The organism is Rugamonas rubra (assembly GCF_900114705.1).
GTDB lineage: Bacteria > Pseudomonadota > Gammaproteobacteria > Burkholderiales > Burkholderiaceae_D > Rugamonas > Rugamonas rubra.
The window spans coordinates 113,755-210,440 of record NZ_FOTW01000012.1; the positions used below are offsets into that span (position 1 = coordinate 113,755).

Annotated in this window: 80 protein-coding genes (1 of these 80 running past the window's edge); 51 read left to right on the forward strand and 29 right to left on the reverse strand. The window is 67.0% G+C overall.

Annotated elements, in window-relative coordinates; genetic code table 11:
* The 20 genes from mraZ to BM252_RS31020 all read left to right on the forward strand — a co-directional run.
* Window positions 1-359: the 3' portion of a division/cell wall cluster transcriptional repressor MraZ gene (gene mraZ, locus BM252_RS13795; protein ID WP_093388244.1), read on the forward strand. The gene continues 70 nt to the left of window position 1, outside the view; the window shows 359 of its 429 coding nt (coding positions 71-429); its start codon lies off the left edge, out of view; it ends in the stop codon at window positions 357-359.
* A 9-nt stretch (window positions 360-368) separates the two neighbouring features.
* Window positions 369-1,346, forward strand: coding sequence for a 16S rRNA (cytosine(1402)-N(4))-methyltransferase RsmH (gene rsmH, locus BM252_RS13800; protein ID WP_093388245.1), 978 nt, complete (start codon window positions 369-371; stop codon window positions 1,344-1,346).
* Window positions 1,343-1,618 carry a cell division protein FtsL gene (ftsL, locus tag BM252_RS13805; protein WP_093388246.1) on the forward strand — a complete coding sequence of 92 codons (276 nt, stop codon included), beginning with the start codon at window positions 1,343-1,345 and terminating at the stop codon, window positions 1,616-1,618. The genes rsmH and ftsL overlap by 4 nt, the downstream gene beginning before the upstream one ends.
* Window positions 1,615-3,390 (forward strand): peptidoglycan D,D-transpeptidase FtsI family protein, encoded by a 1,776-nt coding sequence (locus BM252_RS13810; RefSeq protein ID WP_093388247.1) that lies wholly within the window; start codon window positions 1,615-1,617, stop codon window positions 3,388-3,390. The genes ftsL and BM252_RS13810 overlap by 4 nt, the downstream gene beginning before the upstream one ends.
* A gap of 8 nt (window positions 3,391-3,398) precedes the next feature.
* On the forward strand, window positions 3,399-4,949 hold the full coding sequence (locus BM252_RS13815; protein ID WP_093388321.1) for a UDP-N-acetylmuramoyl-L-alanyl-D-glutamate--2,6-diaminopimelate ligase: 1,551 nt from the start codon (window positions 3,399-3,401) through the stop codon (window positions 4,947-4,949).
* The gene (locus BM252_RS13820; protein ID WP_093388248.1) at window positions 4,949-6,349 is read left to right on the forward strand and encodes a UDP-N-acetylmuramoyl-tripeptide--D-alanyl-D-alanine ligase; all 1,401 of its coding nucleotides are present in this window, start codon (window positions 4,949-4,951) and stop codon (window positions 6,347-6,349) included. Before BM252_RS13815 ends, BM252_RS13820 begins: the two co-directional genes overlap by 1 nt.
* Before the next feature lie 2 nt (window positions 6,350-6,351).
* Complete coding sequence (mraY, locus tag BM252_RS13825) at window positions 6,352-7,521, forward strand: phospho-N-acetylmuramoyl-pentapeptide-transferase (protein WP_093388249.1); 1,170 nt, start codon at window positions 6,352-6,354, stop codon at window positions 7,519-7,521.
* Complete coding sequence (gene murD, locus BM252_RS13830) at window positions 7,521-9,023, forward strand: UDP-N-acetylmuramoyl-L-alanine--D-glutamate ligase (protein ID WP_093388250.1); 1,503 nt, start codon at window positions 7,521-7,523, stop codon at window positions 9,021-9,023. The genes mraY and murD overlap by 1 nt, the downstream gene beginning before the upstream one ends.
* Window positions 9,023-10,243, forward strand: a complete 1,221-nt coding sequence (gene ftsW, locus BM252_RS13835) for a putative lipid II flippase FtsW (RefSeq protein WP_093388251.1) — start codon at window positions 9,023-9,025, stop codon at window positions 10,241-10,243. Before murD ends, ftsW begins: the two co-directional genes overlap by 1 nt.
* Entirely contained in the window at window positions 10,240-11,307 is a 1,068-nt protein-coding gene (gene murG / locus BM252_RS13840) for an undecaprenyldiphospho-muramoylpentapeptide beta-N-acetylglucosaminyltransferase (RefSeq protein ID WP_245774245.1), read from the forward strand. The genes ftsW and murG overlap by 4 nt, the downstream gene beginning before the upstream one ends.
* Entirely contained in the window at window positions 11,304-12,713 is a 1,410-nt protein-coding gene (gene murC / locus BM252_RS13845; RefSeq protein ID WP_093388253.1) for a UDP-N-acetylmuramate--L-alanine ligase, read from the forward strand. Before murG ends, murC begins: the two co-directional genes overlap by 4 nt.
* 2 nt (window positions 12,714-12,715) lie before the next feature.
* Window positions 12,716-13,693, forward strand: coding sequence for a D-alanine--D-alanine ligase (locus tag BM252_RS13850; protein WP_093388254.1), 978 nt, complete (start codon window positions 12,716-12,718; stop codon window positions 13,691-13,693).
* Window positions 13,694-13,699: 6 nt separating this feature from the next.
* The gene (locus tag BM252_RS13855; RefSeq protein WP_093388255.1) at window positions 13,700-14,530 is read left to right on the forward strand and encodes a cell division protein FtsQ/DivIB; all 831 of its coding nucleotides are present in this window, start codon (window positions 13,700-13,702) and stop codon (window positions 14,528-14,530) included.
* 9 nt (window positions 14,531-14,539) lie between these two features.
* The gene (ftsA, locus tag BM252_RS13860; RefSeq protein WP_093388256.1) at window positions 14,540-15,772 is read left to right on the forward strand and encodes a cell division protein FtsA; all 1,233 of its coding nucleotides are present in this window, start codon (window positions 14,540-14,542) and stop codon (window positions 15,770-15,772) included.
* 154 nt (window positions 15,773-15,926) lie between these two features.
* Entirely contained in the window at window positions 15,927-17,150 is a 1,224-nt protein-coding gene (ftsZ, locus tag BM252_RS13865) for a cell division protein FtsZ (RefSeq protein WP_093388257.1), read from the forward strand.
* 249 nt (window positions 17,151-17,399) lie between these two features.
* Entirely contained in the window at window positions 17,400-17,903 is a 504-nt protein-coding gene (locus BM252_RS13870) for a peroxiredoxin (RefSeq protein WP_093388258.1), read from the forward strand.
* Between the two features lie 192 nt (window positions 17,904-18,095).
* Complete coding sequence (locus BM252_RS13875; protein ID WP_139236489.1) at window positions 18,096-22,805, forward strand: PAS domain S-box protein; 4,710 nt, start codon at window positions 18,096-18,098, stop codon at window positions 22,803-22,805.
* A gap of 13 nt (window positions 22,806-22,818) precedes the next feature.
* Complete coding sequence (locus tag BM252_RS13880; RefSeq protein ID WP_093388260.1) at window positions 22,819-23,760, forward strand: diguanylate cyclase; 942 nt, start codon at window positions 22,819-22,821, stop codon at window positions 23,758-23,760.
* A gap of 68 nt (window positions 23,761-23,828) precedes the next feature.
* Window positions 23,829-24,353: an NADPH-dependent FMN reductase gene (locus BM252_RS13885; RefSeq protein ID WP_093388261.1), complete on the forward strand. Its 525-nt coding sequence runs from the start codon at window positions 23,829-23,831 to the stop codon at window positions 24,351-24,353.
* A gap of 36 nt (window positions 24,354-24,389) precedes the next feature.
* Window positions 24,390-24,566 carry a hypothetical protein gene (locus BM252_RS31020; protein WP_174900523.1) on the forward strand — a complete coding sequence of 59 codons (177 nt, stop codon included), beginning with the start codon at window positions 24,390-24,392 and terminating at the stop codon, window positions 24,564-24,566.
* Window positions 24,567-24,595: 29 nt separating this feature from the next.
* Here the strand turns inward: BM252_RS31020 and BM252_RS13890 are convergent, their stop codons facing one another.
* Window positions 24,596-25,369, reverse strand: a complete 774-nt coding sequence (locus BM252_RS13890; RefSeq protein WP_093388262.1) for a class I SAM-dependent methyltransferase — start codon at window positions 25,367-25,369, stop codon at window positions 24,596-24,598.
* A 103-nt stretch (window positions 25,370-25,472) separates the two neighbouring features.
* Here BM252_RS13890 and BM252_RS13895 point away from each other — a divergent pair, with 103 nt between their 5' ends.
* The 3 genes from BM252_RS13895 (at window position 25,473) to lpxC (ending at window position 28,287) form a co-directional block, all read left to right on the forward strand.
* Window positions 25,473-26,255: a helix-turn-helix transcriptional regulator gene (locus tag BM252_RS13895; protein ID WP_093388263.1), complete on the forward strand. Its 783-nt coding sequence runs from the start codon at window positions 25,473-25,475 to the stop codon at window positions 26,253-26,255.
* A 199-nt stretch (window positions 26,256-26,454) separates the two neighbouring features.
* On the forward strand, window positions 26,455-27,297 hold the full coding sequence (locus BM252_RS13900; RefSeq protein WP_093388264.1) for a DMT family transporter: 843 nt from the start codon (window positions 26,455-26,457) through the stop codon (window positions 27,295-27,297).
* 54 nt (window positions 27,298-27,351) lie between these two features.
* Window positions 27,352-28,287, forward strand: coding sequence for a UDP-3-O-acyl-N-acetylglucosamine deacetylase (lpxC, locus tag BM252_RS13905; protein WP_093388265.1), 936 nt, complete (start codon window positions 27,352-27,354; stop codon window positions 28,285-28,287).
* 78 nt (window positions 28,288-28,365) lie between these two features.
* Here the strand turns inward: lpxC and BM252_RS13910 are convergent, their stop codons facing one another.
* Together BM252_RS13910 and BM252_RS31025 are read right to left on the reverse strand one after the other, a co-directional pair.
* Window positions 28,366-28,854 carry a DciA family protein gene (locus BM252_RS13910; RefSeq protein ID WP_245774246.1) on the reverse strand — a complete coding sequence of 163 codons (489 nt, stop codon included), beginning with the start codon at window positions 28,852-28,854 and terminating at the stop codon, window positions 28,366-28,368.
* Window positions 28,855-28,867: 13 nt separating this feature from the next.
* Entirely contained in the window at window positions 28,868-29,038 is a 171-nt protein-coding gene (locus tag BM252_RS31025; protein WP_174900524.1) for a hypothetical protein, read from the reverse strand.
* Between the two features lie 75 nt (window positions 29,039-29,113).
* Here BM252_RS31025 and secA point away from each other — a divergent pair, with 75 nt between their 5' ends.
* Window positions 29,114-31,876 (forward strand): preprotein translocase subunit SecA, encoded by a 2,763-nt coding sequence (secA, locus tag BM252_RS13915; protein ID WP_093388267.1) that lies wholly within the window; start codon window positions 29,114-29,116, stop codon window positions 31,874-31,876.
* 208 nt (window positions 31,877-32,084) lie between these two features.
* Here secA and BM252_RS13920 read toward each other — a convergent pair whose 3' ends face one another.
* The 5 genes from BM252_RS13920 to BM252_RS13940 all read right to left on the reverse strand — a co-directional run bounded on the left by BM252_RS13920 (window position 32,085) and on the right by BM252_RS13940 (window position 37,916).
* The gene (locus BM252_RS13920) at window positions 32,085-34,064 is read right to left on the reverse strand and encodes a sensor histidine kinase (protein WP_093388268.1); all 1,980 of its coding nucleotides are present in this window, start codon (window positions 34,062-34,064) and stop codon (window positions 32,085-32,087) included.
* Window positions 34,065-34,263: 199 nt separating this feature from the next.
* Window positions 34,264-34,671, reverse strand: a complete 408-nt coding sequence (locus BM252_RS13925; RefSeq protein ID WP_245774247.1) for a type 2 periplasmic-binding domain-containing protein — start codon at window positions 34,669-34,671, stop codon at window positions 34,264-34,266.
* Between the two features lie 13 nt (window positions 34,672-34,684).
* Window positions 34,685-35,905, reverse strand: coding sequence for a porin (locus BM252_RS13930; RefSeq protein ID WP_093388269.1), 1,221 nt, complete (start codon window positions 35,903-35,905; stop codon window positions 34,685-34,687).
* A gap of 394 nt (window positions 35,906-36,299) precedes the next feature.
* Window positions 36,300-36,707 carry a type 2 periplasmic-binding domain-containing protein gene (locus BM252_RS13935; protein ID WP_093388270.1) on the reverse strand — a complete coding sequence of 136 codons (408 nt, stop codon included), beginning with the start codon at window positions 36,705-36,707 and terminating at the stop codon, window positions 36,300-36,302.
* A 9-nt stretch (window positions 36,708-36,716) separates the two neighbouring features.
* Window positions 36,717-37,916, reverse strand: a complete 1,200-nt coding sequence (locus BM252_RS13940) for a hypothetical protein (protein WP_093388271.1) — start codon at window positions 37,914-37,916, stop codon at window positions 36,717-36,719.
* A gap of 281 nt (window positions 37,917-38,197) precedes the next feature.
* Here BM252_RS13940 and argJ point away from each other — a divergent pair, with 281 nt between their 5' ends.
* From argJ to BM252_RS13955, 3 genes are all read left to right on the forward strand, one after another.
* Window positions 38,198-39,436: a bifunctional glutamate N-acetyltransferase/amino-acid acetyltransferase ArgJ gene (argJ, locus tag BM252_RS13945; RefSeq protein WP_093388272.1), complete on the forward strand. Its 1,239-nt coding sequence runs from the start codon at window positions 38,198-38,200 to the stop codon at window positions 39,434-39,436.
* 9 nt (window positions 39,437-39,445) lie between these two features.
* Complete coding sequence (locus tag BM252_RS13950; RefSeq protein ID WP_093388323.1) at window positions 39,446-40,330, forward strand: ATP-binding protein; 885 nt, start codon at window positions 39,446-39,448, stop codon at window positions 40,328-40,330.
* A 116-nt stretch (window positions 40,331-40,446) separates the two neighbouring features.
* The gene (locus BM252_RS13955) at window positions 40,447-40,866 is read left to right on the forward strand and encodes an NUDIX domain-containing protein (RefSeq protein WP_093388273.1); all 420 of its coding nucleotides are present in this window, start codon (window positions 40,447-40,449) and stop codon (window positions 40,864-40,866) included.
* A gap of 97 nt (window positions 40,867-40,963) precedes the next feature.
* On the opposite strand, the gene yacG is transcribed toward BM252_RS13955, so the two are convergent.
* The 8 genes from yacG to BM252_RS13995 all read right to left on the reverse strand — a co-directional run bounded on the left by yacG (window position 40,964) and on the right by BM252_RS13995 (window position 48,207).
* The gene (yacG, locus tag BM252_RS13960) at window positions 40,964-41,134 is read right to left on the reverse strand and encodes a DNA gyrase inhibitor YacG (RefSeq protein WP_093388274.1); all 171 of its coding nucleotides are present in this window, start codon (window positions 41,132-41,134) and stop codon (window positions 40,964-40,966) included.
* A 14-nt stretch (window positions 41,135-41,148) separates the two neighbouring features.
* Window positions 41,149-41,904, reverse strand: coding sequence for a cell division protein ZapD (zapD, locus tag BM252_RS13965; protein WP_093388275.1), 756 nt, complete (start codon window positions 41,902-41,904; stop codon window positions 41,149-41,151).
* A gap of 64 nt (window positions 41,905-41,968) precedes the next feature.
* Window positions 41,969-42,649, reverse strand: a complete 681-nt coding sequence (coaE, locus tag BM252_RS13970; protein ID WP_245774248.1) for a dephospho-CoA kinase — start codon at window positions 42,647-42,649, stop codon at window positions 41,969-41,971.
* A gap of 8 nt (window positions 42,650-42,657) precedes the next feature.
* Window positions 42,658-43,527 carry a prepilin peptidase gene (locus tag BM252_RS13975; protein ID WP_093388276.1) on the reverse strand — a complete coding sequence of 290 codons (870 nt, stop codon included), beginning with the start codon at window positions 43,525-43,527 and terminating at the stop codon, window positions 42,658-42,660.
* 232 nt (window positions 43,528-43,759) lie between these two features.
* Window positions 43,760-44,344: a hypothetical protein gene (locus BM252_RS13980; protein ID WP_093388277.1), complete on the reverse strand. Its 585-nt coding sequence runs from the start codon at window positions 44,342-44,344 to the stop codon at window positions 43,760-43,762.
* Window positions 44,341-46,494 (reverse strand): serine/threonine-protein kinase, encoded by a 2,154-nt coding sequence (locus BM252_RS13985; RefSeq protein ID WP_093388278.1) that lies wholly within the window; start codon window positions 46,492-46,494, stop codon window positions 44,341-44,343. The genes BM252_RS13980 and BM252_RS13985 overlap by 4 nt, the downstream gene beginning before the upstream one ends.
* Window positions 46,495-46,681: 187 nt before the next feature.
* Complete coding sequence (locus tag BM252_RS13990) at window positions 46,682-47,308, reverse strand: transglutaminase-like domain-containing protein (RefSeq protein WP_093388279.1); 627 nt, start codon at window positions 47,306-47,308, stop codon at window positions 46,682-46,684.
* A gap of 92 nt (window positions 47,309-47,400) precedes the next feature.
* On the reverse strand, window positions 47,401-48,207 hold the full coding sequence (locus tag BM252_RS13995; RefSeq protein ID WP_245774254.1) for an arginase family protein: 807 nt from the start codon (window positions 48,205-48,207) through the stop codon (window positions 47,401-47,403).
* A gap of 343 nt (window positions 48,208-48,550) precedes the next feature.
* Between BM252_RS13995 and BM252_RS14000 the strand changes: the two genes are divergently transcribed.
* The gene (locus BM252_RS14000) at window positions 48,551-48,889 is read left to right on the forward strand and encodes an addiction module antidote protein (RefSeq protein ID WP_093388280.1); all 339 of its coding nucleotides are present in this window, start codon (window positions 48,551-48,553) and stop codon (window positions 48,887-48,889) included.
* Window positions 48,890-48,898: 9 nt separating this feature from the next.
* Here the strand turns inward: BM252_RS14000 and BM252_RS14005 are convergent, their stop codons facing one another.
* From BM252_RS14005 to uraH, 4 genes are all read right to left on the reverse strand, one after another.
* On the reverse strand, window positions 48,899-50,116 hold the full coding sequence (locus tag BM252_RS14005; protein ID WP_093388281.1) for a type II secretion system F family protein: 1,218 nt from the start codon (window positions 50,114-50,116) through the stop codon (window positions 48,899-48,901).
* A gap of 10 nt (window positions 50,117-50,126) precedes the next feature.
* Entirely contained in the window at window positions 50,127-51,851 is a 1,725-nt protein-coding gene (gene pilB / locus BM252_RS14010; RefSeq protein ID WP_093388282.1) for a type IV-A pilus assembly ATPase PilB, read from the reverse strand.
* Between the two features lie 165 nt (window positions 51,852-52,016).
* Entirely contained in the window at window positions 52,017-53,303 is a 1,287-nt protein-coding gene (locus BM252_RS14015; RefSeq protein WP_093388283.1) for an HlyC/CorC family transporter, read from the reverse strand.
* A 192-nt stretch (window positions 53,304-53,495) separates the two neighbouring features.
* Window positions 53,496-53,846 (reverse strand): hydroxyisourate hydrolase, encoded by a 351-nt coding sequence (gene uraH, locus BM252_RS14020; protein WP_093388284.1) that lies wholly within the window; start codon window positions 53,844-53,846, stop codon window positions 53,496-53,498.
* 123 nt (window positions 53,847-53,969) lie between these two features.
* Between uraH and puuE the strand changes: the two genes are divergently transcribed.
* The 7 genes from puuE to BM252_RS14055 all read left to right on the forward strand — a co-directional run bounded on the left by puuE (window position 53,970) and on the right by BM252_RS14055 (window position 66,210).
* Window positions 53,970-54,923 carry an allantoinase PuuE gene (gene puuE / locus BM252_RS14025; protein ID WP_093388285.1) on the forward strand — a complete coding sequence of 318 codons (954 nt, stop codon included), beginning with the start codon at window positions 53,970-53,972 and terminating at the stop codon, window positions 54,921-54,923.
* Window positions 54,924-54,932: 9 nt separating this feature from the next.
* Window positions 54,933-56,243 (forward strand): guanine deaminase, encoded by a 1,311-nt coding sequence (gene guaD / locus BM252_RS14030; protein WP_093388286.1) that lies wholly within the window; start codon window positions 54,933-54,935, stop codon window positions 56,241-56,243.
* 31 nt (window positions 56,244-56,274) lie between these two features.
* The gene (locus BM252_RS14035; RefSeq protein WP_093388287.1) at window positions 56,275-57,714 is read left to right on the forward strand and encodes an adenosine deaminase family protein; all 1,440 of its coding nucleotides are present in this window, start codon (window positions 56,275-56,277) and stop codon (window positions 57,712-57,714) included.
* 869 nt (window positions 57,715-58,583) lie between these two features.
* A complete protein-coding gene (locus BM252_RS14040; protein ID WP_342742509.1) occupies window positions 58,584-61,961 on the forward strand; it encodes a TonB-dependent receptor in 3,378 nt (1,125 codons plus the stop codon).
* 203 nt (window positions 61,962-62,164) lie between these two features.
* On the forward strand, window positions 62,165-63,853 hold the full coding sequence (locus tag BM252_RS14045) for a bifunctional metallophosphatase/5'-nucleotidase (RefSeq protein WP_093388289.1): 1,689 nt from the start codon (window positions 62,165-62,167) through the stop codon (window positions 63,851-63,853).
* A 69-nt stretch (window positions 63,854-63,922) separates the two neighbouring features.
* Window positions 63,923-65,137, forward strand: a complete 1,215-nt coding sequence (locus BM252_RS14050; RefSeq protein WP_093388290.1) for a phospholipase D-like domain-containing protein — start codon at window positions 63,923-63,925, stop codon at window positions 65,135-65,137.
* Complete coding sequence (locus tag BM252_RS14055; RefSeq protein ID WP_093388291.1) at window positions 65,134-66,210, forward strand: S1/P1 nuclease; 1,077 nt, start codon at window positions 65,134-65,136, stop codon at window positions 66,208-66,210. Before BM252_RS14050 ends, BM252_RS14055 begins: the two co-directional genes overlap by 4 nt.
* 58 nt (window positions 66,211-66,268) lie before the next feature.
* Here the strand turns inward: BM252_RS14055 and BM252_RS14060 are convergent, their stop codons facing one another.
* Together BM252_RS14060 and BM252_RS14065 are read right to left on the reverse strand one after the other, a co-directional pair.
* Window positions 66,269-67,177: a substrate-binding periplasmic protein gene (locus BM252_RS14060; RefSeq protein WP_093388292.1), complete on the reverse strand. Its 909-nt coding sequence runs from the start codon at window positions 67,175-67,177 to the stop codon at window positions 66,269-66,271.
* A 57-nt stretch (window positions 67,178-67,234) separates the two neighbouring features.
* Window positions 67,235-68,017, reverse strand: coding sequence for a DeoR/GlpR family DNA-binding transcription regulator (locus BM252_RS14065; protein WP_093388293.1), 783 nt, complete (start codon window positions 68,015-68,017; stop codon window positions 67,235-67,237).
* 98 nt (window positions 68,018-68,115) lie between these two features.
* On the opposite strand from BM252_RS14065, the gene BM252_RS14070 reads away from it, so the two are divergent.
* From BM252_RS14070 to BM252_RS14080, 3 genes are all read left to right on the forward strand, one after another.
* A complete protein-coding gene (locus BM252_RS14070) occupies window positions 68,116-68,799 on the forward strand; it encodes an NUDIX domain-containing protein (protein WP_093388294.1) in 684 nt (227 codons plus the stop codon).
* A 327-nt stretch (window positions 68,800-69,126) separates the two neighbouring features.
* Complete coding sequence (locus BM252_RS14075) at window positions 69,127-69,942, forward strand: TorF family putative porin (RefSeq protein ID WP_093388295.1); 816 nt, start codon at window positions 69,127-69,129, stop codon at window positions 69,940-69,942.
* Window positions 69,943-69,994: 52 nt separating this feature from the next.
* Entirely contained in the window at window positions 69,995-72,157 is a 2,163-nt protein-coding gene (locus tag BM252_RS14080) for a methyl-accepting chemotaxis protein (protein WP_093388296.1), read from the forward strand.
* A 286-nt stretch (window positions 72,158-72,443) separates the two neighbouring features.
* On the opposite strand, the gene BM252_RS14085 is transcribed toward BM252_RS14080, so the two are convergent.
* The 4 genes from BM252_RS14085 to BM252_RS14100 form a co-directional block, all read right to left on the reverse strand.
* The gene (locus BM252_RS14085; RefSeq protein WP_093388297.1) at window positions 72,444-73,415 is read right to left on the reverse strand and encodes an ABC transporter permease; all 972 of its coding nucleotides are present in this window, start codon (window positions 73,413-73,415) and stop codon (window positions 72,444-72,446) included.
* Between the two features lie 10 nt (window positions 73,416-73,425).
* Window positions 73,426-74,508 (reverse strand): ABC transporter permease, encoded by a 1,083-nt coding sequence (locus BM252_RS14090; protein ID WP_093388298.1) that lies wholly within the window; start codon window positions 74,506-74,508, stop codon window positions 73,426-73,428.
* The gene (locus BM252_RS14095; protein ID WP_093388299.1) at window positions 74,505-76,034 is read right to left on the reverse strand and encodes an ABC transporter ATP-binding protein; all 1,530 of its coding nucleotides are present in this window, start codon (window positions 76,032-76,034) and stop codon (window positions 74,505-74,507) included. Before BM252_RS14095 ends, BM252_RS14090 begins: the two co-directional genes overlap by 4 nt.
* 73 nt (window positions 76,035-76,107) lie before the next feature.
* Window positions 76,108-77,103: a BMP family lipoprotein gene (locus tag BM252_RS14100; protein WP_174900525.1), complete on the reverse strand. Its 996-nt coding sequence runs from the start codon at window positions 77,101-77,103 to the stop codon at window positions 76,108-76,110.
* A 750-nt stretch (window positions 77,104-77,853) separates the two neighbouring features.
* Here BM252_RS14100 and BM252_RS14105 point away from each other — a divergent pair.
* The 4 genes from BM252_RS14105 (at window position 77,854) to pcp (ending at window position 82,615) form a co-directional block, all read left to right on the forward strand.
* Window positions 77,854-80,124 (forward strand): TonB-dependent receptor, encoded by a 2,271-nt coding sequence (locus tag BM252_RS14105; protein WP_425442315.1) that lies wholly within the window; start codon window positions 77,854-77,856, stop codon window positions 80,122-80,124.
* Window positions 80,125-80,242: 118 nt separating this feature from the next.
* Complete coding sequence (locus tag BM252_RS14110) at window positions 80,243-80,986, forward strand: DUF969 domain-containing protein (RefSeq protein WP_093388301.1); 744 nt, start codon at window positions 80,243-80,245, stop codon at window positions 80,984-80,986.
* Window positions 80,983-81,933, forward strand: a complete 951-nt coding sequence (locus tag BM252_RS14115; RefSeq protein WP_093388302.1) for a DUF979 domain-containing protein — start codon at window positions 80,983-80,985, stop codon at window positions 81,931-81,933. The genes BM252_RS14110 and BM252_RS14115 overlap by 4 nt, the downstream gene beginning before the upstream one ends.
* Before the next feature lie 31 nt (window positions 81,934-81,964).
* On the forward strand, window positions 81,965-82,615 hold the full coding sequence (gene pcp / locus BM252_RS14120; protein ID WP_093388303.1) for a pyroglutamyl-peptidase I: 651 nt from the start codon (window positions 81,965-81,967) through the stop codon (window positions 82,613-82,615).
* A 105-nt stretch (window positions 82,616-82,720) separates the two neighbouring features.
* Here the strand turns inward: pcp and BM252_RS14125 are convergent, their stop codons facing one another.
* From BM252_RS14125 to BM252_RS14135, 3 genes are all read right to left on the reverse strand, one after another.
* Window positions 82,721-83,629 (reverse strand): LysR family transcriptional regulator, encoded by a 909-nt coding sequence (locus BM252_RS14125; RefSeq protein WP_093388304.1) that lies wholly within the window; start codon window positions 83,627-83,629, stop codon window positions 82,721-82,723.
* 74 nt (window positions 83,630-83,703) lie between these two features.
* Complete coding sequence (locus BM252_RS14130; RefSeq protein WP_093388305.1) at window positions 83,704-84,624, reverse strand: pseudouridine-5'-phosphate glycosidase; 921 nt, start codon at window positions 84,622-84,624, stop codon at window positions 83,704-83,706.
* A gap of 4 nt (window positions 84,625-84,628) precedes the next feature.
* Complete coding sequence (locus BM252_RS14135) at window positions 84,629-85,771, reverse strand: carbohydrate kinase (protein ID WP_093388327.1); 1,143 nt, start codon at window positions 85,769-85,771, stop codon at window positions 84,629-84,631.
* A 417-nt stretch (window positions 85,772-86,188) separates the two neighbouring features.
* On the opposite strand from BM252_RS14135, the gene xapA reads away from it, so the two are divergent.
* The 9 genes from xapA to BM252_RS32220 form a co-directional block, all read left to right on the forward strand.
* Entirely contained in the window at window positions 86,189-87,028 is an 840-nt protein-coding gene (gene xapA / locus BM252_RS14140; protein ID WP_093388306.1) for a xanthosine phosphorylase, read from the forward strand.
* Window positions 87,029-87,314: 286 nt separating this feature from the next.
* The gene (locus BM252_RS14145) at window positions 87,315-88,508 is read left to right on the forward strand and encodes a phosphopentomutase (RefSeq protein WP_093388307.1); all 1,194 of its coding nucleotides are present in this window, start codon (window positions 87,315-87,317) and stop codon (window positions 88,506-88,508) included.
* The gene (gene deoC, locus BM252_RS14150) at window positions 88,505-89,467 is read left to right on the forward strand and encodes a deoxyribose-phosphate aldolase (RefSeq protein WP_093388308.1); all 963 of its coding nucleotides are present in this window, start codon (window positions 88,505-88,507) and stop codon (window positions 89,465-89,467) included. The genes BM252_RS14145 and deoC overlap by 4 nt, the downstream gene beginning before the upstream one ends.
* A gap of 33 nt (window positions 89,468-89,500) precedes the next feature.
* Window positions 89,501-91,888 carry an aldehyde dehydrogenase family protein gene (locus BM252_RS14155; RefSeq protein WP_425442316.1) on the forward strand — a complete coding sequence of 796 codons (2,388 nt, stop codon included), beginning with the start codon at window positions 89,501-89,503 and terminating at the stop codon, window positions 91,886-91,888.
* A 161-nt stretch (window positions 91,889-92,049) separates the two neighbouring features.
* Complete coding sequence (deoA, locus tag BM252_RS14160) at window positions 92,050-93,372, forward strand: thymidine phosphorylase (RefSeq protein ID WP_093388310.1); 1,323 nt, start codon at window positions 92,050-92,052, stop codon at window positions 93,370-93,372.
* A 147-nt stretch (window positions 93,373-93,519) separates the two neighbouring features.
* On the forward strand, window positions 93,520-93,927 hold the full coding sequence (locus BM252_RS14165; RefSeq protein ID WP_093388311.1) for a cytidine deaminase: 408 nt from the start codon (window positions 93,520-93,522) through the stop codon (window positions 93,925-93,927).
* A 4-nt stretch (window positions 93,928-93,931) separates the two neighbouring features.
* Entirely contained in the window at window positions 93,932-95,152 is a 1,221-nt protein-coding gene (locus tag BM252_RS14170) for a nucleoside deaminase (protein ID WP_093388312.1), read from the forward strand.
* 185 nt (window positions 95,153-95,337) lie between these two features.
* Entirely contained in the window at window positions 95,338-96,342 is a 1,005-nt protein-coding gene (locus BM252_RS30120) for a YhfG family protein (protein WP_139236491.1), read from the forward strand.
* Window positions 96,343-96,520: 178 nt separating this feature from the next.
* A partial coding sequence (locus BM252_RS32220; RefSeq protein ID WP_217429912.1) for an IS4/Tn5 family transposase DNA-binding protein occupies window positions 96,521-96,686 on the forward strand: 166 nt, incomplete at its 3' end.

The following is a 96,686-nucleotide window of genomic DNA, read 5'->3' on the forward strand; positions in this document are numbered from 1 at the left end:
ACGCGCTCGCCATCCAATGCGAGGGCCGCCTGACCCTGACCAAGCACCCGGACGGTTGCCTGCTGTTCTTCCCCCGCCCGGTGTGGGAAAACCACCGCGAACAAATCGCCACCTGGCCGATGTCGGCCCGCGCCTGGCAGCGCATCTTCCTCGGCAACGCCTGCGACGTCGAACTCGACTCGGCCGGCCGCGTGCTGATCTCGCCCGAGCTGCGCAACGCCGTCGGCCTGGCGCGCGAGGTCATGATGATCGGCATGGGCACCCATTTCGAGATCTGGGACGCGGCCAAACTGGCCGAAAAAGAGCAGCAGGCGATCGCCGCCGGCACCCCCGATGTACTCAATAATTTCTCCTTCTAAGGCTCCGTGATGACAACAATACCGGTGCCGGAATTTCAGCATCGTACGGTGCTGCTGGACGAGGCGGTCGACGCCCTCGACCTGACGGGCGCGCGCGCCGACGGCGTGTACGTCGACGGCACCTTCGGCCGGGGCGGCCACAGCCGCCTGATCCTGTCCAAACTGGGCGCCAAGGCGCGCCTGGTCGCCTTCGACAAAGACCTGCAGGCCATCGCCACGGCCGAGCAGATCGCCGACCCGCGCTTCCAGATCGTGCACGACAGCTTCGCCACCATGCGCGCATCGCTGAGCGAGCGCGGCGTCGAACAGGTCGACGGCATCCTGCTCGACCTGGGCATCTCCTCGCCGCAGGTGGACGACGCCGCGCGCGGCTTCAGCTTCCGCAACGACGGCCCGCTGGACATGCGCATGGACACCACGCGCGGCATCTCGGCGGCCGAGTGGCTCGCCACCGAAACCGAACAGACACTGGAAAAGGTGATCAAGGAATATGGGGAAGAACGGTTTGCTTTTCAGATTGCAAAGGCGATTGTTGCTCGCCGGGCAGTCGAACCAATTTCAAGCACACGACAGCTTGCCGCTATCGTGGCAGGCGCGGTCAAGACTCGGGAGAAGGGCAAGGACCCGGCCACCCGTACTTTTCAAGCTATCCGGATTTTCATCAATAAAGAGCTTGAAGATCTCGAGATCGGTCTGAGCCAGGCCTACGCCTGCCTGGCGCCGGGTGGCATTTTCGCCGTCATCAGCTTCCACTCGCTGGAAGACCGCATGGTCAAGCGCTTCTTCGCCTCCAAGGCCAACGTGCCGCAGCCGGACCGGCGCCTGCCGATCCGCGCGGTCGACCTGCCGCAGCCGGAGCTCAAGCTGCTGGCCAAGTTCAAACCGTCCGACGCCGAGGTCGACGCCAATCCGCGCTCGCGCTCGGCGGTGATGCGCGTCGCCCGCCGCTTGCCCCTGCCCTTGTCCAACCCCGAGGGCGCGCAGTGAGCGGTAAGATCAACCTGGTACTGACGGCCTTGTTGGTCGGCTGCGGGCTGTCGCTCGTCAACGCCCAGTACCAGGCGCGCCACCTGTTCATCGAACTCGAGCGCACCCAGTCGCAGGCGCGCCAGCTCGACATCGAGTGGGCCCAGCTGCAGCTCGACCAGTCGACGCTGGGCAAGCACGCGCGTATCGAGCAGATCGCCCGGCGCGACCTGAACATGACGGCGCTGACGGCGGCGCGCACCCAGTACCTGTCACCGGAAGGCGACAAATGAAACGCAACAGCAACGCCAGCGGCTCGCGCGTGGCGGCGTCGAAAGGCGTGCCCTTCTCGAAGAACCCGGTGCTGGCCGTGCGCCTGCCGGTGTGGCGCTCGCGCGTCGTGCTGTTCGTCTTGTTCGCCGCCTTCGCCGGTCTGGCCGGCCGCGCCGTCTGGCTGCAGGGCCTGTCGACCCAGTTCCTGCAGAAGCAGGGCGAGATCCGCTACGCCCGCACGCTCGACCTGCCGGCCACGCGCGGCAAGATCACCGACCGCGAGGGCCAGGTGCTGGCCTCGTCGATCCCGGTCAAGGCCATCTGGGCCATCCCCGACGACGTGCAGGACGCCCCGGTCGCCAAATTGAAGGCGCTGGCCAGGCTGCTCGGCATGAGCGACGCCGAGCTGCAGAAAAAACTCGACTCCGACCGCGGCTTCGTCTACCTCAAGCGCCAGGTCGAGCAGGACGTCGCCGAGCAGATCACCAAGCTGGGCATCGAGGGCATCCAGACCCGCAAGGAATACAAGCGCTTCTACCCGCAGGGCGAGGTGACCACCCACATGGTCGGCTTCACCAACGTCGAGGACGTCGGCCAGGAGAGCATGGAGCTGGCCCAGCAGAAGACCCTGGTCGGCCTGCCCGGCAGCCGCCGCGTCATCAAGGACCGCCTCGGCCACATCGTCGAGGACATCGGCTCGGTGCGCGAGCCGCACGACGGCAAGGACCTGACCCTCTCGCTCGACAGCAAAATCCAATACATCGCCTTCACCCAGGTGAAAGAGGCGGTGGAGAAGTTCAAGGCCAAGGCCGGCGCCGCCGTGGTGCTCGACGTGCACACCGGCGAGGTGCTGGCGCTGGCCAACTGGCCCGCCTACAACCCCAACGACCGCTCGGTGCTGACCGGCGACCAGCTGCGCAACCGCGTCATGACCGACACCTTCGAGCCCGGCTCGTCGCTCAAGCCGTTCACCGTCGCGCTGTCGCTCGACACCAACCGCATCAAGCCGACCACCCTGTTCGACACCGGCAACGGTTCCTTCGTCATCGGCGACCGCGTGGTGCACGACACCCACCCGCACTACCTGACCGACGTCACCACCATCATCCAGAAGTCGTCCAACATCGGCACCTCGAAGATCGCGCTGCAGATGCCGCCGCAGGAGATGTGGGAGATGTTCACCAAGGTCGGCTTCGGCCAGCAGCCCAAGTTCGGCTTCCCCGGCGCCGTCGCCGGCCGCGTCCGCCCGTACAAGTCCTGGCGGCCGATCGAGCAGGCCAACATGAGCTTCGGCCAGGGCATCTCGGTGTCGCTGCTGCAGTTGGCGCGCTCCTACCTGATCTTCGCCCGCGACGGCGACATCATTCCGCTGTCCTTCCAAAAGGTCAACGAGGCGCCGGCCGGCACCAAGGTGGTCAGCGCCAAGACCGCGCGCGAGATGCGCGACATGCTCGAACTGGTGACCCAGCCGGGCGGCTCCGCGCCCAAGGCGCAGGTGGCCGGCTACCGCACCGGCGGCAAGACCGGCACCGCGCAAAAATTCCTCAACGGCCGCTACTCGCAGACCAAATACATCGGCAACTTCGTCGGCATGGCGCCGATGTCCAACCCGCGCTTCGTCGTCGCCGTGATGATCGACGAGCCGGGCGGCCCGGCCCACGTCGGCGGCGACGTCGCCGCGCCGACCTTCGCCGCGCTGGTCGCCAACGCGCTGCGCGCCAAGAACATCACGCCCGATTCCACGGTGACCCATATCATCATTCCTGAGAACTCCGAACAGGAGAACATGTGAGCACCCGCATGACAACAAGCAACTTCGAGCCGGGCGCCGTCGCCGCGCAGATCCGCGCGCTGGCGCCACAGGCGCAACTGGCCTCCGACTCGCGCCGCATCAAGCCCGGCGACGTGTTCTTCGCCTATCCCGGCGACGCCGGCGACGGCCGCAGCTTCATCGAGCAGGCCGTCGGGCAGGGCGCCGCCCTGGTGGTCTACGACCCGGCCGGCTTCGCCTGGAACGCCGCCTGCGGCGTGCCGCGGCTCGCCGTCGAGCAGCTCAAGGCGCGCGCCGGCGCCATCGCCCACGCCTATTACGACGCGCCGGACGCCGCCATGTTCAGCGTCGGCGTCACCGGCACCAACGGCAAGACCTCGTCGGCCGTCTGGCTCGGCCAGGCGCTGTCGCGCGCCGGCCAGCCGGCCGCCGTCATCGGCACGCTGGGCGTCGGCCTGTTCAAGCCGCGCGGCGAGGTCGACTACGACGTCACCGGCTACACCACGCCGGACGCCGTGCTGCTGGCCCGCACCCTGGCCGACTGCCGCGCCGCCGGCGCCGCCTCGCTGGCGATCGAAGTGTCGTCGATCGGCCTGCAGCAGGGCCGCGTCGCCGGCATGCACTTCGACGTCGCGCTGTTCACCAACCTGACCCGCGACCATCTGGACTACCACGGCGACATGGCCGCCTACCAGGCCGCCAAGACCCGCCTGTTCGACTGGCCGGGCCTGAAAACGGCGGTGCTGAACCTGGACGACCCGGTCGGCCTGCGCCTGGTCGAACAGGTGCGCGGCAAGCTGGCCGGCGCCATTCCCGTCATCGGCTACACCCTGCGCGACGCCGCCGCCCAGCCCGACCTGGACGGCGTGCTGATGCTGCGCGCCAGCCAGTTCCGCAGCAGCCGCAGCGCCGGCACCGAATTCCATCTCGACTGCCCGCTCGGCGCGGCGCTGGTCAAGACCCGTTTGGTCGGCCACTTCAACATCAGCAACGCCCTCGGCGTGCTCGGCGCCCTGCTGGCCAAGGGCCTGGGCCTGCGCGCCGCCATCGAGGCCATCGAGGCGCTGCGGCCGGCCCCCGGCCGCATGCAGCAGGTCGGCGGCCAGGACGCGCCGATGGTGGTGATCGACTACGCCCACACGCCGGACGCGCTGGAGAAAACCCTGCACGCGCTGCGCCAGGTGGCCAGCGACCGCGGCGGCCAGCTGTGGTGCGTGTTCGGCTGCGGCGGCGACCGCGATCCGGGCAAGCGGCCGCAGATGGGCGCCATCGCCCAAAGCGCCGACCACGTGCTGGTCACCAGCGACAATCCGCGCAGCGAAGACCCGCACGCGATCATCGCGCAGATCGTCGCCGGCATGGAGCGCAACCATCCGAAGTCGACGCTGCAGACGGTGGAAGACCGCGCCGGCGCCATCCTGTCGGCCATCAAGCACGCCGCCAAGCCGGACGTGATCCTGCTGGCCGGCAAGGGCCACGAGCCCTACCAGGAAATCAAGGGCAAGAAGCTGCCATTCTCCGACGCCGACCACGCCCAGCTGGCGCTGTCGGCCCGACTGACCATGATGAGGACGAACTGATGCAAGCTGTATTGGCACAGGTTCTGCCTAGTATCGCCGGCGCGCGGCTGGAAAACTGCGCCGCCGGCAGTATCACCAGTATCACGTTCACGGGTGTCTCGACCGACAGCCGCAGCGTCGCGGCCGGCGCCTTGTTCGTCGCCCTGCGCGGCGAGGTGTTCGACGCCCACGCCTTCCTGGCCCAGGTGGCCGAGCGCGGCGTCGCCGCCGTGGTGGTGGAGGAGCTCCCCGCCGGCTGGACCCTGCCGGCCATCGTCGTGCCCGACACCCTGGTCGCGCTGGGCCAGATCGCCAACCATTGGCGCCGCCGGTTCGACCTGCCGCTGATCGGCGTCACCGGCAGCAACGGCAAGACCACCGTCAAGGAAATGATCGCCGGCGTGCTGGCCGCCGCCTATGGCGAAGACGGCCGCCTGGCCACCCGTGGCAACCTGAACAACGAAATCGGCGTGCCGCTGACCCTGTTCCGCCTGGACGCGGCGCAGCGCGCCGCCGTGGTCGAACTGGGCATGAACCACCCCGGCGAGATCGGCCGCCTGGCCGCCATCGCCGCGCCGACCATCGGCATGGTCAACAACGCCCAGCGCGAGCACCAGGAATTCATGCACACCGTCGAGGCGGTGGCGCTGGAGAACGGCGCCGTGCTGGCCGCGCTGCCGGCCGACGGCGTCGCCGTCTTCCCGCACGGCGACGAGTTCACGCCGCTGTGGCAGGGCCTGGCCGGCGCGCGCCGCGTGTTGACGTTCGGCCTGTCGAAGCAGGCCGACGTCAGCTGCACCTTCCGCGCCGGCGAGTTCGGCAACCAGATGTTCATCACCATCCGCCAGGACGGCGCCGAGGCGGCGCAGTTCTTCGTCGCCCTGCAGGCGGCCGGCGAACACAATGTGCGCAACGCGCTGGCCGCCGTGGCCTGCACCTTCGCCGCCGGCATTCCGCTCGAGGCGATCAAGCTGGGCCTGGACAGCTTCGCGCCGGTCAGCGGCCGGCTGCAAAAGAAGTCCGCCGCCAACGGCGCCGTGCTGATCGACGACAGCTACAACGCCAATCCGGATTCGGTGCGCGCCGCCATCGACGTGCTGGCCAAGGCCGCCGCGCCGCGTGTGCTGGTGTTGGGCGACATGGGCGAGGTGGGCGACCAGGGCAAGGAGTTCCACCAAGAGATCGGCGCTTACGCGCAGAGCAAGGGCATCGAACAGGTGCTGACCATCGGTGAATTGGCGCGCCACATGCACGGCGCATCGATTCGTCATTTTGAACATATCGACGCACTTTTGGCCGCGCTGGACGCGACCGTGACGTCGAGCGCAACCGTATTGATCAAGGGCTCCCGTTTCATGAAGATGGAACGGGTCGTGCAGCATTTGATTGGATCGCAACAAGCTAACAAGGAAACACACTAATCATGCTGCTTTGGCTCGCACAGTATTTTCAACAGGACCTGGGGCCGTTACGGGTCTTTAACTTCATCACCTTCCGCGCGGTGTTCGCCACCATCACGGCGTTGACGATCGGCCTGTGCGCCGGTCCGGCGGTGATCCGCAAGCTGACGGCGATGAAGTACGGCCAGGCGGTGCGCACCGACGGTCCGCAGACCCACCTGAAAAAACACGGCACCCCGACCATGGGCGGCGTGCTGTTGCTGATCTCGATCGGCGTCTCGACGCTGCTGTGGTGCGACCTGTCGAACCGCCTGATCTGGCCGGTGCTGGTGGTCACGCTGGGTTTCGGCATGGTCGGCTGGGTCGACGACTACCGCAAGGTGGTGCGGCAGGACCCGGAGGGCATGCGCTCGGTTGAAAAGTACTTCTGGCAGTCGCTGGTCGGCCTCGCCGCCGCGCTGTACCTGGCCTTCTCGGTCTCTGCGCCCAACGCCGGCAAGGTGTTCGAGCTGTTCTTCGCCTGGGTCCAGTCGGGCTTCTCGATGGACCTGCCGCCCAAGGCCGACTTGATCGTCCCCTTCTTCAAGACCATCAGCTATCCGCTCGGCGTGTGGGGCTTCATCGCGTTGACCTACTGCGTCATCGTCGGCACCAGCAACGCCGTCAACTTCACCGACGGCCTGGACGGCCTGGCCATCATGCCGACCATCCTGGTCGGCGCCGCGCTCGGCCTGTTCGCCTACCTGACCGGCAGCGCCACCTATTCGAAATACCTGTTCATCCCGCACATTCCCGGCGCGGGCGAATTGATCATCTTCTGCGGCGCGCTGGCCGGCGCCGGCCTGGCCTTCCTGTGGTTTAACACCCACCCGGCCCAGGTCTTCATGGGCGACGTCGGCGCGCTGGCGCTGGGCGGCGCGCTCGGCACCCTGGCCGTCATCGTGCGCCAGGAGATCGTGCTGTTCATCATGGGCGGCGTGTTCGTCGCCGAGACGGTGTCGGTGATCATCCAGGTGAGCTGGTTCAAGATCACCAAGAAGCGCTTCGGCGTCGGCCGCCGCGTCTTCCTGATGGCGCCGCTGCACCACCATTTCGAGCAAAAAGGCTGGAAAGAGACCCAGGTCGTCGTGCGCTTTTGGATCATCACGATGATGCTGGTACTGGTTGGCCTGTCCACACTGAAGCTGCGCTGATGATCTATCTGGCACAACACGCATTGGTACTCGGGCTGGGCGAATCCGGCCTGGCGATGGCGCTCTGGCTGGCCGAGTGCGGCGCGCGCCTGCGCGTGGCCGACACGCGCGAGGCGCCCGAGCGCCTGGCCGCGCTGCGCGCCGCCGTGCCGGACGCCGAGTTCGTCGCCGGCCCGTTCGGCGCCGAGCTGCTCGACGGTATCAGCTTCGTCGCCGTCAGCCCAGGCCTGGCGCCGAACCGCGAGTTGGCCGAGATCGCGCCGGCCGCCGCCGCGCGCGAGATTCCGCTGTGGGGCGAGATCGAACTGTTCGCCCAGGCGCTCGACGTGCTCAAGGACGAACGCGCCTACCAGCCGAAGGTCATCGCCATCACCGGCACCAACGGCAAGACCACCGTCACCAGCCTGGTCGGCCAGTTGTGCGAACGCGCCGGCCAGAGCGTGCGCGTGGCCGGCAACATCAGCCCGGCCGCGCTCGACGTGCTGCGCGTGGCCGTGGCGGAGAAGACCCTGCCACAGGTATGGGTACTCGAGTTGTCCAGCTTCCAGCTGCACACCACCTTCAGCCTGCGGGCCGACGCCGCCACCGTGCTCAACATCAGCCAGGACCACCTGGACTGGCACGGCAGCATGGCCGCCTACGCGGCCGACAAACAACGCATCTTCGGCGCCGACACCGTGCGCGTGCTCAACCGCGACGACGCCGCCGTGATGCAGATGGCCGATCCGGCCGCCGACAGCGCCACCTTCGGCACCGACGCGCCGCTGCTGGCCAACAGCTTCGGCCTGAACAACGAGCGCGGCATCTTCTGGCTGGCCTGCGCCGAGCCGGGCGAGGAGCAGGAGCAGAAGAAGCGCCGCAAGAACGAGCCGGCGCCGGCGCCGGCCGACTGCACCGTCAAGAACCTGATGCCGGCCGACGCGCTGCAAATCCGTGGCCTGCACAACGCCGCCAACGCGCTGGCCGCGCTGGCGCTGTGCCGCGCCATCGGCCTGCCGCTGGCGCCGCTGCTGCACGGCCTGCGCGACTATCGCGGCCAGCCGCACCGGGTCGAGCTGATCACCGCCGTCGACGGCATCGAATACTACGACGACAGCAAGGGCACCAACGTCGGCGCCACCGTGGCCGCGCTGGTCGGCCTGGGCAAGAGCTTCACCGGCGAGCAGCAACGCCTGGTGCTGATCGCCGGCGGCGACGGCAAGGGCCAGGACTTCGCGCCGCTGGCCGAGCCGGTGTCGCGCTATGTGCGCGCGGTGCTGCTGATCGGCCGCGACGCGCCGGCCCTGCGCGCCGCGCTGGACGTGAGCGGCGTCGAGCTCGAGGACTGCGCCGACCTGCCGCTGGCGGTGCGGCGCGCCAGCGAACTGGCCCAAGCCGGCGACGCCGTGCTGTTGTCGCCCGCCTGCGCCAGCCTGGACATGTTCAAGAACTACGCCCACCGCGCCGAGGTCTTCGTCGACGCCGTGCGCGGCATCGCGCTCGACCACGGACAGGAGATCTGATGTCCTTCCAACTGCCATTCCGCTTTTCTGGATCGTCGGCGAGCACGCCGATGGACAGTCACGCCCGGCAGTCGAAGATGATGGAATACGACCAGCCGCTGGTCTGGGTCACGCTGTTGCTGATGCTGCTGGGGATGGTGATGGTCTACTCGGCCTCGATCTCGCTGCCCGACTCGCCCAAGTTCGCCAACTACGCGCGCTGGCAGAACACCTACTTCCTGATGCGCCAGGCGATGTTCGTCGTCGTCTCGCTGCTGGCCGGCCTGTTCGTCTTCCGCATCCGCATCGCCGACCTGCAGAAGGCCGCGCCCTACCTGTTCATCGGCACCCTGGTGCTGCTGGTGATGGTGCTGATCCCCGGCCTCGGCGTGGTGGTCAACGGCGGCCGCCGCTGGCTGTCGCTGAAGGTGTTCAACATCCAGCCGTCCGAGCTGATGAAGGTGGTGGCGGTGCTGTACGCCGCCGACTACACCGTGCGCAAGCAGGAATACATGCACAAGCTGACCAAGGGCTTCATGCCGATGGCGCTGGCGGTCGGCTGCGTCGGCCTGTTGCTGCTGCTCGAGCCGGACCTGGGCGCCTTCGGCGTGATCGTCTGCATCGCCATGGGCATCCTGTTCCTCGGCGGGATCAACGCCATCTGGTTCGGCGGCATCGGCGTCGTGCTGGTGACGATTTTCGGCAGCATCATCGCGCTGTCCAAGTTCCGCCGCGAGCGCTACTTCGCCTACCTCGACCCCTGGCAGGAGGACAACGCGCTCAACAAGGCCTACCAATTGACGCACTCGCTGATCGCCTTCGGGCGCGGCGAGATTTTTGGCGTTGGCCTGGGCGGCAGCGTCGAGAAGCTGCACTACCTGCCGGAAGCGCATACCGACTTCCTGCTGGCGGTGATCGGCGAGGAACTCGGCCTGGCCGGCGTGCTGGTGGTGATCGCCATGTTCTACTGGATCATCAAGCGCGCCTTCGACATCGGCCGCCAGGCCATCGCCATCGACCAGACCTTCGCCGGCCTCACCGCCAAGGGCATCGGCATCTGGATCGGCGTGCAAACTTTTATCAATATGGGTGTCAACCTGGGTCTGCTGCCGACCAAGGGTTTGACCTTGCCGCTGATGAGCTATGGCGGCACGGGTGTGGTGATTAACTGCGTCGGACTCGCGATCCTGCTCCGGATCGACTACGAGAACCGGGTTCTGATGCGTGGTGGCAGATTATGAAACGATTGATGATCATGGCGGCCGGTACCGGCGGCCACATTTTCCCCGGCCTGGCGATCGCCCAGACCATGCGCGCGCGCGGCTGGGAAGTGAGCTGGCTGGGCACCGCCCACGGCATGGAACAAGAGCTGGTGCCGAAACACGGCATCGCGATGGACGCCATCGACTTCTCCGGCATGCGCGGCAAGGGCCTCAAGCACACGATTAGCGGCGCGTTCAAGATGCTGGCCGGCTTTGCCGCCTGCTTCGGCTACATCGGCAGCCGCAAGCCGGACGTGGTGCTGGGCATGGGCGGCTACGTCACCGTCCCCGGCGGCATGATGGCGCGCCTGCGCGGCGTGCCGCTGGTGCTGGTCAACGCCGACGCGGCGCTGCTGTTGTCGAACAAGACCCTGACGCCGCTGGCGAAGAAGGTCTGCTTCGGCTTCCCGGCCAACTTCGGCCGCGCCGCCGGCAAGGCCGTCGTCACCGGCAATCCGGTGCGTAAGGAGATCCTCGACCTGGCCGGACCGGAGCAGCGCTTCGCCGGCCGCGAGGGGCCGCTGCGCATCCTGGTGGTGGGCGGCAGCCTGGGCGCCAAGGCGCTCAACGACACCCTGCCGGCCGCGCTGGCGCTGATCCCGGCCGCCCAGCGGCCGCTGGTCACCCACCAGTCGGGCAAGAAGAACATCGACGCCCTGCGCGCCAGCTACGCGCAGGCCGGCGTGCAGGCCAACGTGGTCGACTTCATCGACGACATGGCGTGCGCCTATCGTGATGCCGATCTGATAATATGCCGCGCCGGCGCGATTACGCTGTCCGAACTGACCGCCGCCGGCGTCGCCAGCGTGTTGGTCCCGCTGGTCGCCTCCACCACCAGCCACCAGCGCGACAACGCGCAATGGATGGCGCGGCAAAACGCGGCGATCCACATGCCGCAAACGGAAATGAACGCCAGAAGCCTGGCAACCCTGCTCGAAACGCTGACGCGCGGCGCCTGCCAAACCATGGCAACGGCGGCGCGCGCGGCGGGTAAGCGCGACGCGAACGACGCGATCGCAAACGTATTGGAACAACTGGCATGAAGCACAAAGTACAAAACATTCACTTCGTCGGCATCGGCGGCAGCGGCATGAGCGGCATCGCCGAGGTGCTGCTCACGCTCGGCTACACCGTCACCGGCTCCGACCTGGGCAGCAACGCGGTCACGCATCGCCTGGTGAGCCTGGGCGCCAAGGTGGCGCAGGGCCACGCCGCCGAAAACATCGGCGACGCCGACGCCGTGGTCACCTCGACCGCCGTCCAGCAGGACAACCCGGAAGTGGTCGCCGCGCGCAGCCGCAAGATCCCCATCGTGCCGCGCGCCGTCATGCTGGGCGAGTTGATGCGCCTCAAGCGCGGCATCGCCATCGCCGGCACCCACGGCAAGACCACCACCACCAGCCTGGTCGCCTCCGTGCTGGCGCAGGGCGGGTTGGACCCGACCTTCGTCATCGGCGGCCGCCTGACCAGCGCCGGCGCCAACGCCAAGCTGGGCACCGGCGAGTACCTGGTGGCCGAGGCCGACGAGTCGGACGCCTCCTTCCTGAACCTGACGCCGATGATCGAGGTCATCACCAACATCGACGCCGACCACATGGAGACCTACGAGCACGATTTTGAAAAGCTCAAGCAGGCCTTCGTGCAGTTCACCCACCGCCTGCCGTTCTACGGCCGCGCCATGCTGTGCATCGACGACGCCCACGTGCGTTCGATCATCCCCTTCGTGACCAAGCCGGTGACCACCTACGGCTTCCACCAGGACGCCGAGGTGCGCGCCGTGAACGCCCGCGCCGTCGGCCTGGAAATGCATTTCACGGTGATCCAGGACGGCTACCCGGATCTGGACGTGGTGCTCAACCAGCCCGGCATGCACAATGTGCAGAACGCCTGCTCGGCGGTGGCCATCGCCCGCGAGATCGGCGTCGAGGACAAGGACACCCAGGCCGGCCTGGCCGGCTTTGCCGGCGTCGGCCGCCGCTTCACCCGCTACGGCGAGGTGGCCATCGTCAACGCTGACCACGGCGGCGCCGCCGGCACCTTCGCCCTGGTCGACGACTTCGGCCACCACCCGGTCGAGACCGAGGTGACCCTGGCAGCCGCGCGCGCCGCCTTCCCCGGCCGCCGCCTGGTGCTGGCCTTCCAGCCGCACCGCTACAGCCGCACGCGCGACCTGTTCGAGGACTTCGTCAAGGTGCTCGGCAGCGCCGACGTGCTGGTGCTGGCCGAGGTCTACGCCGCCGGCGAGGCGCCGGTGGTGGCGGCCGACGGCCGCGCGCTGGCGCACGCGCTGCGCGCGCGCGGCAAAACCGAACCGATTTTCGTGGAAGCCATCGGCGACATGCCGGAAACCATCATGAGCGTGGTGCGCGACGGCGACGTCGTCATCACCATGGGCGCGGGCTCGATCAGCGGCGTGCCCGCCAAACTGACTAACTATCCGAAGGTCTGAACGTGAACCACATTACCCCCACTGAAGCACAGGCACTCGGCAAGGTCGGCGTGCTGTTCGGCGGCCGTTCCGCCGAGCGCGAGGTCTCGCTGATGTCCGGCGCCGGCGTGCTGAAGGCCCTGCTGAGCCGTGGCATCGACGCCCACCCCTTCGACACCGGCCTGCGCACCCTGGCCGAGCTGGCGGCGGAAAAATTCGACCGCGTCTTCATCGCGCTGCACGGCCGCTTCGGCGAGGACGGCAGCCTGCAGGGCGCGCTGGAACAACTGGGCATTCCCTACACCGGCAGCGGCGTGATGGCCTGCGCCGTCGGCATGGACAAGATCTACACCAAGATCGTCTGGCTGATGCACGGCCTGCCGACGCCGAAGTACGCGGTGCTCGACAGCGGCGCCGACCTGGCCAAGGTGGCCGCCGAGCTGGGCCTGCCCTTGATCGTCAAGCCGCCGCACGAGGGTTCCTCGATCGGCATCACCAAGGTCGGCGCGGCCGACGAGTTCCAGGCCGCCTACGACATCGCCGCCGCGCTGGACGACTCGGTGCTGGCCGAGGCCTTCGTCACCGGCCGCGAACTGACCGTCGCCATCCTTGGCCGTGGCGCCGACGCGCGCGCGCTGCCGATCGTCGAGATCGTCGCGCCGAAGGGCAACTACGACTACCAGAACAAGTACTTCACCGACGACACGCAGTACTTCTGCCCGGCCGTGCTGGAACCGGCGCTGGCCGCCGAGGTGCAGCGCATCGCCGTGGAAGCCTACCGCACGCTCGGTTGCGAGGGTTGGGGCCGGGTCGACGTGCTGCTGCGCGAGAGCGACCAGAAGCCCTTCCTGTTGGAGGCCAACACCTCGCCCGGCATGACCAGCCACTCGCTGGTGCCGATGGCGGCGCGCGCCGAGGGCATCAGCTACGAGGACCTGTGCGTGGAGATTCTGCGTTCGGCGCGTTTGAAGATGGCCGGCGCCGTCAAGGTAGAGGGGTAATCGAGTATGTGGCAAGACGCTAAAGCCTTGAATGCTACCGCCAACGGCATTTTTGCCCTGGTGCTGCTGGCATGCCTGGCGGCGGGCGTCTGGTGGCTGGCGCAGCGGCCGATGTTCACGCTGCGCAGCATCCGCATCGAGAGCATGGCGCAGGACGAACTCAAGCATGTGAACCATCTGACGCTGCGCAACGGCGCGCTCGGTCGCATCAAGGGCAACTTCTTCACCACCAACCTGGACGCGGTGCGGCAGGCCTTCGAGTCGGTGCCCTGGGTGCGCCGCGCCGCCGTGCGCCGCGAATGGCCGGACCAGCTGATCGTCGCGCTGGAGGAGCACGAGGCGCTCGGCACCTGGGGCGAGGACGGCCGCCTGCTGTCGACCAAGGGCGACGTGTTCACCGCCAACCTGGCCGAGGCGGAGGAGGACCACGTGCTGCCCGAGTTCGACGGACCGGAGGGCAGCGAGAAGGAGGTGCTGTCGCGCTTCGCCGAGCTGCGCGGCTGGTTCGCCCCGCTGCAGCTGGTGCCGCAGGCGCTGTCGCTGTCGACGCGCTACGCCTGGACGGTGAAACTGAACAACGGCATGAGCGTGGCCCTGGGCCGCGAGCAGACCAGCACCACCTTGAAGGAACGGGTCGACCGGCTGATGGGGATTTACCCGCAGCTGGTGACCCACCTGCCCAACATCGAGACCATCGATATGCGCTACCAGAACGGGCTGGCCTTGTCGGCGACGGGATTGAAGATTCCGGCCGAGGGCGCCAAGCCGAAACCGCGACCGGCGGCAGCAAAGAACAATACGAATAATTTAAAGCCAATCAGCAGGCACACACAGTAGGCGAGAGAAATGACAAAAGACGCGAAAAACCTGATCGTCGGCCTCGACATCGGCACCTCGAAAGTGGTGGCCGTGGTGGCCGAGGTGATGTCCGACGGGCGCCACGAGGTGATCGGGCTGGGTCAGCACGAATCGAAGGGCTTGAAGAAGGGCGTGGTGGTCAACATCGAAGCGACCGTCGAGTCCATCCAGCGCGCGCTGGAGGAGGCGGAGCTGATGGCCGACTGCAAGATCCGCAACGTCTACGCCGGCATCGCCGGCAGCCATATCCGCAGCTTCAATTCGAGCGGCATGGTGGCCATCAAGGACAAGGAAGTCACCGCCACCGACGTGGCGCGGGTGATCGAGACGGCCAAGGCGGTCAACATCCCGACCGACCAGCAGCTGCTGCACACGGTGCCGCAGGAGTTCATCGTCGACAGCCAGGAGGACGTGCGCGAGCCGATCGGCATGAGCGGCATCCGCCTCGAGGTCAAGGTGCACATCGTCACCGGCGCCGTCTCGGCGGTGCAGAACATCGTCAAGTGCGTGCGCCGCTGCGGGCTGGAAGTGTCCGACCTGATCTTGCAGCCGATGGCCTCGGCCGACGCCGTGCTGACGCCGGACGAGAAGGAGCTGGGCGTGGTGTTGATCGACATCGGCGGCGGCACCACCGACGTGGCGGTGTTCTCCGACGGCGCGATCCGCCACACGGCGGTGATTCCGATCGCCGGCGACCAGATCACCAACGACATCGCCATGGCGCTGCGAACGCCGACCTCGGAGGCGGAAGAGATCAAGATCCGCTACGGCGTCGCCAAGCAGGTGTTGGCCGATCCGGGCGAGTCGCTCGAGGTGCCGGGCCTGGGCGACCGTGGCCCGCGCAACCTGTCGCGCCAGGCGCTGGCGGCGGTGATCGAGCCGCGCGTCGAGGAGCTGTTCGCCATGGTGCACCAGGTGGTGCGCGAATCCGGCTACGAGGGCGTGCTGTCGTCGGGCATCGTGCTGACCGGCGGCACGGCGATCATGCCGGGCATGGTCGAAATGGCCGAGGACATCTTCCTCAAGCCGGCGCGCCTGGGCACGCCGGACTACCGCGGCCAGCTGGCCGACGTGGTGCGCAGCCCGCGCTACGCGACGGTGCTGGGCCTGCTGTTGGAGGCGAAAAAACAATACCTGCGCGGCCACATCGTGACGCGCCAGGACGGTTCGGTGAAGGCGGTTTGGCAGCGCATGAAGGAATGGTTTTTAGGGAATTTTTAAGGTTGGTGCGGTACTGGCTCTTTTAGCAGCGTAGGCAATTCGATTCGAAAACAACGGTTTATATAATTTAACTTAAACTGCAGTTTTCAATCCCCAGTTCTTCTACCAATATGAGGACTGGCGCTTGAAAACCGCATTCTGATAGGAGCACATCATGGAGTTTGATATGGTCGATAACGCATCTTTGGGTACCGTCATCAAGGTCGTCGGAGTCGGCGGAGCAGGTGGCAACGCAGTTCAACATATGATCAACAAGGGCATGTCGGGCGTCGAGTTCATCGCCGCCAACACCGACGCGCAGGCCTTGTCGACCTCCAAGGCGCACAACATCATCCAGATCGGCGAGACCGGCCTGGGCGCCGGCATGAAGCCCGAGGTCGGCCGCAAGCTGGCCGAGGAATCGCGCCAGCGCATCGAGGACTCGCTGCGCGGCGCGCACATGGTCTTCATCGCCGCCGGCATGGGCGGCGGCACCGGCACCGGCGCCGCGCCTATCGTCGCCGAGATCGCCAAGTCGCTCGGCGCGCTGACCGTCGCGGTGGTCTCCAAGCCGTTCTCGCACGAGGGCCAGAAGTGCATGGACATCGCCGACGAGGGCCTCGAGCAGCTGTCGGCCAACGTCGACTCGCTGATCGTCATCCTCAACGAGAAGCTCGAAGAGATCTACGAGGACGAGTCGCTGATCGAGTGGCTGCAACACGCCGACGATGTGCTCAACAACGCGGTGGCCGGTATCGCCGAGATCATCAACGTGCCGGGCCACATCAACGTCGACTTCAACGACGTCAAGACCATCATGGGCGAGCAGGGCAAGGCCATGATGGGCACGGCGACCGCCTCCGGCGTCGACCGCGCCCGCATCGCCGCCGAACAAGCGGTGGCCTCGCCGCTGCTCGACGGCGTCGACCTGTCCGGCGCGCGCGGCGTGCTGGTCAACGTCACCGCCAGCCGTGGCCTGAAGGGTAAGGAGATCAAGGAAGTCATGGCCGCCGTGCGCGCCTTCGCCGCGCCGGACGCGTCGATCGCCCAGGGCATCGCCTACGACGACGAGATGGGCGACGCGATCCGCGTCACCGTGGTCGCCACCGGCCTGGGCAAGACCAAGAAGCACGTGCAACTGGTGCCGCAGCAAATGCTGCGCACCGGCACCCACAACAGCCCGATGATGCCGTCCGCATCGATGGGTGGCGGCGCGGCCGCCTCGGTGTCGATGGGCGCCACCAGCGGCATGGGCGGCGGCGGCGCGCCGGCCTTCGACGGCATGAAGGCGCCGGCGGTATGGCGTCGCGAATCGGCCTCCGAGCAGGTGCGCGCGATGGAAAAGAACGGCATGGAAACCTACGACATCCCGGCCTTCCTGCGCAAGCAGGCGGACTAGGCGCTCGCCGCCGCGCCGCGCTCTCCAGGGGGGCGCGGCCGGTTCGCGGGTCGGTTTCTGCAGGATCAGAAAGCTTCAGGCATACTGCACGTCTATGCCGGGATGAGCCGCGCCTAGCGCGGCTTTTTTTTGCCCCGCACCCCGCTGCGCCACGGGGTCAGACCCCGCATGGGGTCTGACCCCTTCGCTGGCGGGGTAAGGCCGGCATCCCGCCTATCCACGATCAACCACTATAAAGAGGAGTCAAACATGACCATCAAAATCGGCGACACCCTGCCAGAAGGCACCCTGTCCGAATTCGTAGAGACCGAAACCGAAGGCTGCGCGCTGGGCCCGAACACTTTCAACGTGCAAGACCTGGTCAAGGGCAAGAAGATCGCCATCTTCGGCCTGCCGGGCGCCTACACCCCGACCTGCTCCGCGCAACACGTGCCTGGCTACGTCCAGCACGCCGCCGACCTGAAGGCCAAGGGCGTCGACGAAATCTGGTGCATCTCGGTCAACGACGCCTTCGTCATGGGCGCTTGGGGCCGCGACCAGAAGGCCACCGGCATCGTCCGCATGATGGCCGACGGCAACGCCGCCTACTCCAAGGCCCTGGGCCTGGACGCCGACTTCAGCAAGTTCGGCATGGGCACCCGCTCGCAGCGCTACTCGCTGCTGGTCGACAACGGCGTGGTCAGCCAGCTCAACATCGAGCAGGGCGGCAAGTTCGAAGTGTCGAACGCGGAAACGCTGCTGGGCCAGCTGTAATAGCTGTAATCTTCGCCCCGGCTCTTCCGATGTGAACAAAACGGCGCTGCGGCGCCGTTTTGCATTGGCGCGCCGGCCGCGCCATGGCGGGCCCGGCTGTGGCTTGGCGCTGTTGTTTTTGCATCGCGGCGGCGCTTGCCCATGCTGGAATGAAACATAATAGGGGGATATCTATTCCTTCTATTGGGAAACATGCGCAGACCGGAAAAGGTGACTGGAACACCACCGCGCCGCTTGTCCGGCATCGGCGCCGGCGCCGGCGCCGACGGGCCGCCGCGCGCCTGGTCGCGCCGGCCCCTGCGGCTGGCCGCGCTGCTGGCCGGCGTGCTCGGCGTCGCCGCCTTGCTGGCGCTGGCCGTATACGCCGTCGGCCGCCACGAGGCCCAGTCCAGCCTGAGTCAGCTCGAGGTGCGCATGAACGGGCGCAGCACCGCCAACATCAACATCCTGGTGCGCCAGATGGAGGACCTGCGGCGCGACGTGCACTTCCTCGCCAGCGTGCCGCCGATGACGGGCATCGTCCGGGCCAGCGGCAACCGCGGCTTCGACGCCGAGGAGAACACCCCGCTGGCGTTGTGGGAGCGCCGCCTCGAGCGCATCTTCAGCGCCTACGCCGAGGCCAGACCGGACATTTTCCAGGTGCGCCTGATCGGCGTGGCCAACCACGGCCGCGAGTTGATCCGCGTCGAGCGGCGCGGCGACGTCATCGTCAGTGTTCCGGCCGGGCAGTTGCAGGAGAAGGGCGACACCGAGTATATGCGCGCCGCCGTGCGGCTGGGCGTGGGGCAGACCTACCTGTCCGACCTGACCCTGAACCGCGAGAACGGCAAGGTGCAGATGCCGCCGCAGGCCACGCTGCGCGCCGCCACCCCGGTGTACGACCGGGCCGGCGTGCTGTTCGGTGTGCTGGTGCTGAACTACGACGTCAACACCATCATGTCGCCGCTGCACGCCAACATGCCGCCGGACCTGCGCGCCTACCTGGTCAACGGCGCCGGCGACTTCCTGCTGCATCCGGACGCCGGACGCAGCTACGGCTTCGACCTGGGCCAGCGCTGGCGCTGGCAGGACGAGTTCCGCCCCGCCGCCGCCGACCAGCGGCTGGCGACCAATCTGCGCCGCTACCTCTCCGCCAACGGCGCGGTTCACGCCGCCGAGCGGCGCGTGGTGCTCGACCCGGAGGCGCCGCAGCGCGATCTGCGCTACGTGCTGGTCACCGACGACGAGGAGGTGCGGGCGGCGGAGGCGGCGGCGCGCGCCAACCTGCTGGCGGCCATGCTGGCCGGCGCGCTGGTGGTCGGCGCCGCCGGCTACCTGTACCTGCGCCAGCGGCGCAAGGTGTACGCCTACCAGGCGCGCCTGTCGGCGATCGTCGAGAACTCGCTCGACGCCATCGTCGGCAAGACGCTCGACGGCGTGGTCACCAGCTGGAACCACGGCGCCGAGCAGATGCTCGGCTACAGCGCCGAGGAGGCGCTGGGCCAGCCGCTGCTGGCGCTGATCGTGCCGTCCGACGGCGAGCTCGAGGAGCGCGCCGCCATGGCCGGCATCGCCGCCGGCGGCGGCGCCCACGAGTTCAACGCGACGCGCCGGCGCAAGGACGGCAGCACGCTGGCCGTGTCGGTGCTGTCGTCGCCGATCCGCACCGCCGACGGCCGCCTGGTCGGCGTCGCCGAGACGGTGCGCGACATCAGCGGGCAGGTCGCCGCCAGCCGCCGCATCAACGAACTCAACGCCACGCTGGAGGACCAGGTGCGCGAGCGCACCCGGCAGATCGAGTCGGTCACCATGCTGCAGCGGGCCATCCTGGCGCACGCCTCCTATTCCATCATCGCCACCGACACCGAGGGCCTGATCCAGCTGTTCAACCCGGCCGCCGAGCGCATGCTCGGCTATGGCGCCGGCGAGGTGCTGGGGCGGCGCACGCCGGCCATGCTGCACGACGCCGGCGAGGTGCGCGCGCGCGCCGCCGCCTTGTCGCGCGAGCTGGGGCGCGAGGTGGCGCCCGGCTTCGAGGTGTTCGTCGCCAAGGCCAGGCTGGGCCTCGACGACGAGCGCGAGTGGACCTACGTGCGCAAGGACGGCTCGCGCTTCCTGGCCCAGCTGTCGGTCAGCGCGCTGCGCGGCGAGGACGGCGCGGTCAACGGCTACCTGGGCATCGCCTCGGACGTGTCGGCGCGCGAGGAGGACAGGCGCAAGCTGGTGGCGGCGCGCGACCAGTTGCAGAACGCCGCCGAGGTGGCCGAGCTGGGCATTTGGACCTGGACGCTGGAGGGCAACCTGATCGAGTGGAACGAGCGCATGTACCAGCTGTACGGCGTGGCGCCGGAACAGCGCCAGGGCGGCCTCGATTTCGAGCGCTGGCGCGCCTGCGTGCACCCGGACGACGTCGACGCCGTGGTGGCCAAGCTGGCCGGCGTGCTCGACGCCAGCAGCGTCTACGACCCGGTGTTCCGCATCCGCCGGCCGGACGGCGAGCTGCGCTACGTGCAGGGCGCCGCCTCGGTCGAGCGCGACGCCGCCGGCCGGCCGGTGCGGGTGCTCGGCATCAACCGCGACATCACCGTCCAGCAGCAGGCCGAGGAGGTGCTGCGCCTGGCCAAGCGCGCCGCCGACGGCGCCAACCAGGCCAAGTCCGAGTTCCTCGCCAACATGAGCCACGAGATCCGCTCGCCGATGAACGCGGTGCTGGGCATGCTGGCGCTGCTCAAGCAGACCGCGCTCGACGCCCGCCAGCTCGACTACGCCGGCAAGGCCGAGGGCGCCGGCCGCACCCTGCTGGCCATCCTCAACGACATCCTCGACTTCTCCCGCGTCGAGGCGGGCAAGCTGGCGCTCGACCCGCAGCCGTTCAGCATCGACCGCCTGCTGCGCGAGGCGGCGGTGATCCTGTCGGCCAACGTCGGCGCCAAGGACATCGAGATCCTCTACGAGATCGACCCGGCGCTGCCCGACCGCGTGGTGGGCGACGCCATGCGCCTGCAGCAGGTGCTGCTCAACCTGGCCGGCAACGCCGTCAAGTTCACCGAGCGCGGCGAGGTGGCGCTGGCGGTGCGCCTGTGCGCGCTGTCGGCCGACGAGCAGGCGCGCCACGGCGCGCAGGCGCTCGGCCTCGGCTTCGCCATCCGCGACACCGGCATCGGCATCTCGCCGCAGCAGTGCCGGCGCATCTTCGAGGGCTTCTCGCAGGCCGAGGCGTCGACCGCGCGGCGCTACGGCGGCTCCGGCCTGGGGCTGGCGATCAGCCAGCGCCTGGTCAGCCTGATGCACGGCACCATCGAGGTGGCCAGCACGCCGGGGCAGGGCAGCGTGTTCAGCTTCCACATCGTCTGCCAGCCGGCCGAGCCGGCCGAGCCGGTTGCGCGCGGCGGCGTCCGCGCGCAGCAGCTGCGCTGCCTGCTGGTCGACGACAACGCCCACGCCCGCGCCGCGATGGGCTCGATGCTGCAACGCTTCGGCTGGCAGGTCGACACCGCCAGTGGCGGCGCGCAGGCGCTGGCGCTGATCGAGCGCGACGACACGCCGCGCCACGACGTGCTGTTCCTCGACTGGAGCATGCCGGACATGGACGGCTGGGAGACCGGCCGGCGCATCGAGCGCATGCCGGCCGAACGGCGGCCGGCCGTCATCGTCACGCTCAGCGCGCACCAGCGCGAGGCCTTCGCGCGCTGCCAGGAGCTGGGCCAGACCGCGCTGAGCACCTTCGTGGTCAAGCCGGTCACCGCCTCGATGTTGTTCGACGCGGCGGCCCAGGCGCTGGCCGCCGGCGCGGCGCCGCTGCCGGGCGCGCCGGCGCCGGCGCCCGGCCGGCGGCCGCTGGCCGGCGTGCGCCTGCTGCTGGTGGAGGACCACCCGATCAACCAGCAGGTGGCGCAGGAGTTGCTGAGCAACGCCGGCGCCATCGTGCAGACCGCCGACGACGGCCGCGCGGCCATCGCGGCGGTGCGCCACGCCAGCCCGCCGTTCGACTGCGTGCTGATGGACGTGCAGATGCCGGCCATGGACGGCTACGCCGCCACCCGCATCATCCGGCGCCGGCTGCGCCAGCGCGAGCTGCCGATCGTCGCCATGACCGCCAACGCGATGGACAGCGACCGCGCGCTGGCCTTCGCGGCCGGCATGAACGACCATGTCGGCAAGCCCTTCGACCTGGACCAGCTGATCGCCACCATCCTGCGCCACACCGGCCGCGCTGGCGCGCCTGCGCCGGCGCCGGCGGCCGCCGAGGCGCAGGGCGCGGCGCTGCCCGAGTTGCGCCGCCCGGGGCTGAACGGCGCCGCCGCGCTGGCCCGCTTCGGCGGCAACGCGCTGTTCTACCGGCGCGCGCTGGAGCACTTCGCCGCCGAGGTGGCGGTGCTGCCGGCGCCGCTCGGCGCGGCCGCCGCGCCGGCGCGGACGGCGCCGACCGCCGCCGCGCTGCACAGCCTGAAGGGACTGGCCGGCACCATCGGCGCCGACGAGCTGGCCGAGGCGGCGCTGCGCATGGAGGACATGCTGCGCGCCGGGCGTGACGCCGACGCCGCCGCCGGCGGCGCCGACGCATCCGGCGCCGGCGCCGCCGAATGGGGCCAGGCGCACGGCCGGCTGCTGGCGGCGGGCCGGCTGGCGGCGCGCAGCGCCGGCCGACTGGCCGGCGACTTGCTGGCGGCCGAGGCGCCGCTGCCGCCGCCGGCGCCCGTCGCCGCGCAGACGCTGGCCGCCCGGCTGGAGACCCTGCGGCGCCAGCTGGCCGAGTCGAACCTGGACGCGCTGGCCTTGTTCGAGCAGTTGCGCTACGATCTGGGTGAGCGGCCGCCGGACGGCTTCGCCGACCTCAACGAGGCCATAGAACGCTTCGATTTCGCCCTGGCGGTACGGCGCTGCGAGGCGATCCTGCGGCAGCTGCAGCCCGCCGCCACTTAAGGAGAACCAGGAGATGACGACGCCTTTTCCCCCGTCGCTGCGGCGCGGCCGCCTGCTGCTGGTCGACGACCGGCCGGAGAACATCCGCCTGATGCACCAGATCCTGGCCAGCGAGTACGAGATCTTCGCCGCCACCGGCGGCCAGCAGGCCATCGACCTGTGCGCCACGGCGCTGCCCGATCTGATCCTGCTCGACGTCTTCATGCCCGGCATGGACGGGCTGGAGGTGTGCCGCCGCCTCAAGCAGAACCCGGCCACCGAGTCGATCGCTGTGATCTTCGTCACCGCCGGTTCGCAGACCGAGGAGGAGAACGCCTGCTGGCAGGTGGGCGCGGCCGACTTCGTCAACAAGCCGGTCAATCCGCTGACGCTGCGCAACCGCGTGCGCGCCCATTGGCAGCTCAAGCTGCACGTCGACGCGCTGCACGCCATGGCGCACACCGACGGCCTGACGGCGATCGCCAACCGGCGCTATCTGAACGAGCGGCTCGAGGCCGAGTGCCAGCGCTGCCAGCGCAGCGGCCTGCCGCTGTCGCTGTTGATGATCGACGTCGACTTCTTCAAGCGCTACAACGACCGCTACGGCCACCCGGCCGGCGACGAGTGCCTGAAGCGGGTCGCCGGCGCGCTGCAGGCGGCGCTGCAGCGCCCCTTCGACCTGGCGGCGCGCTACGGCGGCGAGGAGTTCGTCTGCATGCTGCCGGACACCGACGCCGCCGGCGCGCTGGCGATGGCCGACAAGGTCGAGGCGGCGGTGCGCGCGCTGGGGCTCGAGCACGCCGACTCGACGGTCGACGCGGTGGTCACCGTCAGCATCGGCGTGGCCGCCGTGGCGACGGCGGGCCTGGTCGACAGCCAGGCGCTGCTGCGGCGCGCCGACCAGGCGCTGTACCGCGCCAAGAACCAGGGCCGGGGCCGCGCCTGTCTGGCGCCGGAGGCGGAACAGCCGGGCTAGCCGGGCCAGTCGGCACGGCGCGGCGATCCGGCATACAATCGGGGCTCCATTTTTTCCGCCGCCCCAGCATGAAAATACTCGCCATCTCCGGCAGCCTGCGGGCCGCCTCCATCAACTCGACGCTGCTGCGCGTGCTGGCCGGCGTCGCGCCGGCCGGCGTCGAGGTGCGCATCTACCAGGAGCTGGGCGCGCTGCCGCTGTTCAATCCCGACATCGCGCCGCCGCCTGCCGTGGTGGCGCGCCTGGAGCAGGCCTTGACCGAGGCCGACGCCGTCGTCATCGCCAGCCCGGAATACGCGCACGGCGTGACCGGCGCGCTGAAGAACGGCCTGGACTGGATGGTCGGCAACCAGTCCTTCGTCGGCAAGCCGGTGGCGCTGTTCAACGCCGCGCCGCGCGCCGCGCACGCCCACGCCGCCCTGCTGGAGACGGTCACGGTGATGTCGGCCAGCGTGGTCGAGGCCGCCTGCATCACGCTGCCGCTGGTGGGCGCCGGCCTCGGCGAGCGGCAGATCGCCGCCGACCCCGCCATGGTGGCGTCGCTCAAGACCGCGCTGGCCGCCTTGCGCCAGCACATGGCGAGCGGCGTATGATCGGCGGTGTTGATTGGCTAGCCGTCGGAGGTGAACATGCCAGACTCTTACGATGAATGGTTTAGGAAAAAGGTGCAAAACGCAATCGATGGGCTGGAAAACGGCACGAACGAGGTGATTTCCGAAGAAGAATGGAATGAAATCGTCGCCGCCAAGAAGGCGCAGCGCGACGCATTGCAGCGCCCGCTGGCAGGCAAGCGCAGCCATTCCTAGGCTCGGCCGCACCCGGCAAACAGGGGGAACTAGAAAATCTCCTCGCCCGGCTTGGCGGCCTCGAACAGTGCGGCGTCGATCGAGAACGAGTAGTCGTCCTGCAGCGCGAAGTAGGCCGTCGCCTCCTCGGGCGCCGAGTCGAACAGGCTGCGGATCGCCTGCACCCGCAGCGCCGGCGTGCGCATGCGCGCCACCCACTGTTCGAACTGCATCGGCAGCTTCCACTGGCTGCTCAGTTGATGCGTGAAGCCGGCCCGTTCGAACTTGGCGCCCCATTCGCAGACCCGGTAGTCGCGCACGTGCGAGCCGTCGCGCAGCAGCTCGACCGCCTGCAGCGTGCTGTCGTACAGCGCCTGCGGCGGCGCGACGATGTCGACCACCAGCAGGCGCCCGGCCGGCCGCAGCACGCGGTGGGCCTCGCGCAGCGCGGCTGCCACGTCGAGCCAGTGGTGGGCCGAGAAGCGCGTCACCACCAGGTCGAAGCTGGCGTCGGCGAAGGGCAGGCGGGCGACGTCGCCCTGGCGGGTGGCGATGTTGTCCAGGCCGCGCGCGGCAGCGGCGCCGGCCACCACCTCGAGCATTTGCGTCGACAGGTCGAAGGCGGTGACCGCCTGCGCGAACGGCGCCACGGCGAAGCTGGCGTGGCCGGCGCCGCAGCCCAGGTCGAGCACCACGGGGCGGCCCATGCGGCGGGCGAACTGGCCCATGGCGACGAGGTCGGCGCCCTCGGCGTGGGTCGGGCTGCTCAGGTAGGCGCTGGCGGTGTCGCCGAATTGTTGCGCGACGTAGGCTTGCTGTTTCATGTGCTTCTCCGGTTGGGCTTGGCGTTGCGGTGGGTGTTGTTGCAGAATAGGCCGTGTTTTATCCTGTAACAAGCCAACAACTTATCCCGGTATAAAAACCACCATGCACAATCCTCTGGGCGAGTTCATCCGCGCGCACCGCGAGCGCCTCACCCCGGCCGCCGCCGGCCTGCCGGGTGGCGGCCGGCGCCGCACGCCGGGCCTGCGCCGCGAGGAGCTGGCCCAGCTGTGCGAGGTCAGTCCGACCTGGCTGACCTGGCTGGAGCAGGGCAGGGAGGTGTCGCCGTCGGCCCGGATGTTGGCGCGGCTGGCCCAGGTGCTGCAGCTGAGCCCGGCCGAGCGCGGCTATCTGTTCGGCCTGGCCGACAAGCTCGACCCGGCCCACGACGCCGCCGCCGACAGCGGCGCCGAGCCCGGCCTGGCCGCCGTGGTCGAGGCGATCGCCGCGCCGGCCTACATCCTCGACCGGCAGTGGGACGCGGTGGCCTGGAACGCCGCCGCCGGCGCGCTGTTCGCGCCCTGGCTGGCGCGGCTCGACGGCGCGCCGGTGCCGAACCTGCTGCGCTTCATGTTCAGCGCGCCCGAGGCGCGCGGCCTGATCGTCGACTGGCCCGACCGCGCCGCCCGGCTGGTGGCCGAGTTCCGTGCCGACTGCGGCCGCCACGCCGACCAGGCGCCGCTGGCCGGCCTGATCGCCGGGCTGGCGCGCGACAGCGCCGACTTCCAGCGCCTGTGGACGCTGCGCAACGTGGTCGGCCGCGAGGGTGGCGCGCGCCGCTTCCAGCATCCGCAGCGCGGCGCGCTGGATTTCGAGCAGGTCACCTTGCATCTGGCCAAGCGGCACGACCTGAAGCTGGTGATGTTGCTGCCGCAGCGGCAGCCGTAGCGGCAGCGCCCGCGCGCCCGGCCCGCACGCGGGAAAAGTTACCTTGTTATAATTGTTGCGACCGCGCGCCTGTCGCAACCGGCCCGGTCCTGGCTCTGGACGTCGCCATGATGACGTTCCATGCGGCCCCGCCGTCGCCCACCAGGAGCTTCCCCTGTCCTCGCCGTCCCGTAAAGAAAACCTGCACAGCATCTACGCCATGCTGATCGCCGTGGCCATGTTCTCGATCATGGACACCTCGATGAAGGTGCTGTCGTCCCACTATCCCGCCATGCAGGTGACGGCGATGCGCGCGCTCAGCTCGCTACCGCTGTTGTGCGCCTACCTGGCCTATCGCGGCGCCTTTCGCCGCGTGCTGAAGATCCGCTGGCCGCTGCACCTGCTGCGCGGCGCGGTCGGCATCGTCATGCTGACCACCTTCGCCTACGGCCTCAAAACCCTGTCGATGGCCGAGGCCTACTCGATCTTCTTCATCGCCCCGACCTTGATTACGGCGCTGTCGGTGTTCATCCTCAAGGAACGGGTCGACGCCGCGCAGTGGTGCGCCATCGCCGTCGGCCTGGTCGGCGTGCTGGTGGTGCTGCGGCCCGACGGCAGCGGCTTTCTCACCATGGGCGGCCTGGCCATCCTCGCCGCGGCGGCCTGCTACGCCGTCTCGGCCATCGCCAGCCGCGTGCTCAGCCGCACCGACGCCAACGAGTCCATCATGTTCTCGCTGCTGGTGTTGATGGCCGGCGGCGGCCTGGCGCTGTCCTACCAGGGCTGGGTGGCGGTGCGCCAGCAGGACCTGCTGGTGCTGCTGGCGCTGGCGGTCAGCGGCTTCCTCGGCCAGCTGGCCATGACGGTGGCCTTCAGCAAGGGCAAGGCCTCGACCGTGGCGCCGTTCGAATACTCGGCGCTGGCCTGGGGCGTGGCGATCGACTGGCTGTTGTGGCAGGTGCTGCCGGACGGCTACACCCTGCTCGGCGCGGCGATCATCATCGCCAGCGGCATCTACCTGGTGCGGCGCGAGACGGTGCATGCCGAGGCGGAACATCCTTGACCGGGCGGAAACGGCCGGCCGACGCGGCCTCGACAACTTCGCTATAATCCTCGCATGTTAAAACAACGCACCGTCAAAGAATTGGTCCGCACCACCGGCGTGGGACTGCACTCCGGCACCAAGGTCGAACTGACCCTGCGCCCGGCCGCGCCGGACACCGGCATCGTCTTCCGCCGTGTCGACCTCGACCCGGTGGTCGACTTCCCGGCCAGCGCGGCGGCCGTCGGCGACACCCGCATGGCCTCGGTGCTGGTCAAGGACGGCGCCCGCGTCTCCACCGTCGAACACCTGATGTCGGCCTGCGCCGGCCTGGGCATCGACAACCTGTACATCGACGTCAGCGCCGAGGAGATCCCCATCATGGACGGCTCGGCCTCGTCGTTCGTGTATCTGCTGCAGCAGGCCGGCGTGCACGAGCAGCCGGCGGCGAAGAAGTTCATCCGCGTGCTCAAGCCGGTGGAAATCCGCGAAGGCCAGGGCGACAAGGAAAAATGGGCGCGTTTGACGCCCTACAACGGTTTTAAATTAGACTTTTTCATCGAATTCAACCATCCGGCGGTCGACGGCACCACCCAGCGCGCCCATGTCGACTTCGGCGACGTGTCGTATGTGCACGACGTGGCGCGCGCCCGCACCTTCGGCTTCATGCAGGACGTCGAGATGTTGCGCGGCATCGGCCTGGCGCGCGGCGGCTCGCTGGAGAACGCCATCGTCATGGACGAGTATCGCATCCTCAACTCGGACGGCCTGCGCTACGAGGACGAGTTCGTCCGCCACAAGATCCTCGACGCCATCGGCGACCTGTACCTGGTCGGCCATCCGCTGCTGGCCAGCTACGAGGCGCACAAGTCCGGCCATGCCCTCAACAACCAGCTGCTGCTCGAGCTGCTCAAGCATCCGGAGGCCTACGAGATCGTCTCCTTCGCCACCAACGAGACGGCGCCGCCGTCGTATCTGCGCCAGATGGCGCGCGAGTGGGCGCTGACTTAAGCGGTTTTAGCGCCGCCCGAAGGCACCGCGCCAGGGTCAGACCCTAGGGTCTGACCCTATTTTGCCGCCGGCATTCGCTCAGCCCTCGCGGCGGCGCGCCACCATCGCCTTCAGCGCGGCGATCAGGGTGGCGTTCTGCGCCGACTGTTCCAGCGAGTCGCTCAGCGAGTCGAAGGCGCTGATCGCCGCCTCGTTGAGGAACAGCGCGCGCATCTGCTCCTTGACCTCGGCCGCCTTCATCATCTGCACCTTCAACTTGACGCCGTGCACCTGCCAGCCGCGCCGCGCCAGCGTCTCCTGCAGCTTGGGCAGCTGCTGCTTGAGCTTGGCCGCCAGCGCCGCGTTGGGCGTCGACAGCACCAGCTGGTTGTCCTCGAACTGCAGGATCTCGCAATACTTGAACATGGCCGGCAGCGCCGTGGCGCAGTCCTTCTGCAGGGCGGCCATGCGCTCGATGGCCGGCAGCAGGGCGGCCATCTTGTCGTCGCGGCGCAGGAAGTCGGTGGCGCCGACGGCGGTGCGCCGTTTCACCGAGATGTTGGAGGAGTTGAAGGAGTTGAATCGCATGCGGCGAAACATATCACAGCCGCCCCCCGCATGCCGAGGCGGGGCCGGCGCCGGCGCGAATTTTTTTCGACCAGGCATTAAAATGTCTTGATTTTGTGGCATTGTTTGCTGCTGGGCTATTGTTATATAGGCCAATATCCCAATCTTGGCAGCGGCGCATGATAAAATCATCGTCTTTTGCCATAGTCGAACTCCGTAAGGTAAGGCGTTTTCCACCCCACAGAGCTTTTTAAACGGCGTTTTTTTCAAGAATTCAAGCATGTCATTACTGACCCAGATTTTCGGTAGCCGCAACCAGCGGCTGCTCAAGCAATACCAAAAAACGGTACGCGAGATCAATGCGCTCGAGCCGGTCATTGAAAAGCTGACGGATGCCGAGCTGCAAGCGAAGACGCCCGCCTTCAAGGAACGCATCGCCAAGGGGGAGGCGCTCGACGCGCTGCTGCCCGAGGCCTTCGCCGTCTGCCGCGAGGCCAGCAAGCGCGTCTTCAAGATGCGCCACTTCGACGTGCAGCTGGTCGGCGGCATGGTGCTCCACTTCGGCAAAATCGCCGAGATGGGCACCGGCGAGGGCAAGACGCTGACCGCGACCCTGCCGGCCTACCTGAACGCGCTGTCGGGCAAGGGCGTGCACATCGTCACCGTCAACGACTACCTGGCCCAGCGCGACGCCGAGACCATGGGCAAGCTGTACAGCTGGCTCGGTCTGACCACCGGCATCAACCTGTCGCAGATGGAGCACGCCGCCAAGCAGGCCGCCTACGCCTCGGACATCACCTACGGCACCAACAACGAGTTCGGCTTCGACTACCTGCGCGACAACATGGTGTTCGAGGCGCGCGACCGGGTCCAGCGCGCGCTCAACTTCGGCATCGTCGACGAGGTCGATTCGATCCTGATCGACGAGGCGCGCACCCCGCTGATCATCTCCGGCCAGGCCGAGAACCACACCGACCTGTACTACAAGATCAACGAGCTGCCCGGCATGCTGACCCTGCAGGTCGGCGAGGAAACCGCCGACGGCAAGGGCAAGATCGACGTGGCGGGCGACTACACCAAGGACGAGAAGGCCCACCAGGTCCTGCTCACCGAGGCCGGCCACGAGAAGGCCGAGGCGATCCTGACCCAGATGGGCCTGCTGCCCGAGGGCGCCTCGCTGTACGACTCGGCCAACATCACCCTGGTGCACCACCTGTACGCGGCGCTGCGCGCCCACGCGCTGTACTTCAAGGACCAGCACTACGTGGTGCAGAACAACGAAGTGGTGATCGTCGACGAATTCACCGGCCGCCTGATGACGGGGCGCCGCTGGTCGGACGGCCTGCACCAGGCCGTCGAGGCGAAAGAGGGCGTGAAGATCCAGAACGAGAACCAGACGCTGGCCTCGATCACCTTCCAGAACTACTTCCGCATGTACGGCAAGCTGGCCGGCATGACCGGCACCGCCGACACCGAGGCCTACGAGTTCCAGGAGATCTACGGCCTGGAAACCGTGGTGGTGCCGCCCAACCGGCCGTCGCAGCGCAAGGACCGCCAGGACCAGGTCTACAAGTCGACCATGGAGAAGTACAACGCCATGTTGCTGGAGATCCGCGAATGCTACGACAGCGGCCAACCGGTGCTGGTGGGTACCACCTCGATCGAGAACTCCGAGCTGTTGTCGGGCATCCTGGCCAAGGCCAAGTTGCCGCACAACGTGCTCAACGCCAAGCAGCACGCCCGCGAGGCGGAGATCATCGCCCAGGCCGGTAGCCCGAAAGCCATCACCATCGCCACCAACATGGCCGGCCGCGGCACCGACATCGTTCTGGGCGGCAACGTCGAGAACCAGATCAAGTTCATCGAGGCCAACGCCGCGCTGGGCGACGCCGACAAGGCGGCCCAGGCCGCCGCGCTGCGCGACGGCTGGCAGGCGCTGCACGAGCAGGTGGTGGCGGCCGGCGGCCTGCACATCATCGGCACCGAGCGGCACGAATCGCGCCGCGTCGACAACCAGTTGCGCGGCCGCGCCGCCCGCCAGGGCGATCCGGGCTCCTCGCGCTTCTTCCTGTCGCTCGACGACCAGCTGCTGCGCATCTTCGCCGGCGACCGCGTGCGCGCCATCATGGACCGCCTGAAGATGCCGGAAGGCGAACCGATCGAGGCGGGCATCGTCTCGCGTTCGATCGAATCGGCCCAGCGCAAGGTCGAGGCGCGCAACTTCGACATCCGCAAGCAATTGCTGGAATACGACGACGTCGCCAACGACCAGCGCAAGGTGATCTACCAGCAGCGCAACGAGCTGCTCGAAACCACCGACATCTCCGAACTGATCGAGTCGCTGCGCCACGGCGCCTTCACCGACATCGTGCGCGAACACGTGCCCGAGGAATCGGTCGAGGAACAGTGGAACATCAAGGCGCTGGAAGCCACCCTGGCCTCCGAGTGGCAGATCGATCTGGCGCTGGGCGCGATGCTCGCCGCCGAGACCAATCTGACCGACGAGGAGCTGCTCGAGCGCGTGCTGGCCGCCGCCGACGCGCTGTACCAGTCGAAGATCGACATCGTCGGCAAGGAATCGTTCGGCGGTTTCGAGCGCAACGTCATGCTGCAAAGCGTCGACAGCCACTGGCGCGAGCACCTGGCCGCGCTGGACCACCTGCGCCAGGGCATCCACCTGCGCGGCTACGCGCAGAAGAACCCGAAGCAGGAGTACAAGCGCGAAGCCTTCGAACTGTTCGGCCAGATGCTCGACATGATCAAGAACGACGTCGTCAAGCTGATCATGACGGTGCGCATCCAGTCGCGCGAGGAGATCGACGCGGCCGAAGCGGCGATGCAGGCGCCACAGGTGGAGAACGTGCACTACCAGCACGCCGACTTCAACCCGAACGCCGCGCCGGAGGAACTGCTGGCGCCGACCATGTCGGAAGAGGAGTTGAACGATCCCAACTTCGCCGCCAATTACAAGGTCGGCCGCAACGACCCTTGCCCTTGCGGCAGCGGCAAGAAGTTCAAGGCTTGCCACGGCAAGCTGGCCTGACCCTAGGCCACCGGGCGCGGGCCCGGCGGCAACAAAAAAAGCGGAACAGCCCCAGGCTGTTCCGCTTTTTTCGTTGGTCGTCAAGGCGCGGGCTGCTGGCAAGCACCCACAGGCAAGGAGCGAGGGTCAGACCCTAGGGTCTGACCCTGGATTTACGCCGCCGGGTTTTCGTAACTTAGCTGCGTTCCTGCCCAGTTGGGTGCGGCCATCAGCTGCGCTGCGGCGAGCAGCGCGGCAGCGCCATGCGCACCGTGGTGCCGCGGCCGGGCGCCGATTCGATGGCGATGCGCCCGCCCAGCATGCCGGTGACGATGTTGTAGACGATGTGCATGCCCAGTCCCGTGCCGCCCTGGCCCATCTTGGTGGTGAAGAAGGGGTCGAAGACGCGGCGCAGCACCTCGTCGGGCATGCCGGCGCCGTCGTCGGCGAAGACCAGTTCGACCTGGCCCTGGCCCAGCTCGGCGGCGGAGATGGTGATGTTGCCGGCAATGCCGCGCTCGAAGGCGTGCGCCAGGGTGTTGTTGATCAGGTTGTTGAGGATCTGGTACAGGCTGCCGGGGTAGGAGTCCAAGGTCAGGCCGGGCGGAATCGCCAGGTGGGCGGCGCAGCCGGCCTGGCGCAGCCGTGGCGTGTAGGTGGCCAGGGTGTCCTGCACCACGGTCAGCAGGTCGAAGCTGCGGCGCTGGTCGTTGGTCTGGTCGACCGCCACCTGCTTGAACGAGGAGATCAGGTCGGCCGCCTTGTGCAGCGAGCCGGAGATCAGGTTGCTGGCCAGGCGCACCTCCTCCATGTGGGCGCGCAGCTCGGAGCGGCGCAGCGCGCCGCCCTCGACCAGCGCCTCGAACTCGTTGACGCGGTCGCCCAGGGTGGTCGAGGCCAGCAGGGAGTTGCCGATCGGCGTGTTGAGCTCGTGGGCGATGCCGGCCACCAGCGAGCCGAGCGAGGCCATTTTTTCCGCCGCCAGCAGCTCGTCCTGGGTGCGCTGCAGGTTTTCCAGGGCCACGCTGAGGTCGCGGTTGGCCAGCTCCAGCGCGGCCGAGCGCTCGCGCACCCGGCTCTCCAGCGAAATGTTGAGGTCCTTCAGCTCGCGCTTGGCGTTGAGCTCCTCGCTCAGGTCGAGCAGCGCCCAGATGATGGCCGGGCGGCCGTCGAGCACCAGCGAGGACGACCAGATGGCCACGCTGCCGACGCTGCCGTCGGGCAGGCAGACGCCGGCGATGGCGCCGTGCACCGCGCCGTCGCTCTGGTAGATGTTCCAGATTCGGTCGCGCTCGACGGCGCTGGCCCAGAAGGTCACCTGGTCCGAGCGCATGCCGATCAGGCTGTCGACCGGGTAGTCGAAGGTGCGCGCCAGCGCCTGGTTGGCGGCGATCACCCGGCCCTCGTGGTCGGACACGCTGAGCGGCAGCGGCGCCATGTCGAACAGGATCTTGAAGCGCGACTCGGACTCGACCAGGCGGCGTTCGGACTGTTCGAGCTGGGCGACCCGCTCGCGCAGCGCCGCGCTCATGCTGGCCAGCGAGCGCGAGAACATGTCGATCTCGTCGCCGCCCTGTTCGGCCCAGGGCTGGCCGTGGGCCATCTGGCGCGACTGGCCGGTCAGCGCGGCCAGGCGCCGGCCGATGCCGTGGGTGAACAGGTAGAACAGGCCCAGGCCGAGCACGAAGCCGGCCAGCGAGATGGCGCCGCCCTGCAGCATCACCTCGTCGCTGGCGCGCTTCAGGTCGGTGGTCGAGAGGCCGAAGTTGAGCGTGCCGACCTGGTTGTCCTGCAGCAGCAGCGGGGCGCGCGCGTGCAGGGTCTGGCCCTCGGTGACGGTGCGCGCGCCGCGCCCGCCGGCGCCCGGCGTGCCGGCGCGCAGCGCCGGCGGCAGCGCGGCGACGCTGCCGCCGATTTCGATGATCGGCCGGCCCTGGGCGTCGAGGATGACGATGTAGCGCAGGAAGCTGTCCTCGGGGTCGGCCAGCATCTCGGCCAGGTAGCCCGACAGCTGGCCCAGCTTGCCGTTGATGGCGTAGGGGCTGAGCGAGAGGTTGAGGGTGACGGCGTATTCGTGGGCGACCCGCTCGGCGTTCTTGCCGACGGCGTCGTCCATCAGGCGCAGGCTGTTCCAGATCAGCAGGGCGACCACCAGGGCTTGCACCACGGCGCTCAGCACCAGGAATTTCGCGCGTAGCGATAGGTTCAAAACGAGGGTCTCCATCGGGTCGGCGCGGCCGGGAACAGGGTGTCCGTTCCCGCGGCGGCTGGCGGCGCGGTTGGCGCCGCGTGGAATGCTGCCGACTTGTCAATATAACCCATCGCTTGCCATTCGGCACCATCGAGATGGCGCGCGCACGCAAAAACGCCCGGCGTTGCCGGGCGTCGCGGGTGGAGCTAGGCCGGCATCACGGCAGGCTGAGGATCACCTTGACGGTGTCGTCCACCGAGTTTTTGTTGATGTAGCCGATCGCCTTCGGATCGGCGGCGACCGCCTTCTTCACCTCGGCGTCGGAGTTGTACTCCTTGGGTGGCGTGGCCTTGCCGGTGAACACCAGCTTGGACCAGATCGCCTTCACCTGGGCCGGGTCCTTGTCGGCCACCTTGTGGTAGAAGTCGGCGCGGATGGCCGAGCTTTCCGCCTGGTCGACCGGGGTGAACATCGCCGACTTGCCGAGGAAGAATTGCGAGGCCTGTTCGGAGAACATCCGCGTCGCCGGGTTCTTCTGGCTGACGATGACGACCGTCTCGGCCGAGGCGGACAGGGTGGTGCCCAGCAGGGCGGTCAACAACAGCGAGGTCATGGTGGTTTTCATAGTGGCCTCCTGATCAGAACACGAAGTCGAGCGCGGCGCCGACCACGGTGACATTGTTGGTGTAACCGGCGGCCGGACCGAAGTTCAGCGAACCGGATTTGGCTTTCGGCTTGACGCGGTCGACTTGCACCTTCAATGCCAGCGACTTGGCGAAGTCCCAGCGCACGCCGACCAGGTCGGAGCTCTGCTCGGACGAGCTGAGGAAGCTGTAGTTGACGGCCGAGGCCAGCGCGCCCGTCTTGGGGAAGCCGGCCGGCACGTTGACCGACTGGCCGGCGCCCTTGTAGGCGGCGTGGCTGTAGTAGGGCAGGATCTTGCCGAAGCGGTAGCCCACCATGGTGTACCAGGCGTTGGTGTCGGGCACGTAGACCGGCTCCTTGGCGCGGCGCTGGGCGTACTCGGCCTGCACCACGATGTTGCGCCAGTCCATGGTCAAGCCGAGCGAGGTGAAGGCGATGCGCTTGCCGCCGTTCAGGGTCATGTCCTGGCCCAGCTGGCCGAAGCCGATCGTCTTCAGCGTGCCGGTCAGGTTGTTGAGCGGGCCGACGTCGTTGCTGTCGAGCTTGGCTTGGGCGTGGCCCAGGCGCAGCGTGAACGGACCGTATTCGCCGCCCACGCTGACGCCGGCGGCGGGCGCGCGGTAGGTGGCCACCGAGCCGCCGGCCGTCGGCACGAACAGCTTGCCGCGGCTGACGCCGACGAAGGCCTGGGTGCTCAGGTTGAAGTCGCCGATGGCGTGCTGGTAGTTGACGTCGACGCCGTCGACGTTCTCGATCGGCGCCTGGCCGTACATCTCGACCGGCGGACGCATCATGGTGTTGGCGTAGCCGACGTTCTGGTAGTCGGAGATCAGGAAGGTCGGCACGACGACGCGGCCGACGCGCACGTTGATTTCCTCGTTGACCTTGATCTTCAGGAAGGCCCAGGTCAGGTCGGTGGTGAAGCTCTGGCTGGTGTTCTTGCGCGTCAGGATCTGCGCGGTGGTGGAGAACATCTCGTTGATCTTGTAGGTCGCCTGCAGGCCCAGGTTGGAGTCGAGGCCGATCTTGGCCTTGTCGCTGACGCCTTCGGCCTGGTTGTAGCGGGCGAACTCGACCGCGTCGGTGTTGCTCTTGGCCACGCCCAGCGTGCCGAAGCCGCTGATGCTCAGGTTGCCGTCGTCGAGCACGCCGGCCTGGGCCTGCATCATGCCCAGCGCGGCCAGCACGGATGCTACCAATAGTTGTTTTTTCATCTGCCGTATTCCTTCGTATGTTTTTATATTCGGTTCTTTGTTACTGAGTGGCGGTGGTGCGCCAGTCCCCTAAAACAAGCCGGGTAGGGCGTGCAGGTGTTACCTTAGACCAATTTTCTTCAGGGATAAAATGGAATATCAAAAATAGAACGAGTGTACTAAAAACTGTCGTTTTTTTGAGCAATCCAGAGGGGGAGTTCAATTGCAAGATGAGAAAATTTAATAGATAACCATCCATTTCACTAGTGTTTTGATGGTCTCTTTAATAATTTTTATTATTTATTAGTATCGCGCCGGCGCCGCCGGCCGGGCTCGCGGCGGCGCGCCGGCGAGACGTGAAAATGGCGCCACGCGGGCGCCATTTGTAACTTATGGTCAACAGAATTTTCGCGCGTCAAGGCACGGTGAGTATCACTTTCACCGTGTCGTCGACGTGCGCCTTGTCGATGTAGCCGATGGCGACGGGGTCGGCGGCGACCGCCTTCTTGACCTCGGCGTCGGAGTTGTACTCCTTCGGCGCGCTGCCCTTGCCGGTGAACACCAGCTTGGACCAGACCGCCTTGACCTGGGTGGCGTCCTTGCCCAGCACCTTCTGGTAGAACTCGTTGCGCAGCGGGCTGTCGTTGCGCTCGATCGGGGTGAACAGGCTGGACTTGCCGAGGAAGAACTGCGAGGCCTGTTCGCTGAACATGCGGGTGGCCGGGTTTTTCGGGCTGACGATGACAACGATCTCTGTGGCGAACACGGGCGCGGCCAGTGACAGGCTGCCGGCGAGCAGGGACAGGGCGAGTTTCGTATTCATGTGGCCCCCTTAGAAGACGAAGTCGACGCCGACCGCGTAGACGTTGACCGGACCCTTGAAGCCGGGTGCGGCGTTGATGAAGGCGCCGCTGCCGTTGCGCGGCGAGATGCGGTCGATCTGCAGCTTCAGCGCGGCGGCCTTGTAGAAGTCCCAGCGCAGGCCGACCGCGTTGGTCGACTGCAGCGCCGCCTTGACGGCGCCGTTGACGCCGGCCGACAGCGGCGCCAGCGGGCCGCTGGTGGGCAGCGAGCTGTACTCGTTGCGGCTGTCCTGCTTGATGTCGCCGTACATGTAGTAGGGCGTGAACTTGCCGTAGCGGTAGCCCAGCATGGCGTACCAGGAGCTGGTGTCGTGGACCAGGCGCGACTCGGTCTTGCGCTTGGCGTACTCGGTCTGGACCAGGAAGTTCTTGTAGTCCATCGTCAGGCCGAGCGAGGTGAACGATCCCTTGATATCCTCGAGCTTGAGGTCGTCGGCGATGGCGCCCAGGCCGACCGCGCGCAGCGTGGTGTTCAGGCCGGTCAGGCTGGGGTTGTTCTTGGCGGAGAACTTGGCGTCGGCGCGGCCGAAGCGGTAGGTGAAGGGACCGTTCTCGACCACCACGTGGAGCGCGGTGACGGTGCTGAAATCGGTGTAGGCGTTGCCCGGCTGCTTGTTCTGCGACTTGCCGAACGCGAACTGGGCGGTGACGCTGGTGTCGTCGAAGCTGTGCTGGTAGACCACGTCGACGCCGTCGACGTGGTCGACCGAGACCTGGCGGTAGACCTCGGCCGGCGGCCGCAGCATGGTGTTGGCGTAGCCGACGTTGCGGAAGTCGGAGATCAGGTAGATCGGCAAGCCGACGCGGCCGGCGCGCAGGCTGAAGTCGTCGCTGGCCTTGTACTTGGCGAAGGCCCAGGCCAGCTCGGCGCCGTACTGGTCGGTGGCGTACTTGCGCACCAGGCCCTGGGCGGTGAAGGAAACGGTCTCGTTCCACTTTGCGGTGGCCTGCACGCCGAAGTTGGAGTCGACGCCGGGGCGCGCGTCCTTGCGCACGCCGGCCGCCTGGCCGGGGCGGATGTACTCGGCCTGGTCGGTGTCGCTCATGGTCAGCGCGGCCGTGCCGAAGCCGCTGATGGTGATGGCCGGGCCGTCCTCGGCGTGCGCGGGCAGGGCGGCGCAGGCCGCCAGAAGCGCGAGCGCGCTGCGTGACAGGGTTGTTGGTTTCATCGGTATCCCTCCAGGTTGGTGTGGGCGCCTTGTTGTTTTGACTTCCGGCGCTGCGTTGAGTGTGTACCTGCGGCAATGGCTTGTCTTTTCCTTTCGCCCGGCGGCGGTGTTTTCGTTGTGGAAAGGCAACGAAACACGGCCGCGGGCGCCGCTCGCCGGCGGCCGGCCGGGGCCAGCGCGCGGCGGCGCGCCCTTGGCGCCGTCGCGCCCGGCGCCATCCCCATTCGCGGCGCCAGGGATTACAATAGCGGCTCCCTTTTCCCACCCATGAGAACCCGAATATGGCCGTCAATTCCCCCCTGCCCGTCGCCACCGACCTGAAGCCCGTCGCCGGTATTGAAATCGGCTTCGCCGAAGCCGGCATCAAGAAGCCGAACCGCAAGGATGTGCTGGTGCTGACCCTGGCGCCGACGGCCACCGTGTCCGGCGTGTTCACCATGAACCGCTTCTGCGCCGCGCCGGTGCAGATCGCCAAGGCCCACCTGGCCGCCGTGCGCGACGGCGCCAAGCCGATCCGCGCGCTGATGGTCAACACCGGCAACGCCAACGCCGGCACCGGCGCCGTCGGCCTGGCCCTGGCCAACGAGAGCTGCGCCGCGCTGGCCGGCCTGCTCGGCTGCGAGGCCGGCCAGATCCTGCCGTTCTCGACCGGCGTGATCCTCGAGCCCCTGCCGGTCGGCAAGATCGTCGCCGCCCTGCCGCAGGCCGTCGCCGACCAGCGCGCCGACAGTTGGTTCAACGCCGCCGAGGCCATCATGACCACCGACACCCAGCCCAAGGCGGCCTCGCGCATGGTGGACATCGCCGGCCACAGCGTGACGATGAGCGGCATCAGCAAGGGCGCCGGCATGATCAAGCCGAACATGGCGACCATGCTCGGCTTCCTCGCCTTCGACGCCAAGGTGGCCCAGCCGGTGCTCGACGCCCTGGTCAAGCACGCCGCCGACCGGTCGTTCAACTGCATCACCATCGACGGCGACACCTCGACCAACGACTCCTTCATGCTGATCGCCACCGGCGCCGGCACGCTGGTGGTGGACTCGGTCGACACGCCCGAGTACGCCGCGCTGGCCGCCGCCGTCACCGAGCTGTCGCTGTTCCTGGCCCAGTCCATCGTGCGCGACGGCGAGGGCGCCACCAAGTTCATCACCATTACCGTCGAGGGCGGCAAGGACGTCGAGGAGTGCCGCAAGGTGGCCTACTCGATCGGCCACTCGCCGCTGGTCAAGACCGCCTTCTTCGCCTCCGACCCGAACCTGGGCCGCATCCTGTGCGCCATCGGCTACGCCGGCGTCGACGACCTCGACGTCGACAAGCTCAACCTCTACCTGGACGACGTCTGGGTCGCCAAGGACGGCGGCCGCAACCCCGACTACAAGGAGGAGGACGGCCAGCGCGTCATGAGCCAAAGCGAGATCACGGTGCGCGTCAAGCTGGCGCGCGGCGCCGCCGAGGCCACCGTCTACACCTGCGACCTGTCGCACGAGTACGTGACCATCAACGCCGACTACCGCTCCTGAGGGATGGCCATGGCGAGTCCCCTGGAACAATTCCTCGTGCGCGCCGAGGCCCTGCTGCAACGGGTCGAGGCGATCCTGCCGCAGGCGCCGCGCGAGCCCGACTGGAAGCTGGGCCACGCCTACCGCTGGCGCAAGCGCAACGGCGGCGGCGCCAGCTATTTGCAGGCGGTGGCCCACGTCTCCAACATCGCGCTCGACGACCTGCACAACATCGCTCCGCAAAAGGCGCAGATCGAGCAGAACACGCGCCAGTTCGTGCGCGGCCGGCCGGCCAACAACGTGCTGCTGACGGGCGCACGCGGCACCGGCAAGTCCTCGCTGATCAAGGCCTGCCTGAACCAGTTCGCCGTCGACGGCCTGCGCCTGATCGAGGTCGACAAGGCCGACCTGGCCGAGCTGCCCGACATCGTCGACCTGGTCGCCGGCCGGCCCGAGCGTTTCGTCATCTTCTGCGACGACCTGTCGTTCGAGGAGGGCGAGAGCGGCTACAAGGCGCTGAAGGTGGCGCTCGACGGCAGCGTGGCGGCGCAGTCGGACAACGTGCTGATCTACGCCACCTCGAACCGGCGCCATTTGATGCCGGAACGCATGTCCGACAACGCCAGCTACCAGCACGACGAGGACGGCGACCTGCATCCGGGCGAGACGGTGGAGGAGAAGATCTCGCTGTCGGAGCGCTTCGGCCTGTGGCTGTCGTTCTACCCGTTCAAGCAGGACGACTATCTGGACATCGTGGCGCACTGGCTCGGCTCGTTCGGCTGCGACGCCGCGCAGATCGCGGCGGCACGCGCCGACGCGCTGCGCTGGGCCCTGCAGCGCGGTTCGCGCTCGGGCCGGGTGGCCTGGCAGTTCGCCAAGGACCACGCCGGCAAGTTGCCGGAAGGCGCGCCGTGAGCGCGGCGGCGGTGAGCGTGGCGGCCGGTGGCGCGCAGGCACTCCCGGCCGGGCCGGCGGCGGCAGCCGAGGCGGTGATATCTACGGCAGCGACAGCGGCGGCCTCGGCGCCAGCCGTGGCGGCGGCCAAGCCGGTCGACGTCGCGGTCGGCATCCTGATTGCGCCGAACGGCGACGTGTTGCTCGGCCAGCGGCCGGCCGGCAAGCCCTACGAGGGTTACTGGGAGTTCCCGGGCGGCAAGGTCGATCCGGGCGAGACGGTGCTGCAGGCGCTCAAGCGCGAGTTCATGGAAGAGCTGGGCATGGTGGTGGAGAGCGCGCAGGAGTGGTGCGGCGTGGAGTACGTGTATCCGCACGCCCATGTGCGGCTGCATTTCTTCATCAGCCGCGACTGGCACGGCGAGGCGCAGAGCCTGGAGGGCCAGGCCTTCGCCTGGCAGGGCGCGGTCGGCGTCGAGCCGCTGTTGCCGGCGACCATACCCCTGCTGGAGTGGCTGGAGCAGATCCGCCACGATCCGGCGGCATTGCCGGCTTAAGCCCCCAAAGCCAGGGGTCTGACCCCGTACGGGGTCAGACCCCGCGACTAGCGCCTTGCGGGGTAAAAAAACAGGCAGCCCACGGGCTGCCTGTTTTTCATTCCTCGTCGAGCGGGTCGACCGGCGGGGCGGCCGGGATGGCGTATTTTTCCTCGGCCCAGGCGCCCAGGTCGATCTGTTTGCAGCGCTCCGAGCAGAACGGGCGGTACTTGTTCTTTTCGCTCCACTCCACCTTCTTGGCGCAGGTCGGGCAATCAACTACGGTCATAAAACACTATCTCGTCAAAAGTTACAAAGGGTTAGCTCGAATGGCACATCGTCTTCCAGCGGCTTCGGTTTCAAGTCGCCGCCCTGGCTGGTGAAGCGCACCCACAGCATGTATTTGTTGGCGGAAATCTCCGGGATCGCGCCCAGCGACTCGTCCAAGCTCAGGCGCAGCATCTGGTAGACCTTGCCTTGCAGCATCTGCTGGTAGCTGCCGGCGACGGCGATCATCTTCACCGGGCCGCCCGAGTCGCGCAGCAGGCGCAGCACCAGGGCCAGCGCGTCGAACAGCGGCGCCAGCGGGGCGAACCAGTTGGCGATGTCGTTGAAGCGCTGCTCGGCGCTGCGCTTCTGCCAGGCGTAGTAGGACGGCAGGTCGAACTCGCAGGCGCCGCCGGGGATGATGGTGCGGCCGCGGATGCTCATCAGCCATTCGTTGTCGCGCACGTTCTGTCCGGTCTTGCCCTGGGCCGACACCAGCGCGCTGCTGACGTCGTCGAGTTCGGCGAGTATGGCGTCCAGCGTTTCCGCCTGGACATTCGGATTCATGCGGTAGCCGAGCAGGCTTTGGCGCTGGCGTTCCAGCTCCTGCAGCAGGTCGGATTTGAGGTCGGCGCGGCCGGCCACTTCGAGCATGTCGAAGATGGTGGCGAGGGCGACGTGATGTTGCATTGGATGTTCTTGATGGACAAAGAACTTGAATTTCTCGTACAGATCCTCCAACCGCAACAACGTGCGTATGCGCTCGTTGAAAGGATATTCGTAGACAATCAAAATAACATCCCTTTTTATGTGTGGACCCGCTCAATCCCGTGATTTTGAAGCAAGCGAAGCAAAATTACAAACGTTGCGACGGTATTGTCGTCGTTCTTTTCGAAAATGCCAGGTATAAATCGTGCAGGCGCTCGATTTGCGGCGCCAAGTCGGCGATGTCGCCCTCGTTGCTGACGATGTCGTCGGCCAGCTCTCGGCGCAACTGGCGCGGCACCTGAGTCGCCATAATGGCCTTGACTTGGGCTTCTGGCAAGCCATTGCGCGCCATCACGCGGGCGATCTGCAGGCTTTCCGGGCAGTCGACGGCCAGCACCCGGGCCACCCGGGCGCGCCAGCTGCCCGACTCGAACAGCAGCGGCACGGCATAGATCACATAGCTGCCGGTGGCGGTGGCGGCCGCCGCCAGCGCGGCGTCGCGGATGCGCGGATGCAGGATGGCCTCCAGCCTGGCCTTGGCCGCCGGCTCGGCGAACACCAGGGCGCGCATGCGGGCGCGGTCGAGCGCGCCGTCGGCGGCGGCGAACTCGGCGCCGAACTCGGCGACGATGGCGGCCATGGCATCGCCGCCCGGCCCGGTCAGGGCGTGGGCGATCTGGTCGGTGTCGACGATGGTCGCGCCGCGCGCGGCGAACATGTCGGCGACGGTGCTCTTGCCGCAACCGATGCCGCCGGTCAGGCCGACGGCGAAGGGCGCGGGGGAAACGGCTGGGGGCGGGGCGGCGGCGGTATCGGCGGACATGGTCATGGTTGCTCTCAGCCCAGCAGGCCGAGGGTAAAGGCGGAAATCGAATTGCCGTACAATATGGCGATCAGCCCGGCGGCGGCCAAATAGGGGCCGAAGGGGATCGGGTTGTTGCGGCCGTGGCGGGCGAAGACGATCAGGCTGATGCCGACCAGCGCGCCGACCACCGAGGACAACAGGATGATGGTCGGCAGCATGGCCCAGCCCAGCCAGGCGCCCAGCGCGGCCAGCAGTTTGAAGTCACCATACCCCATTCCCTCCTTGCCCGTCGCCAGCTTGAACAGCCAGTAGATGCTCCACAACGCCAGATAGCCGGCCGCCGCGCCGACCACGGCGTCGTGCAGCGGCACGAAGGTGCCGTTCAGGTTGACCAGCAGGCCGGCCCACAGCAGCGGGTAGGTCAGGTCGTCGGGCAGCAGCTGGGTGTCGGCGTCGATGAAGGTCATGGCGATCAGGCTGTACAGGAAGAACAGCGCGGCCAGGCCGGCCCAGCCGCTGCCCAGGCGCCACACCAGCAGGGCCGACAGCAGGCCGGTGAGCAGTTCGACGGCCGGGTAGCGCGGCGAGATCGGCGCCCGGCAGGCGCTGCACTTGCCGCGCAGCACGAGCCAGCTGAGCAGGGGGATGTTTTCCAGCGCGGTGATCTGGTGGCCGCAGTGCGGGCAGGCCGAGCGCGGCACCATCAGGTTGAAGCGTTCGGCGTGGGGCGCCTCGCGGCCGCTCTCGACGGCGACGTAGTTGTCCGATTCGCGCTGCATCATCTTCGGCACGCGGTAGATCACCACGTTGAGGAAGCTGCCGATCAGCAGGCCGAACAGGCCGGCCAGCAGGCTGATGGCGAAGTCGGCCGGGGCGGCGAACAGCAGGGGGTGTGGGGACATCGTATCGGCTTCCGCGTTCGGTGGGCCCGGGCGCGTGGTCTCGGCGAGGCGGCGGCGGGCGAATTCCCGTATTAAAACACGGCGCGCCCGGCGGCGGCGAGGCGCGGCCGGTGAATTTTGCTTTTTTGCACCACGCGGCTGGCGCAAGCGCCCGGCGCCGGGCGGGCGGGGCGCCGTGGCCGGCACGCACTTCGTGTCGCCGCCGGGCGGCCCGGCGGCGACGCGGGACTGCTTAGTTCGGTTCGGTGCCGTCGCCGACTTCGCTTTCCGGATCGAACGAGAAGACGCGCAGCTCGGCCGGGCGGACATCGCCGAAGTCGAGTCGCACGGTGACGATGAAGGACAGTTCCCAGCGGCCCTGCGGCTTGGCCACTTCCAGCTCGCCCTGCCAGACTTGCTTGACGCGGTGCGCGTGCGGACGGGTCGGGTGCGGCTCCTTGCACGAGACCACCTCGAACTTGTTGGGCAGGACGTAGACGGCGCGGTCGATGCCGCAGAACGGCGAGGGCTCGGCGTACTTCAGCGGCAGCTTGGCGCCGATCTGGATGATCTGCGGGTTGGTCAGCAGGCAGCAGTCGACCACTTCGAAGCTGCGGAAACCGCTGGTGTGGCTGCCCAGGCCGTCGATCTCGACGTGCAGCATCTCACCCGGCTGGAACAGGATACCGCCGGCGTGGTCGCCCTTGGCCGGACGTGAATTCGGCAGGAACTCCCAGTCCAGCGCGTCGCTGGTCTGGTTGGCGTCGAACGATACCTTCAACAATACTTCTTTGCGTACTTTGTCTTCCGTGTTGACCGCTTGCGCTTCCAGTTTCATTGTGCACTTTCAAGGAGGAGAGATTGATAATGGGGATCGCGCCGCAACGCGATCAGGTCGGGCTCGCTGTCGATCAAATGGGCCGGATAGCCCAAGGTGCTCGCCCGGATCAGCGCGGCGATGGCGGACTGGCGCCTAGCGCTCAGCTCGTATGCCAGCGCCGCGCGGAATTGGATATCGGGGCTGGCCGGCGCCCGCGTCAGCGCCCTCTCGGTCCAGGCCAGCGCGCCGGGCGCGTCGCCAAGGCGGACCCGGTACCAGCCCATGCGCGAGGCCAGGGTGGCATTGTCGGGCGCGCGCTCGAGCTGCGGCGCGAGCAGGTCGCTGGCGCGCTGGTAGGCCTGGCGCGAGTCGTCCTCGCGGCCGGGCAGCCAGCGCAGCGCATCGGCCAGGTTGGCCCATCTCAGATAGTCGTTCGGGCTGCCCTTGGCCGACGAGACGGCGCGCTCGAAGGCCTGGGCGGCGCCGGCGTAGTCGGCGCGGGCGAACAGCGTGGTGCCCAGGTTGGTGTACAGGCGCCCGTTTGGCCGAACCTGCAGGCCCTGTTGCAACACCTGCAGCGCCTCGTCGTTGCGGCCCTGGCGCAGCAGCGCCGCGTTCAGGTTGGCGTAGGCGTACACGGCGTCCGGTTCGAGTTGCAGGCTCAGGCGGAAGGCCGTCTCGGCGGCCGTGTAGTCGGCCTGCTGGAAGCGCAGCGAGCCGAGCAGGTCGGCCAGGCGCCGTTCGCGCGGATGCAGTTGGCGCGCCTGTTGCAGCAGCGCTTCGGCCTCGTCGAAGCGGCGTAGGCCGAGCAGGGCCTGGATCTTTCCGGCCAGCGCCAGCAGAGCCTGCGGATCGAGTTCGAGCGCGCGCTTGAAGTGCGGCAGCGCGGCTTCATTCTGGCCCGCCACCCGCAGCGCCTCACCTTGGGCGACGTGGGCCAGCGCCAGCTGGTCGTCCAGCCGCAGCGCCTGCTGGGCGCTGGCGTTGGCCTGCGCCAACAGGGCTGGATCGCGGCCGTCGCCGCCGTAGCGAAAGCTGTAGGCGATCGACAAACCGGCGGCGGCGCTGGCTTGGCGCGGATTCTGCTTCAGGATCGCAAGGAAGGCGTTGTCGGCCTCGGTCAGGCTGCCGTCGCGGTCGTAGTGGCTCAGCGCTTCCCAGCCGGCCTGCAACGTCTGCGCCGGCGCCAGCATGGGGTGCCAGCGTTCCAGCGGCGCCAGCAGCCACAGCGCGCCGCCCAGCAGGGCGACGGCGGCGCCGGCAGCAACGGCGCCGCGCCAGCCGCGCCAGCGCCACCGCGCCGCCGCAGCCGCCGCCGCCGGGGTGTCCGGCGCGCGCAGCGCGGCGATGCGCTGGCGCACCGCCGCCATGCTGCGCAGCCGCTGGCTGGGGTCGCGCGCCGTCATCGCCCGCACCAGCGCCACGCTGGTGGCCGGCACCTCGGGCGGGAAGGGCCAGCGCGTCGAGCAGGACTGCAGGTGGGCGGCGGCCAGCGCCAGGCCGTCGAGGTCGGCGAACGGGCGGCTGCCGGCCAGCATCTCGTACAACATGGCGCCGAGGGCGTATATGTCGGCGCCGACGCTGGGCGGCTGGCCGCCTAGGCGCTCGGGCGCCATGTAGGCGATGGTGCCGTCGCTGTGGTCGGTCGTCGAGGACTGGTTGGCCAAGGGGTTGATCTGGCGTGCCAGGCCGAAGTCGAGGATGCGTGGCGCACCGGACGGTTCGATGATCAGGTTGGACGGCTTCAGGTCGCCGTGCACCAGGCCGCTGGCGTGCGCCTCGGCCATGGCGGCGGCGATCTGGTCGACGATCGCCAGCGCCTGCTCGGGGCTCAGCGAACGCTCCAGCATGTGCTGGCGCAGCGTGCTGCCCTGCACCAGTTCCATGACGATGGCCTGGCTGGCGCCGCCCCCGGCCACCGAGAAGATTTTGACGAAGGCGCTGTGGCTGAGCGCGGCGGCCAGCCGCGCTTCGCGGATCAGGCGTTCCGGGTCGAGCGCGGCGGCACCCAGTTTGAGCTGCTTGATCGCCACGGCGCGGCACAGCGTGGCGTCCCAGGCTTCGAACACCTGGCCATAGCCGCCCTCGCCGAGCCGGCCACGGATCTCGTAGTGATCCGGCAGTTCGGCATCGAGGGCGCTGTGTTGCAAGTTGATCGAGGCAGCCACTATTCGTCTTCCAGCCGCGCGCAGGCAGCATATTTGCGAAATACTATTGAATCACAGATATCATTATTGCTATGGCAATATTTCAATCATGTTGCAATTAAACTACGTTTAACAATGGGCAATGTTAATTGATGGTAGCACTTCTTGCCAAGCTGTTATTTCGACCAGTAGTTACCGGCCGCCGCGCTCAAACGCCTATGTGGCGGCTGGCGGCGGCGGACGGGGTAGGCGGCGCCACGTCGAGCGGCGCGGCGCGGTAGTCGGCGATCGAGGCCAGCGCCCGCGTGCGCGACACCAGCTCCGGCCAGGGCTCGGCCCACACCTCGGCGTACAGACGCTCGCCCGGCGCCTGCACGGCGAAGGCGAGGTTTTCCCGCCCGGGGGTGAATTCGCATTGGATGCCGGGCTTGTTGCCGCGCGCGTCGCAGCGATACCAACTGTGGCCATCCAGCCACAGCGCCACCAGCCCGTGGCTGCAGAAGGCGGCGCCGGCCTCGTCGAACAGCAGGCGCTGGTAGCAGAAGCCGGCCGGAATGCCGTGCCGGCGCAGCAGGGCGACCAGCAGGTGGCTTTTCGCCGTGCACAGGCCGGTGCCGGCGGCCAGCACCTCGGAGGCGACGCAGGTGACCTCGTCGCGGTTGAAGTCGATGCTGTGCTCGATGTGGTCGCGCACCCAGTCGAAGCAGTTGCGCGCCGTTTCCTCGGCGTTGGCGCCGGCCAAGCTGCGCGCCAGCGCGGCGATGGCCGGATGGTCGTGGTCGACGATGGCGCTGCGGGCGAGGAAGTCGGCGGGGATGTCTATTGTGTTGTGCATGGTGGTTGTGGTCAAGGTTGGGGCGCGCGCGGCGCCGTTCGGCTGGGCGGCGCTGGCCGCCGTGGAAAATTGGGTGGTCGCGGACGGCCGACTCAGGCGCCGGCCGGCAGGCGCTCGAGCAGGGGCCGCAGCGCGTCGAGCAGCGCGGCCGGCGAGACCGGCGCGCCGCCGGCCTGCCAGGCGTGCTCGAACTCGGCGATCTCGACGCCGACCAGCTCGTGCTCGGCGACGACGGCGCAGGCGGCGCCCAGCTCGGCCAGCGACAGCCCGCCTGTGCAGCGGTAGTCGGTCGGCACGATACCCGGCTCGAGCACGTCGCAGTCGAGGTGGAGGTAGACCGGCCGGCCGGCGATGGCGCGGCGCAGTTCGTCGGCCAGTCCGGCGCCGGCGGTCACCAGCCGCAGCGTGCCGGCGTCGATCAGCGCCTGCTCTGCCGGGTCGATGTCGCGGCCGCCGACCAGCACCACGTTGCCGACGGCCAGGCCGGCGCCCAGCCCGGAGTCCCACAGGCCGCAGGCGCCGGCCAGCACCATGCCGCCCAGATAGCCGCTGGCGCTGGTGTGCGGCGTGTGGAAGTCGGCGTGGGCGTCGAACCAGACCACGCAGGCGTCGGGCCGCTGGCTGGCGACGACGGGCAGCATGGCCAGCGAGACGGCGCAGCGGGTCGCCGCCGTCAGCGGCACGGCGCCCCGGCGCAGGATGGCGGCATGGTGCTCGGCCAGTGCGCGCAGCGCCGGCAGGGCCGCGTCCAGCTCGCTGCGCCAGCCGCTGTTGAGGGCTGGCTCGGGTCGGCCGATGACGCTGGCCGGCAGGCCCAGCCGCGCCGCCAGCATGGCGCCGACCGCCGCCGCGCCCGGCATGGCCAGATCGTTGTGGTCGCCAGCCCTGGCTTGGAACACTGTCAATGCGATTTCTTTGCTCACGTCTATATTTTTATCGGAAGGGAAAGAGTGGGGATGTCGCCTATCTCAAGGCAAGGCGCGGGTCACTGCGATATCGTATTGTTAATTTTGACAGAAATTTGGTAAACGGGTTGAATCAAGCTGAGAAGTGGCAGCACTGCAATACCTGCGGGAAAGCTGAGACGACATGGGCGACTCGGTGTTCAATTTCGATAGATATCCTGTTATCGCCCGATTACAATTTATATGTACACGATCAAATATCTCCCAGAATTTGCGAACTGGCTGGGTAGCATAGCGGACGCCAAAGTGCGCGGTGTCGTGGTCTAGGAGGCATACCATGAGCAATCGAATCAATGTGGCGGAGCTGCCGGACTTCGACGCGGCCCCTTATCTCGACAGCGCCGAAGCAATCGCCGCATACCTCACCGACATTCTGGAAGCGAACGATGCCTCTCTGCTGGCTGCCGCCTTGGGCGACATCACGCGGGCCCGCGGCGTGGCAGAGGTGGCGAAGTCGGCCGGCATCTCGTGCGAGGCGCTGCACAAGGCGTTGCGTGCCGATAGCACACCTCGCTTCGATACGATCAGCCGGATCTGCATGGCGCTCGGCGTGCGGCTGGTGGCGCAGCCGCTGCCAGCCGATGTGGCGCTGGCGAGCCAGCTCGCCGGCGCCTAGCCGCGCCGCCTACACCACCGAGCCGAGCTTGAAGATCGGCAGGTACATCGCCACCACCAGGCCGCCGATCAGCACGCCCAGGATGACCATGATCAGCGGCTCCATCAGGCTCGACAGCGAGGCCACCGCCTCGTCGACCTCCTCCTCGTAGAAGTCGGCCACCTTGCCCAGCATGGCGTCGAGCGAGCCGGACTCCTCGCCGATGGCGACCATCTGCGTCACCATGTTGGGGAACACGTCGGCGTTCTGCATCGCCACCGTCAGGCTGGTGCCGGTGCTGACTTCGTTCTGGATGCGCCGCGTGGCGTCCAGGTAGACGGCGTTGCCGGCGGCGCCGCCGACCGAGTCGAGCGACTCGACCAGCGGCACGCCGGCGGCGAACATGGTGGCCAGGGTGCGGGTCCAGCGGGCGATGGTGGCCTTGCGGATCACCTCGCCGAAGATGGGCAGCTTGAGCAGCAGAATGTCCATGTTGCGCTGCACCTTGGGCGAGCGCTGCCAGGCCTGGAAGAAGAAGTACACGCTGCCGAAGATGCTGCCGAAGATCAAATACCAGTAGCGCACGAAGTACTCGGAGACGGCCATGACGAACAGCGTCGGCGCCGGCAGGTTGGCGCCGAAGCTGGCGAACACCTCCTTGAAGGCCGGCACCACCCAGATCATGATGACGGCCGTGACGATGAAGGCGATGGCCAGGATCGACACCGGGTACATCAGCGCCGACTTGATCTTGGCCTTCATCGCCAGGGTCTTTTCCTTGTAGATCGCCAGCCGGGTCAGCAGGTCCTCCAAAATGCCGGCCTGCTCGCCGGCGCCGACCAGGTTGCAGAACAGTGGGTCGAAGTACAGCGGGAACTTGCGGAAGGCCTGGTTCAGGCTGGTGCCGGTCTCGATGTCGGCGCGCAGGTCCATCACCAGCTTGGACACGGACGGGTTGGAATGGCCCTTGCCGACGATGTCGAACGATTGCAGCAGCGGCACGCCGGCCTTCATCATCGTCGCCAACTGGCGGGTGAACAGGGAGATGTCCTTGTCGGTGATCTTCTTGCCGCTGCGGTAGACCTTCTTCTTGACCTTGGTCACCATGATGCCCTGCCGCCGCAGCGTCACGTTGACCACGGCCTCGCCGCCGGCGCGCAGCTCGCCGCGCACCGTCTTGCCGCTCTTGTCCTTGCCCTCCCAGGCGAAGACCGATTCCTTGACCTGGTTGCCGCTCGATGTCGCCATGGTGCCTGTCCTATTCGTTGGTGCAGCCCAGCACTTCCTCCAGGCTGGTCAAGCCGTTCCTCACCTTCACCAGGCCGGACTTGCGCAGCGATTTCACCCCCTCGCTCTCGGACTGGGCGGCGATCTGCATGGCGTTGCCGTTGGCCAGGATCAGCGCCTCGATGGCCGGCGTGATCGGCATGATCTGGTAGATGCCGACCCGGCCCTTGTAGCCGCCGCCGTTGCAGCGCTCGCAGCCGACCGGGCCGTAGGGCTTCCAGCTGCCGTCGAGCTCGTCGGCGCGGAAGCCGGCCTTGAGCAGCAGCGCGTCGCCGATCTCGACCGGCTGCTTGCAGTTGCACAGGCGCCGCGCCAGCCGCTGCGCGGTGATCAAAATCACCGACGAGGCGATGTTGAACGGCGCCACGCCCATGTTCATCAGCCGCGTCAGGGTCGACGGCGCGTCGTTGGTGTGCAGGGTGGAGAACACCATGTGGCCGGTCTGCGCCGCCTTGATGGCGATGTCGGCCGTCTCCAGGTCGCGGATCTCGCCGACCATGATGATGTCCGGGTCCTGCCGCAGGAAGGACTTGAGCGCCACCGGGAAGGTCAGGCCGGCCTTGTCGTTGACGTTGACCTGGTTGACGCCGGGCAGGTTGATCTCGGCCGGGTCCTCGGCCGTGGAGATGTTGATGCCCGGCTTGTTGATGACGTTCAGGCAGGTGTACAGCGACACCGTCTTGCCCGAGCCGGTCGGCCCGGTCACCAGCACCATGCCGTAGGGGCGCTGGATGGCGTCGAGCAGCAGCTCCTTCTGGTCCGGGTCGTAGCCGAGCGCGTCGATGCCCATCTGCGCCTGGGTGGCGTCGAGGATGCGCATCACCGTCTTCTCGCCGAACAGGGTGGGCAGGGTGCTGATGCGCAGGTCGATGGTTTTGGTCGGCGAGACGATCAGGCGCATGCGGCCGTCCTGCGGCACGCGCTTCTCCGAAATGTCGAGCTTGGCCAGCACCTTGATGCGCGACACCAGCTTCTCCTTGATCGAGATCGGCGGCTGGGCGTGCTCCATCAGTATGCCGTCGACGCGGAAGCGGATGCGGTAGAACTTCTCGAACGGTTCGAAGTGCAGGTCGGAGGCGCCCATGTTGACGGCGTCCATCAGCATCTTGTTGAGGAAGCGCACGATGGGCGCGTCCTCCACCTCGTTGGCGCCGGGGTCGGGCGCGGCGGCGCTGTCCTCCTCGGCGAACTGGATGTCCTGCTCGTCGCCGATCATGTCGTTGATGCTTTGCTCGGTGTTCTTGTTGAGCGCCGCCAGCAGGTTCAACAGGGCGTCGTGGGCGACGATCACCGGCTCGACCGAGGACTCGGTCTGGAACTTGATCTGGTCCAGCGCCTGGATGTTGGTGGGGTCGGAGATGGCCACCGACATCCTGTTGCCGCGCTTGGACAGCGGCACCACGCGCTGGCTCTGCATCAGGCGGTGGTCGATCACCTTGGGCGGCAGCGCCTCCAGGTTGACGCTGTGCAGGTCGAGCAGGGGGTAGGCGAAGGTTTCCGAGCAGAATAGCGCCAACGCGCGCGCGTCGATCGCGCCGCTGGCCAGCAGCACGTCGATGAAGGCCTGCTTATCGTTGCCGGCTTTTTTGTGCAGCGCGTCGGCCTGGGGCGCGCTGAGGCGCCCGGCCTGAAGCAAGGCCCGCGCCAGCCCCGGCAGGGCGGTGCTGGGCGTGGCGTTGGGAATGACTGCTGCCATGGATGCGCGCCATCAGGAAGACTTCGGTGGGAGAGTTGCTGCGCCGGCAGGGCCGGTCGTCAACGCTCCATCCGATGATGCCCCCGGGGTTGCGCTTTGTAAAGCATTTGTCTCTTAGACGAAACAATCGTGCGCGCCGGCACCGGCGTCGGCGGGGGAGCGGCCTCAGGCGCGCTTGCCGCCGGCGCGTATCAATTTGACCACCTTGATCGATTGGTTCTGCACCTGCACCACCTCGATCACGCAGTTGCCGGCCTTGACGCTGATCGGCGACTCGGGGATTTCCTGCAGCAATTCCAGCATCATGCCGTTCAGCGTCTTCGGGCCGTCCAGCGGGAAGCTCAGGCCCAGGCGCTTGTTGATGTCGCGCAGCGCCGTGGCGCCCTCGAGCAGGCACTCGCCCTGTTCGTTCCAAGCGAAGCTGTCGGCCCGGGCGGCGCCCGGCATCGAGGTGGTGAACTCGCCGATCATCTCCTCGATGATGTCGTCCAAGGTCACCAGGCCCTGCACCTCGCCGTACTCGTCGACGATGATGCCGAGGCGTTCGCGGTTTTCCTGGAAATATTGCAATTGGGTAAACACGCCGGTGTCCTGCGGAATGAAGTAGGGCGTGCTGAGCAGGGCGCGGAAGTGCTCGGTGGTCAGCTCGTCCTCCCGGTTGAGCAGGGCCACCGCCTTGCGCACGTGCAGGATGCCGATGATCTGGTTGATCTCGCCCTCGTAGACGGGCAACTTGTTGTGGTAGCAGGTGGTCAGCTCGTGCTTGATCTCGTCGACCGGCAGCGACAGGTTGAGCGCCTCGATCTGCGAGCGCGGCGTCATGATGTCCTCGACCGAGATGGTTTCCAGGTCGAACAGGTTGAGCAGGATGCTCTTGTGCTTTTGCGGGATGAAGTTGCCGCCCTCGAGCACGATGGAGCGCAGCTCCTCCGGCGACAGGCGGGCGTCGTGCAGGTGGGCGCCCGCCTTGATGCGGAACAGCTTGAGCACCAGGCCGACGAACAGGTTGACGAACCAGATCAGCGGCTTGGCCAGCGCCATCAACGGTTTCAGCACCATGGCGGTGGGCAGGGCGATCTTTTCCGGGTAGCTGGCGCCGATCACCTTGGGCGAGATCTCGGCGAAAACGATCAGCAGGAAGGCCACCACGCCGGTCGAGATGGTGATGACGTTGTCGTCATTGCCGAAGGTTTCGATGGCGATGGCCGTCACCAGGGCGGTGGCCATGGCGTTGAACAAGGTGTTGGCGATCAGAATCAGCGACAGCAGCTTGTCGGTGCGGTCGAGCAGCCACAAGGTGGTGATGGCGCGGCGGCTGCCGCGTTTGGCCATGTGGCGCAGGCGATAGCGGTTGGCCGCCATCAGCGCGGTTTCGCCCATGGCAAAGAACGCCGAGCAGAGGATCAGGAGGGCGAGCGCAAGAAATTGCACCCATAACGGTACGGTATCCAAGGCTCACCGTAAAGAAACTTGCGTGGGAAACTGGTCGGCCAGAAGTCGGCGCCGGCCCAGACGGCATGGCCGAATAGGTGGCCACAGAGGCTTGAATTCTAAGGCAAGGGCCGCTTCCATGCAAGTTTGCCTATATTGGGCGGCCCATGAGCGGGCCGCGCCGGGCGCTTGGCGACGCCGTCGGCGGCCGCCTTAGCTGCCCCGGTAGGTCGAGTAGGCCCAGGGCGACACCACCAGCGGCACGTGGTAGTTCTGCATCGCGTCGGCGATGCCGAAGGCCAGCGTGACCTGGTCGACGAAGCGCGGCGAGGGCAGCTCCACGCCCCGCGCGGCGAAGTAGTCGCCGGCCTTGAAGACCAGCTCGTACTTGCCGACCTTCATCGTATCGCCCTCCAATAAAGGGGCGCAGCGGCCGTCGGCGTTGGTGACGTCCGATTTCAACAACACCTTGCCGGCCTCGTCGACCGCGTACAGGGCCACGCTGACGCCGGCGCCAGGTTTGCCCACGGTGATATCGAGCACGTGTGTACTAAGCTTTCCCATGATCCGTCCTATATGTTTGAGTGAAACTGCTTATTCAGCAAATCATATACCGATGCTAGTGAGGCAATATATGATGGGACGTATATTCTCCATTGCCATTGTCCCCATTCCTTTTCGACCCAGATGACTACCTACGACAACTATCCGCGCGACATGATCGGCTACGGCGCCAAGCCTCCCCACGCCCAATGGCCCGATCGTGCGCGCATCGCCCTGCAATTTGTTCTCAACTACGAGGAGGGTGGCGAGAACAATGTGCTGCACGGCGACGCGGCGTCGGAAACCTTCCTTTCGGAGATGATCGGCGCGGCCGCCTTCCCGGCCCGCCACCTGAGCATGGAATCGATCTACGAATATGGTTCGCGCGCCGGCCTGTGGCGGTTGCTGCGCATGTTCGAGGAGCGCAAGCTGCCCTTGACGGTGTTCGGCGTGGCCATGGCGCTCAAGCGCAACCCCGAGGCGGTGGCCGCCTTCCAGCAACTGGGCCACGAGATCGCCTGCCACGGACTGCGCTGGATCAGCTACCAGAACATGGACGAGGCGGACGAGCGCGCCCACATGCACGAGGCCGTCGCCATCATCAAGGAATTGACCGGCAGCACGCCGCAGGGCTGGTACACGGGCCGTGATTCGCCCAACACGCGCAAGCTGGTGGTCGAGCACGGCGGCTTCCGCTACGACGCTGACCACTATGGCGACGACCTGCCGTTCTGGCAACAGATCGCCTACACCGACCCCGCCGGCCGGGCCGCCGTGGCGCCGCAGCTGATCGTGCCCTACACGCTGGACACCAACGACATGCGCTTTGCCGCCATGCAGGGCTTCAACTCCGGCACCCAGTTCTTCGACTATTTGAAGGACGCCTTCGACGTGCTCTACGCCGAGGGCGACCCGAACGGCCTGAACCAGCCGAAGATGCTGTCGATCGGCATGCATTGCCGCCTGCTGGGCCGCCCGGCGCGGGCCGCCGCGCTGGCGCGCTTCCTCGACTATGTGCAGGGTCACGACCAGGTCTGGATCACCCGCCGCATCGACATCGCCGAGCATTGGCACGCCACCCATCCTTTTACGGGATAGACGCACACCATGTCCAGCACCCAACCGCAAGCCTACCGCGCCAGCTTGCTGCATTTCCACGCCGATCCGGCCTTCCACGCCGACGCCCACGCCTGGCACGAGGACGGCCTGCTGGTCGTCGCCGACGGCAAGGTGCGGGCGGCTGGCGACTACGCCAGCCTGCACGTCACGCTGCCGCCCGGCTGCACGGTGCACGACTACAGCGGCAAGCTGATCATGCCCGGCTTCATCGACACCCACGTCCACTACCCGCAGACCGAAATGATCGCCTCGCCGGCGCCCGGCCTGCTGCCCTGGCTGGAAACCTACACCTTCCCCACCGAGCGCCGCTTCGACGACCCGGCCCACGCCGCCGACGTGGCCGAGTTCTTCCTCGACGAGCTGCTGCGCTGCGGCACCACCACGGCGATGGTGTATTGCAGCGTGCACGCCGCCTCGGTCGACGCCTTTTTCGCCGCCAGCGAAAAGCGCGACCTGCGCATGGTGGCAGGAAAAGTCCTCATGGACCGCAACTGCCCCGAGTTCCTGCGCGACACCGCCGAGTCCGGCGTGAGCGACAGCGAGGCGCTGATCCAGCGCTGGCACCGGCGCGGCCGCGCCTTGTACGCCATCACGCCGCGCTTCGCGCCCACCTCCAGCGACGCACAGCTGCGCCTGGCCGGCGAACTGGCGCGCGCCTACCCGGACACCTTCGTGCAGACCCACGTGTCGGAGAACCGGGACGAGTGCGCCTGGGTCCAGCGCCTGTTCCCGCAGGCGCGCAGCTACCTCGACGTCTACGACCAGGTCGGCCTGCTGCGCCCGCGCGCCATGTACGGCCACTGCATCTGGCTCGACGACGGCGACCGCGCCCGCATGGCCGACAGCGGCGCGGCGGCGGCCGTCTGCCCGACCTCCAATCTGTTTTTGGGCAGCGGACTGTTCGATTTCGACCGCGCCGACCGGGCCGGCATGCTGCTGTCGCTGGCCACCGACGTCGGCGGTGGTACTTCTTTTTCTATGTTGCAAACAATGAATGAAGCCTATAAAGTAGCGCGACTGAGCGGCAGTTACTTGCCCGCCCTGCGCATGTTTTATCTGGCGACCCTGGGCGCGGCCCGCAGCATGCAACTCGAAGGCACGATCGGCAACTTCGCCGCCGGCGCCGAGGCCGACTTCATCGTCCTCGACGCCCAAGCCACGCCGCTGCTGCAACGGCGCAGCGCCCATTGCGACAGCCTGGAAGAGTTGTTGTTCGCGCTGGCGCTGCTGGGCGACGACCGCGCCGTGGCGGCCACCTATGCCGCCGGCCGCCGCGTGCACGCGCGCGAGGCCGCCTGAAACCCATCCACCTCCACCTTGAGAAGAGCCCATGCAAAAGAAAATCGCCAGCCTGATGGTCACCGCCGCGCTGTCCGCCATGGTCGTCCTGCCGCTCAGCGCGCAGGCGGCCAGCAACGCGGAACTGACCCGCCGCCACTTCGCCGCGCTGCTCGCCGCGCCCCAGCCCAAGCTGGCCGAGCTGACCATGTTCTTCACCCTGATGCCCAAGGGCGGCGACCTGCACCACCATTATTCCGGCGCCATCTACGCCGAGCAGTATCTGGAGTGGATCGACAAGCAGAACTACTGCGTCAACCAGGCCAGCTACCAGATCGAAACCCACACCCCGGCCGGCGACTGCGTCAGCGGCTCGGCCGTGATGAACAACAACACCCTGCTGGCCCAGTTGCTGCAGCGCTGGTCGGACAAGGACTTCTACAACCACAGCACGCAGCAGTCGCCGCCGGACCGCCAGTTCTTCGACACCTTCGGCTACTTCGGCCCGATCTCCTCGTTCAACACGGCCGACGGCCTGCAGCGCCTGAAGCAGCGCGCCATCCAGGAAAACCTCAGCTATATCGAGACCATGTTCCACTCGGCGCCGATGGTGAAGAACCCGCAGTTCGACCAGCACGCCATCGCCGGCGGCGTCAACGACGCCATGCTGGCCGCCTTCAGCGCCGAGCTGGAACAGGACAAGTCCTTCAACGACGGCATCACCAGCTACCTGGACGACGTCAACACCGGCGGCGCCGGCATCGACGACGCCCAGTTCACGCTGCGCTACCAGTCCTTCGTGGTGCGCCTGTTGTCGCCGTCGCAAGTGTTCTCGGCCATGCTGTCGAGCTTCAAGCTGGCCAGCCAGAGCCCGAAGATCGTCGGCGTCAACATCGTCGGCCAGGAGAGCGTCAACGTCTCGATGCGCGACTACCTGTTGCACATGCAGATGTTCAAGTTCCTCAAGGCAAAGTATCCGAAGGTTAACCTTGCGCTGCACGCCGGCGAGCTGGCGCTGGGCGTGGTGCCGCCCGAGGGCCTGACCTCGCACATCAAGGACGCCATCGACGTCGCCGGCGCCCAGCGCATCGGCCACGGCATCGACATCGCCCACGAGAGCAATCCGCTGGCCATCATGAAAAAAATGCGTGACCAGAAGATCGCCGTCGAGATCAACCTGAGCAGCAACGACTTCATCCTCGGCGTCAAGGGCGAGGCCCACCCGATCACCATGTACCGCAAGTACGGCGTGCCCTTTGTCATCTCGACCGACGACGCCGGCGTGTCGCGTAACAATCTGTCCGGCGAGTACGTGCTGTTCGCCAGCCGCTACAAGACCGATTATGCCGAGGTCAAGAAACTGTCATATGACAGCCTGCGCTATTCCTTCCTGGCCGGCGACGACAAACAGCGCCTGTTGAAGGCGCTTGACGGCAAGTTCGCGAAATTTGAGGCCGAGATCGCCGCGGCCGGGCAGAAATCGAAGAAGTAATCTGGTCGAGGTTCAGTACGGAAAACCCGCCGGCGCCAGCGCCGGCGGGCGAAATAGCAACACTAGATGACAGGCAAGCCGCCTTTTCATCCGTGCGCACGAGGAACGGCCGTTCCTTGTCATAAAATTCATCTTCATCCACCGCCTTGCCGCCGGCGCCACCCTGTGGCCCACAAGCGACACAAAACTGGTGGACTGCCTCTAGCTTTGAATATTTTCCACATGAAACAAATTCAAGTACGCAAGGCTCATTTATAATCCCGCCCTTGCGCGCCCCGGCGACCTCCAAAAGAGGGCGCCAGCCGGGCACATTTATATGTTTTTCATATAAATTCGTAAATTAAATCGTATTTGTCATGGGGTTTGCACTTAATGCATAGTGGGATGAAATGATCCAAAAAGGCAAGATTATTGCTTTTCCCACTGCAGGGCAGATCGATGGACGGCAGCGCCGGCATGGCCGGTTTGCTTGTCACAAAATTGTCATAAAGACGTCATAGCCCTGAAATATTGCACCGTTACACTTATGCGTTGCCCCAGAGGGAGCGACGCGTTTGATGGTGTATGTGCAAGAAATACGCATGAAGCGCGACGTTCGCCGCAATACGGGGGCGGTGCAAGGGGGCCGGTCGACACCAGATAGGGGCGCCGGCGCCGAATGGAAGAGGGTGTTACAGAATTTTTTGTCTTGGCACGAAGACAGACCGGCGCAGACCAGCGCAGGCCAGCGATGGGCCGGCCGACCAGTTGCAGCACAGTAAAGAGGGAACACCTGCCACCAGCATGGGTTCCAAACAACTATTAGTCTTTTTTGGGGTTATACAATGATCAATCACAAACGGCTTCGGCTAACGCAAATCGCGCTTAGCTTGTCTATCGCGCTTGCGGCAGCACCGGCCTTCGCCCAGAACACCACCTCGGCCATCGGCGGGCGCATCTTCGCCACCGACGGCAAACCAGCCGGTGGTGCCACGGTCACCGTCGTGCACACCGAATCGGGTTCGGTCAGCAACGTGGTCACCGACGCCGAAGGCCGTTACGTCGCCCGTGGCCTGCGCGCAGGCGGCCCGTACACGATCACCATCACCAAGAACGGCGTCAGCGAGAAGCGCGAGAACGTCTTCGTCCAGCTGGCCGAGACCGCCAACGTCGACGCCACCCTGGGCGCCCCGGCGATCCAGACCGTGACCATCGCCGGCATCGCCGGCGGCCGTTCGGACAAATTCTCCAAGACCACGATGGGCGCCGGCACCAGCATCAGCGCGACCGAACTGGCGATCCAGGGTTCGATCAACCGCAACCTGCAGGACTACGCCCGCACCGATCCGCGCGTCTCGCAGACCGACAAGGAGCGCGGCGAGATGTCCGTCGCCGGCCAGAACTCGCGCTACAACTCGCTGACCATCGACGGCGTGGCCGTCAACGACACCTTCGGCCTGGAGTCGAACGGCAGCCCGACCGCCAAGCAGCCGATCTCGATCGACGCCATCCAGTCGGTGCAGGTCAACGTCGCCAACTACGACGTCACGCAAAAAGGCTACACCGGCGGCAACATCAACGCCGTCACCAAGTCCGGCACCAACACCGTCAAGGGCAGCGTCTACTACGTCTTCCGCAACGACAGCATGGCCGGCGACCGCTATAACCTGAGCTCCGACAGCTACGCCGCGCCGGCCCCGTTCAAGGAAACCACCAAGGGCGCCACCGTCGGCTTCCCGCTGATCAAGGACAAGCTGTTCCTGTTCGCCGGCTACGAGAAGCTCGAGTCGACCCGCAGCGCGCCGTCGTTCGGCCCGATCGGCAGCTCGATGACCAACGTCGGCATCACCAACTCGGCCATCGCGTCCGCCCAGGACATCGCCAAGAACAAGTTCGGCTTCGACGCCGGCACCTCGGTGCCCGAGGGCAGCCAGCTGACCGTCGACGACACCCTGCTGAAACTGGACTGGAACATCAACGACGCGCACCGCGCCATGTTCCGCTACTCCAAGACCAAGCAGTCCGAGCCGGCGTTCTCCGGCCTGAACGCCAACACCATCTCGCTCAACTCGGAATGGTTCAACCAGGGCAAGACCATCGAAACCCTGGTCGGCCAGTGGACCGCCGACTGGACGCCGAACTTCTCGACCGAGTTCAAGGTCTCCTCGCGCGACTACGACAGCCTGCCCAACCTGAACGCCAAGCTGCCGTTGATCAACCTGCAGTTCACCGGTCCGACCCCGGCCGGCACGCCGGCCTCGGTGCCGGTCACCTCGCGCACCCTGCAGTTCGGCACCGACAACAGCCGCCACCGCAACGTCCTCGGCACCAAGACCAAGGACGCCTACCTGGGCGCCAACTGGTCGCTGGGCGAGCACGAAGTCAAGTTCGGCGGCGACTACCAGAAGAACGACGTGTACAACGCCTTCCTGCAGAACATCTGGGGCAACTACACCTTCTCCTGCGTGGCCCAGCCTTACAACTCGCTGCCGGCCAACTTCGACTGCGGCAAGAACACCCCGGCCACCGCCGCCCAGATCGAGCAAGCCGTGCTGGAAAACTTCAGCCGCGGCCGTCCATCGTCGTACTCGCTGCAAGTGCCTAACGCCGGCCGCACCCTGGACGACGCGGTCGCCAACTTCAGCATGAAAAACTACGGCGCCTTCGTGCAGGACACCTGGACCGTCAGCCCGCGCCTGACGCTGAGCTACGGCGTGCGTCTGGACGCGGCCCGCATCAGCGACCGTCCGCTGCGCAACGACGCCGCCGCGGCACCGGTGATCGCGGCGACGGCGGCGACCGGCGGTCGCCAGACCGGCGGCTTCGACATCGACAACACCAACACCTTCGACGGCGAAAACCTGGTGCAGCCGCGCTTCGGCTTCAACTACACCTTCGACAGCGCGCGCCAGATGCAAGTGCGTGGCGGCGCCGGCCTGTTCCAGGGCGCGGCGGCGACGGTATGGCTGTCCAACCCGTTCTCCAACACCGGCGTGGCCACCAAGACCCTGTCTTGCGGTTCCTCGACGGCGCCTTGCAACGGCGACAACAGCTTCTCGTCCGACATCAACAACCAGCCGACCAACGTCAAGGGTTCCTCGGCCATCGCCAACGTCGACGCCCTGGCCCCAGGCCTGCGCCAGCCGTCGGTGTGGAAATCGAACATCGCCTTCGACACCGAGCTGCCATGGTACGGCATCGTCTTCAGCGCCGAGTACCTGTACACCAAGAACAAGGACGGCATCTTCTACCGCAACCTGAACCTGGGCGCGCCGACCAAGACCGGCACCGACGGCCGTGCGCTGTACTACTCCGCCGCCGGCTTCAAGACCGATTGCTGGAACCAGTCGACCGGCGCCTCGATCAACACCGGCGCCTGCTCGAGCTTCGTGACCAAGGCGGGCAGCAACAACAAGTTCGGCAACGTGCTGCTGGCCGACAAGACCAGCAAGGGCGGCAGCAACCTGGCCACCCTGTCGCTGAGCCGTCCGATGACCTCCGGCCTCGGCTGGTCGGTCTCCTACACCTACACGGACGCCAAGGAAGTGTCGCCGCTGACCTCGTCGACCTCGGGTTCGAACTACAGCGCGCGCTCGATCTTCAACCCGAACGACGAAGCCAACGCCAATTCGAGCTACCTGGTCAAGGACCGCATCAACGCCCTGGTCAACTTCCAGAAGCGCTTCTTCGGTTCCTATAAAACCACCTTCGGCATGTTCTATGAAGGCCGCACCGGCAAGCCATACAGCTGGACCTACAACAACGACTTGAACGGCGACGGCATCGGCAGCAACGATTTGATGTTCATCCCGTCGGCACCAGGCTCCGGCCAGGTGGTCTTCGCCGGCGACGTCGGCGGCAGCCACGCCAACGAGGACAAGTTCTGGTCGGTGGTCAACGCCAACCCGTCGCTGAAACGCGCCGCCGGCGGCACCGTCCAGCGCAACGACAGCTTCTCGCCTTGGACCAACAGCTTCGACATGCGCATCGCCCAGGAGATTCCTGGTCTGTTCAAAAACAACAAGGCCACCTTCACCCTGGACATCTTCAACGTCGGCAACCTGCTGAACAAGAAGTGGGGCCGCATCAACGAGGTCGGCTTCACCGGCAGCGGCGGCCAGGCGCGCAGCTTCGTCGACTACGTCGGTCTGGACGCCCAGGGTCGCTACATCTACAAGGTGCGCGACAAGGTCGAGGACTACGACGTGCGCCAGGTCAAGGGCGAGTCGCAGTGGGCCATCCAAGCCACCGTCAAGTACGAGTTCTAAGCTCGTCGCCACGCTAGCGTGAACCAGGGGAACGGCCGATGGCGACATCGGCCGTTTTTTTATCCCCGCACCCCGCGACGCCACGGGGTCTGACCCCGTACGGGGTCAGACCCCTTTGCAGGGGGGGCGTCGCGCCAGGCCGCGACGCATCCTTTTTCCGGGGCTGGCTGTACAATATTCCCTTCTCTCCGACTCGTGATGCAATGAAAAAATACCTGAGCCCGATCGCCGCCGCCGCGCTGGCCGTCCTGCTGGCCGGCTGCGCCCACCGTCCGCCGCCGAACACGGTGGCGATCAACCTGGTCGGCCTGAACGACTTCCACGGCAACCTCGAGGCGGGCAAGTTCAGCAGCGCCGGCGGCCTGTTCGGCGGCCAACGCACGGTCCAGGCCGGCGGCATCGACACGCTGGGCGCGGCCCTGCAGGCCTGGCGCAAGGAGGACCCGGAACTGCTGCTGGTCGGCTCGGGCGACCTGATCGGCGCCAGCCAGTCGATGTCGGCGATGTGGGCCGACGAGCCGACCATCGTCGCGATGAACCTGCTCGGCCTGCGCGCCAGCTCGGTCGGCAACCACGAGTTCGACGCCGGCCGGGTCGAGCTGCTGCGCCAGCAGAAGGGCGGCTGCGCCTCGCCGCGCGCCGACAAGGCCTGCAAGTTCGCCGCCGACTACAGCGGCGCGCGTTTCAGCTACCTGGCCGCCAACGTCATCGACATGGTGACCAACAAGCCGGTGCTGCCGGCCTACCGCATCGAGCAGGTGCGCGGCGTGAAGATCGGCCTGATCGGCGCCGTGCTGCGCGACACCGTCGGCATGGTGCTGGCGTCCGGCGTGGCCGGGCTCAACTTCGCCGACGAGGCCGACTCCGTCAACCGCGTCCTGCCCGAGCTGCGCAAGCAGGGCGTCAACGTCTTCGTGCTGCTGATCCACCAGGGCGGCCACACGGTCGAGGCCTTCGACAAGGCCGAGTGCAGCCAGCTGCAGGGACCGCTGCTCGACATCATCAAGCGGCTCGACCCGGCCATCCGCCTGGTGGTCAGCGGCCACAGCCACACCGGCTACACCTGCCGCGTCGGCGAGCGCCTGGTGACCCAGGCCGACATGGGCGGGCGCGTGCTGACCCGCATCCAGCTGCAGGTCGACACCACCAGCAACACCGTGCAACAAGTCACCGCCCGCAACGTGGTGATGACGCCGGGCCAGTACCCGGCCGATCCGGCGCTGGACGCCTACCTGGCCCAGGTGCGCCAGCGCAGCGCGGCGGCGCTGGCGCAGCCGGTGGCCAAGCTGGCGCTCTCGCCCGTCACGCGCAGCCTCAACGAGCACGGCGAGTCGGCGCTGGGCGACCTGGTGGCCGACTCGATGCTGGTCGGCGCGCGCCACTTCGGCGCCCAGATCGCCTTCATGAACAACCACGGCATGCGCCAGGACCTGGCCGCCGGCGCCGGTCTGCCGGCCACGGCCGGCCAGGCCCAGGCCGTGCTGCCCTACAACAACGACCTGGTGGTGATGAACCTGACCGGCGCGCAGATCACCGCCCTGCTGGAGCAGCAGTGGGGCGGGCCGAAGCACGCCGCCCGCGGCCTGCTGCAGGTGTCCGAGGGCTTTTCCTACAGCTGGAAGCGCAACCAACCCGACGGCAGCCGCGTGGTGCCGGGCAGCGTGCTGCTCAACGGCGTGCCGCTCGACAACACCAGCTCCTACCGGGTCGCCACCAACGCCTTCCTGGCCGAGGGCGGCGACGCCTACCCGCTGTTCATCCAGGGCGGCAGCCGCGCCAACACCGGCATCCGCGACATCGACGCGCTGCGCAACTACCTGCGGATGCGCGAGCAGATCGGCAAGCCGGCCGGCAGCGCCGCGCCGCTCGGCCGCATCCAGAGCACCTACTAGCCCAGCCAACCCAAGCAGGGCGGCGCCACCGGCGCCGCCGCCGCCCATTGATATCAAGGAACCCCCACGATGCGTCGTCTCTTACTTCCCGCCCTGTTGGGCGCCGCCGGCCTGGCCCACGCCGAGTTCAGCATTCCCGGCTACGAGCTGGTCCACACCGTGCCGCTGGAAACCAGCTTGGCCACGCCCGACCTGCGCGACGCCGCCACGGTCTGGAGCGAGCTGTTCGACCAGGCCAGGAGCGAGATCGTGATCGGCCAGTTCTACGTCGTCAACCAGGCCGGCAGCACCTTCGAACGCGTGGTCGAACGGCTGGCGGCGGCCGGCCGGCGCGGCGTCAAGATCCGCTTCCTGCTCGACCAGAAGGGCGTCGGCCTGTCCGAGCCGGCCACCATCGCCCAGCTCAAGGCGATCCCGAATTTGGACCTGCGCGTCATCGACTTCAACAAGCTGACCGGCAACGGCATCATCCACGCCAAGTACCTGGTGGTCGACCGCGCCGTCGCCTACGTCGGCAGCCAGAACTTCGACTGGCGCGCGTTCAGCCACATCCACGAAACCGGCCTGCGCATCAGCGACCCCAAGGTGGTCGGCCAGGTGCAGGCGATCTTCGAGCAGGACTGGCGCGCCCAGGCGCTGAGCAGCCAGGGCCAGACCGTGCCGGTGCTCAACAGCAAACCGGTGGCCGCCGACTACGCCCAGGCCGCCTACCTGCTGGCCAGCCCGAACGCCTACAACCCGGCCGGCGTGGGCGACTCCGAAAGCGGCCTGCCGGCCCTGCTGGCCGAGGCGCGCAGCGAGGTGCGCATCCAGCTGCTCGACTACGCCCCGCTCAGCTACGGCCCCAAGGGCACGCGCCCCTACTACGCGGTGATCGACAACGCGGTGCGCTCGGCCGCCAACCGTGGCGTCAAGATCAAGCTGATGGTGTCGAACTGGAACCTGGAGATGCCGGCGCAGTCCTACCTCAAGAGCCTGGCCATGCTGCCCAACGTGGAAATCCGCGTGGTCACGCTGCCGGTCGCCTCGAGCGGCTTCATCCCCTTCGCCCGCGTCATCCATAGCAAGACCATGGTGATCGACGGCAAGCTGGGCTGGGTCGGCACCAGCAACTGGAGCGGCGGTTATCTGGACCTGTCGCGCAATTTGGAGGTGGTGATGCGCAACGAGAAAATGGCCCAGCGCCTGGCCGCGCTGCACGAGCAGACCTGGAGCTCGGCCTACGCCCAGCCGCTCGACATCAACAAGGTCTACGCCAAGCCGAGCAAGGGGAGTCCGGAATGAAGCGCCTCGCCTGCATCGCCGCCCTGGGCGGCCTGGTCCTGTCGGCCGACGCGCTGGCCTGGGGCAGCGACGGCCACCGCGCCGTCGGCGCCATCGCCGACCAGTTGATCGTTGGCAGCCGCGCGCAACAACAAGTGGCGGCCCTGCTGTTGCCGGGCGAGAGCCTGGAGCAGGTGGCCAACTGGGCCGACTGCGTCAAGGGCAGCTACTGCGGCCCGCAAACCGAGGAGATGCAAGCCTACACGGCGGCCAATCCCAAGCACAGCGAGTACCACTACACCGACGTGCCCTTCCAGGAAACGCGGTACCACGACCACGCCGTCGGCACCGCCGAGGACGACATCGTGCAGACGCTGGGCCAGGCCATCGCCGTGTTGCGCGGCAAGGGCGACCCGCAGACCAATCCGCACCGCTTCAGCCCGCGCCAGGCGCTGTTGATCCTGACCCATTTGGCCGGCGACATCCACCAGCCGCTGCACGTCGGCGCCGCCTACGTCGGCAAGGACGGCGGCTACGCGCTGCCCTTGGCGGCCAAGCAGATCGACGCCGTCAACATGTTCGACGCGCGCGGCGGCAACAACCTGCTGCTCGACGACGTCAAGCTGGGCGCCGCCAGCGCCCAGCTGATCCCGCCCCGGCCGGCGGCCGACGCTGCCGCCGCAACCGCCGCCGGCGCGGCCGGCGCCAAGCCCAGGCAGCTAACCCGGCCCTTCCATTCGTATTGGGACAGCACGGTGGTCGACTACGCCATGCGCCGCGTCGGCGCGCGCACGCCGCAGCAGTTCGCCCAGATCGCCATCGCCGCCAAGCCGGTGGTGGCGGCCAACAGCGGCGACCCGTCCGGCTGGCCGCACCAGTGGGCCGACGACGCGCTGATGGTCGCCAAACTGGCCTACGCCGACGCCACGCCGGGCAAGGTGGCGTACCAAACCAGCGGCAAGGGCGAGGTCTACCAGGTGTGGGCGCTGGGCGTGCCGGACAACTATCCGGTGGCCAGCTCGGCCATCGCCAAGGAGCAGTTGATCAAGGGCGGCTACCATTTGGCCGCGCTGTTGCAGAGCATCTGGCCGTAGCCGGGCGGCGCCGGCGGGTGCTTGCCGGCGTCGTCGCGAGCACACTCGGCGCGCCGGCCTACTTGTCGCTCAGCGGCTTGTACCACAGCTCGGCGCGGCCCAGCGGTGTCTGCGGCGACAGCGAGGGGTTGCGCAGCTCGATCACGCGGCGCCGGTGCAGGCCGCCGCGCTCGATGATCTTGCCCTTGTAGCGCTGGAACAGCGCGTCCAGGCTGCCGTCGCGTATCATCGTTTCCAGCCCCGCCTCGATGCGCTTGGCCAGCAGCTCGCCCTCGGCGTCGCGGCGCACGAAGAAGTAGCGCGGCAGCGGATAGTGCAGCAGCAAGGTCGGCTCCAGCGCCAGCTGCGGATGGCTGGCGCCGCGCTCGGCGAACTCGCGTCCGGCCTCGTCGGCGGCCCGCGAGAAAAAGTCGAAACGTTTCGCTTCCAACATGGAAAACAGGCCGTCGTAGGTCGAACCCTCGACCACCTCGATGCCGGCGGCGCGCAGAATGGCCACGTCGGCCCAGTCCTTGCCCAGGCCGGCGCGCAGGCCGCGCAGGTCCTTCACGCCGCGCACCGCCGCGAAGCGCGGCAGGTCCTCGTGGCGCACCAGGAACACCCGATAACCCAGCAAGCCCTTGTCGACCGGAATGCGGATCGGCAGGAACAGCCGTTCCAGCTCGGCGTCGGTGGCGCGCACGAAAATGTTGATGCGGCCGGCCGGCTGCGCCAGCTCCTGGCTGATGCGCTGCGGCGACATGCTGGCGGAGGCCGGGCGCATGTCGAACGAGCCGAAGCGCGCCCTGGATTTCTCCAGCGCGGTGCGCAACACGGTCCAGTCGTAGTCGTAGCGGCTGTCGATGCTGAAGGTGCTCAGTGGATAGACCAGATGGCTATCGGTGGCCGCCGAGGGGAGGGAGGCGCACAGTCCCGCCAACAACGCCCAGCAGGCGGCGGCGGTCCGGACAGCCCTTGCGTGCATCATCGCTTGCGTGGTCCATGGGGAGAATCTTCCCAGTGTGCCATGCCGGATGGCAATGTATCAAGCCTTTAGGTGGTTTCCTCCAGCGACGACCACCTCGATGCCCATCGCCCGGTAGGGCGCCAACAGCGCCTCGTCGACGCCGGCGTGGACCACGATGGCGCCAACGCTGCTCAGCGGCGCGATCTGGTAGGGCGAGGCGGTGTGTAGTTTTTCCGGCGAGGCCAGCACCACGGTGCGCCGCGCCGCCTGGCTGATGGCGCGCTTGACGCCGGCCTCGTCGTAGTCGCCGGTGGTGATGCCGGCCTGCGGGTCCAGGCTGCACACGCCCATGAAGTAGATATCGGTGCGGATCTGCGCGATCGCCTCCAGCGCCGCCGGCCCCATGGCGACGATGGAGTGCTTGAACAGGCGGCCGCCGATCAGGATCACCTCGATGTGGGCGTGCTCGACCAGCTCCAGCGCCACCGACGGGCTGTGCGTGACCACGGTGGCGCGCAGCTCGGCCGGCAGGGCGCGCGCCAGTTGCACGGCGGTGGTGCCGCCGTCGATGAACACCACCTGGCCCGGCTCGACCATGGCGGCGGCGGCCTGGCCGATGGCCGGCTTGGCTTCGCCGGCGATCTGCTGGCGCTGGGAAAAATTGCCCATCGCCGGTGAGGGCGGCAGCGGCAGCGCGCCGCCGTGGACGCGCTGCAACAGACCCTCGCGCGCCAGCTCGCGCAGGTCGCGGCGGATGGTGTCCTCGGACAGGCCGAGCTGTTCGCTCAGCGCCTTGGCGACGATTTGGCCGTCCTGTTTGAGCAGGTTGAGCAGTAGCTCCTTGCGTTGGCGGGTCAGCATGGCAGTTTTTCCTTTGCATGAAATTTCTTGATATTGCACGATATTGCATGATACTGTTTAAAAATGCAAGTCCCATCCATGCCACCAGGAGTGCCGCCATGCCCGTAGAACACGTTTCAGAACACGTCCGCATCCACCAGGTCGAAACCCTGTCCGACGACTGGTATGTGTTGAGGAAAACCACCTTCGACTACCGCCGCCGCGACGGCCGCTGGCAAACCCTGAGCCGCGAGACCTACGATCGTGGCCACGGCGCCACCATCCTGCTGTACAACCTGGCGCGGCGCAGCGTGATCCTGATCCGCCAGTTCCGCTTCCCCTGCTACGGCGCGCAGCACGACGGCTTTTTGATCGAGACGCCGGCCGGCCTGCTCGACCAGGCCAGCGCCGAGCAGCGCATCCAGGCCGAGGTGGAGGAGGAGACCGGCTACCGCGTCGGCGCGGTGCGCAAGGTGTTCGAGGCCTTCATGAGCCCCGGCTCGGTGACCGAGCGGCTGCACTTCTTCGTCGCCGAATACGACCCCGCCGCGCGGGTCGGCAATGGCGGCGGCATCGCCGAGGAGGGCGAGGACATCGAGGTGCTGGAGCTGCCGATCGAGCGGGCGATGGCCATGCTGGCGTCCGGCGAGATCGCCGACGGCAAGACCATCATCCTGCTGCAGTACGCCGAGCGCGCGCTGTTTGCCGCCAAAGCGGCGCCGGCGGCCCGGGCCGGGGCCGTAGCCGGGCAGGAACGCGGCCTGATGCCACCGGCGGGGAAAAAAATTAACTCTCAGGAATAGTAACTAAAACGCAGTTCGTCACAACGCGGTCATGGCCTAAGAAAATTCCGGGAATTGCAGAATAGCAACAGCATCTTGCAATTTAGGAGAGTACATTTGACATGCGCCGGCCAACCTTCGTATGCTAGACCTAAGAGTTTTCCTACACCCGTTCGGCCGAACGGCGGGGAAGCTCATCGCCTCTATAGGCAAGCATTCTTCATGGCCCCAACCCCGCCTGCAGATTGTAGCCGCCGGCCGGAAGCGGAAACGCTTCCCTGACCGGCCCCCCCTACAACGGCGCGCGCCCCACCTGGCGCCGCCTGCAACAACACGGAGAGATGGAACATGAAACCAGTTTCGCAACGGCTGCTGCCGCTTTGCCTGGGCCTGCTCGCCTTGAGCGCGCAAGCCCAAACCACCGCCGCCGCCGCTGCGGCCGACCCGGCGCCGGCCGCCCCGGCCGCCCCGGCCGCATCGGCGCTCACGGCCAACGTCACGCTGACCTCGCAATACATCTCGCGCGGCTTCCGCCAGACCTGGGGCAAGCCGGCCCTGCAGGGCGGCGCCGACTACGCCTTCCCCAACGGCTTCTCGGTGGGCACCTGGCTGTCGACGATGAGCAACCGCTACATCGAAAACGGCACGCTGGAGTGGGACCTGTACGGCGCCTACACCGGCGCCGCCGGTGACCTTGGCTACAGCGCCGCCGTCTACTACTACAAGTATCCCGGCGCCGAATACAAGGCCAGCGCCACCAAGTACGACTACAGCGAGCTGTCCTTCGGCGCCACCTACAAGATGCTGTACGCCAAGTACAACTACACCATCAGCCACGACTTCTTCGGCATCGTCGACGCGCGCGGCACCGGCTACCTGGACATCGGCGCCAACGTCGACCTGGGCGGCGGCTACACGCTGAACCTGCACGCCGGCGACGGCCGCGTCGCCAACAACAGCATGTGGAACTGGCGCGACCTGAAGGTGGGCGTGAGCAAGAGCCTGCCCGGCGGCTTCACCCTGGCCGCCGCCTACACCAAGGCCAAGGGCGCCACCAGCGCCTACGACAACTACACGCTCGGCATCCCCAACTCGGCCGGCGTGGTCGAGACCTCGAACCCGGCCGACGCCACCCTGGTGCTGGCCCTGACCAAGACGTTCTGAACGACCGGCGCGGCGCGATCCGCCGCGCCCTGAAACACCAAAGGAATCCAGCATGAACCTCGACACCTCCGCCAAGCCTGCCGGCCGTTTCAGCAACGGCATCGGACTGCAACTGTCGCTCAACAGCAAAATCTGCGCCGCCGCCACCGTGCTGGCCGTGCTCAGCCTGGGCATCACCGCCACCGTCATCGGCGTGCGCAGCAGCGCCAGCGCCGAGGCCGCCGCGATGGAGCTGGCGCGCACCTCGGCGCGCGAGGTGTCGGGCGCGCTGCAAAGCCGCATCGGCACCAACCTGGCGGCGGTGATCAACCTGGCAGGCGCCATGCGCGCCACGCGCGGCGCCAACGCCGCCCTCTCGCGCGACCAGGTCAACGAGATGGTCAAGGCCACGCTGGGCGGCTCCGAGGACCTGATCGGCACCGCCGTCACCTGGGAGCCCAACGCGCTCGACGGCAAGGACGCCGAGTTCGCCGACAAGAAGCCGCTGTACGACGCCACCGGCCGCTTCATGCCCTATTGGACGCGCGGCGCCGGCGGCAAGCTCAACGTCGAGCCCATCGTGTTCGACAGCGCGCCGGGCGCCAACGACTGGTACGACATCCCCAAGCGCAGCGGCAAGGTGTTCTTCACCGAGCCCTACAACTATCCGGTCGACGGCAAGAACGTGCTGATGGCCTCGCTGGTCGCGCCCATCCTGATCGAGGGCAAGTTCCAGGGCGTCGCCAGCAGCGACTTCATGCTGACCCGCCTGAGCAAGATCTTGGCCGAGTTGAAGGTGATCGACGGCGCCAAGCTGAGCCTGATCTCCAACGGCGGCCTGTACGCCAGCAACCCCGTCGCCGAGCGCCTCGGCAAGAAGGCCGACGACATCCCCGAGGCCGGCCTGGCCGCCGTGCGTGCCGGCCAGAGCTACGAGTTCGCCGACGCCGGCGGCTACATCCACCTGCTGCAGCCGCTGTTCATCCACGCCGAGAGCGCGCCCTGGAGCGTGCGGCTGAGCTTCCCGAAAAGCGTCGCCACCGCCTCGGCGCGCGAGCTGCTGTGGTACACCCTGGCCGTCGCCCTGATCTGCGCCGTGGCCACCGCCGGCATCCTGATCGGCGTGGTCTACCGCCTGACCGCGCCGCTGCGCACCTTGGGCGCGGCGATGACCGACTTGTCCAGCGGCGAGGCCGACCTCGGCGTCAAGCTGGCCGTCAACGGCAAGGACGAGCTGGCCGTGATCGGCGCCGGCTTCAACGCCTTCGTCGAGAAGATCCACTGCGTGCTGCTCGAGGTGCGCGTCAGCGCCGAGAACGTGGCGCGCGGCAGCGCCGAGATCTCGCTCGGCAACAGCGACCTGTCGGCCCGCACCGAGCAGCAGGCCAGCGCGCTGGAGGAGACGGCCGCCTCGATCGAACAGCTGACCAGCACCGTCAAGGAAAACGCCGAGAACGCGCGCCAGGCCAACGAGCTGGCCGGCTCCGCCTCGGACGTGGCGCAGAAGAGCGGCGCCGTGGTGGCCCAGGTGGTCGACACCATGGCCTCGATCAACCAGTCGTCCAACAAGATCGTCGACATCATCAGCGTGATCGACGGCATCGCCTTCCAAACCAATATCCTGGCCTTGAACGCGGCGGTCGAGGCGGCCCGCGCCGGTGAGCAGGGACGCGGCTTCGCCGTCGTCGCCAGCGAGGTGCGCAACCTGGCCCAGCGCAGCGCGGCGGCGGCCAAGGAGATCAAGGCCTTGATCGACGATTCGGTCGGCAAGGTGGCCATCGGCAGCAAGCTGGTCAACGAGGCCGGCAGCACGATGGACGAGGTGGTCAGCAGCGTGCGCCGGGTGACCGCGATCATGAGCGAGATCACCGTCGCCACGCACGAGCAGAGCGAGGGCATCGCCCAGGTCAACCAGGCGATCACCCAGATGGACGGTGTGACACAGCAGAACGCCGCGTTGGTCGAGGAAGCGGCGGCGGCGGCCGAGAGCCTGCAGGAGCAGGCCCACCATCTGGCGCAGGCGGTCAGCGTGTTCAAGCTCGACGAGGGCAGGGCGGCGCCGCGCGTGCCGGCGCCGGCTTCCGCGCCGAAGCGCGCGCCGGCGGCCAAGGCCGCGCCGGTCAAGCTGGCGTCGGCGCGCCCGGCGCTCCGCCAGGTGGCGCCGGCCAAGCCGGTAGCGCGTCCCGCCGCCAAGGCCAAAGCGTCCAGCGCCGACAGCGAGTGGGAAGAGTTCTAAGCGCGTGAGCGAGGGAGGGGGCGTTACGCCTCTTCCCCGCAGCGCGAGCAAATCGGTGGTTGGGCAGCGAAGGGCTGCGAGGGTCAGCAGCTGCGGGGGGCAGTGCCGACATTCGGACACGTCCTCAGCATTGGCTTGGGACTGTATGGTTGAGCTCGTGTCCGAATGTCGGCACTGACCCCGGTTTTCCGTCCGTTGCGCCATGCAACATGCTGGATGCATCGCACATGAAAATGGCGGTCCGCATATTCTGCTGGACCGCCATCGGATACCTCTCAACTAGTCTTTAGCGCGACTTGACGAACGGCGTGCCCAAGGCCTTCGGCGCCACCGACTTGGCCATCAGGCCGGCCAGCACGATCACCGTCACCACATACGGCACCATCTGGATCAGCGAGCCGGGAATGCGGCCGATGCCGGGCAGGTCGACGCCCTCGATCTGGATCTGCACGGCGCCGAAGAAGCCGAACATCAAACAGCCGAGGAAGGTGTAGACGGGACGCCAGTTGCCGAACACCATGGCCGTCAAGGCCAGGTAGCCGGCGCCGGCCGACATGTCGCGCAGGAAGAAGCCGCTCTGCACGATGGCCAGGTAGGCGCCCGAGAACGAGCACAGCACGCCGGCCACCAGCATCGCCATGTAGCGCTGCCGCTCGACGCTGACGCCGGCCGCGTCGGCGGCGTGCGGGTTCTCGCCGCAGGCGCGCAGGCGCAGGCCGAAGCGGCTGTGGTACAGCACCCAGTGCACCAGCGGCACCAGGCCGAAGGCCAGGTACACCAGCACCGAGTGGCCGCCGATCAAATGCCCGTACAGCCAGCCGATGAAGGGGATGCCCTCGACGGCGGCGCTGCCCGGCAGCACCACGTCGAACAAGCGCGCCTGGCCCAGGTCCGGCGTGCGGCCGCCCTGTTGGAAGAAGAACTGCGCCACCACGAAGGTCAGCCCGCTCATGGCGATGTTGATGGCGATGCCGGCCACCAGCTGGTTGCCCTTTTGCGTGATGCTGACGTAGCCCTGCAGCGTGGCCAGGGCCACCGAGACCAGCACGCCGGCGGCCACGCCGTACCACGGGTTCTGCGTGGCGAAGGCCACCGCCGCCGAGGTGAAGGCGCTGGCCAAAATCTTGCCCTCCAGGCCGATGTCGATCACGCCGGAGCGCTCGGCGAACAGGCCGGCCATGGCGGCGAAGATGAGCACCGGCGCGTTGCGCACGGTCGATACCAGAATGCTGGCGAAGTGGAAGTCGTCGAATGTCATGATGGTTCCCTTATGCCTTGCCGCGCTTGAGCAGGGCGCCTATCGCCGGCGCGTAGAAGTTCTCCATGGCGCCGCAGAACAGGATGATCAGGCCTTGGATAAAGATGAAGGTTTCGGTCGGAATATTCGGTTTTTCCAGCGACAGGTCGAAGCCGCCCTGGATCAGCGCGCCGAACAGCACGGCCGACAGGAAGATGCCGACCGGGTGCTGGCGCCCCATCAGCGCGATGGCGATGCCGACGAAGCCGGCGCCGCCGACGAAGTTCAAACTCAGGTAGTGGGTCGAGCCCATGATGGAGTTGACCGAGCCGAGGCCGGCCAGCGCGCCCGAGATCAGCATGACGGTGATGATCATCTTGCCGATGCGGATGCCGGCATAGTGCGCGGCGTGCTGGTTCAAGCCGGTGGCGCGCAGCTTGAAGCCCCAGGCGGAACGCTTGACCATCAACCCGTACACGGCCAGCGCGCCTATCGCCAGCAGGAAGCTGATGTTGAGCGGCGTCTCGCCGAGGATGGGGAACCAGGTGTTCAGCCGCGGCATGGCGCCGCTGTCGGCGAAGGCGCGACTGGCGGTGTTTTGCTCGCCGGCCGGAATCAGGTATTTGACGATGATGAAGTTCATCAGCGAGGCGCAGATGAAGTTGAACATGATCGTCGTCACCACCACGTGGCTGCCGCGCTTGGCCTGCAGGTAGCCGGGCAGGAAGCCCCACAGCGCGCCGAACAGCGCGGCGCCGCCCATCGCCACGGGAATCAGCGCCCAGGCCGGCAGCGAGCCGTCGAAGGCCAGCATGGCCAGGGTCAGACCCAGGCCGCCGAAGTACATCTGGCCCTCGGAGCCGATGTTGAACAGACCGGCCTGCATGGCGATCGACACCGACAGACCGGTGAAGATGAAGGTCGAGGCGTAGAACAGGGTGTAGCTCAGCCCCTCGGGGTTGATGATGGCGCTGTTGATCAAAATGCCCAGCGACTCGGCCGGGTTTTCACCGAGCAGATAGATCACCAGGGCGGCCACCAGCAGCGCCGACAGCAGATTCAAAACGGGCAGGACGAAGGCGCTCGCCCAGCGTGGCAGGTCGTGGTTGTTCATGATTTGTGCATCCCGCCCATCAGCAAGCCGATGCGGGTGGTGTCGAATTCTTCAATTTTCAGTTCGCCGGTGATGCGGCCGCCGCACATGACGAGGATGCGGTCGGCCAGCGCCCGCACCTCCTCCAGCTCGACCGACACCAGCAGGATCGCCACGCCGCTATCGCGCAGCGCCAGCAGTTGTTTGTGGATGCTTTCGATGGTGCCGATGTCGACGCCGCGGGTCGGCTGGCCGACCAGCATCAGCTTCGGTTGCGCCAGCACCTCGCGGGCGATCACCACCTTCTGCTGGTTGCCGCCGGAGAGCAGGCCGATGCGCAGGTCGCCGTTGGCCGGCCGCACGTCGAAGGTCTTCATCAGCTCGGCGCAGCGCGCCGCGATGGCCTTGAAGTCGAACAGGCCCCAGCGGTTCTTCAGCTTGTCCTGGTAGCCCAGGATGGTGTTGTGCATCACCGAGAAGCTTTTCACCACGCCGTCGCGCAGCCGGTCCTCGGGAATGTGGGCGATGCCCAGTTCGCGGAACTCCAGCGGCAGGCCGTCGGCGTCGGAACGCTTGGCGAAGGGCAGGTCCTTGCCCTCGAAGCGCAGCTGGCCCGAGGTGGGCAGGCGCATGCCGGACAAAATCTCCATCAACTCGCTCTGGCCGTTGCCGGACACGCCGGCGATGGCGACGATCTCGCCGGCGCGCAGCGTGAAGCCGATGTCCGTCAACAGCTTGACCTGCTGCGCGTCCTGCAGCTGCAGGCCGCTCACTTCCAACATCGGCGCGCCCGGCTTGTAGGGCGCGCGCGGCAGGTTGTTCTCGATCGGCCGGCCCACCATCATGTTGGCCAGCTCCTCCTTCGAGGTGCCGGCGGTGGCCACGGCGCCGACCACGCGGCCGCCGCGCATCACGGTGACGGTGTCGGTGATGTCGAGGATCTCCTGCAGCTTGTGGGTGATCAGCACGATGGTCTTGCCCTGCTCCTTGAACAGGCGCAGGATCTCGAACAGCGAGGCGGTCTCCTGCGCGGTCAGCACGGCGGTCGGCTCGTCCAAAATCAGAATGTTGGCGCTGCGGTAGATCTGCTTGAGGATCTCGACGCGCTGCTGCGCCCCCACCGACAAGTCGGAGATGGTGGCCAGCGGGTCGACGTCGAGCCGGTAGCGCTGGCAGATCTCGCGCAGCTTGGCCTCGGTGGTGCTGCGGTGGCGCGCCAGCTGGAAGCCGCCCTCGGTGCCGAGCATGACGTTGTCGAGCACCGTCATGTTCTCGACCAGCATGAAGTGCTGGTGCACCATGCCGATGCCCAGGCGGATCGCCTCCTGGCTGTTGCGGATCTGTTGGACCTGGCCGTCGAGCAGGAGATCGCCGCCGTCGGCGCGATAGTAACCGTACAGGATGCTCATCAGGGTCGATTTGCCGGCGCCGTTTTCCCCCACCAGGCCGTGGATCGAGCCCTTGGCGATGGTGAAGTTGACGTCCGTGTTCGCCTTCACATGTCCAAAGTGCTTGGAGATGTTGCGAAATTCTACAGCTGGCTGCATAGGATCGATTTTAATTAACAACGCGCCGCGCGGGGACGGACCCCGGCGGCGCGTTCAGTGGTGAAGAGGGGAATTAAACCGGGCAGCTATTGCCGACGCGATAGTCGATGACCTTGATTTTGCCGTCGATGATGTCCTTGCGCGCACCCAGTACACGCTTCTCGATCTCGGGGGTGATCAGCTTGCGGTTGTGCGCGTCGAGCGCCCAGTCGACGCCGCCTTCCTTCAGGCCCTTGGCGGTGACGCCGGCCTTCCAGGTGCCGGCCTTCATCTGCATGAAGGAGTCGTAGACGGCGTTGTCGACCCGCTTGACCATCGAGGTCAGCATGGTGCCCGGGTACAGGTGGTTCTGGTTCGAGTCGACGCCGATGGCCAGCTTGCCCTTTTCCTTGGCCGTTTGCAGCGTGCCCATGCCGCTGCCGCCGGCCACGGCGAACACCACGTCAACGCCACGGTCGAACTGCGAACGGGCCAGCTCGCCGCCCTTGGCCGGATCGTTCCAGGCGCTGGAGGTGGTGCCGACCATGTTCTGCGTCACCTCGACCTTGGGCGAGACGGCCTTGGCGCCCTGCGTGTAGCCGCAGGCGAAGGTGCGGATCAGCGGAATGTCGATGCCACCGATGAAACCGAGCTTCTTGCTCTTGGACGCCATGGCGGCGGCCACGCCGACCAGGTAGGAGCCTTCTTCTTCCTTGAAGGTCACCGAGTTGACGTTCGCGCCCTGGGCCACGCCGTCGATCAGCACGAAGCGCACCTTGGGGAACTCCTTGGCGACCTTTTGCACGGCTTGGGTCTGGGCGAAGCCGATCGAGGCGATCAGGTCGAGGTTTTTGCGCGCCAGGCCGCGCAGCACTTGCTCGGCTTGGGTGTCGCTGGAGGCTTGCACCTCGATGAATTTGATGTTGGTTTCCTTCTGGAAGCGCGTGGCGCCTTCAAAAGCGGACTGGTTGAACGACTTGTCGAACTTGCCGCCTGCGTCATACACGATGCCCATTTTTGGGTCAGCCGCGGACGCTTGGGCAGCAACGAACAATGCTGCTATCGTCAAACTAAATTGTGTAAGTTTCATGAATTGGCTCCTGGAAGTTCGATATTGTATATTTTTATTGGGCTAAACATCTAATCCGGCCCCCGCCGGGGCGCCGAAACGCTGATTTTTAGAGGGCTGCCTCGGGGTAGGCGGCGCCGCGAGCATGCCTATTGCGCAAAAACTTGTTCAACCACCATCAAAAAAACCGCCGGCGGGAAAAAGCCGCCGGCCGCCGGATTATTGTCAAAAATAAAACAAGCGAGAGTTGGTGTTGGTCGCGCCCTGGTCCGCCGCGCCCGATGTGGTGCCACCGCAACAGCGCCGGCGCCGCCGCGCGCCGCGCCGGAGTGTGGTTTTTTGGCCAGTTTGACCCAAAAACCACATTGTTTGCCCGCCCCCGCCGGCCCGTCGCGGCACTGTTCCCGCGCCGCCGCGATGGCCTGTTCGGCTCCCCCGGCGGACGGCGGGCATGTCCACCAGCCCCTTGCGGGCGTTGCCGTCGACCGGCGGACGCGCAATGCCGACAACTATGCACAGGATTTATATGTTCGACAAATACGTTTTTATTTGCCTATTTATATGAAATACATATGAATAAATACCTGGAGGAAGTAATTTCCTGTCAATTTTTATCATGCTAGCATTTCCGAAGCCGTAGTTTTTGCAAACTGCCTGGTGGATAATTTGACATCTTCCCGGCCCTCCCGGCGCCGGCCCGTCGTCCGACGCGGCCCGCCCGGCACGGCGGCACCCAATTTAATCCACGCACACCCCTGAGGGAGTTGGTCCATGATGAAGAACCAGACACACCGCTTCGCCGCCCGTTCGCTGATCGCCCTGGCGGTCGCCGCCGCCTTCCCGCAGTCGGCCGCCTGGGCCGCCGACGCTGCCGCCGACAGTGACACCGCCGCCGCGCCGGCCGCCAAGGGCCAGGCCGGCCAGCTGGAAACGGTCATCGTCACCGCCCAGCGGCGCGCCGAGAACATCAAGGACGTGCCGATGGCCATCACCACCTTGAAGGGCGACAAGCTCGACGTGCTGACCTCGGGCGGCCAGGACATCCGCTTCCTGTCGGGCCGCTCGCCCAGCCTGAACGTCGAGTCCGACTACGGCCGCTCCTTCCCGCGCTTCTACATCCGCGGCCAGGGCAACACCGACTTCGACCTGAACGCCTCGCAGCCGGTCGGCCTGGTGGTCGACGACATCGTGCAGGAAAGCCCGATGCTGAAGGGCTTCCCGGTGTTCGACGTGGACCAGGTCGAGGTGCTGCGCGGACCGCAGGGCACGCTGTTCGGCCGCAACTCGCCGGCCGGCGTGATCAAGTTCGACTCGGCCAAGCCGGTCTTCAAGACCGAGGGCTACGCCACGCTCGGCCTGGGCAACTACGGCGCCAAGAACGCCGAGGGCGCCTACAACCTGCCGCTCAGCGACACCGTCGCGCTGCGCCTGTCGCTGCAATCGCAGAACCGCGACAACCGCGTCCACAACAGCCTGCCCAACGCCATCGCCCGCGACTTCGAGGGCTACCACGACCACGCCGCCCGCCTGCAACTGCTGGTCAAGCCGAGCAAGGACTTCAGCGCGCTGCTCAACCTGCACGGCCGCAACATGAACGGCAACGCCACGCTGTTCCGCGCCAACACGATCAAGAAGGGCACCAGCGACCTGGTCGACGGCTTCAACTACGACGACTATCCGACCGACGGCGCCAACACCCAGCACCTGCGCACCAAGGGCGCCAACCTGCGCCTGCGCTGGGACCTCGACGGCCTGACCGTGCATTCGATCAGCGGCTACGAGAGCGCCGACTTCTACAGCCGCGCCGACGTCGACGGCGGCTACGGCGCCGCCTACGCGCTGCCGATGGGGCCGGGCGTGATCCCCTTCGCCCTCGACACCGCCGACCTGCTGCCCGACCACAAGCAGCTGACCCAGGAAGTGCGCGTGGAATCGAACTACAAGGGGCCGCTGCAGTGGATCGCCGGCCTGTTCTACTTCAAGGAGGACATGCAGATCGACAGCATCTCCTTCGACACCTTCGCCCCCGGCCATCCGCAAAACGCCGCCTACTCGCAGCAGAACCAGACGGCGCGCTCGTGGGCCGCCTTCGGCTCGCTCAACTACACCGTCAGCGACAAGCTCAAGCTGCGCGGCGGCCTGCGCTACACCAGCGACAAGAAAGAGTTCGCCGCCAAGCGCGTCGACGGCATCACCGCCGGGCCGTTCCAGGTCAACCGCGACTCGTCGAACGTGAGCTGGGACGCCTCCGGCACCTACGAGCTGGACAAGAACACCAACCTGTTCGGCCGCGTCGCCACCGGCTACCGCGCGCCGTCCATCCAGGGCCGCCTGTACGGCCTGACCGACCGGCCGACCGTGGCCAACGCCGAGAAGGTGCTGTCGGCCGAAGCCGGCATCAAGCAGGACCTGTTCGACAAGCGCGCCCGCCTGTCGGCCAGCGTGTTCCAGTACCGCGTCACCGACAAACAGCTCACCGCCGGCAGCGGCAGCATCAACCAGAACCAGTTGATCAACGCCGACAAGGTGGTCGGCCAGGGCGTCGAGCTGGACTTCCAGGCCAACCTGTCGGACTCGCTGCGGCTGACCGTCGGCGGCAGCTACAACCATACCGAGATCAAGGACGACAAGCTGTTCATCAGCTACTGCGGCGGCCCGTGCACGCCGACCAACCCGGCCGGACCGTCGGCCGGCACCTCGCGCGTCGACGGCAACCCGCTGCCGCGCGCGCCCCAGTGGCAGGGCAACTTCACCCTGCGCTACAGCACCGCCATGGGCGACGGCGAGTTCTTCGCCTTCACCGACTGGGCCTACCGCAGCAGCTACAATATGTTCCTGTACGCGGCCAAGGAGTACAAGGCCAAGTCGCTCACCGAGGGCGGCCTGCGGGTCGGCTACAAGTGGGACCGCTACGAGGTGGCGGCCTTCGCCCGCAACATCACCGACCAGGTGCAGGCGGTCGGCGCGATCGACATCAACAACCTGGCGGCCATCACCAACGAGCCGCGCACCTTGGGCGTGCAGTTCAAGACCAGCTTCTAAGCCGGCCGGTAAAACAAAAAAGCCCGCGCGTCGCCCGACGCGCGGGCTTTTTTGTGCGTTGCCGCAAGCGCAAACCCGGGTAAGATGCAGCGATTCCAAAAACAAGGGGACGACGACGATGCAAACAGTAGTCAACCTGTGGCCGCTGCTCGGCGTGGCGGTGATCGTCGCCGGCTTCGCGCTGCGCGCCAGCCCGGTGCTGGTGGTCATCGCCGCCTGCGCCGTCACCGGCCTGGCCGCCGCCATGCCGGTCGAGCACATCCTGGCCTCGCTGGGCACCGCCTTCGTCAAAACGCGCAACCTGCCGATGATCCTGCTGCTGCCGCTGGCCGCCATCGGCCTGCTCGAGCGCTACGGCTTGAAGGAGCACGCCCAGCGCTCGATCGCCCGCATCGCCGCCGCCACCTGCGGCCGCCTGCTGATCGTCTACCTGGCGCTGCGCGAGCTGAGCGCCGCCGCCGGCCTGACCAGCCTGGGCGGCCAGGCCTCGATGGTGCGCCCGCTGATCGCGCCGATGGCCGAGGGCGTCGCCGTGGCGCGCCACCCCGGCCTAAGCGACCGGCTGCGCCAGCGCATCCGCGCCATGGCCGCCGCCACCGACAACGTCGGCCTGTTCTTCGGCGAGGACGTCTTCGTCGCCTTCGGCGCCATCGTGCTGATGCAGACCATCCTGCGCGGCGAGGGGCTGGAGGTCGACCCGCTGCACATCGCCATGTGGGGCATTCCCACCGCCGTCTGCGCCTTCCTGATCCACGGCTGGCGCCTGCACCGCTTGGACGGCCAGATCGCCCGCGAGGCGGCCGGGCAGGACGCCGCAGCCGCCGCGCCGGACCGGCCCGGCGCCGAGGGTGGCGCGGCATGATCTTCAGCCTCGACTTCTTCTATGTGGTGCTGGGCGCCATGCTGGCCCTGATCGGCCTGATGGCCTGGCGCGACGACGCCAATCCGCGCCGCCGCAGCACCGCCGTGTTCTGGTGGTTGTACGCAGTGGTCTACCTGGCCGGCGAGCACCTGCCGCCGGCGCTGGCCGGTGCCATGATGCTGTTGATGGGCCTGATCGCCGCCTGCGGCGGCGTGCGCCTGGGCCGCTACGGCACGCGCAACGAGGCGCAGCGCCAGGCCAGCGCGGCTGGCCTGGGCCACAAGCTGCTGCTGCCGGCGCTGACCATCCCGCTGGTGACGGTGCTCGGCTCGACGCTGTTCAAGGACGTCAAGATCGACGGCCTGTTCCTGCTCGACCCGAAAAACCTGACCCTGGCCAGCCTGGGCTGCGGCTCCTTGCTGGCGGTGGCGCTGGCCTGCTGGCTGACCCGCGCCACGCCGCTGCAGGCGATGCGCGAGTCGCGCCGCCTGGTCGACGCGATGGGCTGGGCGGTGGTGCTGCCGCACATGCTGGCGGTGCTCGGCCTGCTGTTCTCCGAGGCCGGCGTCGGCAAGGCGGTGGCCCACGTCAGCACCACCTACATCGCCATGGACACGCGGCTGGCGGCGGTGCTGGTATATTGCTGCGGCATGGCGCTGTTTACCATCGTCATGGGCAACGGCTTCGCCGCCTTCCCGGTGATGGCGGCCGGCGTCGGTATTCCGGTGCTGGTCGGGGTCTACCATGCCAATCCGGCGCCGATGGCGGCGATCGGCATGTTCAGCGCCTACTGCGGCACCCTGATGACGCCGATGGCGGCGCTGTTCAACGTGGTGCCGACGGCGCTGCTCGATTTGACGGACAAGAACGCTGTGATCAAGGCGCAGATCCCGACGGCGCTGGCGCTGTTGGCGGCCAACGTGGCCTTGCTGTATTTTTTCATGTAGCGGCGACGCTGCGGTAGATGGAGTGGCACCGATGAAGAAGATCGTATTGTTGACCGGGTTCGAACCCTTCAACCAGGAGAGCATCAACCCCTCGTGGGAGGCGGTGCGCGCGCTGGAGGGCTGGAGCGAGGCCGGCTTCCGCGTGGTGGTGCGCCAACTGCCCTGCCTGTTCGGCGTGGCCAAGCTGGCGATGAAGAACTTGATCGAGGAGCTGCAACCGAGCGTGGTGATCGCCGTTGGCCAGGCCGGCGGCCGCAGCGATTTGTCGGTCGAGCGCATCGCCATCAACGTCGACGACGCGCCCATCGCCGACAACAACCAGCGCCAGCTGATCGACCAGCCGGTGGTGCCGGGCGGCCCGGCGGCGTATTTCGCCACGCTGCCGATCAAGGCCATCGTCCACGCGCTGCGCGACGCCGGCCTGCCGGCCTCGGTGTCGCAGAGTGCCGGCACCTTCGTTTGCAACCACGTGTTCTACGGCCTGATGCACGACTCGGCCGACTTCGGCACGGCGATCCGCGCCGGCTTCATCCACATACCCTACCTGCCGCAGCAGGCGGCGGCCCATCCCGGCGCGCCCAGCATGGCGCTGGCCGACATGGTGGCCGGCCTGCGCATCGCCGTGCACACGGCGCTGCTGGTCAAGAGCGATGTGCGCGAGGCCGGCGGCGTGACCCACTGAGGTCAAGGCCGTTAAGCCCAGAAAGGCCAGCGGCGTAAAGCGAGGGTCAGACCCTAGGGTCTGACCCTGGCTCTCCAGCGGCCGTCTTTCCGCTGATGTCGGCGCCTAGTCGGCCCGCGCCGGCGGGTTGAGGATGTTGAGGAAGGCGCGCACCACCGGCGCGTCGTCCAGCGTGGTGTAGGTGATGTACAAATTGGCCGAGGGCGGGTTGGTGCGGATCGGCAGGAACACCACGCCGGGCCAGCCGATGCGGCTGGTGGTCTCGGGCAGCAGCGCCACGCCGAGCGCCGCGCCGACCATCGCCAGCAGCGTCTGCGGCTCGCTCGCCTCCTGGAAGATGGTCGGCTGGAAGCCGGCCTTGACGCAGCACTGGATCAGGTAGCGCGGGAAGGCCGACTTGTCCAGCGCCAGCGTCAGCATCGGCTCCTCGGCGATGTCCATCAGCTCGATGGCGTCCTGCTTGGCCAGCGGATGGTGCTCGTTGATGGCGACGCAGACGTTCTCGCGGAAGCACAGCTCCTGGCGCAGGTTGTCGTGTTTCAGGTCGTCGTCGTCGAGGCGCGGCTCGCGCCAGAAGCCGACGTCGATCTGCTTGGCGCGCAGCGCGTCGTACTGCACCGTCGGGCCGAACTCGTGCAGCGTCCAGGTCACGCGCGGGAATTTGCTTTGGAACTCCTCGAGCAGGCTGGGGATCGGCCCCCACATGGCCGAGCCGACGATGCCCACGCGCAGCCGGCCCACCTCGCCGCGGTCGATCTGGCGGATGGTGTCGATGGTCATGCGCATCTTGCCGAGCAGCTCGGCCGCCTCGTTCATCAGCGCCCGCCCGGCCACCGTCAGCTCGAAGGTGCGCGTGGTGCGGGCGAACAGCTTGACCCCCAGCTCGCTTTCGAGCTTCATGATCTGCTGGCTCAGCGGTGGCTGCGAGATGTGCAGCCGCTCGGCCGCCCGGCTGAAGCTCTTTTCCTCTGCGACGGCGAGGAAGTACCTTAACTGTTTCAAATCGATGGACATGGCGTGCGGTGACTCTTCAAAAAGTACGGCGCGAATCTGAATCTAGCTCAATCCTGCAGTGTGTGCCGCGCCGCCTAGCGCGGCGCGTGCGCCAGCATGGCGCGCGCCAGCGCCGCGCCCACCGCCGCGTTGTGCATCACCAGCGCGATGTTGGTGGCCAGGCTGCGGCCGTCGGTGAGCTGCTTGATGCGGCCGAGCAGGAAGGGCGTCACCGCCTTGCCCGTCACGCCGCCGGCGTCGGCCTCGGCCAGCGCCTGCTCGGTGATGCGGTCGATCTCCTCCTTCGGCATGGCCGCCGCCGCCGGCACCGGGTTGCTGACCACCACGCCGCCCTTCAGGCCGAGCTGCCACTTGGTGTGGATGAAGGCGGCCTGCTCGGCCGCGCCGTCGATCTGGAAGTCGGCGTTGAAGCCGCTCTCGCGCGTGAAGAAGGCGGGGAAGCCGCGCTGGCCCACGCTGAGCACCGGCACGCCGTGCGTCTCCAGATACTCCAAGGTCAGGCCGATGTCGAGGATGGACTTGACGCCGGCGCAGACCACCGCCACCGAGGTCTGTGCCAGCTCCTGCAGGTCGGCCGAGATGTCGAAGCTGGTCTCGGCGCCCCGGTGCACGCCGCCGATGCCGCCGGTGACGAATACCTGGATGCCGGCCAGCTCGGCGCAGATCATGGTCGCCGCCACGGTGGTGGCGCCCAGCTTGTTCTGCGCCAGCGCATAGGGCAGGTCGCGGCGCGACACCTTCAGCGCGTCCGGCGCGGTGCCCAGCAGTTCGAGCTGCTCGGCCGACAGGCCGACGCAGATCTTGCCGCCGATGATGGCGATGGTGGCCGGCACGGCGCCGCCGTCGCGGATGATCTGCTCGACCTCGCGCGCCATCTGTACGTTCTGCGGGTAGGGCATGCCGTGCGAGATGATGGTCGATTCGAGCGCGACGATGGGCTTGCCGGCGGCGCGGGCGGCGGCCACTTCGGCCGAGAACAGGAGGAATTGGTGCATGGGGTCAGTCCTTGTGTGGTGCGTGTTGGGGGAACAGCGGCGCGTCCAGATCGAAGTCGTGGATCTCGTCGAGCACGTCGGCGGCCAGCAGGGGCGAAACGGTGTCGGGGCTTTCCAGGGTCATGGCGGCGACCTTCAGGCCGCGCCGGCAGGCCAAGGTCAAATCCTCGCTGCCCTGGTACAGCGACCAGCAGACGGCGGCGGCGAAGGCGTCGCCGGCGCCGGTGACGTCGACCACCTCGACCTGGTGGGCGGCCAGCCAGACCAGCGCCGCGCCCTTGGTGTGGAACACGCCGGCGCCGCCGCAGGTGACGACGACGTCCTGCGCGCCCTGGGCGCGCACCTCGGCGCAGGCGGCGGCCACCTCGGCCTCGCCGGGCAGGGCGCGGCCGACCCGGGTCTCCAGCTCGCCCCGGTTGAGGATCAGCAGGCGCAGGCCGCGCAGGTCGGCCGGCAGGCGCGCCATCTTCGGCTGCGAGACGGCGACGATAATCAGCGGCACCGCCTCGCGCAGCGCGTCGGCCAGCAGCATGGCGACGCTGGCCAGCGGCAGGTTCAGGTCGGCCACGGTGAGCGCGGCGGCCGAGCGCTGCGGCAGGCGGCCGGCCAGGAACTCGGGGGTGATGCGGTCGTACAGCGCCATGTCGGCCAGCGCCAGCGTCATCTCGCCGTGGTCGTCGAGCACGGCGGTGTAGGTGCCGGTGGCGGCGTCGAGCAGCTTCAGGCTGCCGCGCGTGTCGATGCCGGCCCGCTCGGCGTGCTCCTGCAGGGCGCGGCCGGCGGCGTCGTCGCCCAGCGCGGTGAGCAGGGCGGCCGGAATACCCAGCCGCGCCAGGTTCTCGGCGATGTTGCGCGCCACGCCGCCGAACACCTCCTCGGCGCTGGCCGGGTTGGAGGTGCCCATGCGCAGCGGCGCCAAGGTGCGCAGCTTGCGGTCCAGGTTGGCCGCGCCCAGGCACATCACCGGGCGCTTGTCGGGCAGCACGTAAGCGCGGCCGAGCAGGCGGCGCTCGCGGATCAGGCTGGCGATGTGGCCGGCCACGGCCGAGCGCGACAGGCGCAACTCGACCGCCAGATCCTGCTGCGAGATGAAGGGGTTGGTGCGGATCAGCTGGTATAGCTGTTCTTTTTTGGAGGTGTCGGTCACTGGGTCGGCCTGGTTAAACATTTGTCTTTCATGGTAAACATTTGTCTTTACCCTGTCAAACGCTTGCCGCTGCGGGCCAGCGGGGGCGCGGCGCGGCGGTCAGGTCGGGCCTGTTTTATAATAGGGGATATTTATATGCTTTTTGTATAAATGCGGAAGAAAAATGGTATTTGCCATACATATAGACGATGATGCATAGTGGCGTCCAGACACTAGCAAGCTCGACTCAGGTAGTAGCAGCAGCCTATTTCAAAGCGCCGGGCGCCGAGTCCGCCAAACGGCGCGGCGCCAGGGTCAGACCCTCAGGGTCTGACCCTCGATTTGGCCACGCGCCGGACTCGGCATGGCACCGCGGTAACACACTCGACACACTCGACACACTCGACACACACGAACACATCTAACAAGAGGATAACCATGTCTAACAATTCCCCATTCCAAGCCGCCGCCATCATCCGTGCCCGCATCCCCGCCGACTTCAAACCGCGCATCGCGATGATCCTCGGCTCCGGTTTGGGCGTGCTGGCCGAGCAGATGAGCGACGCCGTCACCATCAGCTTCGACGAGCTGCCGGGCTTTCCGATCAGCACCGTGCACGGCCACGCCGGCGAACTGGTGATCGGCACCCTGTCGGGCGTGTCGGTGGTCTGCATGAAGGGCCGTGGCCACGTCTACGAGGGCTACGGCCTGGGCGTGATGACCTCCGCCGTGCGCACCTTGAAACTGCTGGGCTGCGAAATGCTGTTCGTCACCAACGCGGCCGGTTCGCTGCGTCCCGAAGTGGACGCCGGCAGCCTGGTGGCGCTGACCGACCACATCAACTTCCTGCCCGGCACGCCGATGATGGGCCCGAACGACGAACGCTTCGGCCCGCGCTTCTTCAGCATGGCCAACGCCTACGACGCCGACCTGCGCAACCTGCTCAAGGACACCGCCGCCGCCAAGGGCATCACCCTGCACGAGGGCGTCTACATCGCCTACGCCGGCCCGAACTTCGAAACCCCGGCCGAGATCCGCGCCTTCGGCCGCCTCGGCGCCGACGTGGTCGGCATGTCGGTGGTGCCGGAAGTGGTGTCGGCCCGCCATTGCGGCCTGAAGGTGGTCGGCGTCTCCGTCATCACCAACCTGGCCGAGGGCCTGTCGCCGTTCCCGCTGTCGCACGAGCAGACGCTGAAGTACGCCGCCATCGGCGCCAAGTCGCTGATCGAACTGATTCTGGCCTACCTGGCCACCGTGGCCAAAACGCCGCAAGCGTAATCCCTTAGTGTCCTGAATTGCTAGTTCGTTGAGCCATAAATATGGCGAAATCGGCCTGAGACAAGGAACAAAGCACAGCAAGGCCGGGGCCTTGCGCGCATTTGTGACGCAGTATCAGGCCGATTCTCGTCATATTTATTCAACGAATCTGCAATTCAGGACACTAACGGGGCGGCTGGTCCGCCCCGCTGTCATTTGGGGCGCCGCAGCCTCCCGGCTTGCAAGCCGGCCGCCAGCGCCTACACTACAGAACACCTTTTTCAACCGAGTCTGATCCGGGTATATCATGAAACGTGCATTCATCCTCCTGCTGGATTCCTTCGGCCTGGGCGCCACGCCGGACGCCGCCAAGTACAACGACACCGGCGCCAACACCTTCGGCCACATCGCCAGCTGGGCCGCCAAGAACGGCACGCCGCTGACCCTGCCGACGCTGGAAAACCTCGGCCTGGGCGCCGCCGCCCACGCCGCCAGCGGCCAGTGGGCCGACGGCTTCGCCCAGCGCGACGGCTTCGCCGCGGCCTACGGCGCGGCGCGCGAGCGCTCCACCGGCAAGGACACGCAGAGTGGCCACTGGGAGATCGCCGGCGTGCCGGTGGAATTCGACTGGGGCTACTTCCCGCGCACCACGCCGTCCTTCCCGGCCGAGCTGACCGCGCGCCTGCAGGAGTTGTCCGGCGTGCCCGGCTTCCTCGGCGACTGCCACGCCTCCGGCACCGACATCATCAACAAGCACGGCGACGAGCACGTCGCCAGCGGCAAGCTGATCATCTACACCTCGGGCGACTCGGTGATGCAGATCGCCGCCCACGAGGAATCGTTCGGCCTCGAGCGCCTGTACGAGGTGTGCGAGATGGCCTTCAAGCTGGTCGAGCCCTACAACATCGGCCGCGTCATCGCCCGGCCCTTCGTCGGCAGCAACGGCAAATACACCCGCACCAGCAACCGCCACGACTACGCCGTCGCGCCGCCGGCGCCGACCCTGCTCGACCACGTCAAGAACGCCGGCGGCGAAGTCATCGGCCTGGGCAAGATCAGCGACATCTTCGCCGGCCACGGCATCTCGCGCGTGGTCAAGGGCGTCGACAACATGGCCCTGTTCGAGGCCCTGCTGAAGGTCAGCGACGAGGCCGGCGACGGCTCGCTCACCTTCGTCAACTTCGTCGACTTCGACCAGGCCTTCGGCCACCGCCGCGACGTCACCGGCTACGCCAACGCGCTGCAGGAGATGGACGCGCGCCTGCCCGAGTTCATCGCCAAGCTGCGCGAGGGCGACCTGGTGGTGGTCACCGCCGACCACGGCTGCGACCCGACCTGGGCCGGCTCCGACCACACCCGCGAACACATCCCGATGATCTTCTTCGGCCCCGGCGTGCAGCCGCGCGCGCTGGGCATCTCGGAAACCTTCTCCGATATCGGCCAGACCCTGGCCCATCACCTCGGCGTCAAACCACTCTCGAACGGAAGCAATCTGTTATGACCATTTCCCCCGACTTCAAGCGCAACGAAGCGGTCGCCCTCGACCTGGGCTGGATCAACCACATTCACGTCAACAAAGCCGCCGCCGACCGTCGCGCCGCCAGCCTGGCGAACCGCCGCTCGGTCAAGAAGGAGTACCAGGCGGCCTGGCTGGTCAAGGCCATCGGCCTGATCGACCTGACCACCCTGTCCGGCGACGACACGCCGGGCCGCGTCGAGCGCCTGTGCATGAAGGCCATGCGGCCGCTGCGCGCCGACCTGGTCGAGGCACTGGGCATCCAGGAGCTGAACCTGAGCACCGGCGCCGTCTGCGTCTACCACGAGATGATCCAGCACGCCGGCAAGGTGCTGCAGGGCCGCCTGCCGATCGCCGCCGTCTCGACCGGCTTCCCGGCCGGCCTGACCAGCATGGAAACCAAGGTGCGCGAGATCGAACTGTCGGTCGCCGCCGGCGCCGCCGAGATCGACATCGTCATCACCCGCCAGCACGTCTTGACCGGTAACTGGCAAGCGCTGTACGACGAAATGCGCGCCTACCGCCAGGCCTGCGGCGACGCCCACGTCAAGGCCATCCTCGCCACCGGCGAGTTGGTCACGCTGGAGAACGTGGCCAAGGCCTCGTGGGTCTGCATGATGGCCGGCGCCGATTTCATCAAGACCTCGACCGGCAAGGAGCCGGTCAACGCGACCATCCCCGTGTCGCTGACGATGGTGCGGGCGATCCGCGAGTACCACGAGCAAACCGGCTTCAAGATCGGCTACAAGCCGGCCGGCGGCGTCAGCACGGCCAAGGCCGCGCTGCAGTATCTGAGCCTGATGAAGGAGGAGCTGGGCAACGAGTGGCTGGAGCCGCACCTGTTCCGCATCGGCGCCTCCAGCCTGCTGACCGACATCGAGCGCCAGCTGGAGCACTACGTCACCGGCCACTACTCGGCCGCGCACCGTCACGCCCATCCTTGATCGCCACTCACGCACCACATTATCGGATTCGTCATGCCAACAATTAACGAGATTCTCACCACTATGGACTACGGCCCGGCACCAGAAAGCCAAAAAGAAGCGCAAGCGTGGCTGGACCAGCATGGTCGCAGCTTCGGCCTGTTCATCGACAACGCCTTCAGCGCGCCGGGCGAGCTGTTCGCCAGCACCAACCCGGCCGACGCCAGCAAGCTGGCCGACCTGACCCAGGCCACCGACGCCGACGTCGACCGCGCCGTCGAGGCGGCGCGCCGCGCCCAGCCGGGCTGGCAGGCGCTGGGCGGCCACGGCCGCGCCAAGGTGCTGTACGCGCTGGCCCGCCTGCTGCAAAAGCACTCGCGCCTGTTCGCCGTGCTCGAGACGCTGGACAACGGCAAGACCATCCGCGAGACCCGCGACATCGACATGCCGCTGGCCGCGCGCCACTTCTACTACCACGCCGGCTGGGCGCAGCTGCAGGCCGAGGAGTTCGCCGACTACCGCGCCGTCGGCGTGGTGGGGCAGATCGTGCCGTGGAACTTCCCGCTGCTGATGCTGTCCTGGAAAATCGCCCCGGCCCTGGCGGCCGGTAACACGGTGGTGTTCAAGCCCGCCGAGTTCACCTCGCTGACCGCCATGCTGTTCGCCGAAATCTGCGTACAAGCCGGCGTGCCGGCCGGCGTCGTCAACATCGTCACCGGCGACGGCCGCGTTGGCGAAGCCATCGTCAACCACGCCGGCATCGACAAGCTGGCCTTCACCGGCTCGACCGAAGTGGGTCGTTTGATCCGCACCGCCACCGCCGGCAGCGGCAAGAAGCTGTCGCTGGAACTGGGCGGCAAGTCGCCCTTCATCGTCTTCGACGACGCCGACCTGGACGCCGCCGTCGAAGGTCTGGTCGACTCGATCTGGTTCAACCAGGGCCAGGTCTGCTGCGCCGGCTCGCGCCTGCTGGTGCAGGAATCGGTGCAAGACCGCTTCCTCGCCAAGCTGCGCACCCGCATGGACAAGCTGACCCTCGGCTCGCCGCTCGACAAGTCGATCGACATCGGCGCCCTGGTCGACCCGGTGCAGCAGCAGCGCATCGCCGCGCTGGTCGACTCGGCCCGCGCCGAAGGCTGCACGGTGTACCAACCGGCTTGCGATATCCCGGCCAACGGCTCGTGGTATCCGCCGACGCTGATCACCGGCGCCTCCACCTCGGCCGCCGTGTCGCAGGCCGAGATCTTCGGCCCGGTGCTGGTGGCGATGAGCTTCCGCACCCCGCCCGAGGCGGTCCAGCTGGCCAACAACACCGTCTACGGCCTGGCCGCCTGCGTCTGGAGCGAGAACATCAGCCTGGCGATGGACGTGGCGCCGCAGATCAAGGCCGGCGTGGTGTGGATCAACACCGCCAACCAGTTCGACGCAGCCTGCGGCTTCGGCGGCTACCGCGAATCCGGCTACGGCCGCGAGGGCGGCCGCGAAGGCATGTACGAATACCTGACCGCGCTGTCCGAAGATGCACGTCCGGCCGCGCCGCTGCTGGAAGTCAAAGGCAAAGTGAAGGCCGCAGCGGCCGCCGGCAACGACAGCCCGTTCGCCGTCGACCGCACCGCCAAGCTGTACATCGGCGGCAAGCAGGCCCGCCCGGACGGCGCTTACAGCCGCGCCATCCACGGCGCCGGCGGCGCCTTCCTGGCCGACATCGCCGAGGGCAGCCGCAAGGACATCCGCAACGCCGTCGAAGCGGCCCACAAGGCCGGCGGCTGGAGCAAGGCGACGGCGCACAACCGCGCCCAGGTGCTGTACTACATCGCCGAAAACCTGGCCGTGCGCGCCGAGGAGTTCGCCGCCCGCATCAGCGCCATGACCGGCAACAAGAACGCCGACAAGGAAGTGCAGGCCTCGATCGAACGCCTGTTCTACTATGCCGCCTGGGCCGACAAGTACGACGGCCTGGCGCACCAGCCGCCTATGCACGGCGTGACCGTGGCCTTGAACGAGCCGATCGGCGTGATCGGCATCGTCTGCCCGAACGAGGCGCCGCTGCTCGGCTTCATCTCGCTGGTGGCGCCGGCCATCGCGCTGGGCAACCGCGTGATCGTCGTGCCGTCGGAAGCGCATCCGTTGTCGGCCATCGACCTGTACCAGGTGTTCGATACCTCGGACTTGCCGGGTGGCGTGGTCAACATCGTCACCGGCAGCGCCGACGAATTGGCGCGCACCCTGGCGACCCACGCCGACATCGACGCCGTCTGGCGCCACGACGGTTCGGCCGAAGGTTGCGCCGAAGTCGAGCGCCTGTCGGCGACCACCTTGAAGCGCACCTGGGTGGGCGGCGCCAAAGGACGCGACTGGTATAGTACGGCGCAAAGCGGCGGCCGCGCCGTGCTGGCGCACGCCTCGCAAGTCAAGAACGTTTGGATTCCCTACGGCGTCTAATGGTGGCGTAAATCTAGGGTCAGACCCTAGGGTCTGACCCTGGTTCGCCGCCGCTGGGTTAATCCAGTACACCGGCAATACAGAACACCATCAGGGCCGAATCTCCTTTAGCTAAAGGAGATTTGGCCCGCATCACTTCAAATACTTAAGCGGAGATTCGCATGTTTCTACCCCAAGAGATCATTCGCAAGAAGCGTGACGGCGGCGCCATGAGCGCCGAAGAGATCCAGTTCTTCGTCCGTGGCATCACCGACGGCAGCGTCAGCGAAGGCCAGATCGCCGCGCTGGCGATGGCCGTCTTCTTCAACGACATGACCATGGACGAGCGCGTCGCCTTCACCCTGGCCATGCGCGACTCCGGCCAGGTGCTCGACTGGCGCGGCCTGAACCTGCCCGGCCCGGTGGTCGACAAGCACTCCACCGGCGGCGTCGGCGACGTCGTCTCGCTGCTGCTCGGCCCGATGATCGCCGCCTGCGGCGGCTTCGTGCCGATGATCTCCGGCCGAGGCCTGGGCCACACCGGCGGCACGCTCGACAAGTTCGACGCCATCCCCGGCTACTGCACCGTGCCGGACAACGAGTTGTTCCGCAAGGTGGTGCAGGAAGTCGGCGTGGCCATCATCGGCCAGACCGCCTCGCTGGCGCCGTCCGACAAGCGCTTCTACAGCATCCGCGACGTCACCGCCACGGTCGAATCGGTGGCCATGATCACCGGCTCCATCCTGTCGAAGAAGCTGTCGGCCGGCCTGGACGCGCTGGTCATGGACGTCAAGGTGGGCAGCGGCGCCTTCATGCCGACCTACGACAAATCGGTCGAGCTGGCCGAGAGCATCGTCGCCGTCGGCAACGGCGCCGGCATGCACACCTCGGCCCTGCTGACCGACATGAACGAATCGCTGGCGCCGTACGCCGGCAACGCGCTGGAAGTACGTGGCGCGATGGACTACCTGACCGGCCGCTCGCGTCCGGCCCGCCTGCACGAAGTGACCATGGCGCTGTGCGCCGAGATGCTGGTGCTGGGTAAACTGGCCGACACCGAAGTGGCGGCGCGCGCCAAGCTGCAGGCGGCGTTGGACAGCGGTGCGGCGGCCGAGCGCTTCTCGCGCATGGTCGCGGCGCTGGGCGGCCCGGCCGACCTGATCGAACAGCCGGACCTGTACTTGGAAAAGGCGCCGATTGTGCTGCCGGTGCCGGCGCTCAAGGCCGGCTACGCCGCCAGCACCGACTGCCGTGGCATCGGCCTGGCCGTGGTCAGCCTGGGCGGCGGCCGCCGCCGTCCTAGCGACGCCATCGACTTCGCCGTCGGCCTGACCGAGCTGGCGGGGCTGGGTGACAAGATCGAAGCCGGCCAGCCGCTGGCGCTGGTGCACGCCCGCAGCGAAGCGGCGGCCCAGCAGGCCATCGCAGAGATCCAGGCCGCCTACCACATCAGCGACAGCGCGCCGACCGCCAACCCGGTGGTCTACCGCGCGATCCGTCCCTAAGCCAAGGCGCCGGTAAGGCCCGAACCACCCAACGGCACAAAGCCAGGGTCAGACCCTAGGGTCTGACCCTAGATTGACGTCCCTGGGTTTTCTCGGCCTCACCTGCGAGCCGGCGCTGACCGCCCCAACGTACAACATGGAACAAACATGAACAACGACCAACTGATCGCCGAAGCCGCCGCCGCGCGCCTGAAGGCCTACACCCCATACTCCAACTTCAAGGTCGGCGCCGCGCTGCTGTGCAACGACGGCCGCATCTTCCACGGCTGCAACGTCGAGAACGCCTCCTACGGCCTGTGCAACTGCGCCGAGCGCACCGCCTTCTTCAGCGCCTTCGCCCACGGCTACCAGCCGGGCGACTTCGACAAGCTGGCCGTGATCGGCGACACCGACGGCCCCATCGCGCCGTGCGGCGCCTGCCGCCAGGTGATCCTGGAACTGGGCGGCAACGAGCTGCCCGTCGTGCTGAGCAACCTGAAGGGCGACATTGTCGAAACCACCGCCAGCGCCCAGTTGCCGAACGCCTTCGGCGGCGCCGACCTGAAAAAGAAGTAAGCCCTTGGCCTTCAAAAAAACCATCGACGTGCAGGCCGCCGTCGCCATCGCTGCGGCCGAGGCCATCGCCGCCAAGACCCAGGGCACCTTCGGCGTCGGCGGCGTGCTGCTCGACCAGCACGGCACCGTGCTGCACTCGCTGCACAACAACGTCGTCAAGCAGGGCCTGATCTTCGACCCCACCGCCCACGGCGAGCGCCAGTTGATCGACTGGTACTACGCCGAACGGGCCAAGGGCAGGGCGCTGCCGGCGCCGCAGGACTGCACCATCGTCACCTCGCTCGACCCCTGCTGCATGTGCGCCGGCGCCATTTTGGCGGCCGGCTTCAACGTGGTGGTGGCCGCGCCCGACGTCAAGGCCGGCATCAACCACGACGGCGGCGCCGGCTTCGACGCGCTGCCCGCGCCGCTGGCCGCGCAGGCGCAGGCCAGCTTCAGCTATCCCGCCGTGCTGGGCTCCTCGCTGTACGCGCGGCGCAGCGCCGGCGCGGCGCCGAAGTCCTTCTTCATCGGCAAAACGATATCCGAGCCGACCCAGGCCCTGTGCTCGCTGGTGTTCGAGGCCACCGCCGAGCAGGTGATGGCCCTGTTCGGCGGCGACCTGCCGAAGGCCCAGCTGAAGTGCCCGGCCAGCCTGCCGGCCGACCACGCCATCGTGCGCGCGCTGCGCCAGGTGTACCCGCAGGCCTTGAGCTACCGCTGCACGCCGCAGCAGCCGGACGCCGACCTGGCGCCCTTCCTGCGCGAGGCGATGGCGCGCGACCGCGCCGCCGGCGGCGACGGCGACGCCGTCGCGCTGCTCGACTCCTTCGGCAACCTGCTGCTGTGCATGCCGGGCCGGCTCGACCAGTCCGGCATCCGCAGCGCCTTCATGGAAACCACGCGCGCCTATGCGCAGCTGCGCTACCAGTTGATGGCGGCGGCCGACGCCGCCGGCCAGCAGGAGCTGCGCGCCTACCTCGGCCACCCGAAGGACGGCACCTTCGTCTTCGCGCGCGGCCCGGACCGCAGCGCGCTCAGCTTCATGAACCTGGGCGCCTACGGCTCGACGATGGAGGGGCCGCTACCGGAGCGCAATCCGGCGCAGTTCCAGTATGTCCGCGCCGGCATGCCGCAGGACGAGCTGGAGCGGCTGTGCGCCGGCCTGCCGCCGTTGTACCGCAACCTGATCCGCATCCGCCCCGTGCCGGTGGCCGATGCCGCGCTGATCGCCGCGCTGGCTTAGCGTTCTTGGCGTGACGCCGCAGTTGGCATGCGGCGAGCCAGTTTATCGTATTGAGTTCGTGCCCCGATGGGTTTCGAAGGGAGCCGCCTTCTCGACAAGGCCCAGTATTTTCTATGATGGCGAATGACGTACAATGACCTTGGCTACTCAGTTTACTGAAATGTTGTGATGGAGTTCATGCCGGATTGAAAGATTTGCGAGGAAATATGTATAGTTCTCTAAAGAAGGGGAAACCGCAAAGTGTGAAGCGCCGAAAGAAGACACTTCTAGTCGAAATTCTGACGGAAAAAAACTCTAGCGATCCCTCAGGGCAGCCGAGGAGCAGTGCGCGTAAGCTGATTAAACGATTATCTAGCGTCGCTCGAGCGAGGTCTAAAACTTTGACCAGTGCTCCCACTTTGCCCATAGCGCAGGCGTCGAAGCGAAAAGTCCATGCTTTGCAAGCAGTGGCTACGTTGCGTCTGAATAACGATGCATTAGCATTGCTTCGTGAAATTGATCAGGCAAAGGCTATGCTTGCTATAAAGCGAGATTTTGACCTGTTGGAGCAAACTAAGAAATCACTCTCCGTTAAAACGGACATCGATAGTTTCCTAGATATTCATCGAAAAGTAAAAAAATCCGTTGAGCTGCAAGATGAACTTCGAAAGGTTAACGAGTTCAAGTATGCAGTTGAAAAGGCTAATCAATTTCAGAGATGTAAGGAGCACTTGAGCTCACTTGAGCAAGCTAAGCAAGCGCTTTCGATGAAAGACATAGTCAACAATACTTACTTCCATAAGTCTTCTCGGGGTGTCTTACTTGATTGGAAGCGCCGACTGAGCCATTTTGAGTCTTTCAAGCTAGATTTAAAGCAGGCACTTGCGTATAAAGTTAATTTTGGAAATGTTTCTAGCTATCAAGTCGAATTTGAGAAAATCAAGGCTTTCCGAAAGACCTTTGATTCGATGCAGCAGTTCGACCGGTATGTCGAAAAAGCTAGCGCCTTCCAGAAAGAAATTGATCGCGCAGCAGAGTTGAAAAAGGGAATTGATTCTCAAGCTAAATTGGTCGAGGATTTAAAGCGGCATATTTTTCTCAAGATGAAAGAGCAAAATTATCGCGCAAGCCTCAAATTGGAGGGGTTGACCCCAAATTCAGATGTGGGGCTAAGTACCTTGGAGTCAATTAGGGCGAAATATGCAGGATAAGTACGGTACTGGTCAGGACGTGGTCTACTGCATAGGTTTATACACATCTCCAGTCCGCCAAGAATGCCCGACAGACAACACCGGTGCCGGGAAAAACCGTTAACATTCAAGCACTTGCGAATTGTGTTGTAAACCCTTGAAATTTCAGGTTTACTCTTGTCTTTTGCCTCAAGCAATTATGACTGAATCGACGCACTGGACGGACGTGGAATTTGCTGAACTTTACCTTGGGGATGCCCGCCTCGACAGGCGCGCAAGGAAGATCATGGAGCGCTTTTCGGATAGGCCGGCGGCCAGCATCCCCAAGTCGTGCAACGGCTGGGGCGAAACCATCGCCACGTACC

Coding starts and splice junctions, on each gene's coding strand:
- rsmH (WP_093388245.1), top strand. CDS start 369: ATGACAACAATACCGGTGCCGGAATTTCAGCATCGTACGGTGCTGCTG.
- BM252_RS13810 (WP_093388247.1), top strand. CDS start 1,615: ATGAAACGCAACAGCAACGCCAGCGGCTCGCGCGTGGCGGCGTCGAAA.
- BM252_RS13815 (WP_093388321.1), top strand. CDS start 3,399: ATGACAACAAGCAACTTCGAGCCGGGCGCCGTCGCCGCGCAGATCCGC.
- BM252_RS13820 (WP_093388248.1), top strand. CDS start 4,949: ATGCAAGCTGTATTGGCACAGGTTCTGCCTAGTATCGCCGGCGCGCGG.
- mraY (WP_093388249.1), top strand. CDS start 6,352: ATGCTGCTTTGGCTCGCACAGTATTTTCAACAGGACCTGGGGCCGTTA.
- murD (WP_093388250.1), top strand. CDS start 7,521: ATGATCTATCTGGCACAACACGCATTGGTACTCGGGCTGGGCGAATCC.
- ftsW (WP_093388251.1), top strand. CDS start 9,023: ATGTCCTTCCAACTGCCATTCCGCTTTTCTGGATCGTCGGCGAGCACG.
- murG (WP_245774245.1), top strand. CDS start 10,240: ATGAAACGATTGATGATCATGGCGGCCGGTACCGGCGGCCACATTTTC.
- murC (WP_093388253.1), top strand. CDS start 11,304: ATGAAGCACAAAGTACAAAACATTCACTTCGTCGGCATCGGCGGCAGC.
- BM252_RS13855 (WP_093388255.1), top strand. CDS start 13,700: ATGTGGCAAGACGCTAAAGCCTTGAATGCTACCGCCAACGGCATTTTT.
- ftsA (WP_093388256.1), top strand. CDS start 14,540: ATGACAAAAGACGCGAAAAACCTGATCGTCGGCCTCGACATCGGCACC.
- ftsZ (WP_093388257.1), top strand. CDS start 15,927: ATGGAGTTTGATATGGTCGATAACGCATCTTTGGGTACCGTCATCAAG.
- BM252_RS13870 (WP_093388258.1), top strand. CDS start 17,400: ATGACCATCAAAATCGGCGACACCCTGCCAGAAGGCACCCTGTCCGAA.
- BM252_RS13875 (WP_139236489.1), top strand. CDS start 18,096: ATGCGCAGACCGGAAAAGGTGACTGGAACACCACCGCGCCGCTTGTCC.
- BM252_RS13880 (WP_093388260.1), top strand. CDS start 22,819: ATGACGACGCCTTTTCCCCCGTCGCTGCGGCGCGGCCGCCTGCTGCTG.
- BM252_RS13885 (WP_093388261.1), top strand. CDS start 23,829: ATGAAAATACTCGCCATCTCCGGCAGCCTGCGGGCCGCCTCCATCAAC.
- BM252_RS31020 (WP_174900523.1), top strand. CDS start 24,390: ATGCCAGACTCTTACGATGAATGGTTTAGGAAAAAGGTGCAAAACGCA.
- BM252_RS13890 (WP_093388262.1), bottom strand. CDS start 25,369: ATGAAACAGCAAGCCTACGTCGCGCAACAATTCGGCGACACCGCCAGC.
- BM252_RS13895 (WP_093388263.1), top strand. CDS start 25,473: ATGCACAATCCTCTGGGCGAGTTCATCCGCGCGCACCGCGAGCGCCTC.
- BM252_RS13900 (WP_093388264.1), top strand. CDS start 26,455: ATGCTGATCGCCGTGGCCATGTTCTCGATCATGGACACCTCGATGAAG.
- lpxC (WP_093388265.1), top strand. CDS start 27,352: ATGTTAAAACAACGCACCGTCAAAGAATTGGTCCGCACCACCGGCGTG.
- BM252_RS13910 (WP_245774246.1), bottom strand. CDS start 28,854: ATGCGATTCAACTCCTTCAACTCCTCCAACATCTCGGTGAAACGGCGC.
- BM252_RS31025 (WP_174900524.1), bottom strand. CDS start 29,038: ATGGCAAAAGACGATGATTTTATCATGCGCCGCTGCCAAGATTGGGAT.
- secA (WP_093388267.1), top strand. CDS start 29,114: ATGTCATTACTGACCCAGATTTTCGGTAGCCGCAACCAGCGGCTGCTC.
- BM252_RS13925 (WP_245774247.1), bottom strand. CDS start 34,671: ATGAAAACCACCATGACCTCGCTGTTGTTGACCGCCCTGCTGGGCACC.
- BM252_RS13930 (WP_093388269.1), bottom strand. CDS start 35,905: ATGAAAAAACAACTATTGGTAGCATCCGTGCTGGCCGCGCTGGGCATG.
- BM252_RS13935 (WP_093388270.1), bottom strand. CDS start 36,707: ATGAATACGAAACTCGCCCTGTCCCTGCTCGCCGGCAGCCTGTCACTG.
- BM252_RS13940 (WP_093388271.1), bottom strand. CDS start 37,916: ATGAAACCAACAACCCTGTCACGCAGCGCGCTCGCGCTTCTGGCGGCC.
- argJ (WP_093388272.1), top strand. CDS start 38,198: ATGGCCGTCAATTCCCCCCTGCCCGTCGCCACCGACCTGAAGCCCGTC.
- BM252_RS13950 (WP_093388323.1), top strand. CDS start 39,446: ATGGCGAGTCCCCTGGAACAATTCCTCGTGCGCGCCGAGGCCCTGCTG.
- yacG (WP_093388274.1), bottom strand. CDS start 41,134: ATGACCGTAGTTGATTGCCCGACCTGCGCCAAGAAGGTGGAGTGGAGC.
- coaE (WP_245774248.1), bottom strand. CDS start 42,649: ATGACCATGTCCGCCGATACCGCCGCCGCCCCGCCCCCAGCCGTTTCC.
- BM252_RS13975 (WP_093388276.1), bottom strand. CDS start 43,527: ATGTCCCCACACCCCCTGCTGTTCGCCGCCCCGGCCGACTTCGCCATC.
- BM252_RS13980 (WP_093388277.1), bottom strand. CDS start 44,344: ATGAAACTGGAAGCGCAAGCGGTCAACACGGAAGACAAAGTACGCAAA.
- BM252_RS13990 (WP_093388279.1), bottom strand. CDS start 47,308: ATGCACAACACAATAGACATCCCCGCCGACTTCCTCGCCCGCAGCGCC.
- BM252_RS14000 (WP_093388280.1), top strand. CDS start 48,551: ATGAGCAATCGAATCAATGTGGCGGAGCTGCCGGACTTCGACGCGGCC.
- BM252_RS14005 (WP_093388281.1), bottom strand. CDS start 50,116: ATGGCGACATCGAGCGGCAACCAGGTCAAGGAATCGGTCTTCGCCTGG.
- pilB (WP_093388282.1), bottom strand. CDS start 51,851: ATGGCAGCAGTCATTCCCAACGCCACGCCCAGCACCGCCCTGCCGGGG.
- uraH (WP_093388284.1), bottom strand. CDS start 53,846: ATGGGAAAGCTTAGTACACACGTGCTCGATATCACCGTGGGCAAACCT.
- puuE (WP_093388285.1), top strand. CDS start 53,970: ATGACTACCTACGACAACTATCCGCGCGACATGATCGGCTACGGCGCC.
- guaD (WP_093388286.1), top strand. CDS start 54,933: ATGTCCAGCACCCAACCGCAAGCCTACCGCGCCAGCTTGCTGCATTTC.
- BM252_RS14035 (WP_093388287.1), top strand. CDS start 56,275: ATGCAAAAGAAAATCGCCAGCCTGATGGTCACCGCCGCGCTGTCCGCC.
- BM252_RS14045 (WP_093388289.1), top strand. CDS start 62,165: ATGAAAAAATACCTGAGCCCGATCGCCGCCGCCGCGCTGGCCGTCCTG.
- BM252_RS14050 (WP_093388290.1), top strand. CDS start 63,923: ATGCGTCGTCTCTTACTTCCCGCCCTGTTGGGCGCCGCCGGCCTGGCC.
- BM252_RS14055 (WP_093388291.1), top strand. CDS start 65,134: ATGAAGCGCCTCGCCTGCATCGCCGCCCTGGGCGGCCTGGTCCTGTCG.
- BM252_RS14060 (WP_093388292.1), bottom strand. CDS start 67,177: ATGATGCACGCAAGGGCTGTCCGGACCGCCGCCGCCTGCTGGGCGTTG.
- BM252_RS14065 (WP_093388293.1), bottom strand. CDS start 68,017: ATGCTGACCCGCCAACGCAAGGAGCTACTGCTCAACCTGCTCAAACAG.
- BM252_RS14070 (WP_093388294.1), top strand. CDS start 68,116: ATGCCCGTAGAACACGTTTCAGAACACGTCCGCATCCACCAGGTCGAA.
- BM252_RS14075 (WP_093388295.1), top strand. CDS start 69,127: ATGAAACCAGTTTCGCAACGGCTGCTGCCGCTTTGCCTGGGCCTGCTC.
- BM252_RS14080 (WP_093388296.1), top strand. CDS start 69,995: ATGAACCTCGACACCTCCGCCAAGCCTGCCGGCCGTTTCAGCAACGGC.
- BM252_RS14085 (WP_093388297.1), bottom strand. CDS start 73,415: ATGACATTCGACGACTTCCACTTCGCCAGCATTCTGGTATCGACCGTG.
- BM252_RS14090 (WP_093388298.1), bottom strand. CDS start 74,508: ATGAACAACCACGACCTGCCACGCTGGGCGAGCGCCTTCGTCCTGCCC.
- BM252_RS14095 (WP_093388299.1), bottom strand. CDS start 76,034: ATGCAGCCAGCTGTAGAATTTCGCAACATCTCCAAGCACTTTGGACAT.
- BM252_RS14100 (WP_174900525.1), bottom strand. CDS start 77,103: ATGAAACTTACACAATTTAGTTTGACGATAGCAGCATTGTTCGTTGCT.
- BM252_RS14105 (WP_425442315.1), top strand. CDS start 77,854: ATGATGAAGAACCAGACACACCGCTTCGCCGCCCGTTCGCTGATCGCC.
- BM252_RS14110 (WP_093388301.1), top strand. CDS start 80,243: ATGCAAACAGTAGTCAACCTGTGGCCGCTGCTCGGCGTGGCGGTGATC.
- BM252_RS14115 (WP_093388302.1), top strand. CDS start 80,983: ATGATCTTCAGCCTCGACTTCTTCTATGTGGTGCTGGGCGCCATGCTG.
- pcp (WP_093388303.1), top strand. CDS start 81,965: ATGAAGAAGATCGTATTGTTGACCGGGTTCGAACCCTTCAACCAGGAG.
- BM252_RS14125 (WP_093388304.1), bottom strand. CDS start 83,629: ATGTCCATCGATTTGAAACAGTTAAGGTACTTCCTCGCCGTCGCAGAG.
- BM252_RS14130 (WP_093388305.1), bottom strand. CDS start 84,624: ATGCACCAATTCCTCCTGTTCTCGGCCGAAGTGGCCGCCGCCCGCGCC.
- xapA (WP_093388306.1), top strand. CDS start 86,189: ATGTCTAACAATTCCCCATTCCAAGCCGCCGCCATCATCCGTGCCCGC.
- BM252_RS14145 (WP_093388307.1), top strand. CDS start 87,315: ATGAAACGTGCATTCATCCTCCTGCTGGATTCCTTCGGCCTGGGCGCC.
- deoC (WP_093388308.1), top strand. CDS start 88,505: ATGACCATTTCCCCCGACTTCAAGCGCAACGAAGCGGTCGCCCTCGAC.
- BM252_RS14155 (WP_425442316.1), top strand. CDS start 89,501: ATGCCAACAATTAACGAGATTCTCACCACTATGGACTACGGCCCGGCA.
- deoA (WP_093388310.1), top strand. CDS start 92,050: ATGTTTCTACCCCAAGAGATCATTCGCAAGAAGCGTGACGGCGGCGCC.
- BM252_RS14165 (WP_093388311.1), top strand. CDS start 93,520: ATGAACAACGACCAACTGATCGCCGAAGCCGCCGCCGCGCGCCTGAAG.